Genomic DNA, 112,892 nt, shown 5'->3' with positions numbered 1-112,892 from the left:
CGACCGCGGGGTCACGGTGGTCTCGGGGGCCGCGCTCGGGGTGGACGGCGCCGCGCACCGTGGGGCCCTCGCCGTCGGCGGGCGGACGGTGGCGGTCCTGGCGTGCGGCCTCGACCGGTCCTACCCGCCCACCCACGCCACCCTGATCGACCACATCGCGCGCACCGGCCTGGTGCTCACCGAGTACCCGCCGGGGGCAACGCCCGCGCGGCACCGCTTCCTCGTCCGCAATCGCCTGGTCGCGGCCCTGAGCGCCGGCACCCTCGTCGTCGAGGCGGCCGCCCGCTCCGGGGCGATGCGCACGGCGCTCGTGGCCGAGGCGCTGGGACGGGCCGTCATGGTGGTGCCGGGGCCGGTCACCTCGGCGCTGTCCCTCGGGTGCCACGAGCTCGCCCGGCGCCCGGCGGTGTCGGTCGCCGGCCGGGCCGCGCACGTCCTCGAGGAGGTGGGGCCCGTGGGGGAGGCCCTGGCTCCGCCGCCGGCGACGCCGCACCGCCCGACCGACGGTCTCGACGCCGGTGCCCTGCGCGTGCGCGAGGCCCTGCCGCTGCGCGCGGCCCGCACCCCGGAACGCCTCGCCCAGGACAGCGGCGTGGATCCCGCGGAGGTCGTCGGTCATCTGTGGGTGCTCGCGGCGCGGGGGCTCGTCGTCGAGGAGAACGGGCGATGGCGTCGGCGACCCGGCTGACGACCCGGCTGACGACCCTGCTGAGGGCCCCGCGGCCTGGGGGTCCTGTGGGGGACACCCCGACCCTCCACCGGGTGGCGCACCGGCCCCGACCAACGGTCGGGCCCCGCGCTCCTCCGGGTCGCCGCACGCGGGCCGGTCCGGACGGCGCGCCCAGCGGTACGTCCGGCCCAAGGTCAGCGCGCGGATCTCCCGGGTCTCATCACCCGCTCGAATGATCTCCGGGGCGCCGACTGCTCGGCGGAGGCGGTCGACGACCGAGGAGTCGACCCGGGTGAACAGGCACAGAGCGACGAACGGTTGCAGAGCGCGACGAATGGAACCGCTCCTCGATGGTGGCCCTCGGTCACCGCACGACACGCGTCGGTGCTTGACCGTGGCCTGTCGTATCGAGAGTCTTCACCGCGATGACCGGCACGTTCTCTTCCGACGACTCCACCGGAGGCCCCTCTGGGCCGCGCCGGTCACCCGGTCGAGGGCGCTCTCGTGGGTTGCCCTTCGACCCGGTCACGTCGTCACGCTCCGCGTTCACCGAGACGGACGCCGACGGCGCGTCGGGCCCCGCGCGTCGGACCCCGATGGACGCCGCCGGTGACGATCGGTCGGTGGTTCCCGAGCCTCGTGTCGGTGGATCGGCGGTCGAGGCTCCGGCCGTGCCCGCCGCTGCACACCTCGAGGCGTACGAGGCGCACCTGCGCTACGAGCGAGCGCTCTCCCCGCACACCGTCCGGGCCTACCTGGGCGACGTCACCACGCTGCTCGACCACCTCCGCGTGCAGGTCCACGGGCCCGACGCCGCGGGGGGCACCCCGCTCGACCTCACCGGTCTCGACCTCCCCGGGCTGCGCTCCTGGCTCGCCGCGGGCCGGACGCGCGGCGCGAGCCGCACCACGCTGGCGCGGCGCGCGGCGGCGGCCCGCACGTTCACGGCGTGGGCGGTGCGCACCGGGCGGGCGCCCACCGACGCCGGCGCCCGCCTCGCCTCGCCGCGCGCGCACCGACGGCTGCCCGAGGTGCTGCGCGCCGACCAGGCGGCCGACGCCCTGCGCGCCGCGGCGTCCGGGGCGGCGGAGGGCGACCCGGTGGCGCTGCGCGACCACCTGCTGCTCGAGCTGCTCTACGCCACCGGCGTGCGCGTCTCCGAGCTCTGCGGCCTCGACGTCGACGACGTCGACGACGGCCGTCGCACACTGCGCGTCCTGGGCAAGGGGGGCAAGGAGCGGACCGTCGTCTACGGCGTGCCCGCGGCCGCGGCCCTCGACGCCTGGCGGCGTGACGGCCGGCCCGCGCTCGCGGTCCCGACCTCCCCGCCGGCGCTGCTGCTCGGCGCCCGCGGGGGACGACTCGACCCGCGCATCGCGCGCACGGTCGTGCACGACGCGGCGGGGGCGGTGCCGGGGGCACCCGACATCGCGCCGCACGGTCTCCGGCACTCGGCGGCCACGCACTTGCTCGAGGGGGGAGCGGATCTGAGGAGCGTTCAGGAACTGCTGGGTCATGCGTCGCCCGCGACGACCCAGCTCTACACCCACGTGTCCGCCGAGCGACTGAGGGCCATCCATGACACCGCCCACCCCCGCGCCTGAGCCGCGGCGCGACGGCGCGTCGGTGGCGACCACGGAGGCCCCGCCCACCGGCCCGCTGCCGGCCCTGCCGGGCATCGACTCCGACGCCGCCGTCCGTGCCGCCGGCGTGGCGGCCCGCACCCCGCGCCGGGCACCCCGACGCGAGCCCCGGGGCCCGGTGACCGACGGCGCCACCGCGCTCGCGCCGGTGCCCGCACCCGCCGACGGGTCGCGCGACGCCCCGCAGGCCGCCGCGCACGCCCTCCCCGCCACGCTCGGACGCGTCGCGGCCGGCGCGCCCGACGAGGAGGCGCTGGTCGAGGCCGGCATCGCCGAGCTCTGGGCGGCGTTCGAGGCCGACCCGCGCAAGTCGACCAAGGACCGGCTGGTGCTGCACTACGCGCCGCTGGTCAAGTACGTCGCGGGGCGGGTGGGCACCGGCCTGCCGTCCCACGTCGACGTCGCCGACCTCATCCAGTGCGGGATCTTCGGGCTGGTCGACGCCATCGAGCGCTTCGAGCCCGACCGCGGGCGCAAGTTCGAGGTCTACGCGATGCAGCGCATCCGCGGCGCGATCCTCGACGAGCTCCGCTCCCAGGACTGGGTGCCGCGTTCGGTGCGCTCGCGGGCCCGGGAGATCGAGCGGGCGATCGAGCGCCTCGAGGGCCGCGAGCAGCGGTCCTGCAGCGACTCCGAGCTCGCCCAGGAGCTCGACACCTCGACCGAGGACCTGCGCTCGACGTTCGGGCAGATCGCGATGACCAGCGTGGCCGCGCTCGACGAGCTCGTCGCCGCCGGGCGGGCCGGCGGGGGCGACGGCGGGTCCGCGCCGTCGCTGGCCGACTCGCTGCCCGACACCGACGCCGAGGACCCCCTCGCCGCGATGGAGGACCGCGAGACGCGGCGCCTGCTCGCCGAGGCGGTCGGGCAGCTCGCCGAGCGCGACCGCACGGTGGTGGGCCTCTACTACTTCGAGAACCTCACGCTCGCCGAGATCGGGCGGGTCCTCGGCGTCACCGAGTCCCGCGTGTGCCAGCTGCACACGCGCGCCGTCATGCGACTGCGCGGGCGTCTCGCGGAGCTGCAGCACGCCTGAGCGCCTCACGGGTCGGTCGGCAGCAGCCGCACGCGCCCGAGGCCGAGGAGCAGCAGGGGGTCGAGGTACTCGAGGGCGCCCACCGCGCCGGTGGTCGACGGGCGGCGCAGGCCCCAGTGCAGGCACGCCGCGACGGGGCAGCCGCGGTGCCCGGGGTCGAGGACGCCGAGCGAGTCGCCGCGTCGCACCGGCGTGCCCGGCGCGACGGTGACGGTGAGCGGCTCGTAGGTCGTGCGCAGGCCGTCGCCGTGCTGCACGGACACGACGCCGCGCCCGGCCAGGCGGGCGGCGTGGACGACGACACCGTCGCCGGCGGCGAGCACCGGGAGCCCGGGACGCCCGGCGAGGTCGGCGCCCCGGTGCCCGCGTCCGTAGTAGTGCGGCGGCGGGTCGAACAGGCGCGTCGCGGCGCCCGGTACGCCGGCGCGGGCGGGCGCGCCGTCGCCGTCCACCCCCGCCAGCGGCCAGCCGTAGGCCCCGACCGGCACGACCGGCGGGGGAGCGGGTGCGCCGGCCGCGGGGGAGCCGGTGGCCAGGAGCGCAGCCGCCAGCACGGACAGGGCCAGCACGCGGAGCACGAGGGACGTCGTCACACGGTGTTCGACGCAGCGGACCCCGTCCCGGCTCCCGCGGCGCGCGAGGAAGCGGATTTCCGCGCACCCAGTGCCAGCGTGGACGCAGGGCTTGCACGGGACGTGCACCCACTGCAGGAGGGCGCGGGTGGGCCGGGAGTAGACTCGTGACCAGCGGTCCCTCTTCTCCTCGTCCGCGGGGAGCAGATCGGGCCGACTTCGCGTGTCCTCTCAAGCGCCCGCACGCCCAGGCGCTGCCAGAGCCGCATCCGGGCGGTCCCGCCGCAGGCGGGTTCCGGATCGGTCATGAGGACACCAGGGCGGCGGCCCGACCCGGGACCGCCGCAGCAACCGCCGGGCCCGAGTACGTGTCGGGCCACCGAGAGAGGTAGTTCCACCGCATGGCCGTCGTCACGATGCGCCAGCTGCTGGACTCCGGTGTCCACTTCGGACACCAGACCCGCCGCTGGAACCCCAAGATGCGCCGCTTCATCTTCACGGAGCGCAACGGCATCTACATCATCGACCTGCAGCAGACGCTGTCCTACGTCGATCGCGCCTACGAGTTCGTGAAGCAGACCGTCGCCCACGGCGGCACGGTGCTCTTCGTCGGCACGAAGAAGCAGGCCCAGGAGGCCATCGACGAGCAGGCGCGGCGCGTCGGCATGCCGTTCGTCAACCAGCGCTGGCTGGGCGGCATGCTCACCAACTTCCAGACCGTGCACAAGCGTCTCCAGCGGCTCAAGGAGCTGGAGGCCATGGAGCAGAGCGGGGGCTTCGAGGGTCGCACCAAGAAGGAGATCCTCATGCTCACCCGCGAGCACGACAAGCTCGAGAAGACCCTGGGCGGTATCCGCGACATGGGCCGCGTGCCCAGCGCGGTGTGGGTGGTCGACACCAAGAAGGAGCACATCGCGGTCGGTGAGGCCCGGAAGCTCAACATCCCGGTCGTCGCCATCCTCGACACCAACTGCGACCCCGACGAGGTCGACTACCCGATCCCGGGCAACGACGACGCGATCCGCTCGGCGGCCCTGTTGACCCGCGTGGTCGCGCAGGCCTGCGCCGACGGCCTCCAGGCCCGCGGCCAGCGCAACGGTGGCGGCGACGGCGAGCGCGGCGAGGACGAGCCGCTGGCCGAGTGGGAGCAGGAGCTCATGGCGTCCGGCGGAGACGGCGCGAGCGCGCCGACCGGCCTGGAGCAGGGCAGCACCAGCTCCGCGGTCGACGCGCCCGGCGACTCGCCGGTCGCCACGCCCGAGGCCGAGGCCACCGCCGAGGCCGCCGGGGACGACACCACGCCGGTGAGCCGCCCCGAGCGGACGGCCGGCACGGTCGACGCCAACTCGGAGAGCGACGACAACGCGATCGCCGCGGCGCCGGAGGCCGGTCAGGTCAACGGCACGCCGCAGGGCTGACACGCCCCGCAGGCGACACGACAAACGACGACGAGGACGGACGAGAGCCGCACCATGGCGAACTACACCGCTGCGGACGTGAAGAAGCTCCGGGACCTCACCGGGTCCGGGATGATGGACTGCAAGAAGGCACTCGAGCAGTCCGAGGGCGACCTCGATGCGGCCGTCGAGGCGCTGCGCATCAAGGGCGCGAAGGACGTGGGCAAGCGGGCCGGCCGCACCACCGCCAACGGCATCGTGGCGGCCCGTGACGGCGCGATGATCGAGCTCAACTCCGAGACCGACTTCGTGGCCAAGAACGCCGACTTCGTACAGCTCGCCGAGGACATCCTCGGTGCCGCGCTCGAGAACGGCACCAAGGACCTGGAGTCCCTCAAGGCCGCCACCCTCGGGCAGGGCACGGTCGACGAGAAGGTCCAGGAGCTCTCGGCGCGCATCGGCGAGAAGCTCGAGCTGCGTCGTGTGGCCGTGCTCGACGGCCCCACCGCGACGTACCTGCACCGGCGGTCCTCGGACCTGCCCCCGGCCATCGGCGTGGTCGTCGCCTACACGGGCGACGGCGACGAGGCGTCGGAGGCGGCCCGCGGCGCGGCCATGCAGGTCGCGGCGGCGCGCCCGCTCTACACCACGCGTGACGAGGTCCCGAGCGACGTGGTGGAGAACGAGCGCCGCATCGCCGAGGCCACCGCCCGCGAGGAGGGCAAGCCCGAGAAGATCCTCGAGAAGATCGTCGAGGGTCGCCTCAACGGCTACTACAAGGACACCGTGCTCCTCGAGCAGGACTCGGTGTCGGTGGACAAGAAGTCGGTCGGCAAGGTGCTGGAGGAGGCGGGCGTCGACGTCCGCACCTTCGCGCGCTTCGAGGTCGGCCAGCCCTGACGAACCGCTCACGGCGCCGGTGCCCGGGTGACCGGGCGCCGGCGCCGTGACGGCGGCACCGCCGGAACCCGTGGTGGAGGAGAGCGTGGCGAGTCCCCAGACCGTGTCCGACGCCGAGCCGGAGGCCCGCCCCGGTCATCGCCGGGTCCTGCTCAAGCTCGGCGGTGAGATGTTCGGCGGCGGCGCCGTCGGCGTCGACCCCGTGGTCGTGCGGACCGTCGCCCGCCAGATCGCCGACGTCGTGGCCTCCGGCGTCGAGATCGCCGTCGTCATCGGCGGCGGCAACTTCTTCCGCGGCGAGGAGCTGCACCGCTACGGGATGCAGCGCCAGCGTGCCGACTACATGGGAATGCTCGGCACGGTCATGAACTGCCTGGCCCTGCAGGACTTCCTCGAGCGCGAGCACCACATCGACACCCGGGTGCAGACGGCCATCACGATGGGCCAGGTCGCCGAGTCCTACATCCCCCGGCGCGCGATGCGCCACCTCGAGAAGGGCCGCGTCGTCATCTTCGGCGCCGGCGTGGGCATGCCCTACTTCTCGACCGACACCACCGCGGCGCAGCGTGCCCTCGAGATCGAGTGCGAGGTCGTGCTGCTGGCCAAGGGCGTGGACGGCGTGTTCACCGCCGACCCGAAGACCGACCCCACGGCGACGATGTTCCACGAGATCTCCCACCGCGAGGTGCTGGAGAAGGGCCTGAAGGTCGCCGACGCCACCGCCTTCAGCCTCTGCATGGACAACAACATGCCGATCATGGTGTTCAACCTGCTCGTCGAGGGGAACATCGCCCGTGCGGTGCGGGGTGAGAGGATCGGGACGCTGGTCCACACCCCCTCCGGTCCCTGAGGAGAGCCCACATGATCGACGAGACGCTCCTCGACGCCGAGGAGAAGATGGAGAAGGCGGTCAGCGTCGCCAAGGACGACCTGGGCGGTGTGCGCACCGGCCGGGCCAGCCCGGCGATGTTCAACCGCATCCAGGTCGAGTACTACGGCGCGTGGACGCCGCTCAACCAGCTCGCCTCGGTGCAGGTCCCCGAGGCCCGGATGGCCGTCATCAAGCCCTACGACGCCAGCCAGCTGCAGAGCATGGAGCGCGCGATCCGCGACTCCGACCTCGGCGTGAACCCCAGCAACGACGGCCAGATCATCCGCGTCGTGTTCCCGCAGCTCTCCGAGGAGCGGCGCAAGGACATGGTCAAGGTCGCGCGCAGCAAGGGTGAGGACGCCAAGGTCTCCATCCGCAGCGTGCGCCGCACGGCGATGACCGAGCTGCAGCGCATCGTCAAGGACGGCGAGGCCGGCGAGGACGAGACCGGGCGGGCGGAGAAGGAGCTCGAGACCGTGACGTCCCGCTACGTCGCGGCGGTGGACGACCTGGTGAAGAACAAGGAAGCCGAGCTCCTCGAGGTCTGACGTGCCCTCCTCCGCGTCGCGGCCCCGACGGCCCGCCCCCACCGAGTCCCCGGCCTCCCCGGCGGACGCGACCCCGGCCGCCGCCCCGCCGGACGACGCCCAGCCGGAGGAAGCCCAGCCGGAGGACGCCGGACCGGAGAACTCCCAGTCCCGGGACGCCCGGCCCCAGGACGCCCCGAAGCGCGGTTCGAAGGCCGGCCGGAACCTGCCGGTGGCCATCGGGGTCGGGCTCGCGATGGGTGCGGTCATCCTCGTCGCGCTGCTCACCGTGCGGCAGGCGTGGATCGCGATCGTCGCGGTCTCGGCCGTCATCGGCACCTGGGAGCTCTTCGGCGCCCTGCACCGCGGCGCAGGCATCCGCCTCTCGCGCGTCCCGGTGCTGATCGGGGGCCAGGCGATGATCTGGCTGGCCTGGCCGTTCGACACCGAGGGCATCCTCGGCGCCCTGCTCGTCACGGTGATCGGCTGCTTCCTGTGGCGCATGCGCCTCGGTGCGGGCGGGTTCGTCCGTGACGTCGGCGCCTCGATGCTCGTGCTCTGCTGGATCCCGCTCTGCATGGCGTTCGCGACGATGCTCGTCGTCCCCGCCGACGGCGCCGCGCGCGTGCTGGTCTTCCTCATCGTCGTCATCTGCTCCGACACGGGCGGCTACGCCCTGGGCGCGCTGATCGGCAAGCACCCGATGGCGCCGAAGGTGAGCCCGAAGAAGTCCTGGGAGGGCTTCGCGGGCTCGATCATCGCCGGGTCCACCGGCGCGTGCCTCTCGATCGCGCTGCTGCTCGACGCCCCGTGGTGGTTCGGCCTGATCGTCGGCCCCCTGCTCGTCGCGACGGCGGTCACGGGCGACCTGGTGGAGTCGCTCATCAAGCGCGACCTCGGCATCAAGGACATGGGCTCGGTGCTGCCGGGCCACGGCGGTCTCATGGAGCGCCTGGACTCCCTGGTCACCTCGGCGCCGGTCGCGTGGCTGCTGCTGCTCGTGCTCGTCCCCCTCCCGGGGACGTGACGCGCTACCGCTTGGGGGACGTCGTCGAGTCCCCCAACATCTGGCGCTGGCCCGAGGTCTACGAACGCGAGAACGCCGCGCAGGACGCCACGGGCGCGCTGTGGGACGCGGTGTGCGAGCTGGCTCCGCACGACGGCGCGGACGTCGTCGACGTCGGATGCGGCGACGGCTACCACCTGCTGCGCTTCGCCGAGCGCGCCCGCACCGTGGTCGGCGTGGAGCCGCACGCCCCGCTCGTGGCGCGGGCCCGCGAGCGCGTGACCGAGGACCCCGCGTGCCGGGTCGAGCAGGGGAGCGCCGCCGCCCTGCCGCTGGACGACGACTCCGCCGACGTCGTCCACGCGCGCACCGCCTACTTCTTCGGCCCCGGCTGCGAGCCGGGGCTCGCCGAGGCGTCCCGCGTCCTCCGGCCCGGTGGCGTGCTCGTGATCGTCGACCTCGACGCCACCCGCCACTCCTACGGCGCGTGGATGCGCGCGTCGGCGCCCCGCTACGACCCCGCGGCCGCCGAGCGCTTCTTCGCCGGTGAGGGCTTCGCCGTGCGCCGCGTCGACACGGAGTGGCGCTTCCCGGACCGCACGACGCTCGCCGACGTCCTGCGCATCGAGTTCACCCCGTCGGTCGCCGCCCGGGCCATCGACGGCACCCCCGGGCTCGCCCTCTCGGTGGGCTATCGCGTGCACACCCGTCGCGAGCCGGACGGGCTCCTGCGGCCCTGACGCGCGTCCGGATATATCAGCTCCTCCGACCTCTTGACGTGATCTCGGTCACGGACGCAGACTCGTTGCGTCAACGACAACCCGTTGCGTATCTCGCAACCTCGTCCGAGCGGTTCAGTGGAGGTGCCCCCCGGACGCACGATGAAGTGGAGTGCCGATGACGGACGTCCTGCCCAGCCGGGCCACGGTCGACATCGCGCCGGCACCAGCCTCGACGGTGGTCACCGATCCGGCGGTCCTGCTCTATCCCCGCCTGCGGAAGTCGCCCTACTTCTGGAAGTCACGGGCGCACGGCGTGGCGATGTACAGCGTCTACAACCACACCTACCACCCCCGGCACTACGGCGACCCGGTCGCCGAGTACTGGGCGCTGCTCGAGGACGTCACCCTCTGGGACGTCGGCGTCGAGCGCCAGATCGAGATCACCGGGCCGGACGCCTTCGCGTTCACCAACATGCTCGTGCCCCGCGACCTGACGAAGTGCGCGGTCGGGCAGTGCAAGTACGTGTTCATCACCGCCCCCGACGGCGGGATCATCAACGACCCGGTGCTGCTGCGTGTCGAGGAGAACCGCTTCTGGCTCTCGCTCGCCGACTCCGACGTCGGGCTCTGGGCGACGGGGCTGGCCCACGCGGGCGGCTGGGACGTGTCGGTCCGGGAGATCGACGTCGCTCCCGTGCAGGTCCAGGGCCCGAAGGCCAAGGCCCTGGTCACCGACCTCTTCGGCGCCGACGTCGCCGAGATGCCGTACTACCACCTGCGCCACGCCGTGCTGGACGACATGGAGGTCGTCATCAGTCGCACCGGCTACAGCGCGGAGATCGGGTACGAGATCTACCTGCACCACGCCACCCGCGACGCGGGGAAGCTCTGGGACAGGGTGTGGGAGGCGGGCCGGCCGCACGGCCTGCGCCCGATCGGGCCGTGCCACATCCGGCGCATCGAGGGCGGCATGCTCGCCTACGGCTGCGACATCACCCTCGACACCAACCCGCTCGAGGTCGGCTACGACTACACGTGGATGGTCGACCTCGACCAGGAGGCCGACTTCGTCGGCAAGGACGCCCTGATCCGGGCCAAGCAGCGGGGCCTGGACCGCTCGCTGGTCGGTGTGGAGATCGGCGGGGCGCAGCTGGGCACGTTCAACGACGGCTCGATGATCGAGCCGTTCACCGTGCGGGACGGGACGGGGGCCGTGGTCGGCTCGGTGACCAGCGCCTGCTGGTCGCCGCGGCTCGAGCGCAACATCGGGCTGGCCATGGTCGCCACGCCGTGCACGCCGCTGGGGACGACGCTGGTGGTGGACGCCGGCGCGGGGGACAACCGACACAGCACGCCGATAGGGGAGCCGACCTCCAGGTTGGGGCGTGACGTCCGCGAGGCCGTCGTGGTCGAGAAGCCCTTCGTCGACCCGCGCAAGCAGACCCCCAAGGGCTGAGCGGGGGTCGCCGTGGAGCCGGGAACCCTCGCCGCGCTGCTCGACCGCCCTCGCTACGAGGTGGCGCCGGTGGCGGGCGTGCTCGGGGCGGCCGCCGACCTCCCCACGGGCGCGACCGTGGCCGTCATCGCCTCGCCGAGCCGGGGCCCCGACGCGACGGTGGCGGTCGCCGAGGGGCTCGCCGGCCTGGGGTTCGCCCCGGTGCCGCACCTCGCGGCGCGCAGCCTGCGCGACCGCGGCGAGCTCGCTGGCTACCTCGACCGGCTCGCCGGGGTCGGCGTCCGCGACGTGTTCGTCGTGGGCGGCGACGCCCGGGAGCCGGCCGGGGAGTTCCCCGACGGGCTCGCGGTGCTCCGGGCGATGGAGGACCTGGGACGGCGGCCGCCCCGCGTGGGCGTGCCGTCGTACCCGGACGGCCACCACCGGATCGCCACCGACGTCCTCTGGACCGACCTGGCGGCCAAGGCGCAGCACGCCGACTACACCGTCACGCAGCTGTGTTTCGACGCCGATCTCGTCGGGGCGTTCGTCGACGAGGCCCGCGGGCGGGGGATCCGCCTGCCCGTGATCGCGGGCGTCCCGGGCGTCGTCGACGCCGCCCGCCTGGTGCGCGTCAGCGTCCGCATCGGCGTCGCCGACGCCGTGCGTTTCGCCCGCTCGCACCGCGGGACCGCGGGCTCCCTGCTGCGGTCGCGCTCGCACCGTCCCGACGAGCTCGTCGAGGCCCTCGCCGCCGGCGGGAGCGACCTCGCGGGGCTGCACGTCTTCACGTTCAACCAGATCGAGCCGACCGTGCGCTGGCTGACCGAGGCCCGCCGCGCGGCCGCCTGAGGCTGGACACCACGCTGGGAAGGACCCGCCGTGACACCGTTCCCTGACCGTGCCCAGGTCGTCGTGATCGGGGCCGGCATCGTCGGCAACTCCGTGGTGCACCACCTCGCGCGGCTGGGGTGGCGCGACATCCTGCTGGTGGACAAGGGGCCGCTGCCCGACCCGGGTGGCTCCACCGGCCACGCGTCGAACTTCGTGTTCCCCGTCGACCACTCGCGCGAGATCACGCAGCTCACCGCGGACTCGTCGCGGCAGTACGCCGAGCTCGGGACGCTGACGACGTGCGGCGGCATCGAGGTCGCCCGCACCCCGGAGCGCGTCCAGGAGCTGCACCGGCGCATGTCGTCGGCGCACGCGTGGGGCATCGACGCGGAGCTGATCACGGCGGCCGAGGTGGCGGAGAAGGTCCCGTTCCTCGACCCCACGGTCGTGCTCCGGGGGTTCTGGACGCCGTCGGTGGCGGTCGTGGACCCGCTGCGGGCCGGCGAGCTGATGCGCGAGCGGGCCACGGCCGCGGGCGCGCTCACCGTGTCGGCGATGACCGAGGTGCTGGCCGTCGACACCGAGGACGGGCGCGTGACCCGGGTCCGCACCGACCGCGGCGACGTCGACACCGAGTACGTCGTCGTCGCGTGCGGGGTGTGGAGCCCGCGCATCGCGGCGCTGGCGGGGGCGGCGATCCCGCTCACGCCCGCGGTCCACCAGATGATCGACGTCGGCCCGATCGCCGAGCTCGCGGCCACCGGGCGGGAGATCGCGTTCCCGATCGTGCGCGACATGGACCCGTTGATGTACGAGCGCCAGAGCGGCGCCGACCTGGAGATCGGGTCGTACGCCCACCGCCCGATCCTCTGCGAGCCCGGGGACATCCCGTCGCTGGCCGCCGCGGCGCTCTCGCCGACACAGCTGCCGTTCACCCCCGACGACTTCGACCCGCAGATGGAAGCGGCGCTCGAGCTGTTCCACCCCGTCCTCGACCGCCCCGACGCCGGCATCCGGCACGCCATCAACGGGCTGCTCTCCCTCACGCCCGACGGGCACCCGCTGCTGGGGGAGACCCCGGAGGTGCGCGGCCTCTGGTCCGCCGCCGCGGTGTGGATCAAGGAGGGCCCCGGTGTCGGACGGCTGATCGCCGAGTGGATGACCGAGGGCGCCCCGGAGATCGACGCGGCCGCCTCCGACATCGCCCGCTTCGCCCCGCACGAGCGCACCCGCCACCACGTGCGCGCCCGCGCGTCCGAGGGCTTCAACAAGACCTACGGGATCACGCACCCGCGCGAGCAGTGGAGCTCCGACCGCGGGGTGCGCCGCTCGCCCTTCCACGAGCGCGAGGTGGCCCTGGGCGCGGAGTTCTTCGAGGTGGCGGGCTGGGAGCGCCCGCAGTGGTACGCGTCGAACGCGCCGCTGGTGGCGGAGCTCGGCGTGTCCGACCGCCCGCACGAGTGGGACGCGCGCTGGTGGTCGCCGATCACCAACGCCGAGCACCTGGCGATGCGCCGGGGCGCCGCGATGATCGACCTCAGCGCGTTCTCCCAGTTCGACGTCCGCGGCCCCGGGGCGCTCGCGTACGTCCAGCACCTCACGGTCGCGCAGATGGACCGGCCCGTCGGCCGGGTGATCTACACGCCGGTCCTCGGCCCGGACGGCGGGTTCCGCAGCGACCTGACCGTCGTGCGGCTCGGCGACCGGCACTTCCGGGTGGTGACCGGTGGCTCCGACGGCGCTCGGGACCTGGCGTGGTTCCGACGCCACCTGCCGGACGACGGGTCGGTGGCGCTGACCGACGTGACCTCGGCGGTGTGCACCCTCGGGCTCTGGGGCCCGCGGGCCCGGGACGTCCTCGCCGCGGTCACCGACGACGACGTGTCCGACGCCGCCTTCCCGTTCGCCACCGGCCGCACCATCACGATCGGCTCGATCCCGGTCCTCGCGCTGCGCCTGTCCTACGTCGGCGAGCTCGGGTGGGAGCTGCACGCGCCCACCGAGTGCGGCCTGCGCCTGTGGGACGCGGTCGCCGAGGCGGGCGCGCCGCACGGCCTCGTGCCCGCCGGCATCGGGGTCTACGGCACCACCGCGCGCATGGAGAAGGGCTACCGGCTCGTCGGCCACGAGCTCGACGCCGAGCACGGCCCGGTGGAGGCGGGGCTCGCCCTGCCCGGGCTGAAGTCCCAGGACTTCGTCGGTAAGTCCGCGTACACCAAGGCCCGCGAGGGCGAGCCCGAGGCGACCCTGTGCACGCTGACCCTCGACGACACGCAACGCTTCCCGCAGGGCGGCGAGCCGGTCCTCACGCCCGACGGCGCGCGGATCACCGACCGCCGGGGCCGGCCGTCGTTCGTCACCAGCGCGGGCGCCGGGCCGTCGCTCGGGACGTACCTGCTGATGGCGTACCTGCCGCCCTGGCACGCCGTCGAGGGCACCGGGCTGCTCGTCGAGTACCTGGGGGAGCGGTACCCGGTCACGGTCGCGCGGGCCGGCCGGACGCCGCTGTTCGATCCCGACGACACGCGGATGAGGTGACGACGGGATGGACGTCGTGGTCTGCGTCAAGCGCGTCCCGGCGGTGGGCGCGGAGATCCTGCTGACCGCCGACGCGACGGCGATCGACACCCGCCACCTCGGCTTCACCATCGGGCCGCACGAGGAGTGCGCGGTCGAGGAGGCGGTGCGCATCGCCGAGCGCACCGGCGGCTCCGCGGGGGTGCTCACCGTCGGGCCGCCCGAGACCGAGGAGCAGCTGCGCTACGCGCTGTCGATGGGCGCCGACCACGCCGTCCGGGTCGACACCCCCGAGACGGACCCGGACCCCGAGGCCACCGCCGCGGCGGTGACGGGCGCGCTGGGCGAGCTGCCGCCCTACGACCTCGTCCTGTTCGGCGAGGCCTCGGCCGACGCCGGGCACGCGCAGGTCGGGTTCCGGGTCGCCTGCGCGCTGCGGCGGCCCGTCGTCGGCGGGGTGAAGGGGATCGACCTGGACGGCGCAGGCGGCGGGACCGTGACGCTGCGCCGCGCGACGCCCGACGGGGTGGAGCTGCACGAGGCGCCGCTGCCCGCGGTCGCCGCCGTGCTCGAGGGGCTCAACCTGCCCCGCTACCCGACGATCAAGGGCCGGTTGCGGGCGAAGAAGGCGCCGATCCGCGTCCTGGACGGCCCCGGGGCGACCGGTGGCCTGCGGACACTGCGGCTGCGCCACCGGCCCGAGGCGCGGGCGCAGACCGTCGTGCTGGGTCGTGGGGCCGCGGCGGCGCCGGCGGTCGTGGACGTGCTCGCCGAGCTGGGGATGGTGCGCTGATGGTGCTGGTCGTGGTCGAGAGGGACGGCGAGGGGACGCTGACCGAGGGGTCCGCCGAGGTCCTCGCCGCCGCGCGGGACCTCGCCGAGTCCCTCGGCGTCCCGGTGGAGGCCGTCGCGGTGGGGGAGCCGGGGGACCTCCCCGACGACCTCGTCAAACGGGGCGTCGGGCGTCTCCACCTGCTGACCCACGAGCTGCTCGACGACGGGTCGCCGTCCTGTCTGGGCGAGGCGCTCGCCGGGCTCGTGGCCGACCTGCGCCCCGCGGCCGTGCTCGCCCCGAGCACCGACCGCAGCACCGAGGCGATGGCGTGGGCGGCCGCGGAGCTGGGGATGCCGCTGGCGACGGCGTGCACGGAGATCCGCCCAGGGCCGGACGGGGACGACGGCGCCTGGGAGGTCACCCGGGAACGGGCGGGCGGGATCCTGCTCGAGGACGCGGCCCTGACCGCGCCGATCCGGCTGTGCACGCTGCACCCCGGGAGCCCGTCGCCGAGCGAGACGGCCGCGGCCGACGAGATGACGGTGCACGTCGTCGTCCCGGAGCTGCGGGCCTCGGTGCCGCGGGCCCGGCTGGTCGAGCGCCGGGAGCGCGCCACCGGGATGACGCTGACCACCGCGCCGGTGGTGGTCGCCGGCGGGCGCGGGGTCGGCAGCTCCGAGGGCTACGCGGTGCTCGAGGAGCTGGCCGGTCTCGTCGGCGGAGCGGTCGGGTGCTCGCGGGTCGCCACCAACAACGGCTGGCGCCCGCACGCCGACCAGGTCGGGCTCACCGGCACCCGGATCAGCCCGGACCTCTACGTCGCGTGCGGGATCAGCGGCGCCACCCAGCACTGGGTCGGCTGCATGAACGCGCGCTCGATCCTCGCCGTGAACACCGATCCCGAGGCGCCCATGGTCACCCGCGCGACGTGGGCGGTGATCGGCGACGTGCACGAGGTGCTGCCGGCCGTGGTCGACGAGATCCGGCGTCGATCCGGGCGCTGACCACGGTGGGGCCGCTCGCGGGGCGGGGGCGTCGGCGGGGTTACCGTGGAGGTCGTGTCCGCGTATCCCCCTCCTCGTCCGCCCGGGCGTGGCTTCCAGGGCTCTCCGCCGCCGCGACGCGGCGGCCGTGCCGTCCGCGTCGACCCCGTGCTCGTCGAGATCGCGGCCGGGCTCGTCTGGCTGGCGGTGGGCACCCTGGGTCTCGGCGCCGACGGGGTCGGCACGCTGATCCTCGCGATCGGCATCGCCGTCGCCATCGGCATCGGGGTGGAGAACCGCCGCCGGGGGCCGCGCCCGTTCGACACCTCGCGCTCCACCGAGGTCCTGCGCCTCGCCGCGGGCGTGGTCGTCATCGTGATCGTCGCGTCCATCGTGCTGGGCCTGCTCAGCGCCTCGGACCTCCTGCCGGGCCTGGCGCTGCTGCTCACCGGCGCCGCGTTCGTGCTGCTCAGCCGCTCCACCGGGCAGCGGCCGACGCGCTGGCTGGGCTTCCTGCTCGTCGGCGCGGGCCTGCTCTCGGCGCTGGTCTCGACGATGGCGGCCGGCGGCTTCGTCTCGCAGGGCCTGCTCGGGCTGCTCGCGGGCGTCGTCATCCTGCTCTCCGCGGCCGACCGCGTGGGCCTCGTGGAGATGTTGAGGGACCGATGACCGAGCCCGCCGCGACCCCGGATCAGGAGAGCGCACCCGGGCCGGTGCTCACGCTCTCGCCGCGCGGCTCGCGCCGCACCCGGCCCGCACAGCACCTCGCGGACCTCGACACCGAGGGCCGCCGCGCCGCGGTCGCCGAGCTGGGGATGCCGGCCTTCCGGGCCGACCAGCTCTCGCGCCACTACTTCTCGCGCCTCGAGAGTGACCCGGCCACGATGACCGACCTGCCCGCCGCGGCGCGCGAGACGCTCGGGCCGGCGCTGCTGCCCTCGCTGCTCACGCCCACCTGGGAGCAGGACTGCGACGGCGGCACCACCCGCAAGACGCTGTGGCGCGCCAACGACGGGGCGCTCGTCGAGAGCGTGCTCATGGGTTACACGGACCGCGCCACCGTCTGCATCTCCAGCCAGGCCGGGTGCGGCATGGCGTGCCCGTTCTGCGCCACCGGCCAGAACGGCCTGGAGCGCAACCTGTCGACCGCCGAGATCGTCGAGCAGGTCCGCGCCGCGGCCGCCGTCGTGCGCGGGGGCGGGCTGGGCGCGAACCTCAGCCGGCTGTCGAACGTCGTCTTCATGGGCATGGGCGAGCCGCTGGCGAACTACCGCCGCGTCGTCGACGCCGTGCACCGCCTCTGCGACGCCCCGCCCGCCGGGCTCGGGCTCTCGCAGCGCTCGGTCACCGTCTCGACGGTGGGCCTGGTGCCGGCGATCCACCGCCTCGCCGAGGAGAACCTGCAGGTGACCCTCGCGGTGTCGCTGCACACCCCGGACGACGAGCTGCGCGACACCCTGGTGCCGGTCAACACCCGCTGGCCGGTGGCCGACGTGTTCGCCGCCGCCCGGCACTACGCCGACGTCACGGGGCGCCGCGTCTCCATCGAGTACGCGCTGATCCGCGACGTCAACGACCAGCCGTGGCGGGCCGACCTGCTGGCCAAGCTGGCGTCGAAGCACCTCGGCCGGCTGGTGCACGTCAACCTCATCCCGCTCAACCCGACGCCGGGCAGCAAGTGGGACGCGAGCCCCGCGCCGGTGCAGGCGGAGTTCCTGCGGCGCGTGCGCGAGGGCGGCGTGGCGTGCACGGTGCGCGACACCCGCGGCCGCGAGATCGCCGCCGCCTGCGGGCAGCTCGCGGCCACCGCCCGCCCGTGAGCCCTGCCGTGGGTCCGGCGTGACCTGGCAGGTCCACCGGCTCGTGCCCTCGGTCGTGGAGGGCGCCCCGGACGCGGACACCGCGACCTGGATCCGGGCCATGATGGCGGCGTTCCTGGGGCCCCGACCGGGGCCCGAGGAGATCGCGACGATGGCGGCGTCGTACGCCGGGCAGCGCCTGCGCGGGGTGTACGAGACCGCCGACACGTCCCCGGTGGCCACCCTGCGCTCCTGGGACACCGCGATGACCGTGCCGGGCGGCGAGGTGGCCGCCGACGCGATCTCCTCGATCGGCGTCCGCGCCACGCACCGCCGCCGTGGCCTGCTGCGGGCGCTGCTCGTCGACGACCTCGCCGAGGCGGTGCGCGCCGGCACCCCGGTCGCGGCGCTCACGTCCACGCAGGGCTCGCTCTACGAGCGTTTCGGGTTCGGGCTGGCGGCCTGGACGCGGTCGCTCACGCTGGACACCCGCGCGGCCCGGTTCCGGGACGCGGGGCCCACCGGTCGCCTCCGGACGCTCGACCCGGCGGGCTTCGCGTCGGTCGCCGGGCCGATCCAGGACCGTGCCCGGCGTCGGCACCCGGGGTCGATGGACCGGTCGGCCGCGTCGTGGCACGCGCTGATCACCGGCGGCGACCACGACAGCTCGCCCCGCTCCGCGATCGCCTGGGCCGACGCGACAGGCCGGCCCGCCGGCTACGTCGTCTACGGCGTCGCCGAGTCCTGGTGGGGCACCGGTTCGGCGACGCTCGCCGTCCACGACCTGCAGGCGACGACCCCGGAGTCCTACCGCGAGCTGTGGCGGCACCTGGGCTCGCTCGACCTCGTCGGGGAGGTGGGGTGGGCGAACGCCTCGGTCGACGAACCGCTCCCGTGGCTGCTCACGGACCACCGCGCGGTGAGCCCCGGCGGGCCGCGCGACATGCTCTGGCTGCGCGTCCTCGACGTCCCGGCCGCGCTGGGTGCCCGCCGCTACCCCGTCACCGACCGGATCGTGCTGCGCGTGCACGACCCCGACCGCCACGCGGCGGGCGACTGGGCGCTCGACACGACCGACCCGGTCACCCCGACCGTGGCCGCCACGAGCGACACGCCCGACGTCGAGATGGACGCCGCGGCGCTCGGGTCGCTCTACCTCGGGGGCGTCGACCCCCGGGTCCTCGCCCGGGCCGGGCGGCTCTCCGAGCACAGTCCCGGCGCCGCCGGCCGCCTCGCCCGGCTCTTCGCCGCGCCCGGCGTGCCCTGGAACGGCATCCGCTTCTAGGTGTACTGACCGGACACGTTGGTTGAGTGCGTGTGACGACACGGTCTGAATGATCTTGAGGGGAGGACCTCTCGGGAGTGCTGTGGAGCTGTCTGACGGCATCCGCTCACCACCGGGAGGTCCTCCGTGACCCACGCTAACGCTGCGCTGACTCCGCGAGCTCGATTGAAGCTGGCGCGTCTGATCGTCGAGGACGGCTGGCCGATCGCGAGGGCCGCCGAGCGGTTCCAGGTGTCCTGGCCGACCGCGAAGCGCTGGCGGGATCGCTACCTCGAGCTCGGTGCGCCCGGCATGGCCGACCGGTCTTCGCGCCCGCATCGGATGCCGCGGCTGACCCCGCAGCCGGTGGTGCGCAAGATCGTGCACCTGCGCTGGAAGCAGCGCCTCGGGCAGCTCGAGATCGCCGCCCGGCTCGGGCTGGCGGCCTCCACGGTGCACCTGGTGCTGCGCCGCTGCGGGATCAGCCGGCTCAACCAGGTCGACCGGGCCACCGGAGAACCGGTACGCCGCTACGAGCACCCCCACCCCGGCTCACTGATCCACGTCGATGTGAAGAAGCTCGGCAACATCCCCGACCAGGGTGGATGGCGCTTCCACGGTCGCCAGGCCGGCAACAAGAACCGGGCGGCGACCCCGGGCAAGCCCCGCAACCGTCACCACAACCCGATGATGGGCACCGGGTTCGTGCACACCGTGCTCGATGACCACTCCCGGGTGGCCTACGCCGAGATCCACGACGACGAGAAGGCCCTGACCGCCATCGGGGTGCTGGATCGGGCGGTGGCCTGGTTCGCCGCCCGCGGCGTGGTCGTCGAGCGGGTCCTGTCCGACAACGGCTCGGCCTACAAGTCGTACGCCTGGCGCGACGCCTGCCGCGAACTCGGGATCACTCCGAAGCGGACCCGGCCCTACCGGCCACAGACCAACGGGAAGATCGAACGCTTCCACCGCACCATGACCGCCGGCTGGGCCTTCCGACGCCTCTATCTCAGCGAAACCCAGCGACGGAAGGCCCTACCCGGCTGGCTACACGAGTACAACCACCACCGGCCCCACAGCGCCATCGACAGGCAAGCCCCGATCACCCGCTTGACCAACCTGTCCGGTCAGTACATCTAGGTGACCCGCTCCTGGGCGGCCCGCTCCTCGGCCGTCAGCAGCCGGCCGAAGCGCGGGACGACGTCGCCGACCCCCGCCCGGCCGGTGAGGTGCTCGAGCACCTCGATGGTGCCGCCGAGCGCAGCGCGGTGCAGCTGAGCAGGTCGGCCTCCGCGTCGGGGTGGGCGTGACGCGCGACGAAGTCGACCAGGTCCGGTGGCGGCACGCGGGCCATCTCGGTGTTCGTGTCGAGGCCGAGCGCTGCGTCGTGTGTGGCGCCGCTGCCCCTGCCCGAGGTCACCTTCACCGTCGACGTGTGCTGGCGGCGCCGGGACCGCCACGAGCCCGGGCTGCGGTGGCTGCGGGACCTCGTCCTCGGCACCTTCACCGAGGCTCCGGAGGCCAAATAGGATTCGCCCTCCAGGCCTTTCGAGGGCTTCGAGGGCTTCGAGGGGCACGGAGGGGGACTGAGGGGGAACGTGGCGAGCGAACGCTTCGGCCCGTACCGGATCGAGGGGATGATCGGGCGCGGGTCCATGGGCGAGGTCCACCGGGCCACCGACCTGCGCAAGGAGCGCACGGTCGCGCTCAAGCGTCTCTCCGTCGCCCACAGCGGCGACGAGGGGTTCGCCACGCGCTTCCGGCGCGAGGCCGAGATGACCGCCCGGCTGCACGAGCCCCACGTCATCCCGATCCACGACTACGGCGAGATCGACGGGCAGCTCTACCTGGACATGCGCCTCGTCGAGGGCATCGACCTCAGTGGCGCGATCGCCTCCTCCGGGCCGCTCGACCCGCAGCGGGCGGTCGCGGTCGTCGAGCAGGTCGCAGCGGCGCTCGATGCCGCCCACCGCGCCGCGCTGATCCACCGCGACGTCAAGCCCTCGAACATCCTGCTGGCGCAGACGGAGGGCTCGGGGCCCGAGTTCGCCTACCTCATCGACTTCGGGATCGCGGCGAGCCTGCGCGACTCCCGCCTCACCGCGCAGAGCACGCTGATCGGCACCGCCGCCTACATGGCGCCCGAACGGTTCATGCCCGGGGCGGGCGGCGACCACCGCGTCGACGTCTACGCCCTGGGCTGCGTGCTGCACGAGACGCTGGTGGGCAAGCAGCCCTTCCCGTCCGGGAGCATCCACCAGCTGATGCACGCCCACGTCCACGAGCCGGCGCCCCGGCCCGGCAGCCTGCGGGCCGGGCTGCCGCAGGCGCTCGACGAGGTCGTCGCCATCGCGATGGCCAAGGACCCCGACCAGCGCTACCAGCGCGCGGGCGAGCTCGCCGCCGCCGCGCGGGCGGCGGTCTCGGGTGCCGGCGCGGCGGCCCCGGGGTCGGCGAGCTCCCCCACGATCCCGGGGGCGGGCGGTTCCGGTGGGGTGGCCGGGCCGACGGCCGCGCCCGGCCGGTCGGACTCGACCGACGAGTTCGCGCGCCCGGCCCTCGCGGGCACGAAGCAGAGCACGAAGCCCGGCACGAAGCCCGGCACGAAGCCCGGAACGAAGCCTGGAACGACGCCCGGCACGGCCCCGGGGACTGCCTCGGGGACGCCTGCGCCGCCTCCGTCCTCGCCGCCGTCCCGGCGCCCCCGGCTGTGGCTGGTGGCCACGGTGCTGCTGGGGCTGCTCGTGCTCGGCGGCACGGGCTACCTGCTCGCCCGGGACTACCTGCCCGGCCAGGCCGCCCCTCCCGGCCCGGCCGCCGCCCGGCTGCCCGACGGCCTCGTCGGGACGTGGAACGGCACCCAGAACGAGCCCGCCTCGGGACGCGACTTCGGGGTCCGCGTCGACCTGACGTCGGGGGCGGTCGGCGAGCGCGTGGGGGAGATGTCGTTCTCGGTCTTCGACTGCCGGTTCGACCTGGTCCTCAACGGCGTGCAGGGCGCCACCGAGATGGCGGCCCGCCCGATCGCGGGCCCGTGCTCGGAGGGCGTCGTGCGCGCCACCGAGGCCGGGCCGGACCGCTTCACCTACGAGACCCTCGCCGGCGACCAGGTCGTCGCGACCGGGGACCTCACGCGGGGCTGAACGCCGGAGTCGGTCAGACCTCGGGCGGCTCGTCGGGCACGCCCTCGTCGCGCTCGGCCCACTCGAGCAGGGCGCGCAGGTCGAACACCGACTCGTCGATGCCGGCCGTCAGGTCGCCGACCTCGGCGTAGCGGCCGGGCATCGTCGCGATCGTGAAGTCGCCCGGCTCGGCGTCGGGGACCTCGTCCCAGCGCAGCGGCGCCGACACCCGCGCCTCCGGCGTCCCGCGCACCGAGTAGGCCGAGGCGATCGTGTGGTCGCGGGTGTTCTGGTTCCAGTCGAGGAAGACCGTCCCGGGCTCGCGGTCCTTGCGCCACCACGCGGTGGTGACCAGGTCCGGGGCGCGGCGCTCGACCTCGCGGGCGAACGCGAGCGCCGCCCGGCGCACCTCGGTGAACGAGTGCTCGGGGCGGATGCGCACGTAGATGTGCAGGCCCTTGCCGCCGGAGGTCTTGGGGAACCCGACGGCGCCGAGGTCGTCGAGCACCTCCCGGGCGACCGCGGCCACCCGACGCACGGTGGGGAACTCGACGTCGGGCATGGGGTCGAGGTCGATGCGCCACTCGTCGGGGGTCTCGACGTCGGCCGCGCGGCTGTTCCACGGGTGGAACTCCACGGTCGACATCTGCACGGCCCAGATCACGTCGGCGGGGCTGGTGACGCACAGCTCGTCGGCGGTGCGGTTGTAGCGAGGGAAGTGCACGCGCACGGTGCGCACCCAGTCCGGGGCGCCCTTGGGGAGGCGCTTCTGGTGCACCTTCTCGCCGTCGGTGCCGGTGGGGAAGCGGTGCATCATGCAGGGCCGTTCCCGCAGCGCCCGGACGATGCCGTCGGAGACGGAGAGGTAGTACCGGGCGAGATCGAGTTTGGTTTCTCCGCGCGCCGAGAAGTACACCCTCTCGGGGTTGGACAGGCGCACGGTCCGTCCGTCGACCTCGATCTCCGCGGCCTCGGTCACGGCGGCACGATACTCCCGGAGCGGACGGAGGCTCATGACCAAGCGCATCGTGGTGATCGGCGGGGACGCCACCGGCATGTCGGCGGCGTCGACGGCGCTGCGCCACGCCGAGGACGGCGCCCTCGAGGTCGTCGTGCTCGAGCGGGGTCACTACACGTCGTACTCGGCGTGCGGCATCCCGTACTGGATCTCCGGGCACGTGCCCGACGGCGACCAGCTCATCGCCCGCTCGCCCGAGCAGCACCGCGAGGCCGGGATCGACGTGCGGATGCGTACCGAGGCGACGGCGATCGACGTCGAGAAGCGGTCGGTGAGCGTGCGCGGCGTCGACGACGGCGACACCTACGAGCTCGGGTACGACGAGCTGGTCATCGCCACCGGCGCGGTGCCGACCGTGCCGCCCCTGGAGGGCTCCGACGCGCTGGGCATCTTCGGCGTGCAGACGCTCGAGCAGGGCGAGGAGATCGTCAAGGACCTGGTCGACGGGGACCGCCGGCGGGCCGTCGTCGTGGGCGCGGGCTACATCGGCGTCGAGATGGCCGAGGCGATGGTCGTGCGGGGCCTCGAGGTGACGGTCGTCGAGCACGCCCCGGAACCGTTCACCCAGGTCGACGCGGACATGGGCGCGCTGATCCGCGAAGCCATGGAGGGCATGGGGATGACTGTCCTCTCCGGGACCTCCGCCGACGGCTTCGACGTGGGCGAGGACGGGCGTGTCCGCGCGGTGCGCGCCGGCGACACGGTGCTGCCCGCCGACATCGTGATCATGGGTCTGGGCGTGAAGCCGAACGCGCAGCTGGCCGCCGACGCCGGGCTGACGATCGGTGCGACCGGCGGCATCGCCACCGACGTACGCATGCAGGCCGCGCCCGGCGTGTGGGCCGGTGGCGACTGCGTCGAGGTGCACCACAAGCTGTCCGGGAAGCCCGTGCACATCGCGCTCGGCACCCACGCCAACAAGCACGGCCGGATCATCGGCACCAACATCTCCGGCGGGTACGGCGCCTTCCCCGGCGTCATCGGCACGGCGATCAGCAAGGTGTGCGACCTCGAGATCGGGCGGACGGGTCTGACCGAGTCCGAGGCGACCGCGGCGGGCTTCGGCTACGTCACCGCCACCGTCGAGTCGACGACGACGGCCGGGTACTGGCCGGGCGCCGAGATGATGACGGTCAAGGTGCTCGCCGAGCAGCGCACCGGCCGGCTCCTGGGTGCCCAGATCGTGGGCCGCCAGGGCTCGGGGAAGCGCATCGACGTCTTCGCCACGGTGATCTGGAACGGCATGACCGTCGAGGAGATGACGTTCATGGACCTCTCCTACGCCCCGCCGTTCTCGCCGGTCTGGGACGCCGTCCTCGTCGCCGCCCGCAAGGCCGCCAAGGAGGTCCAGGCCGCCGTCCCCGCGTCACCCGCCTGATGGGCTTCGCCCACGTGAGTGATTTGGGTCGCTCCGGCGACCCGAATCACTCACGTGGGGCGGAGCCCCATCAGCCCACGTGGACCGCGGTAGTCGACGCCCGTGAGGCGCGTGACGCGCCACCACGGCTTCCCGTGGGGCGTCTCCCGCGGCTTCGCGTGGGGCCCGGAGTACTGGGCGCTGCGGTCGGCCAGGCCGTCGAGCAGTCACGCCGCAGGGCCGACGGCTCCCGGCGCTGCTCGGGCGGCGCCGGCGGAGCGGTCACCGACGCCAGGACGTCCGGGCACGGATGATCGAGCCGAGCGACAGCGCGAAGAAGCCGATCGCGAGGACGACCAGCCAGATGTCCTCCTGGGCGCCCACGTGGTTGCCCCAGAGCATGATCAGCATGATCGCCGCCACCAGGAAGCCCGCGAAGCGGGCCAGCTTCGGGTAGTGCGCGTGCCAGCCCCACTCCACCGAGGGCTCGTCGTCCGAGGACACACCGTTGACCACCACGGCCTCGTGGTCGTGGTGCGCGACTCCGCCGCCGCGCTCCTGCTTGGCAGGGCTGTTCGAGGCCACGGGGCACTCCTGTCGTCTCGCTCGTGCGGGCGCGCCCAACCTACCGTCCCGGGCCCGCGCCCGTGATGATGAGCCGCGATGAGCACACCGTCCGGGTCCACCTCCGAGCCTCGCCGGCTCGTCCTCCTGGGCTCCACCGGATCGATCGGCACCCAGGCCCTCGACATCGTGCGGGCCCACCCCGAGCGCTTCGTCGTCGCCGGGCTGGCCGCCGGCGGCGGCCGCCCCGACCTCCTCGCCCAGCAGGCCGCCGAGTTCGGGGTGCCGACGCTGGCCGTCGCCGACCCGGCGGCCGCGCCGGATCTGCGGGAGCGGACGGGTGCCGACGTCCTCGCCGGCCCGGAGGCGGCGGCCGACCTGGCGGGCTCGGGTGCCGACGTCGTCCTCAACGCCATGGACGGCTCGCGCGGCCTCGCTCCGACGCTCGCCGCGCTCGCCGTGGGCTCGACACTCGCGCTGGCGAACAAGGAGTCGCTGGTGGCCGGCGGGCCGCTGGTGACGCGCACGGCGATCCCCGGACAGCTCGTCCCGGTGGACTCCGAGCACTCCGCGCTCGCGCAGTGCCTGCGGGGAGGCCGCGCCGAGGAGGTCGGGCGGCTCGTGCTCACGGCCTCCGGCGGCCCGTTCCGCGGACGACCCCGCAGCGAGCTCGCCGGCGTCACCGTCGACCAGGCACTGGCCCACCCCACGTGGGCCATGGGGCCGGTGGTGACGCTGAACTCGTCGACCCTGGTCAACAAGGGGCTCGAGCTGATCGAGGCCCACCTGCTGTTCGGCGTGCCCTACGAGCGCATCGACGTCGTCGTCCACCCGCAGTCGATGATCCACTCGATGGTCACCTTCGTGGACGGCGCGACGATCGCCCAGGTCAGCCCGCCCGACATGCACATGCCGATCGCGCTCGCGCTCGCCTGGCCCGAGCGCCTCGCCGGCGCGAGCCGGCCCGAGACGTTCGCCGACCCGACGAGCTGGACCTTCGAGCCGGTCGACGCCCACGCGTTCCCCGCCCTCGACCTCGCCCGCGCCGCGGGCCGCGCCGGGGGATGCCTGCCCGCGGTCTACAACGCCGCGAACGAGGAGGCCGTCGCCGCCTTCCTCGCCGGTCGCTGCGCCTGGACCGGCATCGACGAGACGCTCGCCGCGGTCCTCGACGACGCGGGGGAGTGGGTGGCCGACCCGGGCACCGTCGACGACGTCCTCGCCGCGGAGGACTGGGCCCGCGCCCGGGCCCGGGAGCGCCTGGTGCCGGTGCCCTGAGCGGTGTCCCGAACGGCGTCCTGACCCGGGGCGCCCACGCAGGGCACATCCCCGGCCGTCTACCGTCCTGACCCGTGATGCTCGTCCTGGGGATCGTGCTCTTCGCGCTGGGTCTGCTGCTCTCCATCGCGTGGCACGAGCTCGGCCACTACACGGCGGCCCGGCGGTTCGGCATCCGCGTGCCAGAGTTCATGGTCGGGTTCGGGCCGACGGTGCTCTCGGTGAAGAAGGGCGAGACCCGCTTCGGCCTCAAGGCGGTCCCGCTCGGCGGCTACATCCGGATGATCGGGATGATCCCGCCCGCCCCCGGCGAGCGCATCGGCCGCAGCCGCCGGTCGGGGCCGTTCCAGGGCATGGTTGACGACGTCCGCGCCGACTCGGTCCGCGACTTCGAGCCCGGCGACGAGGACCGCCAGTTCTGGACCCGCAAGCCCTGGCAGCGGATCATCGTCATGCTCGCCGGGCCGTTCATGAACCTGGTCCTGGCGGTCGTCCTGTTCGCGATCGTGCTCATGGGCTTCGGTGTCGCGACCCCGCAGCCCGTGGTCAACGCCGTGAGCGAGTGCGTCGTCCCGGCCTCGTCGCAGACCGGTCCCGGCTGCCCGCCGGGCGCCCCGCCGACGCCCGCCGCGCAGGCGGGCTTCCTGCCCGGCGACCGCATCGTGAGCTTCGCAGGCCAGACCTACCCGGACTGGCCGAGCCTGCAGCGCGCCATCCGCGACGCGCGCGGCACCGTGCCCGTGGTCGTCGACCGGAACGGCTCCGAGCTCACGCTCTACCCGACGCTGATCGAGAACCAGGTGCCCGACCTGGACACCCCGCTCGGCGCCGACCCGCGCTACATCACCGCGTCGTTCCTCGGCCTCGAGCCGATCCAGCCCGTGATGCGCCAGAGCGTGGGGCAGGTCACCGAGCGCATGGGGGAGATGCTCGAGGGCTCCGTCTACGCGATCGCGCGCCTGCCCGAGAAGGTGCCGGCGCTGTTCGGGGCGGTGTTCCTCGGCGAGGAGCGCGAGGTCAACGGCCCGGTGAGCCTCGTCGGTGTCTCGGTCATGGGCGGCCAGGTGCTCGAGCAGGAGCGCCCGGTCGCGGTCGAGATCTCGATCTTCCTCAACCTGCTCGCCGCGGTGAACCTGTCGCTGTGCCTGCTCAACCTGCTGCCGATCCTGCCGCTCGACGGCGGGCACGTGCTGCCGGCGCTGTGGGAGGCGGTCAAGAAGCGGATCGCGCGGCTGCGGGGGCGCCCCGATCCCGGCCCGGTCGACCTCGCCCGCCTGATGCCCATCGGCGTCGGGTTCGCGGCGGTGATCATGGCCTACGGCCTGCTGGTGATCGTGGCCGACATCGTCAACCCGATCGACCTGGGGTTGTAGCTCACTCCCGACGTGTCGCGGCCCACCGGCGGGCGCCTCAGGGCTGTAGGACACTGGAGGGGTCAGGTCCTCCAGCACGGGAGAGAGATGACCATCGATCTCGGCCTGCCCGAAGCCCCTGCGGTGCTCGCGCCCCGGCGCAAGACCCGCCAGCTCGACGTGGGCGGCGTCGGTGTGGGCAGCGACCACCCGGTGTCGGTCCAGTCGATGACCACCACGCTGACCTCCGACATCAACGCCACCCTCCAGCAGATCGCCGAGCTCACCGCGGCCGGCTGCGACATCGTCCGCGTCGCCGTGCCCTCGGCCGACGACGCCGAGGCGCTGCCGGCGATCGCGAAGAAGTCGAACATCCCGGTGATCGCCGACATCCACTTCCAGCCGAAGTACGTGTTCGCCGCGATCGACGCCGGCTGCGCCGCCGTCCGCGTGAACCCGGGCAACATCAAGAAGTTCGACGACAAGGTCGGCGAGATCGCGCGCGCCGCCAAGGACGCCGGCACCCCGATCCGCATCGGCGTCAACGCCGGCTCGCTCGAGCCCGGGGTCATGGCGAAGTACGGCAAGGCGACGCCCGAGGCGCTCGTCGAGTCGGCGCTGTGGGAGGCGAGCCTCTTCGCCGAGCACGACTTCCACGACATCAAGATCTCGGTGAAGCACCACGACCCGGTGACGATGGTGCGCGCGTACGAGCTGCTCGCCGAGCAGTGCGACTACCCGCTGCACCTCGGCGTCACCGAGGCCGGGCCCACGTTCCAGGGGACGATCAAGTCCGCGACGGCGTTCGGCGCCCTGCTCAGCCGCGGCATCGGCGACACCATCCGCGTCTCGCTCTCGGCCCCGCCGATCGAGGAGGTCCGGGTCGGGCTCTCGATCCTCGAGTCGATGAACCTGCGCCCGCGCAAGCTCGAGATCGTCTCCTGCCCGTCCTGCGGGCGCGCCCAGGTCGACGTCTACAAGCTCGCCGACGAGGTGACCGCCGGGCTCGAGGGCATGGAGGTCCCGCTGCGCGTCGCCGTCATGGGCTGCGTCGTCAACGGCCCGGGCGAGGCCCGCGACGCCGACCTCGGTGTGGCGTCGGGCAACGGCAAGGGCCAGATCTTCGTCAAGGGCGAGGTCATCAAGACCGTGCCCGAGGCCCAGATCGTGGAGACCCTCATCGAGGAGGCCCTGCGCCTCGCCGAGGAGGCCGGCGAGGACGAGCTCGCGGGCGGCCAGGCCGGCAACACGCCGACCGTCACGGTGGGCTAGGTCCACTCTCGGCGCCGAGCGCGCCCCCGTGATCGGATGAGGGCGTGAGCACGTTCGACGACCTCGACGCCTTCGTCGCCACCCGCCGCTGTGCCGGGCTCGCGCTGTCCCCGGACGGCACGCGCCTGGTGACCACCGTCTCGGAGCTCTCCGCGGACGGGAAGAAGTACGGCACGTCGCTGTGGGAGCTCGACCCGGGCGGTGAGCGGGCGCCGCGGCGCCTGACGCGGTCGTCGACCGGCGAGTCGTCGGCGACGTTCACCCCGGACGGTGACCTGCTCTTCACCTCCCGGCGCGCCGACCCCACGGCGGAGAAGCCGACCGAGGACCGCACCGCCCTGTGGCTCCTGCCCGCCCGGGGTGGCGAGGCGCGGCCGGTGGCCGATCGTCCCGGTGGCGTCAGCGGCTTCGCCGTCGCACGGGACGCCGGCACGCTCGCGCTGGTCACCCCGAAGCCGGTGGAGGGGGAAGCGGCCGAGCAGCGCGAGGCGCGCGAGACCGCGGGCGTCGCGGCGCGGCTGCACACGCAGTTCCCGGTCCGCTTCTGGGACCACGACCTCGGCCCCGGCCGCGCGCACCTGCAGCGGTGCGCGCCCCCGGAATCGGCCGACCCCGACCCCGACGCCGGCTACGGCGAGCCCGAACACATCGCCCCCGGCGCCGACCACCGCTTCGGCGGGAGCGCGATCAGCCCGGACGGGCGGACCGTCGCGGTGGTCGCGGAGGTGCCCGACCCCGCCGACCCCGCGTCGTGGCGTCGCCGTCTGGAGCTGCACACCGAGGAGGGGCGGGTCGTCGTCGGCGACGAGCCGGGTGCCGACCACGAGGCGCCCACCATCACCCCGGACGGCCGGTGGCTGCTGTGGGTGCGCGAGCGGCACCCTCGCCCGGGGCGCGGGATGGCGCACACGCTGAAGGCGCGGTCTCTGGTCGACGGCAGCGAGCGGGACGTCCTGCCCGAGGAGGCCGTCCAGGTCCGCGGCGTCACCGGGGCCCCGGACGGCGACGTCGTGTACGTCGTCGTCGACGAGGCCGGCCACGGGCCGGTGCTGCGCGTGTCGATCACCGACGGCACCGTCACCCGCCTGACCCGCTCCGGGGCCTACACCGACGTCGTCGCCGCCCGGGACGGCTCGGCGCTCTACGCGCTGCGCTCGGGCGTGGACGCGCCCCCGACGCCGGTGCGCCTCGACCCCGAGGCCGCCGACCAGGAGGTGGGCGGGGGTGTCACGGCACTGCGGGGGGTGACCGAGCTCGACCCGCTGCCCGGGACGCTCACCGAGGTGCACGCGACCGCCGCGGACGGCACGGCGCTGCGCTCGTGGCTGGTGCTGCCCGGGGGCGCGTCGGCGGCGTCCCCGGCTCCGCTGATCCTCTGGATCCACGGCGGGCCGCTCTCGAGCTGGAACACCTGGTCGTGGCGCTGGAACCCGTGGCTGATGGCCGCCCGCGGCTGGGCGGTGCTCCTGCCGGACCCGCGCCTGTCCACCGGCTACGGCCAGGAGTTCCTCGACCCCGCCACCGGGGCCTGGGGCGAGCTGCCCTACACCGACCTCATGACGGCCACCGAGGCCGCGGTGGCGCGCGACGACATCGACGCCACGCGCATCGCCGCGATGGGCGGGTCCTTCGGCGGCTACATGGCCAACTGGATGGCCGGGCACACCGACCGCTTCGCCGCGATCGTCACCCACGCCAGCATCTGGCACCTCGACGGTTTCGTCGGCACCACCGACGCCTCGTTCCACTGGCGCCGCGAGTGGGGCGACCCGCTCGACGAGCGCGAGCGCTACGACGCCCACTCGCCCCACCGCCACGTGCGGTCGATCGCCACGCCGATGCTGGTGATCCACGGCGACAAGGACTACCGCGTGCCGATCTCCGAGGGCCTGCGGCTCTGGTACGACCTGCAGCGCTCCGGGGTCGAGTCGCAGTTCCTGTACTTCCCCGACGAGAACCACTGGGTGCTCCAGCCCGGCGACGCGAAGCTCTGGTACCGCACGGTGTGGGCGTTCCTCGACCACCACGTCCTGCACCGCCCCTGGGAGCGACCGGACCTCGTCTGACGGAGGGACGCGATCTCCCCTGCAGGCCGTGGACATGGCACGCTTGGGAGGTGCTCCGTACCGCCGGTGCGCGGCTGCTCGACGACCGGGACCGGTCGAAGGTGCGGAGCGCCCTCGACGCTGATCCCGTCGCCACCTGCATGGTCGCCTCGCGCGTCGAGACGGTCGGGGTCGAGCCGTGGCGCCTGGGCGGCGAGCTGTGGGGCGTCGGCGGCCGGCTCGACGGTCTGTGCTTCTCGGGGGCCAACCTCGTGCCCCTGCGCGGCGACCGCACGGAGGTGCGTCACTTCGCCGACCGGGCCCGTCGTCAGCGTCGCTCGTGCTCGTCGCTGGTCGGGCGCCGCGAGCTGGTGCTCCCGCTGTGGGAGGAGCTCTCCGAGCACTGGGACAGCGCCCGCGAGGTGCGTCCCGACCAGCCGCTGATGGCCACCGCGGTCGCCCCGACGGTGACGCCCGACCCCGCGGTGCGCCAGACCCGCCCGGACGAGCTCGAGCGCTACCTGCCCGCCGCGATCGCGATGTTCCTCGAGGAGGTCGGGGTCGACCCGCGTCTCGGCGACGGCGGCGCCGGCTACCGGGCGCGGGTGGCGGAGCTGATCGGCGCCGGACGCGCGTTCGTGCGCTTCGAGCAGGGCGAGGTCGTGTTCAAGGCCGAGATCGGAGCCCTGTCGTCGCGGGTCGGGCAGATCCAGGGCGTCTGGGTGCACCCCGAGTGGCGGGGCCGGGGGCTCGGGCAGTCGGGGACCGCGGCCGTCGTCGCCCACCTCGTGCGCGCACGCCGGGTCGCGAGCCTCTACGTCAACGCGTTCAACACCCCCGCCCGGCGCGCCTACGAGCGCATCGGGTTCGAGCAGGTCGGCTCGTTCGCCACCGTGCTGTTCTGATCCCCGATCCTGATTAACCTCGGGTCGTGACCACCGCGACGCCGACCCGCCACGCCTCCTGGATCGCGCTCGACGCTGCGGCGGTGCTGGCCTTCGCGGCGATCGGCCGGGCGAGCCACACCGAGGACCTCGCGGGCACGCTGCTCACCGCCGCACCCTTCGTCGTCGGCGCCGTCGTGGGGACCCTGGCCGCCCGCACGTGGCGCGACCCGCTCGCCTGGCGCGCGGGGCTCGCTGTCTGGGCGGGCGCGGTCGTGATCGGGCTGCCGATGCGCGCCGCGATCACCGGACGCCTGCCCCTGTCGTTCGCGATCGTGGCCACCGTCGCGCTCGGCGCACTGGTGCTGGGGTGGCGCGGCGTCGTCCGCCTCCTCGGCCGGTCGGTGACACGCCGTCACCACTGAGCCTCGTCGGAGGGACGGCGGGCCCGATCCGGTGGGCCGGTCGAGGCACGGGACGGTGTCCCCGAAATCGCCGATCGGCACGGCGTCCCGGATCGAGCTGCCGGCGTGGGGGAGCCACGTCCGCTCCCGCGAGATCGACGCGGACGAGGCCGAGGCGGTGTCGTGCGGTCCGGTCAGCCCGGGTCGGCGGCCGGGCGGGTCGTTGCCTCCACGCCTGCGTCCGCGGGCGCCCCGTTCCCGTCGGTGGCGGCGTCCTCGCTGGTCGAGCAGCGCGGAGCGCCCGCCGGAGCGGCGAGGCCGGGCGTCCCGACCGGGGGTGGGGGGACGTCGCCGGCACGGGCGGTGGCCCCCGTGACGGCGATCGCCCCGGCCGCGACGGTGGAGACGATGGCGGCGGCCATTTTCCTGGTCACGATCGTTCCCCCCGAGTGCATCCTGCTCGCGCACGTCGACTCCGGCGGTGGCATCGATGTCGTCGCGAACCGTCGACGACCATGGGTTCGTTCACGGAGCGTCGCCAGGAGTGGCGAGCCGTTCTCACCGCATCGTGTGCCGCATCCTCGGCGGCGACGGCTCGGTGCTGCTCCACCGGTGGAGACACCGGCCCGGATCTGTCCACGACACGACGCGACGGCGGTCCGCGAGCGGGGCGCCTAGGGTGGGGGTATGCCGGTCCGCGCCCCGTTGCGGCCCGGGCAGCAGACCCCGCTGCGCCCGGTGCCCCCGCACATCACCCGCCCCGAGTACGTCGGGAAGCCCGCGCCCACGCGCAGCACCGATCCCTGGGTGCAGCCGCCCGAGGTGATCGAGGCGATGCGGGTCGCCTCGAAGATCGGTGCGCAGGCCCTGCGGGCCGGCGGCGAGGCCGTCCGCCCGGGCGTCGCCACCGACGAGGTCGACCGCGTCGTCCACGAGTTCCTCGTCGACCACGACGCCTACCCGTCGACGCTGGGCTACCGCGGCTTCCCGAAGTCGTGCTGCACCTCGATCAACGAGGTCATCTGCCACGGCATCCCGGACTCGACGGTGATCAGCGACGGCGACATCGTCAACATCGACGTCACCGCCTACATCGGCGGCGTGCACGGCGACACCAACGCGACGTTCCTCGCCGGGGACGTCGACGAGGAGGACCGCCTGCTCGTCGAGCGCACGCTCGAGGCGACGAAGCGGGCGATCAAGGCGGTCAAGCCGGGGCGTGAGCTCAACGTCGTCGGCCGGGTGATCGAGTCGTACGCGAACCGGTTCGGCTACGGCGTGGTCCGCGACTTCACCGGCCACGGCATCGGGCGCGCGTTCCACTCGGGACTCGTCGTCGTCCACTACGACGACCCGGACCGCCACGAGATGCTCGAGCCCGGGATGACGTTCACGATCGAACCGATGATCACCCGCGGCTCCGTCGACTACGACGTCTGGGACGACGGCTGGACGGTGACGACCAAGGACAAGTCGCGCACCGCGCAGTTCGAGCACACGATCCTCGTCACCGACACCGGCAGCGAGATCCTCACGCTGCCGTGAGCACCTGCCGGTGCAAGCGTCAGGACGAGCACGCCGATAGGGTCCTCGCTTGCACTGGACGCCAGGATCGCCACATCGTCGACATCGCGACACGCCGATGAGGCTCCCGCACGTGCTCGCCTCCGCCGCGGTGTCGATCGACGGCTTCCTCGACGACGACACCCCCGAGCGGCTCGTGCTCTCCGGACCCGCCGACCTCGACCGCGTCGACGCGGAGCGCGCGGGTGTCGACGCGATCCTCGTCGGCGGCGACACCGTGCGCGCCGACGACCCACGCCTGCTCGTGCGCTCCCCGCAGCGGCGCGCCGACCGGATCGCGCGCGGGCTGGGGCCGTCGCCGCTGCGGGTCGTGCTCTCGTCGCGCCCCGTCGACCCGGGCGCCCGCGTGCTGACCGAGGGCCGCGACCTCGCCGACACCGTCGTCCTGTGCGGCACGCCCGACGAGGTGCTCGACCGCCTCGCCGCTCGCGGCGTCGTGCGCCTCATGATCGAGGGCGGCGCGCGCGTGCACCGCGACTTCCTCGCCGCCCACGCCGTCGACGAGCTGCAGCTGGCGATCGCGGCGCGGCTGGTCGGTGCCGGGCCGCGGTTCACCGGTGTGCCCGCGCAGGGCCACCTGGTGGAGACTCGCCCGGTGGAGCAGGACGTGCTGCTGCGCTACCGCTTCGGTGACGCGGACACCCGCTGGCTCGCCGAGGCGTGCTCGCTGGCCGAGCGCTGCCCGCCGTCGGCGTCGGCGTTCTCGGTGGGCTGCGTGGTGGTGGCCGCCGACGGCACCGTGCTCGCGACCGGGCACAGCCGCCGCGACGACGTCCTCGACCACGCCGAGGAGGTCGCCCTGCGCGACCTCGACCACGCCGACCCGCGGCTGCCCGGCGCCACGATCTACACCTCGCTCGAGCCCTGCGGTCAGCGCGCCTCGCGCCCGACGACCTGCACCCAGCACATCCTCGACGCCGGCGTCGGCCGGGTCGTCATGGCCTGGCGCGAGCCCCCGCTGTTCGTCGGGACGCCCTCGGGCGCGGCACGGCTCGCCGAGGCGGGCGTCGAGGTGGTCGAGCGCCCGGACTTCGTGGAGCTCGCGCGCCGCCCCAACCTCCACCGCTGAGCCGATCACGGCCGCGTCGGTCATCGTGGTGGCGTGCGCTCGTTGCCGATCCTGCTGCCCGCCGCGGTGATCCGTGCCCGCGCCTGCCCGCTGGCCTCGATCCGCCAGATCCGCACCTGGCGGCTGCGGTTCGTCGAGCACGCCACCGGGCCCGGCGACCGGCCGCGCGGCTGGTCCGACGTCGTCGACGCGGTGGCCGTGCCCGCGGTCGGACGGCCGGGGTCGACCGCCTGGTCCACCGAGCTCGCCGGCGACGGGTTCCGCGCGCTCTGGGACGCCCCGCGGCACGTGTCCGGGCCGGTGCGGCTGCGCGGCGACCTCGTCGTCGACCCGCTCGACGGGCTCCCGACCACCGGGCGCATCCACCGCCTGCGCCTGCTCACCGAGACGGTCCGCGACGAGCGCGTCGCCCTGGCCGCGCGTGACCTCTCGGCCGTGCCGAAGGCCGTCGACGATGCCGCGGCGGGCGTCCTGGTCGACGTCGAGCTCGATGCCACGTGAGCGACGTGAGCCACGCTGCTGCGCCGGGCGCACCGGCCGTGCGAGATTGCCGGGCGTGGCCAAGGTCTACGAGCGCATCGAGCCCCAGCTCGCCCGGTGGATCGGCAAGCAGCCGGTGTTCTTCGTCGGCACCGCCCCGCTGTCGGGCGACGGGCTGGTCAACGTCTCGCCGAAGGGACTGCGCGGCACCTTCGGCGTCCTCGACGACCACACGTTCGCCTACGTCGACATGACCGCGAGCGGCATCGAGACCATCGCGCACCTGCGCGAGAACGGGCGCATCTGCGTGATGTTCTGCTCCTTCGACGGCACGCCCAACGTCGTGCGGCTGCACGGCCGGGGCCGCGTCGTCACCCACGGCGAGGAGGGGTTCGACGAGGCGCTCGCGCCGTTCGCGATGGGGCTCGCGTCGCGGCGCACCGAGGCCCGGGGCGTGATCACCGTCGACGTCACCCGGGTCGCCGACGCGTGCGGGTACGCGGTGCCGCGGATGGCCCTCGAGTCCGATCGCGAGCTGCTCGACTCGTGGGCGGAGCGGCGCAGCCCCGAGTGGCTGCGGAACTACCGCACGGAGAAGAACCAGCACTCCCTCGACGGCCTGCCCGGGCTCGCGGGGCTGCCGGGATGGTGACGGCCGGCGCGCTGCTCGTCGCGGGGACGACGTCCGACGCCGGCAAGAGCGTGCTGGTCGCCGGGATCTGCCGGTGGCTGCACCGCCGCGGCGTCGACGTGGCGCCGTTCAAGGCGCAGAACATGAGCAACAACTCGGTGGTGTGCGCCGACGGCGGGGAGATCGGGCGCGCCCAGGCGCTGCAGGCCGCCGCGTGCGGGCTGGCGCCCAGCGTCGGGTTCAACCCCGTGCTGCTCAAGCCGGGCAGCGACCGGACCTCGCAGGTGGTGGTGCGCGGCGTCGTCGACGGGACGGTGTCGGCGGCGAGCTACCGCGAGCGCAAGGCGGCGCTGCTCGAGGTCGTCACGTCGTCGCTGGCGTCGCTGCGCGAGCAGCACGAGGTCGTCATCTGCGAGGGCGCCGGCTCGCCCGCGGAGATCAACCTGCGGGCGACCGACATCGCCAACATGGGCCTCGCGCGCGCGGCCTCCCTGCCCGTGATCGTCGTCGGCGACATCGACCGCGGCGGCGTGCTGGCACACCTGTTCGGGACCCTGGCGGTCCTCGAGCCCGCCGACCAGGCGCTGGTCGCGGGCTGGGTGGTGAACAAGTTCCGCGGTGACCCGGCGCTGCTCGAGCCCGGCCTCGAGCAGCTCCGGGCGCTGACCGGCCGCCCGACGCTGGGCGTCGTGCCGTGGAGCCCGGAGCTGTGGCTCGACGCCGAGGACTCGTTGGGCCACGTCGCCGACGGGGTCGTGGGACGGCCCGGGCCGCCGGTCGGGCGCGACTGGCTGCGGGTGGCGGTGGTGCGCCTGCCGCGGGTGTCCAACGGCACGGACGTCGATGCGCTGGCCGCCGAGCCCGGGGTCGCGGTCCGCTACGTCACCGAGCCCTCGCGCCTCGCCGACGCCGACCTCGTCGTCCTGCCCGGCTCCAAGGCGACGGTGGCCGACCTCGCGTGGCTGCGCGCGCAGGGGCTGGCCGACGGGGTCCTGGCCCACGCCCGCGCCGGGCGGCAGGTGCTCGGGGTCTGCGGCGGCTACCAGATGCTCTCGCGGCGCATCCATGATCCGCACGGCGTCGAGGCCGCGCCGGGCACCGTCGAGGGCCTCGGCCTGCTCGACGTCGAGGTGACCTTCGACGTCGCCAAGCACCTCCGGACGCCGACGGGGACGGCGCTGGGGGAGCCGGTGGCCTTCTACGAGATCCACCACGGGCGGGAGCTGCGCTCCGGTGTCGGACGATCTGGGCCTGCCCCGCTGGTGACGCTGGCCGACGGGACGCCCGAGGGCGTGGACGGCGGGCACGTGCTCGGCACGCACGCGCACGGGCTGCTCGAGAACGACGGGTTGCGCCGGCGGCTGCTCGTGCGCGCCGCGGCGGCCGCGGGCCGCGACTTCACCCCGGCGCCCGCCACCTCCTACGCGGCCACGCGCGCCGCCCAGCTCGACCTGCTCGGCGACCTCGTCGAGACCCACCTCGACACCGACGCCCTCGAGGCGCTCATCGCGAAGGGCGCGCCGGCCGGGCTGCCCGAGGTCCGCGTCTCGTCATCGTGAGCGAGGTGGATTTCCTGGCGTTGAACGCCAGCGTGGACGCAGGGCTTGCATGCGGAGCATGCGCCGGCGTCAGGCCTTGCTGACGTCGTACACGTGGCCGGCGGTGCGCAGGCGCTCCACGAGCGCCGGGCCCATCGCCGTTGCGGGGGTGAGCGAGCCGGCGCGGTCGGGCAGGCGGTCGCCGTCGAGGGCGAGGCACAGCGCGCTCTCGCCGAGCATCACCGCGGTGGCGGCGTAGCCCGGGTCGCCGGAGCCCGACACGCGCGCGACGTAGCGGGCGCCGGTGCTGGTCGTCGCGTCGATGTCGTGACGGAACCAGCCGTTCTCGCGGGTCTTCTCGCTCGGGCCCTCCCCGGGCTTGGGCAGGACGCGATCGAGCACCTGCCGCACGCCGGGGGTCGACAGGCCGGCGAGGAGCGCGCCCAGCCCGCCCGTGACCGCGCCCGCGGTGATCGCGCCGACCGGCCCCTTGCCGGTGCCCAGCACCTCGCCGTAGCGCAGGCCCTTACCGTACGCGTAGCCCGCGATGGCGTTCGACCGGCGCACGATCCGGGTGTTGTAGGAGGCCATGACGAACGGGGCGACCCACCGGCCGTCGACCTGGTGCGGGGTCGGGTTGTCGCTGGGCTGCCGGGTGTCGGGCTCGGCGGCGCGCTCGGGGCTCAGACCGAACGGGTCGCGCATGAGCTTGAACACCGAGCGGTCGGCCCGCGCACCGTCGGCGAGCCCCTTCATCGAGTCGATCGTGCCTCCGGAGATGCCGCCGCGGACCCGGACGACCGCGGTGACGTCGGCGAGCTCGCCCTCGCCGTCGGCCTGCACACGGCTGTGCAGCAGCAGGACCGCGAGGTCGGAGGGGATCGAGTCGTAGCCGCAGGAGTGCACGATCCGCGCGCTGCTCGCGCGGGCCGGCTCGTCGAAGCGGTCGATCGCCTCGCGAGCGAACTGGACCTCGCCGGTGAGGTCCGCGTAGTGCGTGCCGTGCGTCGCGCACGCCTCGACCACCGGCAGGCCGTACTTGGCGTAGGGGCCGACGGTGGTGGCGAGCGCCGTCGTCGAGGCGGCCATGCGCGCGAGGGCGTCGGGGTCGGAGGTGTCGGCGACGATCAGCGGCCAGTCCCCGCCGGGCGAGGGCAGGCGGTCGCGGACCTTCTCCAGGCGCTCGCGCGAGCGGCCCGCCAGCGCGATCCGGGTGCCGGCGGGCGCGTGGCGCGCGAGGTGGCCGGCGGTCAGCTCGCCGACGAAGCTCGTGGCGCCGAACAGGACCAGCTCGTGCTCGCGATCACCGGACATGGCCGCACGATATCCGCGCTCCCGTGCACCGGCAGCTCCGTCCCCCGTGAGTGGAATTCACGGCTATGGCCGGGAACATCACTCACGTGGGTGTGATCACGAAGACCGGGTGCCGGCCGGCGATCGCGGCGAGCTCCTCGTCCGACGAGTCGGCGTCGACGCCGTCGAAGAACGCGCCGACCTCCCACGCCCAGGCGCGCAGGTAGGCGCGCAGCACCGGCGCCTTGTCGGCGTCGGCGAGCTCGGTGGCGCGCACGGTCTCGGTGCGCCGGCCGACGCGGAGCTCGGCCTCGCCCGCCACCCGCAGGTTGCGCACCCACTGCGTGTGCCCGCGGGAGGCGACGAGGTAGCGCCGGCCGTCGAGGCGCAGCGGGTTCACCGGCGTGGTGCGGACCTCGCCGCTCGTGCGGCCACGGACGCCGAGGACGGCGGAGCCGGCGAGCGGGAGCCCGAGCCGCGTGAGGCCGGCGACCAGCGGGTTCATGATCGAGCGCGTGATGCGTCCGGGGGCCTGATAGTGGGTGGCGGTCACGGTGTCCTCCTCGGCAGTGCGAGAGCGCTGCTCTCGTAAGGAGCACCGTTCTCGCATCGGAGGAGGTTGTCAAGAGCACTGCTCTCGGTGTGTGGCACGATGACCCGTATGCCCCCCGGGACCCGCGCACGGGCGCGCGCCGAGACCACCCGAGCGATTCTCGACGAGGCCCGCCGTCAGCTCGCCGAGCAGGGCGCGGCGGCGCTCTCGCTGCGCTCGGTGGCCCGCGAGGTCGGGATGGTGTCCTCGGCGGTCTACCGGTACGTCGCCAGCCGGGACGAGCTGCTCACGCGGCTGATCATCGAGGCCTACGACGCCGTGGGGGAGTGCGCCGAGGCGGCCCGGGACCCGGAGGCACCGCCGCGCGACCAGTGGCGTGCCGTGTGGCGGGCGGTGCGCTCCTGGGGGCTCGAGCACCCCGCGGAGTACGCGCTGATCTACGGCTCGCCGGTGCCCGGCTACGCCGCGCCCGCCGAGACGATCCCGGCCGCCGGGCGGGTGGGCCTGCTCCTGGCCGCGATCGTCGCCGAGCACGGCGAGGCGCCGACCGACGACGAGGAGAGCGACGGGGTGCTGCTCGACGGCCTGCTCCCCGGTGTGGCCCCGCCGCTCGTCCTGCCAGCGATCGCGGCCTGGACCCAGCTCTTCGGCACGGTCGGTTTCGAGCTCTTCGGCCAGTACGAGAACGTCGTCGTCGACCGCGCGGCCTTCCTCGACGCCGTCGCCGACACCGCGGCGTCGTCGGTCGGGCTCCCGCCGTCCTGAGGCCCGTCGGAGGGTGGGACCGTCCGGCTGCTTGACGCCGGGTGCCCTGTGCGCGGACGGTGACCGCGCCGACGTCGTCGAAAGGGAGCACCAGATGGCCGACCAGGATCACCGCGAGGAACCGCCGTCACTCCCCGAGACCGTGGCGCGCGAGCGCGCGAACGAGGAGGCCGCGGACGCCGACTCCGCCAGCTCCATCGCGAGCACCGAGCGCCGCGGCCGGCACGCGACGCCCGAGTCCGGGGACGACTCGCTGCCCGGGACCGAGCAGCGCGAGCGCGCCGCGGAGCCGGAGGCCGACGCCGAGCAGGCGCGATCCGACACCCCGTCCATCCCGGGTACGGAGCAGCGCCGCCGGGAGGACTGACCCGAGCGGGTCAGCGCGCCGCCAGGGACACGCGCAGTCCCGCGATCATCAGGTCGAGCCCGTGGAGGAACAGGGCCTCGTGGGCGTCGGGGGTGCCCGTGTGCGCCGCGAGCGCCGGCCGGAGCGCGGCGAGGTGCGGGTAGACCTCGGGGTCGGGCGGCGTCGGGCGTCCGTGGTCGGACGGCGGCCGCTCGCGCTCGGCGTGGTACTCGATCGCCGAGCCGATGACGAGGTTGCCGATCGCCTGGACGGTCGAGAACGCGGCGACGGGGGAGAGGCCCGCGTCGATGAGGGTGCCGAGCACCACCTCGACCGCGGGCAGCGACGCCTCCGTCGGACGGTTGCCGGCGACGACGAGCGCCGCATCGCGGTGGGCGACGAGGGCCCGGTACTGCACGACGGCGCGCTCGCGCAGCCAGTCCGCCCAGTCCTCGCCCGGCGCGGGGGGCGTCACCTGCCACTGGTCGGCGAGCAGGCGCTCGGCGACGTGGTCGAGCAGCGTGCGCTTGTCGGCGACGTGCCAGTAGAGCGTCGGCGCGCTGACCCCGAGGTCGCGGGCGAGCCGCCGCAGCGACAGGCCCTCGAGTCCCACCTCGCCGAGCAGGTCCACCGCGGCGTCGACGACGGCGTCGCGGGTCAGCGTCATGCGTCCTCCTTGCCCCCTCGAACGGTGTGAGAGTAGCGTCCCTAACGCTGTTAGAGGAGGGGTCATGAACTCACCCGCGGTCGCGGTCCGGGGCCTGGTCAAGCGCTACGGGGCGATCGAGGCGGTGCGCGGCATCGACCTCGAGGTGGCGCGCGGCGAGACGTTCGGCTTCCTCGGACCCAACGGGGCCGGGAAGTCCACCACGATCAACATCCTGTGCACCCTGGTCGAGCCAACCGACGGCGAGGCCGAGGTCGTCGGGCTCGACGTCGTGCGCGACCGCGCCGCCGTGCGCCGGCGCATCGGGCTGGTGTTCCAGGACCCGACGCTCGACGCCCCGATGTCGGGCGAGCAGAACCTGCGGTTCCACCAGGAGCTCTACGGCGTCGACCGGCGGCGCGCCCCGGGTCGGCGTGAGGAGGTGATGCGCATGGTCGGCCTCTGGGACCGCCGGGCCGACCCCGTCGCCACCTACTCCGGCGGCATGCGGCGGCGGCTCGAGATCGCGCGCGGGCTGCTGCACTCGCCCCAGGTGCTCTTCCTCGACGAGCCGACGATCGGCCTCGACCCGCAGACCCGCGGCACCATCTGGGACTACGTGGCGGAGCTGCACCGGACCGAGGAGATCACCGTCTTCGTCACCACCCACTACATGGACGAGGCCGAGCACTGCGACCGGATCGCGATCATGAACGAGGGCCGGATCGTCGCCCTCGACACCCCGGACGCGCTCAAGGCCCAGGTGGGCGCCGACCGCGTCACGATCACCACGGACGACGACGAGGTCGCCCTGCGCGCGCTGCGCACCGAGTTCGGCCTCGAGGGCGCCGTCCGCGAGGGCGCGGTGTCGATCGCCGTGGCCGACGGCGCGGGCTTCGTGCCGCGCCTGTTCGACCGTCTCGGCAGCCACCGCGTGACCATCCGCTCGGTCACCGTGACCCGGCCCAGCCTCGACGACGTCTTCCTGGCCCACACGGGCACGACGATCCGCGACGCGGAGGCCGGGCCCAGCATGCATCCCATGGCGATGCGGATGAGGGGACGCTGATGACCACCACGATGACCCCGGAGGCCGTGCGCGTCCCCGTGAGCAGTCTCGTCACCGAGGCGCGCGCGGCGGCGGTCGTCTGGCAGCGGGAGATGATCCGCTTCGTCAAGGACCGCTCGCGCATCCTGTCGTCGCTGGCCCAGCCGCTGCTGTTCCTGTTCGTGCTCGGTACGGGCCTGGGCTCGTTGCTGGGGAGCAGTGAGGGCGCCGGCTCCGTCGCGTTCACGACGTTCCTGTTCCCGGGGGTCATGGCGATCTCGGTGCTCTTCACCGCGGCCTTCGCGGGCATCTCGATCGTCTGGGACCGGGAGTTCGGCTTCCTGCGCGAGATGCTCGTCGCGCCGGTGTCGACCGCCTCGATCCTCATCGGGAAGGCCCTCGGCGGCGCCACCGTGGCGACGCTGCAGTGCTTCGTGCTGCTGGCCCTCGCCGGCCTGGTCGGTGTGCCCTACGACCCGCTGATGCTGCTGGCGATGGTCGGGCTGATCTTCCTGATGGGCTTCATGATCACGTCGCTCGGCCTCCTGCTGGCGGCGCGGGTGAAGCAGATCCAGACGGCGATGCCGCTGGTCCAGCTCGTCATCACGCCCCTGATGTTCCTGTCCGGGGCGCTCTTCCCGCTCTCGGGGCTGCCGACGTGGCTCGCCGTGCTCACGCACGTCAACCCCATGACCTACGCCGTCGAGCCGCTGCGCTCGGTGGTCTTCGACCACCTCGACGTCGACGCCGCGACCCGTGCGCGCTTCGACCCCGGCATCGTCTGGGGGAGTTGGACGGTGCCCGTGGGCGTGCAGATCCTCATGACGATCGGGTTCTGCGTCCTGCTGCTGTCCCTGGCGGTGTGGCGGTTCCGGCGGACGGAGTGAGGCTCAGACCCAGTCTCAGACCCAGGCTCAGACCTCGGGGTCGAGGGGCAGCCCGAGCAGGGCGTTCTCCAGCACCTCGGGCAGCGCGGGGTGGATCCAGTACTGCTTCTCGGCCATCGTGCGGGCGTCGAGGCCGAAGGTGATCGCCTGGATCATCGGCTGGATGAGCGAGGACGCCTCCGGGCCCATGAGGTGGGCGCCGAGCAGAGTGCCGTCCGGCGACGCGACGAGCTTGACGACGCCGGTGGTGTCCTCCATCGCCCAGCCGAAGGCGACGTCACCGTAGTTCTGGATCTTGGTGACGTAGGGGATGCCGCGGTCGCGGCAGTCCTGCTCGCGGAGGCCGATCGAGGCGATCTGCGGGTCGGTGAACACCGCGGCCGGCACGTGCCTGTTGTTCGTCTCCCGCGGGTCGTCGGGGTAGAGCAGGTTGTGGCGCACGATCGCGGCCTCGTGGTTGGCGACGTGCTTGAGCTGGAACTCCGAGCTGATGTCGCCGAGCGCGTAGACGCCGGGCACCGAGGTCCGCTGCTGCTCGTCGACGACGATGCGCCCGTCGGAGTGCAGGGCGAGCCCGCCCGCGGCGGCGTCGAGCCGGTCGGAGTTGGGGATGCGCCCGGCGGCGACGAGCAGGGCGTCGCCCTCGATGGCGCCGTGCTGGGAGTGCACGACGATCGTGCCGTCGGCGCGCTGCTCGGGCCGGGCGGTGGGCGCGGCGTCGCAGTAGAGCGTCCAGCGCCGGGCGGCCAGCGAGGTGAACCGGCTCGAGATGTCCTCGTCCTGCTCGCGCAGCAGCGCCGGGCCACGGGTGGCGACGGTGACCTCGGCGCCCAGCGCCGAGAAGACGTGGGCGAACTCCGCGGCGATGTAACCGCCACCGACGATCGTCAGGCGGCGGGGGACCTCGTCGATGCGCATGACGTCGTCGGAGGTGTGGAAGGCGACCCCGCTGGAGGCGATCAGCTGCGGGATCGCGGGACGCGCGCCGGCGGCGACGACGATGCGGTCGCCGGTGACGGTGACCGGCTCTGCCCCATCGATCGAGCCACCGTCGGTCGGGGCCACCTCGAGGGTCCGCTCGCCGGTGAAGCGGGCGTGGCCGAGGTAGACCGTCGAGTTCGGTGCCTCGTACTGGCGGTAGCGCTGCCCCCCGGCGGCGATCGGGTCGATCCGCGAGAACACCCGGTCGCGGATGTCGGTCCAGCGGACCTTGTCGATGCTCGCGTCCACGCCGTAGAGGCCCGCCCGACGGATCGTCTCGGCGACGTCGGCGGCGTAGACGTACATCTTGGTCGGGATGCACCCGACGTTCAGGCAGGTCCCGCCGAACACCCCGTGCTCGACGATCGCCACGTCCATGTCCGCGAACCGTTCGTCCGGGATCGTGTTGCCGGAGCCGGTGCCGATGATGACGAGGTCGTGGTGGGGCACGAGTCCACGGTAGTGCGCTACCGGACCGAGTGCGGCCCCGCCGTCCCACGACGAGCGGTCCAAGATCGCCGTTCACCGGCGGTCGCTGACCGTTCATCGCGCTGCGACCACTCCATGGTGACGTTTGTCGACGGAAATCGACCGTTCGTCGTCGCTCGGCGGAGCGAACTATGCCCGCTCGGCCTTGTCCGAGGTCGGCCCGACTGCTGGTCTCTCCCCCGAAGGCACCCCACCGCTGCGCCGAACGGCCCCCGGTAGAGCGCCGAACGGACGTGAGCGGGAGGGGCAGTACGGATGTCGAACGGCGTGCGCGACGGGATCACCACAGTCGGGAGGATCCTCGTGCTCGCCGGGACGGCCCTGCTCATCGTCCTCGCCGGGGCGGCGGGCGCATGGGCCTCCGAGGGGACGACCCCCGGCGGGGACGATTCCGGGGACGGCGGCTCGGGCGTGGTCGTCGACGCCGGCGTCCGGGTCGTGGGCGGCGCGCGCACGACCACCGACGAGCACCCGTGGGCGGTGTTCCTCACCGACGGCGCGGGGTTCCAGTTCTGCGGGGGCACGCTCGTCGCCCCCACCAAGGTCCTCACCGCCGCGCACTGCATGGCCACCACGACGCCGAAGGAGGTCATGGTGGTCGCGGGGCGCGACGACAAGCAGTCGACCACCGGCGACACCTCGGCGGTCACCTCGGCGTGGGTCAGCCCCGAGTTCGAGGGCGTCGGCAAGGGCGCCGACCTCGCGGTCCTGACGCTCGCCACCCCCAGCACCCGCACGCCGCTACCGCTCGCCGGGCCGGGCGACGAGGCGCTCTACCAGGACGGGCGCGCCGCGCAGATCTACGGCTGGGGTGCGACCTCGGAGAGCGCCACGCCCTCGCGCTACCTCCTGACGGCGACGGTGCCGGTGCGCGGCGACGACTACTGCCGCGCCGGCGACCGGACCTTCGACGCCCGCCGGCTCACCTGCGCCGGCTTCGACCAGGGCGGCGTCGACTCGTGCCAGGGCGACTCGGGCGGCCCGCTCGTCGCCGCCGGCAAGCTCATCGGGGTCACGTCCTTCGGCGACGGCTGTGCCCGCGCCGGGCGCCCCGGCTACTACGTGCGCGTCGCGGCCCTGCGTGACGCGCTGCGTTCCCAGCTCACGTGAGCGGAACTCACGGCGATAGCCGTGAATTCCGCTCACGGGGGAGAGACGACGGACCGGCGGGCAGGCCGGTCCGGCGAGACGGAGACGGGACCCGGACCACAGCCCCCGGTCCGGGTCCCGCTCCGCGGAGTCGCAATCATCTCAGCGATCGCTCAGATGTTGTGGGTTAGGGTCCCTCGAACCTCGACACCCGATCCGTGAGGACACCCCCTTGGGCTTCCCGTTCTCGGCCGTCGTCGGCCACGAGGACCTGCGTCTCGCCCTGATGCTCACCGCGGTCGACCCGGGGATCGGCGGCGTCCTGGTGCGTGGGGAGAAGGGCACCGCGAAGACGACGATCGTGCGCGCGCTGGCCACGCTGCTGCCGCCGGTCGAGGTCGTTGCGGGGGACCGGTTCTCGGTCGACGTCGACGCCGGGGAGCAGAGCCCCGACGGCCCGTTCCCGTCGGACGCCCCGCGCGAGCGCCGGGGCGTGCGCCTCGTGGAGCTCCCGGTCGGCGCCTCGGAGGACCGCGTCACCGGGTCGCTCGACCTCGAGGAGGTGCTCGCCCACGGGCGGACCTCCGTGCGCCCTGGCCTGCTCGCCGCCGCGCACCGCGGGGTGCTCTACGTCGACGAGGTCAACCTGCTCCACGACCACCTCGTCGACCTCCTGCTGGACGCCGCCGCCACCGGGCGCGCGCACGTCGAGCGTGACGGCGTCTCGCTGACCCACCCGGCGGCGTTCCTGCTGGTCGGCACCATGAACCCGGAGGAGGGCGAGCTGCGTCCGCAGCTGCTCGACCGCTTCGGGCTCACCGTGCGGGTCGCCGCGTCCCGGGACGTCGCGGAGCGCACCGAGGTCGTGCGCCGGCGCCTCGCCCACGACGCCGACCCCGACGCCTTCGCCGCACGCTTCGCCAGCGACGAGGACGCCCTGCGGGCCCGGCTCGTCGAGGCCCGCGGGCGGCTCGCGTCGGTCGCCCTGCCCGACGCCGAGCTCGTACGGATCTCCGCGCTGTGCGCCGAGGTGGAGGTCGACGGCATGCGCGCCGACGTCGTCCTCGCCCGCACCGCCGTCGCCCACGCCGCGTGGCGCGGGTCGGACGCCGTCGACGCCTCCGACGTGCGCGTCGCCGCCCGCCTGGCCCTGCCGCACCGGCGTCGTCGCGACCCGTTCGACGAGCCGCACCTCGGCGAGGACGAGCTCGACGAGGCGATGCAGAAGGCGGACGAGGCGGCGGACGAGAGCGAGCCGCCTCCCGAGGGCGGTTCCTCCGACGACCCCGGGTCCGACGACGGCGGCGCCGACAACTCGGGCCCCGACGACCCCGGCCCCGACGATCCCGGCCCCGACGGCGGGGGTCCGGGGGGCGGTCCGGGTGGCGGGGCGCCGCCACCCTCGTCGTCCTCCCCATCGGCCCCGCCGCCGTCGTCCGGGAACGGGACCGGGTCCGAGCCGCCTCCGGGCGCCGGGCGCGACGAGCCCGAGCCCGCCGGCGTCCCGGTCGGCGCGCCGGCGTCGACGAGGCTGCGAGCGCGCCGGTTCGAGGTGCGCGGCACGGGCGAGGGCGCGCCGGGGCGGCGCTCGCGGGCGCGGGGCAAGCAGGGTCGCGTGGTGCGCGCGGTGCCCGACGCCGGCGACGACACGACGCTGCACGTGCCCGCCACGATGCTGGCGGCGGCCGGGCGGGGCGCCGCCGCTGTCGCGCGGACCGACCTGCGCCACGCCGTGCGCGAGGGCCGCGAGGGCAATCTCGTGCTCTTCTGCGTCGACGCCTCGGGATCCATGGCGGCGCGCAAGCGGATGAGCGCGGTGACCGGGGCCGTCGCCGCCCTCCTGCGCGACGCCTACCAGCGCCGGGACCGGGTCGGCGTGGTGACGTTCCGGGGGAGCGCCGCCGCGATCGCCCTGCCGCCGACCACGTCGGTGCACGCCGCGCACGCCCGCCTGCACGACCTGCGCACCGGCGGGCGCACGCCGCTCGCCGAGGGGCTGCGCACCGCGCGGGCGGTCCTGCGCACCGAGCGGACCCGGGACGCCCGGCGCCGCGGGCTGCTGGTGGTGCTCACCGACGGGCGCGCGACGGCGTCCGGCGGGCTCGACGCCGCGCTGGAGGCCGCCCGGGGTCTGGCGCGCGACGCCGGGGCCGGCGGGCGGGGCGCGAGCGTGAGCACGGTCGTCGTCGACTGCGAGTCGGGGCCGGTGCGCCTGGGGCTCGCCGGGCGCCTCGCCCGCGTCGCCGGTGGCACCGTCGTCACCCTGGACGAGCTGACCGGCGAGTCCGTCGCCGGTGTCGTGGAGCAGTTCCGAGCCTCGTGAGCGAAGTTCCCGGCTATAGCCGTGAACATCACTCACATACGGAAGGAGGGCAGCCGTGCCGCAGGGGGTCCCGAGCACCGTCCCCGCCGACGGGCTGACGACGCGCCAGCGCCGGCGTCGTCCGCTGCTGCTCGTGCACACCGGGGTGAACAAGGGGAAGTCGACGGCGGCCTTCGGGCTCGCGCTGCGCCAGTGGACGGCCGGGTCGTCGATCGCGGTGTTCCAGTTCGTGAAGTCCGCGAAGTGGCGGGTGGGCGAGGAGACCGCGCTGCGCGCCCTCGGCGACGTGCACCGCGACACCGGGCAGGGCGGGCCCGTCGAGTGGCACAAGATGGGCGAGGGCTGGTCGTGGTCGCGCAAGCCGGGCACCGAAGACGACCACGCCGAGGCCGCGCGGGAGGGCTGGGCGGAGATCCGGCGCCGGCTCGAGGCGGGCGCCCACGACTTCTACGTGCTCGACGAGTTCACCTACCCGCTGAAGTGGGGCTGGATCGACGTCGACGAGGTGGTCGAGGTGTTCACACACCGGCCGGGCTACCAGCACATCGTCGTCACCGGGCGCGACGCGCCGCCGGCGCTGACCGAGGCCGCGGACCTCGTCACCGAGATGACCAAGATCAAGCACCCGATGGACGCCGGTCAGAAGGGGCAGAAGGGGATCGAGTGGTGAGCCCATGACGACGGTTCTGCCGCCCCGGGTCGTCGTCGCGGCGCCCTCGTCCGGCAGCGGCAAGACCACCGTCGCCACCGGTCTGCTCGGTGCCCTCGCCGCCCGCGGCACGGCCGTGGCCCCGGCGAAGGTCGGCCCCGACTACGTCGACCCCGGCTACCACGCCCTCGCGGCCGGGCGCCCCGGCCGCAACCTGGACGGGGTGCTCGTCGACCCCGCGACGCTGCCCGGGCTCCTGGCGCACGGGGCGCGCGGCGCGGAGCTGGCGGTGGTCGAGGGCGTCATGGGGCTCTTCGACGGCCGGATCGCCGCCGACCCGGACGCCGACGGCTCGACCGCCCACGTCGCCCGGCTGCTCGAGGCGCCCGTGGTGCTGGTGGTCGACGCGCGCGGCCAGTCCCGCTCGGTCGCCGCGCTGCTCGCGGGGTTCCGGGACTTCGACCCGCGGCTGCGCCTCGGCGGCGTGATCCTCAACCGGGTCGGGTCGAACCGCCACGAGGAGGTCCTGCGCGCCGCGTGCGCCGAGGTCGGGCTCCCGGTGCTCGGGGTGCTGCCGCGCCGGGCGGAGCTGGCGGTGCCGTCGCGGCACCTCGGTCTGGTGACGGCCGCCGAGCACGGGGGCGCGGCGCGCGCGGCGGTCGACGCGATGGCCGCGCTGGTCGCCGGGCACGTGGACCTCGACGCCGTCGTGGCCCTCGCGCGCTCGGCGCCCGCGACGCCGACGACGCCGTGGGACCCGATGGTCGGCGAGCGCGTCCCCGGCGCGCCGGTGGTCGCCGTGGCCGGCGGGGCCGCCTTCACGTTCGGCTACCCCGAGCACGCCGAGATGCTGGCGGCCGGGGGCGCCGACGTCGTCACCGTCGACCCCGCGCGCGACGAGGCGCTGCCGCCCGGGACGGCCGGCCTCGTGCTGCCCGGCGGCTTCCCCGAGGAGCACGCCGAGGCCCTGAGCGCCAACGCCCCGCTGCGCGCGGCGATCCGGGCGTTCGCGGCGTCCGGGGCCCCGGTGCACGCCGAGTGCGGCGGGCTGCTCTACCTCGCCCGCTCGCTGGACGGCGCGCCGATGTGCGGGGTGCTCGACGCCGACGCCGCGATGGGTCCGCGCCTGTCCCTGGGCTACCGCACCGCCACCGCCTGCGCGGACTCCCCGCTCGCCGCCGCCGGCGAGACGGTGACCGGGCACGAGTTCCACCGCACCGTCGCCACCCCGCGCGCCGGCGCGTCCGCGGCGTGGCGCTGGGACGGCGCCGAGCCCGAGGGCTTCGTGACCGGCGGCGTCCACGCCTCCTACCTGCACACCCACCCGGTCAGCCGTCCGGGTGGCGTCGCGCGATGGCTGCGCCACGTGAGTGATAAGGGTCGTCCCGACGACCCGGATCACTCACGTGGCCGGAGGCCCTCATGACCGTCACCGTCGACGGGCGCACCGTCGCCCTCGCCGAGCACGGCGACCCCGACGGCGCCCCGGTGTTCCTCTTCCACGGCACCCCCGACAGTCGCCTGGGCAAGGAGTTCACCGACGCCCCGGCGCGTGAGCGCGGGCTGCGCGTCCTGTGCCCCGACCGCGGCGGGATCGGCGGCTCCGACCCCGTCCCGGGACGGACGATCACGGGCTACGCGGACGAGGTGCTCGCGCTGGCCGACGTGCTCGGCATCAACCGGTTCGCAACGATCGGCTACTCCGCCGGCGGACCCTTCGCGCTGTCCTGCGCGGCCGGGTGCGGCCCGCGCGTCACCGGGACCGCGCTCATGGCCGGCGCCGGCCCGATCGACGACCGCCCCGGGGCCCGCGAGGGCCTCGCGAAGTCCGACATCGACCTCCTCGACATGATCGAGCACCATCCGGCCCGAGCCGCGATGACCCTGCGGTTCCAGCGCCTGGCCGCGAGGCTCGCTCCGGGCGTGGCCACCAAGCAGCTCCGCGACGAGCTCGCCGCGCCCGACCGCGACTTCCTCGCCCGGCACGGCGCCGGCGGCGTCATGGCCTCCTTCCTCGACGCGCTGCGCCAGGGTCCGGCGGGCGTGATCGAGGAGTACCGGCTGTGGGCGGGCCCGTGGCACCTCGACTGGTCCGCCGTCCTGACGCCGGTCGAGATCTTCCAGGGCGAGGAGGACGCGTGGGTCCCGATGGACCACGCCGAGGACATCGCGTCCCGCCTGCCGGCCGGCATCGGCCGCCTCCACCGCCTGCCAAACACCGGTCACCTGTCGATCCAGGACCACGTCGTCGAGGTCCTCGACGCGCTGGTGACCCCGTAGGCGTGCTCGTCCTCGGGGTCGGTGTCGAGCCCGGCACGCCGCCGGAGCACCTGCTCGACGCGGTGCGCGCCCTGGGGCTCGTCGAGGACGTCGCCGTCGTCGCGACCATCGAGACCCGCGCGGGCGAGCCCGCGGTCACGACGCTCGCGGCGGGCCGGAGCCTGCGCACCTACCCGGCCTCGGTCCTCGACACCGTCGACGTCCCGCACCCCTCGCCGGTCGTGCGCCGGCTGACGGGCACCGGGAGCGTCGCCGAGGCCGCCGCCCTGTTGGCCGCCCGCGAGCGGGGCGGGGGCGAGCTCGTCGTCGCCAAGCAGCGCGGCCGGGGCGTCACGGTGGCGGTGGCGCGCTGAGGCCCAGCGCGCCCCCGTCGACCAGCTCCCGCACGACGTCGACCAGCGCGAGCACCGCGGTGTCGCTGGTGTCGGCGCGCCAGACGAGGCGGTGCTCGACGAGCAACGGGGGACCGGCGAGGGGACGGGACACGGCCCCCGTCCCCGCGACCCCGGCGGCGGCGCGCTCGGTGGTGAGGCCGATGGCGGTGCGGGCGAGGACCAGGGGGAGGAGCCGGTCGAGTCGGACGGCGTGCTGGCGGGCGACGGTGACGCGGGTCCCGCGTGCGGTGAGCTCGCGGACGTAGTGGTCGTGCACCCACGGGTTGGTGGCGCGCGGGACGAGGGCCAGCGGGCGCCCGGAGAGCGCGACCGGGTCGACGGCGTCCTCGGCGGCCAGCGGGTCGCCGGCCGCGACCACGACGACCAGCCGTTCGCGGGCGGTACAGAGGGAGGTCAGCTCCCCGGTCAGCTCGGGCTGCCACGTGTGCCCGACGTCGAGGCGCCGCGCGGCGAGCGCGCGCAGCTGCTCGCGCGTGCCCATCGGCACCGGCACGGGGCGCACCGGCGGGTCCCGCCGCGCGAGGCGCGGCGCGGCGAGCTCGAACAGCCGCGTGCGTCGTCCTCCCCGAGCCCGGCATGATCCGCACGACGTTCTTCGACGCCGCGGGGCAGGCCGCCGAGCACCCGGCCTACGAGCACCGGCACGGCCCGCGGGTCGCCGTCGAGGACATGATCGGCGACCAGGCCCGCACCGTCGCGGCATGATCCGGGCCGCCGACGCGCCCCTCGCGTCGACCGGCGTGCCGCGGCGCGTGCTGCTCGGGTCCGACGCCCAGGCGCTGCTCAGCGCGTCGCTGCGCCGTCGTCTGGACGAGGCCGAGGCGCAGGTGGCCTCGGCGGCGGAGGCCGACGTGGTGCCGGCCGCCTGCTGAGGTGGGCGGGCGGCGTGACGCGGCCGACCGGGTCTGACGCGGGCGCGCGTCACGGGGGAGGATGACGACCATGAGCGAGCAGCCCCGGTACGGCGCGCCGTCGCCCGCCGACGGGCCCACCACCCCCGGCACGGGCGCCATCTCGCGGGCTGAGGTGGCCGGCTCGGGCCCCGTCGACCCGACCCCGGCTGGTCCGACCTCGGCTGGTCCGACCTCGGCTGGTCCGACCTCGGCCGACCGGACCCCGCCGTCGGAGCCCCTCACCATCCCGGACGGCGCCGCCGCCGCGCGGCCGCGCGTGCAGACGAGCCCCGGACGCACGCGGGTCGGCGGGGCCTGGATCGGCCTGATCCTCGGCGCCGTCGTCCTGGTGTTCCTGCTCGTGTTCATCCTCCAGAACCTCGATCCCGCCCGCGTGGCGTTCCTGGGGTTCGAGGCCACCCTGCCGCTGGGGATCTGGCTGCTCTTCGCCGCGATCGCCGGGGTGCTGCTGCTCGCGATCCCCGGTCTCGGGCGCATGGTGCAGTGGCGTCGCGCGGCCAAGCGCACGGGAAGGGTCCGCTCATGACGCTCCGCCTCGCCGGGGCACCGCTGCCGCTCGTCGGCCGCGCCCGCGCCTACGTCTGCGGCATCACCCCGTACGACACGACCCACCTGGGGCACGCGGCCACGTTCGTCTGGGCCGACGTCGCCTCGCGGGTGCTGCGTCGCACCGGGGTCGAGCTCGTCACCTGCCGCAACGTCACCGACGTCGACGACGTCCTCGACGCCGCCGCCGAGCGGGCGGGCGCGCGGTTCGACAGCTTCGCCGCCGTCGGCCAGTTCCGCTTCGACCGCGACATGTCCGCTCTCGGGGTTCGGCCGCCGACCCACGAGCCGCGCGCGCACAACCACGTCGACGGGGTCGTCGCCCTCGCCGCCGCGCTGCTCGAGCGCGGTGCGGCCTACGAGCGCGACGGTGCCGTGCTGTTCCGTGCCGGGCAGGTGCCCGCGCCCGAGATCCCCGCCGACCCGGACGAGACCTCGAGCGAGGCGCCCTGGCCGGGTGCCGACGACCCCGCCGACGCGCTGGTCTGGCGCCCCGCGTCGCCGGGCGAGGCGGCCTGGCCCAGCCCCTGGGGCGACGGACGGCCCGGCTGGCACGCGGAGTGCGCGGCGATGGCGCTGACGATGCTCGGGCCGGCCGTCGACCTCCACATCGGCGGCGCCGACCTGCGCCACCCCCACCACACCCACCAGGCGGCGATGGTCGAGGCCGTCACCGCCGTCCGGCCCTTCGCCCGCGCGCACCTGCACGTCGGGACGGTGCGTGTCGACGGGCAGAAGATGGCGAAGTCGGCCGGGAACCTCCTGCTCGTCGGCGAGCTGCTCGAGACCCACCCCGCCGCGGCCGTGCGCCTGCTGCTGCTCGACCGGCCGTGGGCGAGCGCCTGGGACATCGAGCCGGGGGCGCTCGACGCCGCCGCGGCGCGCCTCGAGCGGCTCTACGCCGCGGCCGCACGGCACGGTCGGGGCGTCGCGGCGGCGGACGCCGTGATGGAGCGCCTGCTCGACGACCTCGACGTGCCCGGCGCGCTCGCGGTGGCCGAGGACGAGGGCGGGGAGGCCGCCCGCGCGGCGCTCGCGGTGCTCGGCCTGGCCTGATCGGCCCAGCGTGTCCCGGCGAACACCTCCCGCGTGTCCGGGCGCGGCGCGCCGTCTCCGACCGGGTGTCCACCTAACGTGGGCCCGCGTGCCGGTGGAGGCCTCGTGAGGCCCCGGCGGCGGAGGGGAGGTGGTCTCGTGGCCGTGGGCACCCGATGGTGGCGCCGTGTCGAGTCCGAGGACGGCACCGACGTCTGGGGTGGACCGGACGACGTGACCGTCGCCCCGTCCCCTCGCGACGCGATCGAGGACCGCGACGACGAGCGCGAGGCGGCGGATGCGGCTGAGCGGGAGGCGCGGGAGACCGAGGCGCGCGAGACCGCGGAGCGCGAGACCGCGGAGCGCGAGGCGCGCGACCAGGCCGAACGCGAGGCACGTGAGCAGGCCGAACGGGAAGCCCGCGAGACGGCGGAGCGCGAGGCGCGCGAGACGGCCGAACGCGAGGCACGTGAGCAGGCCGAACGGGAAGCCCGCGAGACGGCGGAGCGCGAGGCGCGCGAGACGGCCGAGCGCGAAGCCCGTGAGAAGGCCGCGCGCGAGGCGCGCGAGAAGGCCGCGCGCGAAGCGCGCGAGAAGGCCGAACGCGAGGCCCGTGAGAAGGCCGAACGCGAGGCCCGTGAGAAGGCCGAGCGGGAGGCCCGCGAGCGGGCCGAGCGTGACCGCCGGGAGCGCGAGCGGAAAGAGCGCGAGGAGAGCGAGGCCCAGGACCTCGTGTCGACGCTCCCGGGCGCGGAGACGGTGCCGCCACCACTGGCGCGGGACGCGGCGGCCCGCGAGGCCGCGGCGCGCGCGGCGTCGAAGGCGAACCGGAAGCGTCGCCGCCGGCGGGTGCTCGCGATCTTCCTGATCGCGGGCCTCGCGGTGGCGGCTGTGTGGATCATCCCGCGGCTCATCGCCCTGGTGCTCGCGCTCGTCAGTGCGCTGGGGGTCGGGCCGGCGCCGGAGCCTCCGCCGATCATCGCGGCGGCGCCGGTGGCCGCGGTCGCCGGCCCACCTGCCGAGCTCCCCCGGGGCGGGTCGACGATCCTGCCCGCGCAGCGGGTCGTCGCTCTGCGCGAGGCCCCGGGCAGCGGCCCGAGCGAGGCGAGCGCCGATCGTCTCGACACCGTCGCCGTCCCGTTCGGCACCAGCGACCGCGATGTCCTGCCGGCCCTGGAGCTGCCGGTGCGCGACGTCGCCGACGCCCCGGCGGCGTGGCAGCGGCTCGCGCTCACCCGGGCCCACCGCCAGCTCCTGGTGCTCGCCGTGCCCACCGGACCGATCGCCGTGCGCGGCGCCCTCGAGCCCTGGGAGCGCCTGCTGCGCGAGCCCGACGTCGGCCTCGCCCTCGACTCCCCGCCGCTCGCGCCCGAGGAGCTCGGTGTCGTCACCGGTTGGCTCGCCGACGTCGTGCGCACCGGCAACCTGCCGCAGAAGCTCGTCGTCGTCCCGGGCACCGCGACCGGCGCGCCGTCCGAGCTCGCCGTCGTCGCCATCGACGGGACGCAGGCGTCCGCGCCGCGCGGGGTGATCCTCCCGCTCGGCGGCCCGTCGCCCATGGAGCTGCTGGCCGCCGACCCGGCCCCGGACGTCATCCTCTACCGCTGACCACACCCGAGATCGCCGCAGGTGCTCCCGCGAACCGATGACGCCGGAGCACCCGGAGCGATCAGCGCCACGCTGGCCGGACGCTTCGGAAACCGAAGCGTCGTCCGGGAGGGAGTCGCCGCCGGGCCCACCCCAGAGCCCGAGCACGGCGTCGCGACAGCACGACGCTTCGACAACCGAAGCGTCGTCCGGGAGGAGGCGCGACTCCCGAGCTCACGTCCGCCAGGTCGTCGACCGACGAACGCGGTCCCACAGGACATCCACCTCGCCGGACTCGAGCGTCGCCGGCAGCAGCGCGAGCCGCTCGGGCAGGGCGGATGCCGTTCGCCCCGCACGGTGAGCACGTCCGCCCCTCGCCGACGGTGATCTCGTAGTGAGGGTCGTCGGCGATCAGCGCGCGGGCGGCCTCGTGGTCCACGCCGTGATCGTCCCGCGACCATCAGCGCCGGGCGCAACCCTCTTCCCGCCCGTCGTTACGCTCGGTCCATGGCACGAGGCGTCACACGAATGTCGGGTCTGTTCCTGCACACGCTGCGCGAGGACCCGGCGGACGCCGAGGTGATCAGCCACAAGCTGCTCGTGCGCGCCGGGTACGTCCGTCGTGTCGCGCCGGGCATCTACTCGTGGTTGCCGCTGGGCATGAAGGTGCTGGCCCGGGTCGAGGCGATCATCCGCGAGGAGATGGACGGGATCGGCGGCCAGGAGGTGCACTTCCCGGCGCTGCTGCCGAAGGAGCCCTACGAGGCCACCGGACGTTGGACCGAGTACGGCGACGCGCTCTTCCGCCTCAAGGACCGCAAGAAGGCCGACTACCTCCTCGGCCCCACGCACGAGGAGATGTTCACCCTGATGGTCAAGGGGGAGACGAGCTCCTACCGCGACTTCCCGGTGATCCTCTACCAGGTCCAGACCAAGTACCGCGACGAGGAGCGCCCGCGCGCGGGCATCCTGCGCGGGCGCGAGTTCACGATGAAGGACTCGTACTCGTTCGACCTCTCCGACGAGGCCCTGCAGGCGTCCTACGACGCCCACCGCGAGGCCTACCAGCGGATCTTCGCGCGGCTCGGGCTCGAGGTGCAGATCGTCTCGGCGATGTCGGGCGCCATGGGCGGATCGGCGTCCGAGGAGTTCCTCGCGCCCTGCGCGTCGGGCGAGGACACCTACGTGCGCGCGCCCGCCACGGGCTACGCCGCGAACGTCGAGGCCGTGACGACCCCGGCCCCGCCGGAGCGGTCGACCGAGGACAAGCCCGAGGCGGTCGTGTACGACACCCCGGACACGCCGACGATCGACACGCTGGTCGCCCACGTCAACGGCCTGGAGCTGGGGCGGACCTTCACCGCCGCCGACACCCTCAAGAACGTCATGGTCAAGACGCGCCTGCCCGGGTCAACGGAGTGGACGCTCCTCGGGGTCGGCGTCCCCGGCGATCGCGAGGTGGACATGAAGCGCCTCGAGGCGTCGGTGTCGCCCGCGGAGGTCGCGCTGCTCGAGGACGCGGACTTCGCCGCGAACCCCTTCCTCACCAAGGGCTACATCGGGCCGGTCGGGCTCGCGAAGAACGGCGTGCGCTACCTCGTCGACCCCCGGATCGTCACCGGCACCGCGTGGGTCACGGGTGCCGACGAGCCCGGGCGCCACGTCGTCGACCTCGTCGCCGGCCGCGACTTCACCCCCGACGGCACGATCGAGGCCGCCGAGGTGCGCGAGGGGGACCCCTCGCCCGACGGCGGCGGCCCGCTCGTCGCAGCCCGTGGCATCGAGATGGGCCACATCTTCCAGCTCGGCCGCAAGTACGCCGAGGCGCTCGGGCTGTCCGTGCAGGGCGCGGACGGCAAGCCGACCACGATCACCATGGGCTCCTACGGCGTCGGCGTGACCCGCGCGGTCGCGGCGATCACCGAGCAGCACGCCGACGACAAGGGCCTGGTGTGGCCCGCGGAGGTCGCGCCGTACGCCGTGCACCTCGTCATCGCCGGCAAGGACCCGGCCCAGGCCGAGGCGGCCGACCGGATCGCGACGGAGCTCGCCGACGCGGGACTCGAGGTGCTGCTCGACGACCGCAAGGCCTCGCCGGGCGTGAAGTTCGCCGACGCCGAGCTGCTCGGGATGCCGACCACCCTGACCGTCGGGCGGGGTCTGGCGAACGGGGTCGTCGAGGTCACCGACCGGGCCTCGGGCGTGCGCCGCGAGGTCCCGGTCGACGACGTCGTCGGGGAACTGACCCGCTGATCAGGCCGGCGACGGGGCGGCCGCACGCCGCTCCAGCCCCACGGAGATCGCAAGCACGCCGAGACCGATCAGCGGCAGCACCGCGCCCACCGCGGCCGGGGCGTCGTAGCCCAGGCCCGCCGCGAGCACGACGCCGCCCAGCGCCGCGCCCACCGCGTTGGCGACGTTGAACGCCGAGTGGAAGCTCGCGGCCGCCAGTGACGGACCCTCGGCGGCGAAGTCGATGAGCCGCCCCATGAGGGCCGGTCCGGCCGACATCCCGACGAAGCCCAGCGCGAAGAGCCCGATCGTCGCGGTGACCGCGTTGTGCGCGGCCATCGTGAAGGCCACCAGCACGGCCGCGTAAGCGACGAGGGCGATCGCGATCGTCGCCCGCGGGGCCTTCTCGGCGAAGCGGCCGCCGGCGATGTTGCCGATCGTCATGCCGACGCCGAGGGCGCCGAGCAGCAGCGGGATGGTCGTCGCCGCGACACCGGCCTGGTTGGTCAGGATCGGGCTGATGTAGCTGTACACCGCGAACAGGCCGCCGAAGCCGGCGGCGATGACGCCGAGCGTCAGCCAGACCTGGGGCCTGCGCAGGGCGGTGAGCTCGCCGCCCAGGCTGCCGCCGTGGTCGTCGGCCGGGCTCGGCACGAGGGTGACGACGGCGAGCACGGTGATCAGGGCGACGACCGTGACGGCGACGTACGCGCTGCGCCAGCCGAACATCTCGCCCAGCCACGTCGCGGCGGGCACGCCGATGATGTTCGCGATGGTCAGCCCGAGCATCACGGTCGCGAGCGCCCGGGCGCGCTTCTCCGGGGGCACGAGGGCCGACCCGAGCACGGCGGCGGCGCCGAAGTAGGCACCGTGCGGCAGCCCGGAGAGGAAGCGCAGACCCACGAAGGGCAGGAACGACGGCGCGATCGCCGACAGGGCGTTGAAGACGACGAGGGCGACCGCCAGCACGACCACCATCTGCTTGCGCGGCCAGCGGGCCCCGATGAGCGTGATGAGCGGGGCGCCGACGACGACGCCGAGCGCGTAGGCGCTGATGGCGATGCCGGCGGTGGGCACCGAGACCCCGAGGTCGGACGCGAAGCCGGGCAGCACGCCCATGCTGGCGAACTCGGTGGTGCCGATCGCGAGCCCGCCCAGCGCGAGCGCCGCCAGGCTGACGCCGGCGGGGACGCGGGAGAGGCGCGTGGGGCGCTCCTCCTCCGGGACGATCGTGGGCGTCTCGGTGGCGGTGGGCGGGGTCACGGTCACCTCCCGGGGGATCAGGGGCAGGACGTCGTGGAGGGTGGCGACGGCCAGGTCGGCGGGCTCGCCGCGCAGGCCGGCGACGGTCGCGCCGGCGGCACGGCCGGCCTCGACGCCGACGGCGGAGTCCTCGACGACGAGGCATTCCGTGATATCGACGCCCAGGAAGTCGGCGGCACGGAGGTAGCCCTCGGGGTCCGGCTTGCCCTGGGTCACCATGTCGCGGGGGACGAGCACCGGGAACCGGAGTCCGGCGGCGTCGAGCCGAGCCCGGGCGAGCCGGGTGTCGGCGCTGGTCACGACCGCCCAGGGCATGAACGTGGCCTCGAGACGGTCGATCAGCTCGTGCGCGCCGGGGGCGGCGACGACGTCGGCGAGGTCGACGTACTCGTGCTCGAGGTGGTCGCGGGTGGCCGCGGCGACCCGGGCCTCGTCGAGGTCGGGGCGGACCCGACGGACCGTGCTCTCGGCGGGGTGACCGGTCATGACGTCGAGCACCCCGGCCGGGTCGGCGCCCCAACGGCGCGCCCAGGAGCGCCAGGAGCGCTCGACGGCGGCGTCCGAGTCGACCAGGGTGCCGTCCATGTCCAGCAGCACGGCCGCGAAGGTCTCGGCGGTCCCGCCTGCCCCGTCTGCCGGCCGGTCGAGCACCGCAGGCTGCAGCGTCACGGCGGTTCCTTCCTGCACGTTGAATATTCTCGTTGTCCGAGCATAATCGTCACCATGAGCGCGTCAACGGAGACCGGACGTGAGCCGAGTCGCGCCCGTGTGGACCGGTGGCGCACGAAGGCGGAGGTGCTCGCCGAGGTCCGGCGCTCGCCGGGCCTGACCCGCGTCGAGCTCGCGCGCCGCCTCTCGCTGTCCAGCGCGTCGGTCACCGAGACCGTGGGACGCCTGCGGGAGGCCGGCTGGATCACCGAGTGCCGCGCCCCGGTCCAGGGCCGCGGGCGTCCCACCACCTGTCTCGACGCCTGCCCCGACGGCCCGCGCGTGGTCGCGGTGGACGTGCGCCACGAGGACTGGCGGGTGGGCCTCGCGGGCCTCGACGGCGAGGTCACCGACGTCGTCGGCGCCCGCCACGGCCGCGACGCCTCGGCCGTCGCGGACACCCTGCGGGCCGCCGTCGCCGAGGTCGCCCGGGGACACCGCGTCGTGGCGGTCGGCCTCGCCGCCCCCGCGCCCGTGTCCGACGACGGCCTCGTGCGGGCCACCGAGCTGGCCTGGGACGCCGTCGACCTCGGCTCGGTCACCGCCGCGCTGGGCCCCGACCCGGTGCCGCTGCAGGTCGGCAACGACGCGACGTTCGCCGGGGTGGCCGAGGCCCGCACCGGCGCGGCGGCGGGCGCGGGCACGGCGCTCTACCTCACCGTCGAGGTCGGGCTCGGCGGGGCGCTGCTGCTCGACGGCCGTCCGCACCTGGGGGCGCACGGCGCGGCGGGGGAGTACGGCCACCTCCCCTTCGGCGACCCGGCGCGCCCCTGCCCGTGCGGGGCGACGGGGTGCTGGGGCCCGGAGGTCGACGGCCGGGCGCTCGCCCGCCGCCTGGGTGCGCCGGCGCCGGAGGACCCCCGCTCCTACGCCGAGGCGGTGCTCGCGCGGGCCGCGGACGGCGAGGAGGACGCGGTGCTCGCCGTCGGCGCCGTCGCCGCGCGCCTGGCCCGGGGCGTGGCCGGCCTGGTGCACGTCCACGACCCCGACGTCGTCGTGCTCGGCGGGCTGGCGCGCGGCCTGCGCGCGTCACCGGCGTTCGACGACGCCTACGAGCGCGCGCTCATGGCCTTCCGGCGCGCCGACCCGGTGCCCGTGCTCGACGCGGTGCACGGCGACGACGGGGCCCTGCGCGGCGCCGCGGCACTGGCGCTCGACCACGCCACGAGCCCCGAGGGGCTCGCCGAGATCTGCGGGGACTGAGCCCCCTCAGCCCGCCAGCAGGCTCAGACGGACCTTGCGGGTGGGGTTGTCGGTGTTGGTGTCGACGAGGCACACCGACTGCCACGTGCCCAGGGTCAGCGCGCCGCCGAGCACCGGCACGGACATCGAGGGCGCGACCAGGGCGGGCAGCACGTGGTCGCGGCCGTGGCCGGGTGAGCCGTGGCGGTGCGACCAGCGGTCGTCGGCGGGCAGCAGCTCCCGGAGCTGGGTCAGGAGGTCGCCGTCGCTGCCCGCGCCGGTCTCGATGATCGCCACGCCGGCCGTCGCGTGGGGGACGAAGACGTGCAGCAGACCGTCGGGCGACCCGGCCCCCTCGACGAACCTGCGGCACTCGCCGGTGATGTCGCGGACGGTCTCCCGCTCGCCGGTCCGGACCTCGATCTCCTCGCTGTACACCCGGGCGAGGGTAGGGGCCTCCGGGCGCGCGTGCGGAGGGGCCAGAATGCCCGCCGTGCACCCCGATTCCGGACAAGGACGAGTGGCCGTCGCGGTCGTGACCGGCGCGGGCCGCGGGATCGGGGCGGGGATCGCCGCGGCGCTCTCGGCGCGCGGTCACCACCTCGTCGTCACCGACGTGGACGCGGCCGCGGCGCAGGCGACCGCCGAGGCCCTCGACGGCCCGGCGACGGCGATGCCCCTCGACGTCCGCGACGCCTCGGCCCACCGCGCCGTGGCGCTCGCGGCGGCGGGGCTGGGCGACGTCACGGTCTGGGTGAACAACGCCGGCGTGCTGTCGACCGCCCCGGCCTGGGAGGCGACCGACGACGAGGTCACCTCGACGTTCGAGGTCAACACCCTCGGCACGGTGCACGGCTCGCGCGCGGCGGTGGACGTCATGCGCCGCGGCGACATCCTCAACATCGTCTCGCTCTCCGGGCTCGGGCCGACGCCGGGCTTCGCCACCTACGGCGCGAGCAAGGCCGCGGCGCTGAGCTACACGCAGGCCCTCGACATCGAGCTCGCCTCGGCGCGCCGACCGGTCCGGGTGCGGGCGCTGTGTCCCGACGTCGTCGACACCTCTCTGGTCAGCAAGGTCGCGCACCGGCCGAGCTCGGCGCTGCTGTTCACCGGCACCCGCCTGCTGTCGGTCGACGAGGTCGTCGACGCGGCGATGGGCATGCTCGGGGGCCGGCGGGCGTTGCGTACCGTTCCCGCCTGGCGCGCTGCCCTGCAGCGTTCCTCGGCGGCGTTGCCGGGGATGGCGCGCGTCGCTGTCCCGTTCGTGGCTCGGCTGGGAGAGCGGCGCCGTCTGTCGCGTTGACGGCCGTTCGTCTCAGTGAGCGACGCGCCGACCTAGGGGTCGTGATCGGAACGTGACCCTCTCGGCTACGTTGAGCACGGTCCATGTCCCCCGAACGTGGAGGATCGGATGCTGGTGCTGGCCCCCGATCCGCGCCTCGGTATCGCTCCGGAGCGGGTCTCGCGTGTGCGCGCCCTGCTCGAGGAGGGCTCACCGGGCGCGCGAGTGCCCGGTCTCGTCGTGGCGCTGCCCGGCGGGGCCGACGGCGTGCTCGACGCCGTGGTGCTGCGTCCCGACGGCGTGCTGGGCCTCGCCCCGCTGACCGCGGGTGAGCGCGAGAACGTCCGCGAGGCCGTCGCCGCCGGCGGCGGGCGCGGACCGCGCGGCGCCGACCCCACCGCTTCGGCGCCGTCGATCGACGCCGGCTCCGGGCCCTCGGCCCGCCAGGCCGCCGACGAGCTCGACCGCCTCCTGGGCCTGTCCGAGCCGCCGTGCGCCGCGCCGCGCCGCGTCCTCGGCACGCTCGGCGAGGACGACGTGGACGCCGGGGCCGGCGCCGCCCGCGCCGCGCTCAAGGCGCCGGTCGGCTCGTTCCGGGTGATCGACGTCGAGGACCTGCGCCGGCTGCTGCTGGCGTTCCGGCTGGGCGACCACGTGCCCGACACCGAGCGCCTCGCCGAGGCGGGCTTCCTCGCCCCCGAGACGCCTGCGCTCCAGGCGGGCGCCTCGCCCGAGACCACGCCCGTGCCCGTCCCCTCCGACTCGCCCTCGCCGGTCCCGGCGGCGCGGACGCCGCTGCCGGCCACCGGGCGGCTCCCGTCGTCGCCCGCGACGTCCGTCGCGCCCTACGACTCGTCGGAATCCGAGTCGTCGGTCCCCGGGTCCCCCGCGTCCTCCGGCCCGCGCCCGGGCGGGGCGATCGGCGGGCTGCTCGCCGGGCCGCGTCGCGCCGGCCGCGCGGCGCGCGGGCGCTACGGCGGCGCGCTGCCCGACTGGGTCTGGGGCTGGCGCGGCCTCACCCTCGCCGCCGTCGCGGCCTTCCTGGTCGCGCTCGGCCTCGCGTTCCTCGTGGGCCGCGCGGCCACCGGGGGCGGCGGCGAGCCCGACCCCGCGGCCACGCGCACCGTGGACGGCATCACCTTCACCCGCGAGATCGCGACCACCGACACGTCCTGCGAGGGCCACGCCTACGGCCAGGCGGCGGCGTTCCTGCGCGAGCGCGGCTGCCTGCACCTCGACCGGTCCCTGTGGTCGGCGAACGCCGAGGGCCGCGACGTCGTCGTGGCGGTGGCGACCGTCCAGATGCCCGACACGACCACGGCGGGCGCGTTCCGCTCGCTGGTCGACAGCAACGGGACGGGCAACATCAGCGACCTCCTGCGCGAGCAGCGCGGCTACCCCGGTGCGCCCGAGCAGCTCACCGGCCAGGGCTACGCGTCGGCCCAGCTGGGCGACCGCGTGGCGGTGGCCGAGGCCGACGGCATCGACCCCGGCTTCACCGACGGCGACGCCCTCGACCGCATCTCCCGCGCGGGGCTCGCCCTGCGCTGAGCAGGGTTCGGCCGGGCGGGCTCAGGTCTCCGAACCGTCCCCGGGGAACGGGGCGACGAGCGGGGTGCGCCCGGCCAGGCCGCGCCAGGTGACCGACACCGTCGCGGCCGCGGTCACCGCCTCGAGGGCGAGCCGGCGCAGCTCGCCGCCGGTCGCGGCCTCCGTGCGCTCGGCGACGGCCCGCCAGGCCGCCGCGACGTCGTCCTCGGCCACCGCCGCCAGCCCGGCCGCCGACGCGGCGTCGGTGACCGGCGAGGGCGGGCGGTAGGCCGCGGCCGCGGGCGGCGCGGCGATCCCGTCGCGGGCGAGCAGGGCGACCACCGCGTCGCGGCGTTCCCGGTGGGCCAGGGAGGCGGCGGACAGGCCGGTCGCCGTCGAGGCGGGCAGGAACGCCGACACCAGCCCGTACACCCAGATCGCGGCGTGCTCGGTGCCCAGCGCGGTGAGCAGCATCTCCCGGAGGTCGCCGTCGTCGAGAGGCTGTGTCATCCCGCCGTCACCCCAGCACCGTCACGTAGCCCGCGCAGCTGGCTGCGACGGAGGTCAGCAGGCCGCAGCGGGACGCCTCCACGGTCAGGGCGAGGGCGCCGGCGCCGTCGCGGGCGGTGCCCAGCGAGCGCCGCAGCGCGGTCACCGCGGCGGCCGCGCTCGCGGCCGGTCGGGCCGGCGCAGGGGTGGCGGCGGTGTCGACGGTCGCCGTCCGGTCGGGGCGCGCGCGGCGGATCTCGGCGGCGAGGGTGTCGGCGTGGGCCCGGCGGGCCCGGGACAGCGGGGTGAGGCGGCCGGCGAGCTCGGGGTACGCGGCGGCGGCCGCGGCGGCCGTCACGGCGTCGTCGCGCGCCGCGGCGAGCGGCTCCTCGAGGGGATCGGGGCCCTCCGGCCGGGCACAGCCCGCGCCGAGGGTCCCGGCCGCGGCGAGCCCGGCGAGCGCACCCGCACCCCGGAGCACCGTGCGGCGGGGTGTCCCGGTGCGGGCTCGGGCGGCGGTGACGACGGGGACGACCACGACGGGCCAGTCTGCCAGCCGCCCCGCGTCGCGGGTCCCGCCGCGCCGCCGCGGCCGGGGGAGGCCCGGAGGGTGAGCGCTAGGCTGGACCACTGCGCGCCCGCTTCCCGGGCGCCGCCCCGTTCCCGCCCGCCACGCCGCGCACGAGAGTCACCGGCGACCGCGGCGGGCCCCGCCCGTGAGGAGCACCGTTGTCCCCTGGGACGTCCCCTGCGCAGGCCGCCGAGCGCCTGCGCCCGGCCGTCGTCGACGTGGTCGAGGCCGCCGGCTTCGTGCTCGACGACCTGGAGGTGCGCCCGGCCGGGCGGCGCCAGGTCGTGCGCGTCGTGGTGGACACCGCCGAGGTGCCCGGTCCGCACGACCCGCCGGCGCCCGGCCCGGACCTCGACGCCGTCGCCGGCGTCAGCCGTGAGCTGTCCCGGGTGCTGGACGAGGCCGAGAAGACAGAGAGCGACAAGACAGAGACCGACAAGGCAGGGGGCGCGATCGCGGCCCCGGACGGCGAGTACACGCTCGAGGTGACGACGCCGGGCACCGACCGACCGCTCACCCGCCCGCACCACTGGCGGCGGGCCTGGCTGCGCCGGGTGGCGGTGACGCGCACCGACGGCGGCACGTTCACCGCGCGTGTGGGTCCGGTCGACGGGACCGACGGCGGGGACGAGGGCGACGGAGCCGCGACGACGGTGACCCTGGCGGAGGGCACGCCGCGCGGGCCGGTGCTGCACCGGCTCCCGCTGGCCGAGGTCCGGCAGGCCGTCGTGGAGGTCGAGTTCAAGCCGGCCCCGTCGTCGGAGGTGGACGCCCTGGTGGCGGCCGCGCTGGAGCAGGGTTCGGGACAGGGTGCGGAGACGCACGGACAGGGAGGACGGCCGTGAAGGTCGACATCGCCGCGCTGCGCGCCATCGAGCGGGACAAGGAGATCCCGTTCGAGACCGTGCTCTCCGCGATCGAGACCGCCCTGCTGACCGCCTACAAGCAGAACGGCGGCGAGCACCCGAAGGCCCGGGTCGAGGTGGACCGCAAGAGCGGCGAGGTCAGCGTGCTCGTCCCGGAGACCGGCGAGGACGGCGAGACGCTCGGGGAGTACGACGACACCCCCGAGGGCTTCGGCCGGATCGCCGCGGCGACCGCGCGCCAGGTGGTCGTCCAGCGGCTGCGCGACGCCGAGCACGAGCGGACGTTCGGCGAGTTCTCCGCCAAGGAGGGCGAGGTCGTCGCCGGCGTCGTCCAGCGGGACGCGCGGGCCAACGCCCGCGGCGTCGTCGTCGTCGAGATCGGCTCCATCGAGGGCGTGCTCCCCGCCGCCGAGCAGGTGCCCGGCGAGGCCTACGAGCACGGGGCGCGCCTGCGGTGCTACGTCGTCGGCGTCGTCCGCGGGGCGCGGGGCGTGCAGGTGACCCTCTCGCGCACCCACCCGAACCTCGTGCGCCGGCTCTTCGCCTTCGAGGTGCCCGAGATCGCCGCCGGGCACGTCGAGATCGTCTCGGTGGCCCGGGAGGCCGGGCACCGCTCCAAGATCGCCGTGCGGTCCACCGTGCCGGGCCTGGGCGCGAAGGGCGCGTGCATCGGCCCGATGGGCGCGCGGGTGCGCGGCGTGATGAGCGAGCTCAACGGCGAGAAGATCGACATCATCGACTGGGCGGAGGACCCGGCCGAGTACGTCGGCAACGCCCTCTCCCCGTCGAAGGTCGTGTCGGTGACGGTGGTGGACCTCAAGGCGCGCACCGCGCGGGTCGTCGTCCCGGACTTCCAGCTCTCCCTCGCCATCGGCAAGGAGGGGCAGAACGCCCGTCTGGCCGCGCGACTCACCGGATGGCGGATCGACATCCGGTCCGACGCGGAGCCGCCCCCGGAGGACCCCCCGGGGGACACGGCCCCGGAGGAGACGCCCGGGGAGACGCCCCGCTCGGTGGACAGCCCCGACGCTGCTCCGACCGGTGATCCGCGGGACGCCCTCGGTGTCCCCGGTGGCGGGGTCGAGTCCTCCTCGAGTGGCGCGGTAGAGTGACCGGTGGCCCGAACCCGCGAGCCCAGCCGTGGGGTGGCGCCGGATCGTGATCGTCGGGGTGATGATCTCGGGCCGGTGCGCACCTGTCTCGGATGTCGTCAGCGGGTCTCGGCGTCGGAACTCCTACGAGTGGTGGCCGCGGACGGGATCGTCGATCCCGACCCGCGGCGTCGGAAGCCCGGTCGAGGTGCGTGGGTGCACCCCGAGACGAGCTGCCTGCACCGCGCGGAGCGCCGGTCGGCGTTCCCCAGGGCGCTGCGCGTCCCGGGGCCGCTCGACACCGGGGCCCTGCACGCACTGCTCGACCAGGACCCCGGCGCCACTCCCACCGGGTTGCACGACCACCGCGACGACCGTCGCGTGCGGATGAGGAAGCAGGTCGACCCCCATGAGCCAGCCGTGAAGCCCTTCCGATGAAGGCACAGGCGTAGACACGAGGTCGCGGGCCCCCGCTGACCTCGAGGATGAGGAGATCAGTGGCAGGCAAGGCCCGGGTGCACGAGCTCGCGAAGGAGCTCGGCGTCACCAGCAAGCAGGTACTCACACAGCTCGAGTCTCTCGGCGAGTTCGTCAAGTCGGCGTCCTCGACGGTCGAGGCCCCGGTCGCGCGCAAGCTGCGCGACTCCATGTCCGGTGGTGGCAACAGCGGCGGTAGCCGTCGGCCCCGACCGGGCGCCGCGCCCGGCCCCCGCCCCGGCGGCGGACCGCGTCCCGGCCCCTCCGGCGACTCCTCGGGGTCGACCGGCGGCGCACCGCGCCCCGGTGCTGGTTCCGGTGCCACGCCCGGCCCGCGCCCCGGCGCCGGGTCCTCGGGCGGCGGCAACGGCGGCGCCCCGCGCCCCGGGCCCCCCGCTCCGCGCCCCGGCGCGACCCCCGGCCCCCGGCCCGACGCCGCTCCGGCGGCCGCCGAGACGCCGGCGCCCGCCGCTCCCGAGGCTCCGGCCGCGGCGGCGAGCACGGGCACGGCCGGCACGGCCGGCACCTCGGAGCAGAGCGCGCCCCGTCCCACGGGCGGCGACCGCCCGCGTCCGGGCGGCATCCCGCGTCCCGGTGCGGACCGTCAGGGTGGCGGCGGCGACCAGCGTCAGGGCGGCAACCGTCCCGGCCCGCAGCAGCAGCAGCGTCCCGCCGCTGCGGCGGCCGACAGCCAGGCCGGCGGCGACGCGTCGACCGTGCCGCCCCGTCCGGCGGCGCCGAAGCCCGGCCCGAAGTCGCCGCGCGTCGGCAACAACCCCTTCGGCGTGGGCTCCGGTGCCCCGCCGCGCCCGCAGCGTCAGCAGCAGCCCGGGCAGGCCCCGGGTCAGGCACCCGGCCAGGCGCCGGGTCAGGGTCCGCGTCCGCCGCGTGACGGAGACGCCCCCGCGCCGCGCCCGCCGCGTGACGGCGAGCGTCCGGCCGCGGCCGACCGTCCGCCCCGTCCCGGTGGCGGCAGCGCGACGCCCGGCAACATGCCCCCGCGTCCGAACCCCGGCATGATGCCGGCCCGTCCGGCCGGTCCTCCCGGTCGTGGCGGCCCCGGTGGCGCCCGTCCGGGTGGTCCCGGCGGCGGCCGCGGTGGCCCTCCCGGCCGCGGCGGTCCCGGTGGCGGCGGCGGTGGCTTCCGTCCCGGTGGCGGTGGCGGCGGTGCCCCGGCCGGTGGCGGTTTCCGCCCCGGCGGCGGCGGTGGCCGTCCGGGTGGTCCCGGTGGCCGTGGTCGTGGCGGCGGTGCCGCGGGTGCCTTCGGGCGCGCCGGTGGTCCGGTCCGTCGTGGACGCAAGTCGAAGCGTCAGAAGCGTCAGGAATTCGACAACATGCAGGCCCCCTCGGTCGGCGGCGTCCGCCTGCCGAAGGGCAAGGGCGAGACGGTCCGGCTCCCGCGTGGTGCCTCGCTGACCGACTTCGCGGAGAAGATCGACGCGAACCCGGCGTCGCTCGTGCAGGTGCTGTTCCACCTCGGTGAGATGGTCACGGCTACCCAGTCGGTGTCCGACGACGTCCTCGAGCTGCTCGGCGGCGAGATGAACTACGACGTCCAGGTCGTCTCCCCGGAGGAGGAGGACCGCGAGCTGCTCGAGTCGTTCTCGCTGACCTACGGGTCGGACGACGGCGACGACGAGGACCTCGAGGCCCGCCCGCCGGTCGTCACGGTCATGGGTCACGTCGACCACGGCAAGACGCGCCTCCTCGACACCATCCGCAAGACGAAGGTGGCCGAGGGCGAGGCGGGTGGCATCACCCAGCACATCGGCGCGTACCAGGTCGACACCGAGCTCGAGGGCGTCGAGCGGAAGATCACCTTCATCGACACCCCGGGTCACGAGGCGTTCACCGCCATGCGTGCCCGAGGCGCGAAGTCCACGGACATCGCGGTGATCGTGGTCGCGGCCGACGACGGCGTCATGCCCCAGACGATCGAGGCGATCAACCACGCGCAGGCGGCCGACGTGCCGATCGTGGTGGCGGTCAACAAGATCGACAAGGAGGGCGCCAACCCGGCCAAGATCCGGCAGCAGCTCACCGAGTACAACCTCGTCGCCGAGGAGTTCGGCGGCGACACGATGTTCGTCGACATCTCCGCGCGGCAGAACATCAACATCGACGGCCTCCTCGAGGCCGTGCTGCTCACCGCGGACGCGTCGCTGGACCTCCGGGCCAACCCGGACATGGAGGCCCAGGGTGTCGCGATCGAGGCGCACCTCGACCGCGGCCGCGGCCCGGTGGCCACGGTGCTGGTCCAGCGCGGCACGCTGCGCGTCGGCGACTCGGTCGTCGCCGGCGACGCCTCGGGCCGTGTGCGACGGATGCTCGACGAGTTCGGCGAGGACGTGAAGGAGGCGCTGCCCTCCCGCCCGGTGCAGGTCATCGGGTTCACGTCGGTGCCGGGCGCGGGCGACACGTTCCTCGTCGTCGACGAGGACCGCGTGGCGCGCCAGATCGCCGACCGCCGTCGTGCCCGCGAGCGCAACGCGCAGCTGGCGAGCCGTCGCAAGCGCGTCAGCCTCGAGGACCTCGACGCGGCGTTGAAGGAGACCAACGAGCTCAACCTGATCATCAAGGGTGACAACTCGGGAACCGTCGAGGCTCTCGAGGACGCGCTCATGAAGATCGATGTGGGCGAGGAGGTCCAGCTGCGGGTGCTGCACCGCGGCGTCGGTGCGATCACCGAGGGCGACATCAACCTCGCGATCGCCTCCGACGTCATCGTCCTGGGCTTCAACGTCCGGGCCGAGGGCAAGGCCACGGAGCTGGCGACCCGCGAGGGCGTCGACATCCGCTACTACTCGGTGATCTACCAGGCCATCGACGAGATCGAGCAGGCCCTCAAGGGCATGCTCAAGCCGATCTACGAGGAGGTCGAGCTCGGCACCGCGGAGATCCGCGATGTCTTCCGCTCCTCGAAGGTGGGCACGATCGCCGGTTGCCTCGTGACCGACGGGATCATCCGCCGCAACGCCAAGGCCCGCCTGGTGCGCGACGGTGCCGTGATCGCCGAGAGCCTCACCATCAGCTCGCTGAAGAGGTTCAAGGACGACGCGACCGAGGTCCGCGACGGCTACGAGTGTGGCCTCACGCTCGGGTCGTTCAACGACATCAAGGTCGACGACAAGATCATGACCTACGAGATGCGGGAGAAGCCCCGCGAGTAGGTGCGGTCAGCACTCGTGGGTGGTTGTCCGTGCCCCCGGGCACGGGCAACCACTCACAAGGCCGGAGGCCAGAGGTGTACGTGGGTGCGCTCGAGCTCGACCTGCTCCTCGGGGAGGTCGGCTCGATCAAGCAGGTGCGCTCGGTGATCCGGCCCGTCGTGGCGGAGCTCAAGCGCCGCTACGCCGTCTCGGTCGCCGAGGCCGGCCATCTCGACCTGCACCGCCGCGCCCTCATCGGGGTCGCCGCGGTGGCGGCCGACCCCGGGCACGTCACCGACGTGCTCGACCACTGCGAGCGCCTGGTGGCCGCCCACCCCGAGTTCCAGGTGCTCTCCGCGCGGACCCGCTGGCTGGGCCCGCACGACGACTGACCCACCCACGGGGGCTCCGCCCCCGTGAACCCCCCGACGACACCCCTGGAGGACGCCATGGCCGACGCGCCACGGGCCCGCAGGCTCGCCAAGCGGATCTCCCAGATCGTCGCCTCCACGCTGGAGCACGAGGTCAAGGACCCGCGCCTGGCGATGGTGACGATCACCGACACCCGCATCACCCCGGACCTCCGCGACGCCACGGTGTACTACACCGTCTACGGCGGCGAGCAGGAGCGCACCGGGTCGGCCGCCGCCCTGGCCAGCGCCAAGGGCGTCGTGCGCAGCGCCGTCGGGCGCCAGACCGGGGTGCGGTTCACGCCGACCCTGGAGTTCGTCCCCGACGTGATCCCCGAGGGCGCCGCCCGCCTCGACGAGGTGCTCGAGGGCGTCCGCCAGGCCGACGCCGAGGTCGCGACGCTCGCCGTCGGCGCCTCCTACGCCGGCGAGGCCGACCCGTACCGCAAGCCCCGCGAGGACGGCGACGACGAGGACGACCTCGACGACGTCCCGGTGGGCGACGAGGAGCCGTCCCGCCCGACGGGCTGAGCGGGCACACGACGGGCAGGCACGCGAAGGGGTATCCACCGGCCATGGTGGCGGTCGACGACGCGAGCCGGTCCGTCCGTCTCGAGGAGGCGGTGGGCGTGCTCACCGCCGCCCACCAGGTGGTACTGCTCACCCACGTCAACCCGGACGCCGACGCGCTCGGCAGCGCGCTGGCCCTCGGGCTCGCGCTGCACCGGCGCGGGGCCGAGGTCCAGGTGTCGTTCGGCGCGCCCGAGCGTCCCGCCGAGTCGTTGCGCGACCTCGACGTGGCCGGGCTCGTGGTCCCCGCCGGCGAGGTCGTGGCGGCCCCCGAGCTGCTCGTCGTCCTCGACACCGGCAGCGTCGACCGTCTCGGCCCGCTGGCCGGCCGCGCCGACACGGCGGGCACGACCCTGGTGATCGACCACCACGTGTCCAACACCGGCTTCGGCACCCTCTACTACGTCGACCCGCGGGCCGAGGCCACCGCTGTCATGGTGCTGCACCTGCTCGACGCCATGGGCGCGCCCGTCGACCTGCCGACCGCACGCTGCCTGTACGCGGGCCTGGTCACCGACACCCGCAACTTCCGGGCCGCCTCGCCGGACACCCACGCGATGGCCGCCCGCCTGCTCGTCGCGGGCGTCGACGCCGAGGCCGTGACGCGCCCGCTGCTCGACACCCACCCGTTCTCCTGGCTCGCGATGCTCTCGGCCGTCCTGGCCACCGCTCGCCTCGAGGCCGGGGAGGCGCGCGGGCTCGGGCTCGTGCACGCCCTGGTCGAGCGCGAGCACGTCGACAGCGGCCGGCAGGAGGAGGTCGAGAGCGTCATCGACGTCCTGCGCACCACCGCCGAGGCCGAGGTCGCCGTCGTGCTCAAGCAGGTCGGCGAGCACCGGTGGACGGCCAACATGCGCTCGAAGGGCGGTATCGACGTCGCCGCCGCGGCCTCCGCGCTGGGGGGCGGCGGGCATCGTGTGTCCTCCGGCTTCACCCTCGACGGCGACGCCCCCGCGATCCTCGACCGTGTCCGGCGCGCGCTCGCCGACGCCCCCCTGCTGGGATGACCACGGCTCCTCCCGACACCGACCCCGGGGCGCGGCGGGTCCTCGCGCTGGCGTCGTCGGCGCTGGTGGTGCTGGTCGCCGAGCCGCTCTACCTGCTCGTCGACACCGCCGTCGTCGGCCACCTGGGCGCGGTCCCGCTGGCGGGTCTCGCCGTGGGCGGGGTCGTGCTGGCCCAGGTGGCGAGCCTGGGCACGTTCCTCGCCTACGGCACCACCGCGCGCGCCGCGCGCCACCACGGCGCCGGGAACCGGGCCGCCGCCGTCGCCGAGGGGGTGGCGGCGACCTGGATCGCGGTGCTCGTCGGGCTGCTCGTGGTGGCGGTCGTCTGGCTCGCGGCGCCCTGGGTGGCCGACCTGCTCGGCGGCGGGGGAGCGGTGAGCGATGCCGCCACCGGCTGGCTCCGAATCGCGGTGTGGGGCGCGCCGGGCATCCTCGTCGCGCTCGCCGGCCACGGGTGGATGCGCGGGGTGCAGTACACGCGCCGGCCGATCGTCGTGGTGCTCGCCGGCAACGGGCTCTCGGCGGTGCTGTGCCCGCTGCTGGTGTACGGGATCGGCCCCTTCCCGGCCCTGGGGCTCGAGGGCTCGGCGTGGGCGAACGTCGGGGCGCAGGCGACGGTGGGCCTGTTGTTCGTCGGCGCGCTGGTGCTCGAACGCGTCTCGCTGCGCCCGCGCCTCGCCGACATGCGGGCGCAGTTCGGGCTCGGCCGCGACCTGCTGCTGCGCAGCGCCGCGTTCCAGGCCTGCTTCCTGTCGGCGACGGCCGTGGCGGCGCGTTTCGGGGCCCCGTCGGTGGCGGCCCACCAGATCGTGCTGCAGCTCTGGACGTTCATGGTCACCGTCCTGGACGCGCTGGCCATCGCGGCGCAGTCGCTGGTGGGGGCGGCGCTGGGGGCGGCGTCGGTGGGGGTCGCGCGGCGCGTGAGCGGGCGGGTCACCCGCTACGGCCTCGTGCTGGGCGTCGTCGCCGGTCTGGTGTTCGCGGCGACCGCGGGCGTGCTGCCGGGCGTGTTCACCCCCGACCCCGCGGTGCGGGACGTCGTGCCGCAGGCCTGGTGGTTCTTCGTCGCGCTCCAGCCGATCGCCGCCTACGTCTTCGCGCTCGACGGGGTGCTGCTCGGCGCCGGCGACGCGGCCTACCTGCGTCGGATCACCGTCGGCTCCGCCCTGGGCGCCTTCCTGCCGACCATCTGGCTCTCGCTGGTGCTCGACTGGGGGCTCGCCGGCATCTGGGCGGGACTGTCGCTGTTCATCGTCGCCCGCGCGGTGGCCGTCGGGCTGCGGGTCCGGGGCGAGGCCTGGGCGGTGACGGGGACCGGGACGGGGACGTGACGACATCTCATCGGTGCGGGGCTCATCGGTGTTCGGGGCGCGGGCGCACGGCCGCGCCCAGGACGAGGAGGGTCGTCGCGGCGAGGAAGGCGCCCGCGAGGGTGAGGTGGTCGGCCAGCAGGCCGAGCAGCGGGGCGCCGAGGGCCTGGCCGAGGGCGATGAGCAGGAAGGCGGCGCCCACCCCGAGCACCGGGCGGTCCGGGAACACGCGCGTCCCCCACAGCAGCAGCATGCCGCTCAGGGCGATGTAGACGCCGCCGAAGACCGCGGCGCCGGCGAAGACCGCCACCGTCGTGGAGGCCGCCAGGCCGAGCGCGAGGGTCGCCGCCGCGACCAGCAGCATCGCGGCGCTCCAGGCCCGTGCGAGCCCGAGGCGGGCGACCACGTCGCCGGCGAGGGCGCCGAGCAGACCGGCCGCGCCGAGCACGATCCAGGAGCCGGTGGAGACGAGCTCGCTCGCACCGGCGCTGCTGACGACGTCGCGCCCGAACGTCCAGACCGCCGAGCTGCCGGCGCCGAAGACCAGGGCGGCCGCGAGCATCCGGGCCGTGCCGAGCCGCCGTCGCCACGCACGCGGGCGTGCGGGCGGGGTCGCGCTGCCGGCGGGCCGTGGGGCGATCGCCCGCGGCACCGCGACCGCGACCGCGACGGTGACACCGAGGGCGGCGAGGCCGAACGCCGCCCAGGCCCATCGCCAGGTGTCGGCCAGCAGCAGCGCGACCGGTCCGGAGACGAGGACCCCGAGGCCGGTGCCGGCGTTGACCACCGTCTGCACCCGGTCCGCCCGCTCGGACGGGACCCGGTGCGCGATGGCCTGGGCCAGCGGCGGTGACGCCAGGCCGGTGCTCGATCCGGCGACCACGACGCCGACGGTGAGCACGGCGGTGGTCGGGGCGAGCGCGATGAGCCCGGTGCCGGTGGCGGCGCACAGACCCGCGGCGACCGCCACCGCCCGCGCGCCCCACCGGGCGGCCGCCGCGGTCGAGGCGACGATCGCCACGCAGTAGCCCACGTAGCTGCTCGAGGCGATGGCGCCGACGGTCGCGGCGTCGAGCGCGAACTCCGTCCGGAACACCGGCACGAACAGTCCGTAGGCGAACCGCGCCAGCCCGTAGCACACCGCGATCAACAGCAGGCCGCTCAGCGCCAGCGGCACCGTCCCGGCCCGCCCGTCCCCGGCCGGTCCGGCCGACGGTGGCCTCGTCGTCGCCTCCACGCACGTCATGTCCGCACCTCTCCTAGTAACCCGACCGGTATAGCTACCGTGTGCCCGTTGTACTAGAATGTCAACCCACCGGTCGGTATAGTCAGCGGTGTGCGGAACGAGAAGGCGCTGACACCGGCGGGCGCCCGGGTGCTGGACGTGGCGAGCGAGCTCTTCTACCGCGACGGCATCAACACCGTCGGCGTCGCTCTGATCGCCGACACGGCCGGCGTCACCAAGAAGACCCTCTACGACTGCTTCGGCTCCAAGGCGAACCTGATCGTCAGCTACCTGCGGCGCCGCCACGAACGCTGGTGGTCACATCTCGAGCAGCGCCTGGCGCAGGCGCCCGAGCCGGGACCGCTGGTCCTCTTCGACGCCTACCTCGACCACCCGGGCCTCGACGTCAGCCGCGGCTGCGCGTTTCTCAACGCCGCCGCCGAGCTTCCCGCCGACCATCCCGGGATGACCGTGGTGCGCGAGCACAAGGACGCCGTCCTCGCGCGGCTCGCCGAGCTGGTGGCCGACTCCGTGCCGGACGCCGACCCCACCGTGACCGAGGAGCTGTTCCTCGTCCTCGAGGGCGCCACCGCGCATCTCCGTCTCGGCGGTCGTGACCGCACCGTCGCGGCGCGCGCGGTCACGGTCGAGAGGCTCGCGGCCGCGACGTCGTGATCGACATCGTTGTCGGGGGTCGGGCGACCGCGCGGAGGGCCATGCCCCCGCACGCGAGGACACGGACGTGGTCGACCGCCGGAGCTCACGGCCGCAGCAGCTGCCGCACCCGCGCGGTCTCGCGGGTGAGGTGGTCGCGCTCCGGCACGCTGGTCGCGGTCCGGGAGGCCTCGGCGTAGAGCTCGGCGGCGCGCGCGAGGTCGCCGGCGCGCTCGTGGAGGTGCGCGGCCACCGCCGCATGGCGGGGCAGGTCGGGATCGAGGTCGGCGAGCGCCGCGAGGCCGGCCTGCGCGCCGTCGGCCTCGCCGACCGCCACCGCCCGGTTGAGCCGCACCACCGGGCTGTCCGTGAGCGCCAGCAGCTCGTCGTACCACTCCACGATCTGCACCCAGTCCGTCTCCGCGGTGCTCGGGGCGTCCGCGTGCAGCGCCGCGATCGCCGCCTGGGCCTGGTAGTCGCCGAGGCGGTCGCGGGCCAGCGCGGCCTGCAGGATCGCCACGCCCTCGGCGATCATGCCGGTGTCCCAGCGCGACCGGTCCTGCTCGGCGAGGGGGATCAGGCGTCCGCCCGCTCCGGTGCGCGTGGCGCGGCGCGCGTGGTGCAGCAGCATGAGCGCGAGCAGCCCCGCGACCTCGGGGTCGTCGGTGAGCGCGGCGAGCTGGCGGGCGATGCGGATCGCCTCGTCCGCCAGGTCGGTGTGCTCGGGGCTGTCGGCGCCGTAGCCCTCGTTGAACACGAGGTAGAGCACCCGGAGGACGGTGCCGAGGTCGCCGGGCTGGTCGAGCGGCAGACCCTCGATCCGCCTCTTCGCCCGGCTGATCCGCTGCGCCACGGTCGCCTCGGGGACCAGGTGGGCGGTCGCGATCTGCCGCGTCGTCAGGCCGCCGACCGCGCGCAGCGTCAGCGCGACGGCCGACGCCGGCGGCAGCGTCGGGTGGGCGCAGAGGAAGTACAGGCGCAGCGTGTCGTCGGCGCCGGTCACCGGCCCGGCGGGCGGCTCGAGGTCGACCGCGAGCTCCCGGCCCTGGCGCGACGACTCCGACCGGACCGCGTCGAGGAACTTGCGCCACGCCGCCGCCACGAGCCACGCCTTCGGGTCGCGCGGTGGGTCGTCGGGCCAGGTCTCGAGCGCCCGGATCAGGGCCTCCTGCACGGCGTCCTCGGCCGACGCGAAGTCCGCTCCGCGCCGGACGAGGACGCCGATCACCGCGGGGACGAGCTCCCGCAGCCCGTCCGTGATCACTCGGTGTTCCCCGGCACACCGGTGAGGAACGGCCGGACCTCGAGCCACTCGTGGATCGGCTCGCCCCCGGCCCCGGGCGCGGCGGACAGCTCGCCGGCCAGCTCGAGCGCCCGCTCCCAGGACTCCACGTCGATGATCATCCAGCCGGCGATGAGGTCCTTGGTCTCCGCGAACGGGCCGTCGGTGACCGGCGGGCGCCCCTCGCCGTCGTGGCGGACGAACGCGCCCTCGGCCGAGAGGGCCTGGCTGTCGACGAACTCGCCGGTCTCCACCAGGCGCTTCGCGAAGTCGCTCATGTACGTCATGTGGGCGTCGACCTCCTCCGGCGTCCACTGGTCCATGGGCGGGGAGTCCACGGCCGGGGTCGGACCGCCGCGGTAGTGCTTCAGCATCAGGTACTTCACGGTCGTTCTCCTTCGTCGTGGCGACCTCGTTCGGCCGCTCGTACCCCTGGGACGGAGCCGCCGCCCGGTTCTCGACACACGGTCGCCGACCGATCCCGGGAGATTTCCCGGGAGCATTCTCGGGGGCCCTGTCGGGGGTCGGTGGTGCCATGTCCCCATGACGTGGGACGCGCAGGTGAGCGGGTGGCTGGACGACGTGCTCGCGGCGATCCGCGACACCGGGCTGGCCGAGCTCGTCGAGACCACCGTGGCCGACGTGTGGGAGCGCAACGTCGACCGGTACGACCCCGCCGTCGCGGGCGACACCGCCACCTCGCTCGGGATCACGGCGTCGGAGAACATCCGCACGCTGCTCCTGCGGGTCGAGCACGAGCGGTGGGCCGCGCGCGGGGTGGTCGTCACCTCGGTGCAGCAGGCCCTCGTCCTGCGGATCGGCGTGCGCCGGATGCTGCTGATGAAGGTCGCCGACCGTCGCCTGCACCCCGGGGAGGACGACGACGAGCACGACTGGCGGTCGGGCATCCGGTGGGACGCCGCCAGCGATGTCCGCAGGCTCGCCGCGGAGGACAACGCGCGGCGCTTCGAGCCCTGCGTGGAGGACCAGACGGGCCAGACGTGGTGGCCCGGCCTCGTCCCGGGCGCCCCCGACGACCCCGACGACCGCGACGGCCTGCGCCACCTCGTGCTGGTCTGGGCGGGCGACCCCGTGGGCGGCACGACGGCCGGCTGGCTCGGCGTGCCCTACGCGGGTCCGCCCGGCACGCCGCCGTGGCTCGCGATCACGCCGGTCTGGCACCACGGGCCCGGGGACGTCCCGCGCCCGCGCGAGCCGATCGTCGCGGTCCCGCGGGCGGGGGCCGGCCGTGCCTGACGCCGGATCGGGGGACTCAGCTCGCCGCGAGCGGGGTGCGCAGGTCGGCGGCGGGGAAGGGCGGCAGCTCGTCGGCGCGCAGGGACGCCCGGCCCGCGCCGCGCCAGGCGCGGGCGACGAGGTCGGCGTCCTCCTCGGTGACGAGGTTGCCCATGACGCGCAGGGCCACCGTCATCAGCATCCGCGAGCGCATGCCCACCGGGCCCGCGAGCGGGAGCAGGCGCGGCACGGTCAGCAGCCCGGCGAGGCGCCGCGCGATGGAGAACGCCGAGCCGTACTGGCGGCGCAGCGTCGCCGGCCAGGCGAGGGAGAGGTCGTCATCGTCGCCGAGCAGGCCCGCGATGGTGCGCCCGCTCTCCAGGCCGTAGTCGATGCCCTCGCCGTTGAGCGGGTTCACCAGCCCGGCGGCGTCGCCCACCAGCGCCCAGTTGCGGCCGGAGACGCCGGACACCGCGCCGCCCATCGGCAGCAGGGCGGACGCGACGTCGCGCACGTCGCCCTCGAGCTGCCAGTCCTCGCGGCGCTGCTCGGCGTAGTGCGCGATCAGCGAGCGCAGCCGCACGTTGGCGGGGCGGGCCTCGGTGGCGAGGGTCCCGACGCCGATGTTCACGTGCCCGTCGTGCAGCGGGAACACCCAGCCGTAGCCCGAGAGCACCTCGTCGTCGGTGCCGCGCAGCTCCAGGTGCGACGAGATCCACTCGTCGTCGTGGCGTCCCGAGCGGACGTAGGCGCGGGCGGCGACGCCGTAGGCCGTGTCGCGGTGCCACACCCGCCCGAGCACCCGCCCCAGGGTCGACCGCGCGCCGTCGGCGACGACGAGGCGGCGGCACGCGATGGTCCGCGGGCCCTCGTCGGTGTCGAACACCACGCCGGACACCCGGTCGCCGTGACGCTCGACGTCCACCGCGCGGGCGCCCTCCACCGGCTGCGCACCCCGCTCGAGGGCCACGGTCCGGATGCGGGCGTCGAGCTCGGTGCGCGCCACGGCGCCGCCGTGCGCCGGCAGCGAGCCGCCCGGCCACGGCAGGGTCAACAGCTGCCCGAACCCGGCGGCCCGCAGGCCGCGGTTCTGGCCCCGCCCGCGCACCCAGTCGCCCAGGCCCAGGTGCTCCAGCTCGGCGATGGCCCGCGGGGTCAGGCCGTCGCCGCACGCCTTGTCGCGCGGGAAGACCGCGGCGTCGGCGAGGACGACGTCGTGGCCGGCGTCGGCCGCCCAGGCCGCGGCGGCCGAGCCGGCGGGGCCGGCGCCCACGACGAGGACGTCGGTACGCGTCGGGGTGCTCACGACTCCAGGATGCCTGCTGATCCCGCGGTCGGCCGGATCGGTGAGGGCGGGCATAGTGGCCCGCCGTGCCGGGACGTGGTGGGGGACGTGGTGGGGGAGCACCCCGAGAACGCCGTGAGCCCCCGCCGCCGGGGCTGCTCGTGGTGGACAAGCCGGCGGGCTGGACGTCCCACGACGTCGTGGGGCGTGCGCGCCGCCTCATGGGCACGCGCAAGGTCGGCCACGCGGGCACGCTCGACCCGATGGCCACCGGCGTCCTGGTGCTGGGCGTCGAGAGGGCCACCAAGCTCCTCGGGCACCTGGCGCTGGACACCAAGACCTACCTCGCGACGATCCGGCTCGGCCTGGCCACCGACACCGACGACGCCAAGGGCGAGCCGATCGGCAACCCGGTCGACGCCGCCGGGATCGGCGACGACGCGGTGGCCGACGGCGTGGCGGCCCTGACGGGCGAGATCCAGCAGGTGCCCAGCAGCGTGTCGGCGATCAAGGTCGACGGTCGCCGGGCCTACGAGCGTGCCCGTGCCGGCGAGGAGGTCCGTCTCGACGCCCGGCCGGTGACGGTCGGACGCTTCGACGTGCTCGCGGCGCGCACCGAGGGCCCGTTCCGCGACCTCGACGTCCTCGTCGACTGCTCGTCGGGCACCTACGTCCGCGCCCTGGCCCGCGACCTCGGCGCCGGGCTCGGCGTCGGCGGGCACCTCACGGCACTGCGGCGCACGCGGGTCGGCCCGTTCACCCTCGCCCACGCCCGCACCCTCGAGACCCTGGCCGGCGAGGAGGAGCAGCAGGGGCGCGCGGCCCTGTCGCTGGACCTCGACGCCGCCGTCGCCACGGCCTTCCCGCGCCGCGACGCGGACGCCGACGAGGCCGCGGGCCTGGCGCACGGCCGCCCGCTCGCGGCCGCGGGCCGGCCCGGGACGGTGGGGGTCTTCGGGCCCGACGGGCACGTCGTCGGGCTCGTCACCGACGACCGCGGTGCCGCCCGCCCCGTCCTGGTGCTCGCGCCGGCCGGGACGTGATCACCGACGCGCGCCCGACACGGCGCCGGGGCGGGCCCCGCCCGTAGGCTCGCCGCCGTGCAACGCTGGCGGGGACTCGACGGTGTGCCGTCGGGCTGGGGTCGATGCGTGGTGACGATCGGCGTCTTCGACGGCGTCCACCGCGGCCACCAGCAGCTCATCGCCCGCGCGGTCGCCCACGGCCGCGAGCTGGGCCTGCCGACCGTGCTGATCACGTTCGACCCGCACCCCGCCTCGGTGCTGCGCCCCGGCACCCACCCGGCCCGGCTGACGTCGCTGGCCCGGCGCGCGGAGCTGGTCGCCGAGCTCGGGATCGATGCGTTCTGGGTCCTGCCGTTCACGCCCGACCTCGCCCGCGTGGCGCCGGACGAGTTCGTGCACGAGCTGCTCGTCGACCGGCTGCACGCGGCGATGGTGGTCGTCGGCCGCAACTTCACCTACGGCTACCGCGCCGCCGGGGACGTCACCGAGCTCGAGCGCCTGGGTCAGCGGTTCGGCTTCGCCGCCGAGGGCGTCGACCTCGTCGCCGATCCCTCGGTCGCGCTGACCGGGTCGCCGGTGACCTTCTCGTCGACCTACGTGCGCGCCTGCATCAGCGCCGGCGACGTCCGGGCCGCCGCCGAGGCGCTCGGCCGGCCGCACCGCCTCGAGGGCGTCGTCGTGCGCGGCGACCAGCGGGGCCGCGAGCTGGGCTACCCGACCGCGAACGTCGACTGCGGCGAGCACGCCGCGATCCCGGCGGACGGGGTGTACGCGTGCTGGTTCCACCACCGCGGGCAGAAGCGCGCGGCGGCGACGTCGGTGGGCACCAACCCGACGTTCTCGGGTCGGGAGCGCACCGTCGAGGCGTTCGTGCTCGACACCGACGAGGATCTCTACGGCGCCCGCGTCGCCGTCGACTTCGTCGAGCGCATCCGGGGGATGGACCGCTTCGACTCGATCGACGAGCTCATCGCCACGATGGACAGCGACGTGGTGCGCACCCGCGAGGTCCTGGGCGTCTGAGCCCGGCCGGCTTTTCCCGAACGGCACCCACCGCCGCGGCCCGGCTGTCACGATCGCCGCGCGGGGAGAGCCGGAGGGTGGGCGGGTTGGGCGGGCAGGAGGGCAGGCAGGAAGGCAGGGCCGACGCCGTGCGGCGCAACCGGGAGCTGCAGCGCCGCTTCTACGGCGAGCCGCTGGGCGACCGCCTTCGTCGTCTCCTGGCCGCCCTCGACGTCTCCCAGGCGGTGCTGGCCGTCGCGCTGGGGGTGAGCTCCCCGATGCTCTCCCAGCTCATGAGCGGCAGGCGGGTCAAGATCGGGTCGCCCGCGGTGCTGGGCCGGCTCCTCCTGCTCGAGCAGCGGGTCGCGGCCGGTGACGCGGGCAGCGGCCCGGAGGCGGTGGCCCGCCTGCTCACCGAGGTCCGGGAGGCGGAGCTCCGCAACGACTACGACCTCCTGCGCACCGTGGCCGGACCGGAGGAGCTCGCCGCGGCCGCGGCGACGCTCGATCCCGGCTTCCCGTCGCTGGCCGGGCTGCTCCGCCGTGCCGCCGCCGGGGGATGAGCCGGCCCGGGACGGCGCGCGGCAGGCCCGCAGCGGCCGGTGCCGGGGTCGTCGGTACACTCGTACTCGATTCGCCTGGCTGCGGTCCGTGGTGGCCGGGCGGCGGGTGGACCGGGCGTGCCCGTCCCCCGAGAGCGTGCGACATCCCCCGACGATCTCGTCGTGGCGGATGCCGTCGATCGTCACGGCACCGATGGCACAGAAGGAGCACCGCCCCCGTGGCACTGACCACCGAGCAGAAGAAGTCGACGCTCGCCGAGTACGGCGTGCACGAGACCGACACCGGGTCGCCCGAAGCGCAGGTCGCGCTGCTGACGCAGCGCATCGTGCGGCTCACCGAGCACCTCAAGATGCACAAGCACGACCATCACTCGCGTCGCGGGCTGCTGCTGCTGGTCGGCCGCCGCCGGCGCCTGCTCAAGTACGTCGCCTCCGTCGACGTCGCCCGCTACCGCTCGCTGATCGAGCGGCTGGGGCTGCGTCGCTGACGAGGCTGCCCTGAATCCCGCGCCCGCTCCGCGCCGACCGGCCACGCTGCCGGTCGGCGCGGAGGCGTGCGCACCACACATCGGCACCACCACCACCGCCCGCGAATCCGCGACGCCCGCGCGTCGGCCGGTCCTCGGTAGTGGCCCCCGGAATCGTCCTCAGTCCTCAGGACTGGGGCGGAGCCCGGGGGCTTCGATCGATGACCGCTCGCTCGCCGACCGCGTCGCGGAGGGAGCCGGGGGCGGGACGTGGTGGGGCCACGAGGAGGAACCCTCATGACCCAGTCCGCAACTACTGCCACATCCACCGACGGTGTCCACGAGACCACCGCGGTGCTGGACAACGGTGCCTACGGCACCCGCACCGTCCGCTTCGAGACGGGCCGTCTGGCCCGCCAGGCGGCCGGCGCCGTCGTCGCCTATCTCGACGACGACACGATGCTGCTCTCCGCGACGACCGCCTCGAAGCGGCCGAAGGACAACTTCGACTTCTTCCCGCTGACGGTCGACGTCGAGGAGCGCATGTACGCCGCGGGCCGCATCCCCGGCTCGTTCTTCCGCCGCGAGGGCCGCCCGTCCACGGACGCGATCCTCACCTGCCGGCTCATCGACCGTCCGTTGCGCCCGACCTTCGTCGGCAACCTGCGCAACGAGGTCCAGGTCGTCATCACGGTCCAGAGCCTGGACCCCAAGGACCCCTACGACGTCCTGGCGATCAACGCCGCGTCGGCGTCCACCCAGATCTCGGGCCTGCCCTTCGACGGCCCGATCGGGGCGACGCGTGTCGCATTGATCAATCGGCCAGGAGAATCTGGGGCACAGTGGGTCGCGTTCCCGACGTGGGAGCAGCTCAAGAGCGCTGTGTTCGACATGGTCATCGCCGGGTCGATCACGGCCGACGGCGGGGACGTCGCCATCGCGATGGTCGAGGCCGAGGCCACCGACCACGCCATCGGCCTCATCGGCGAGGGCGCCCCGGCGCCCACCGAGGAGATCGTCGCCCAGGGCATGGAGGCGGCCAAGCCGTTCATCCGCACCCTGTGCGAGGCGCAGAAGGAGCTCTACCGCGCCACCGGCACGACGACGAAGGACTACCCGACCTTCCCGGCGTACCAGGACGACGTCCTCTCCGCGGTCACGTCCGCGGTCGGCGACGAGCTGGACAAGACGATGTCCATCGCCGGGAAGCACGAGCGCGACGACGCCCAGGACGCCCTCAAGGACCGCCTGGTCAGCGAGCTCGGGCCCAAGTTCGAGGGCCGCGAGAAGGAGATCGGCGAGGCGTTCCGCTCGCTGAACAAGTCGACGGTCCGCAAGCGGATCCTCACCGACGGCTTCCGCATCGACGGCCGCGGCACCACGGACATCCGTCCGCTGGCCGCCGAGGTCGAGGTGATCCCGCGGGCCCACGGCTCGGCGCTGTTCGAGCGCGGCGAGACCCAGATCCTGGGCGTCACCACGCTGAACATGCTCCGGCTCGAGCAGAACATCGACTCGCTCGGCCCGGAGACCACCAAGCGGTACATGCACCACTACAACTTCCCGCCGTTCTCCACCGGCGAGACCGGCCGCGTGGGCTCGCCCAAGCGCCGCGAGATCGGCCACGGCGCGCTCGCCGAGCGGGCGCTCGTGCCGGTGCTGCCCACCCGCGAGGAGTTCCCCTACGCGATCCGGCAGGTCTCCGAGGCCCTGGGCTCCAACGGGTCCACCTCGATGGGCTCGGTCTGCGCCTCGACGATGTCGCTGCTCAACGCCGGTGTGCCGCTGAAGGCCCCGGTCGCGGGCATCGCCATGGGCCTCGTCTCGGGCGAGGTCGACGGCGAGCAGAAGTTCGTCGCGCTGACCGACATCCTCGGTGCCGAGGACGCGTTCGGTGACATGGACTTCAAGGTCGCCGGCACGAAGGACTTCGTGACCGCGCTCCAGCTCGACACCAAGCTCGACGGCATCCCGTCCGAGGTGCTGGGCAAGGCGCTGACGCAGGCCCGCGGCGCCCGCCTCGCGATCCTCGACGTCATGGCCGAGGCCATCGACGCGCCCGACGAGATGAGCGAGTTCGCCCCGCGCATCACCACGGTGAAGGTGCCCGTCGACAAGATCGGTGAGGTCATCGGCCCGAAGGGCAAGATGATCAACTCGATCACCGAGGAGACCGGCGCCGACATCTCCATCGAGGACGACGGCACGATCTACGTCGGTGCGGCGGACGGGCCCAGCGCCCAGGCCGCGATCGACCGGATCAACGCCATCGCCAACCCGCAGCTGCCGAAGATCGGCGAGCGCTTCCTCGGCACGGTGGTCAAGACCGCCGCGTTCGGCGCGTTCGTCTCGCTGCTGCCCGGCCGCGACGGCCTGGTGCACATCTCGAAGCTCGGCGGCGGCAAGCGGATCGGCAAGGTCGAGGACGTCGCCAACGTCGGCGACAAGATGCGGGTCGAGATCACCGACATCGACAACCGCGGCAAGATCAGCCTGATCCCGGTCAAGGAGGACGACGCGGCCGCCGCCACCAACGGCGACGGCGGGTCCGACGCCCAGGCCTCCGACGCCCCGGCCGAGGCCGAGTCGGCCCCGGCCGCCGCGACCTCCGGCGCCGTCACCGGCGCCATCGGGGGTTCGTCGCCGGAGTGACGGCTCTCGGTACCTCCCCCACGGGAATCGGTGCGACCGAACACCCGGCCCCCGGAGTAGCACGCACCGTGCTGCCCGGGGGCCTGCGGGTGGTCACCGAGCACGTGGCCGGGGCCCGTTCGGCCTCGGTCGGGCTCTGGGTCGACGTGGGCTCGCGCGACGAGCCCGCCGTCGGCACGGGCGCGCACGGCGCCGCGCACTTCCTCGAGCACCTGCTGTTCAAGGGGACGCGGCGCCGCTCGGCGCGGGAGATCGCGGAGGAGATCGACGCCGTCGGCGGCGACCTCAACGCGTTCACCGGCAAGGAGAGCACCTGCTTCTACGCGCACGTGCTCGACCGCGACATGCCGCTCGCGGTCGACGTGCTCGGCGACGTGGTGCTCGACGCCGTGATGGCCGCGCCCGACGTCGAGCTCGAGCGGGACGTCGTGCTCTCCGAGATCGCCGGCCGCGACGAGGACCCCGAGGACCTGCTGGCCGACGACTTCGACGCGCTGCTCTTCGGCGCGCACCCGCTCGGCCTGCCGGTGATCGGCACCGAGGAGACGGTCACGGGCATGACCCGCGACCGCCTCGCGGACTTCCACGCGCGCCACTACGTCCCGGCGCGCTCCGTGCTCGCGGTGGCCGGCAACGTGGCGCACGCCGACGTGCTCGCCGCGGTCGAGGCGGCCTACGGGTCGCGCCTCGACGGCCCGGCGCAGCCGTGGCACCGGACCGCAGGCGAGGCGCCGGCGACGTCGCGCGAGCGGCTCGCGGTGCGCGACGAGGACACCGAGCAGGCCCACCTCATGCTCGGCGTGCCCTCGCTGCGGCGTGCGGACCCCCGCTGGCCTGCGCTGCAGGTGCTGTCGACCGTGCTCGGCGGCGGCATGAGCTCGCGGCTGTTCCAGCAGGTCCGCGAGCAGCGGGGTCTCGCGTACTCCGTCTACTCGTCGACGACGGGCTACACCGACGCCGGCACGCTCGCGGTCTACGTGGGCTGCGCGCCCGAGCGCCTCGGCGCCGCGGCGTCGGTCGTCCGCGACGAGCTCGGCGACCTCGCGGCCCACGGCATCACCGACGCGGAGCTGACGCGGGCCCGCGGGCAGCTGCGCGGCGAGCTGGTGCTCGGGCTCGAGGAGACCTCGTCCCGCATGACCCGCCTCGGTCGCCGCGAGCTCGACCACGGCGGTCTCGACCGCGCCACCGACCTCGCGTCGACCCTCGAGCGGATCGACGGGGTCGGCGCCGCCGACGTCGCCGCGCTCGCGTCCGAGCTGCTCACCGGGCCCCGCGCGGCCGCGGTCGTCGGCCCCTACGGTGACGCCGACGAGCTGCCGGACGAGGTGCGGGAGATGGTGGAGTGACGATCCCGGAGACGGAGCGGAGCGGAAGCTCGACCATCGTGAAGGTCGGGGTGCTGGGCGCCGCCGGGCGCATGGGTTCCGAAGCCTGCGCCGCCGTCGACGGGGCCGACGACCTCGAGCTCGTCGCCCGCGTGGACGTCGGCGATCCGCGCGACGCGCTGGAGGCCGCCGACGTCGTCGTCGACTTCACGCACCCCTCGGCGGTCGCCGACAACCTGCGCTGGTGCATCGACGCCGGCCTGCACGTCGTGGTGGGCACGAGCGGCGTCGGCGAGGAGCTCCTCGACGACGTCCGCGGCCGCCTGCAGCCCGGCCAGGGCGTGCTCGTCGTCCCGAACTTCGGCATCGGCGCGGTGCTCATGATGCGGTTCGCCGCCCAGGCGGCCCGGTTCTACGACTCCGTCGAGGTCGTCGAGCTGCACCACCCGCGCAAGGCGGACGCCCCCTCGGGCACCGCCACCCGGACCGCGCAGATGATCGCCGCCGCGCGGGCGGAGGCCGGCGTCGGGCCGGGTCCGGACGCCACCACGCACGACCCCGACGGCGCCCGCGGCGCGACGGTGGACGGCATCCCCGTGCACGCGGTGCGGATGGCGGGACTCGTCGCGCACCAGGAGGTCCTGCTGGGTTCGGAGGGCGAGACCCTCACGATCCGCCACGACTCCCTGCACCGCAGCTCGTTCATGCCGGGCGTCCTGCTCGCCGTCCGCGGCGTCGCCGACCACCCCGGCCTCACCGTCGGCCTCGACGCACTCCTCGATCTGGACTGAGCGACGACCTCGACCAGCGCTGCTCGAGCCAGGGCCGCAGGTACTCGTGGTCCTCCGACGTGAGCTCGGGGATCAGCGCCACCATGCGCCGGACCCGCTCCGCGGCGTCCCTGGTGAGCCGGAAGTCCTCGTCGCGCGACATCCGGTCCTCCGGACCGAAGGTCCGGGCCGTCGCCACGATCTGCGGGGCCGCCGCGCGGACGTCGTCGGCGTCGTCGGCCGCCAGGGCCGGGTCGAGCCCGGCGCCCTCGAGCCGGGCGCCGACGTCGGAGAGCTGCGCGGCGAGCCAGCCCCACGGGTCGGCGGTGAGCTCGGCGGACCACACGCGGTCCGACGGCTCGTCGCCCGTGAAGAACGGGTGGAGGTGCGCGGCCGAGAACTCACCGGCGGGCCGGTCGAGGCGGTCGAACAGGTCGGCGCGCCAGAAGGCCTGGTCGACGACGGTCGGCTGTGCGGCCGACTCGCTGCCCCGGTGCTCCTGCGGGGTGAGCAGGCGCAGCTCGATGCGGGCGCCGTGCTCCTTGACCGCCTCGGGGGAGATCTCGAACCAGCGCCGCACCACCACGGCGATGCGGGTGAAGCCGTACACCACCAGCACGGGCGCTCCCCAGGTGAGAGGTCAGGGCAGCAGGGGCAGGTCCAGGTCGTCGAGGGAAGGCTCGGGCCGGAACTCCAGGTCCAGGGTGCCGCCGACGCGGATCTCGCGCAGCGGGCGCCCGCCGGCGTCGAGGGTGCGCACCGTGCCGTCGGGGTCCCAGCCGGCGCGCTCGTAGAAGCGGCGCGAGGCGACGTCCCGTTCGGGCACCCAGGCGACGGCCCGTGTCGCGCCCGCGGCGCGCAGGGCGGCGGCGGTCTCGACGAGCAGACGCCCGGCGTGCCCGCGGCGGCCCCAGCGCGGTTCGACGAGCAGCACGGCGACCAGGCCCACCGAGGACGCGTCCTCGGGCACGGCGCCGGCGGCGTCCGCGAGGTCCTCGGCCGACGCCGGCCCCGCTGCGCAGAAGCCGACCACCGCGTCGCCCTCGACGGCGATGCGCACCGCCCCCGCGGCGATCGGGTCCGCCCAGGCCCGGGCGACGGCATCGGTGTCGAACCCCTCCACCGCCCCCGGCGGGAGCAGCTCGGCGTACGCCGAGGTCCACACGGTGCGCTGGACCTGCGCCACCGCGCCCGCGTCGGCGGCGGTCGCGGGGCGGACGGAGGCGAGCGCCATGCCCCCGACCCTAGAGACCCGCTGTCGTCCCGATCACCACGCGGTGCACCGCCGGCGCGTGACCGCCAGGATGCGGGCGGGCATCCGGAGACGACGGACGGGCAGTGTGGCCTCGCCGCAACACCCAGGAGGACGCATGAGCACCACCGACGAGCTGCTGGCCGCGAACACGTCCTTCGCGGCGGGGTTCTCGACGCCCGGTCTGCCGGGCCCGCCCTCGCGCGGCGTGGCCGTCGTGGCCTGCATGGACGCCCGGCTGGACGTCTACCGGGTGCTCGGTCTCGGCGACGGCGAGGCCCACGTCATCCGCAACGCCGGCGGCGTGGTGACCGACGACGTCCTGCGCTCGCTCGCGGTCAGCCAGCGCAAGCTCTCCACCCGCGAGGTCGTGCTGATCCACCACACGAAGTGCGGGATGGCGACCTTCACCGACGACGACTTCGTCGCCGAGCTCGAGGCCGACACCGGGCAGAGGCCGACCTGGGTGCCCGGCACGTTCCCCGACACCGAGCAGGACGTCCGCGACTCCCTGGCCGCCGTGCGCGACTGCCCGTTCCTCGTCCACACGGACGCCGTCCGCGGGTTCGTCTACGACGTCGACACCGGGTCGCTCACCGAGGTGTCATGACGCTGGACGTGACGGCTCTCGATGTCACGGCCGAGCTCGACGTCCCGCACCGCCCGGACCTCGCGCCGGTCGGTCGCCAGCTCGATGTGCTCGCGCCGGTCGCCGCGCGCTTCCTCGTGCCCGACAACGCCACGGCGCGGGCGGCGGTGGCGGGGCTGGTGGTCGCGGCGGAGGTGCGGCGCCACGGCCACGAGACCGTCGCCGTGCTCAACGCCCGCGACCGCAACACCCTCGGTCTGCGCCGCGACCTGCTCGGGCTGCTCGCGCTCGGGGTGCAGGAGGTGCTGCTGCTCCGGGGGGACAAGCCCGACGAGGAGGCCGAGGACGGCCCGCTGACGGTCGGCGCGATGCTCCGCGAGGCCCGGGCGCTTGCCGGCGAGCACGACGCCCCGCTGACGATCGGCGTCGTCGCCGCTCCGGGCCGCGACCTGCCGGGGTGGAAGCGCGATGCCGACGTCGTGTGGCTCGCGCCGACGTTCTCGCTGCCGGCGGTGACCGAGTGGCGCGAGCGCCATGCCGACCTCTCCGTGCCCGTCCGCGCCGGCGTGCTCGTGCCCACGGGCCCGGACATGGCCCGGGGGGTCGCCGAGGGGATGGACCTCGAGCTGCCCGACGGGCTCGTCGGCGCGCTCGAGGAGGACGACACGGCCGGCGTCGACGCCGCCTGTGAGCACGCGCTGGCTCTGCGTGACGCGGGCGTCGACGGCATCCACCTCGTCGCCGTCAGCCGCTACCGCGAGGTGGCTCAGCGGCTCTCCGGCCTGGTCTGACAGGCCGTCACCAGCAGGTCGGCCTCCGCGCGCAGGCCGTCGGCGAGCACGTCGACGTCCGGCACGAGGCCCGGGTCGACGCACACCCCGAAGGACAGCACGTCGACCATCGACGCCGCGGTGACCCGCAGCGCGTGGTGGACGCCGATCTCGGCCAGCGGCCAGGTCGCGTGGACGCGACGGCCCAGGACCGCCACGGGCGTGCGGGGCCCGGGCACGTCGGAGAGGCTGACCGTGAACGCGCGGGCGGTGGCCCGCAGCCGGTCGACGACGCGGCGCAGAGGCGGGGAGACCTCGGCCAGGCGGTGCAGGAGGTCGTCGACCAGTGCGGCGTCGGCGGCGTCCTTGCGGCAGGTCGTCAGCTCGTGCACGGCGCGCAGGCGCTCGAGGGGGTCGGTGACGTGCACCGGCAGCGGCAGGTCGAAGGCCGAGTCGCGGTTGCCGGCGGACGGGTCCTCGCGGGGCAGGCTCACCGGGACGCGGACGCGCAGGTCGGTGACCGTGCCCGCGTGGTGGTCGAGCCAGCGCCGCAGCCCGCCCGCCAGGACGGCGAGGAACGCGTCGTTGACCGTCGCCCCGGCCGATCTCGCGGCCGCGTGCAGGGCCGCCAGGTCGGTGTCGAGGAACGCGACGTCGCGTCGTGCCGAGATCGCCCCGTCGAACGGGGACCGCGCGGGCCCGACCGTGAACTCGCGCCGCAGGACGCCCACGAGGTGGGCGCGCCGGCGTACGTGGTCGGCGCGCACGGTGGCGGGCGGGGACACCGCCGTCCCGGTGGCCGGGCGGCCCGCCTCGTCGGGTCGCTCCCCGCCCGCCCCCTCGTCGTAGAGCACCGTGTGCGACAGGCGCGTCATCGTCGCGCCGTCGGCGAGGGCGTGGTGGACGCGCCAGAGCAGGGCCGTGCCCCCGCCCGCCCGCGGGACCACGTCGATCGCCCACAGCGGACGGGTCCGGTCGAGGTGCTGGGCGAAGCGGTCGGCCACCAGCGCGCGCAGGGCCTCGTCGTCGTAGGGCCCGTCGGGGGCGTCGACGACGTGGCGCTCCAGGTCGAGCTCGCCGTCCGGCACCCAGACGGGCGCGCCGGCGCGCTCGTCGAGGCGGTAGCGCAGCTCGGGCGCGGCGGGCAGGCGAGCCGCGATCCGCGCGCGCAGTGCGGCGGCGTCCACCGGGGCGCCGTCGAGGATCGAACCGTGCAGGACGTGCCCGACGACGGTGGCGCACTCGAGGTCGAGGATGGCGCGGTCCTCGTCGCTCAGCGGCACGCACTCCGGCCCCGCCGGGGCGCTCACAGGTACCCCAGCGTGCGGGCCTGTGCCGTCAGCTCGTCGCGGAAGTGCGGGTGGGCGATCGCGATGAGGCGCCGGGTGCGCTCGGCGATCGTGGCGCCGCGCAGCTCGGCGACGCCGTACTCGGTGACGACGTGGTCGACGATGTTCTTGAACGTGGTGACCGCGGCGCCCGGATGCAGCTGCGGCACGATCCGCGACACCGTGTCGTCGTGGGTGGCCGAGTGCAGGCAGATGAACGCCGCGCCGTGCTCGGACATGATCGCGCCGCGCGCGAAGTCGGGCTGGCCGCCGGACGACGAGAAGTACTGACTGCCCAGCGACTCCGAGGCGCACTGCCCTAGGAAGTCGACCTCGAGGGCCGCGTTCACCGCCCGGAACAGCGGTTCGCGGGCGATGTTCCAGGGGTCGTTGGTGTAGTCCACGGGGTGGAACTCGACCCCGGGGTTGTCGGCGACGAAGTCGTGGAGGGACGCGTCGCCCATCGCCGACGTGGTGATGATCTTCCCGCGGTGCGTGGCCTTCCTGGTGCCGGTGACGACGCCCCGGTCCACGAGGTCGACGAAGCCGGTGCCGAGCACCTCGCTGTGCACGCCCAGCTCGCGGTGGTCGCCGAGGGCGGCGAGCACCATGTCCGGCACGGCGCCGATCCCGGCCTGCAGGGTGGCGCCGTCCGGGATGCGGTCGGCGACGAACCCGGCGATCGTGCGGTCGCGCGGGGTGGGCTCGGGAGGCGGGGCCAGGACGAGGGGCCGATCGGCCTCGCACCAGCCGATGATGTCGCTGATGTGGAGCTGGTTGCCGCCGTAGGTGCGCGGCATCTGCGCGTTGACCTCGACGAAGAACGGCAGCTCACCGATGAACGCCGCGGTGTGGGTGGCGATGGTGCCCAGCGAGAAGTAGCCGTGTCGGTCCGGCGGCGACACGGCCGCGACGACCAGGTCCGGGCGCACCGAGCGGCGCAGCAGGCGCGGCACGTCACTGAAGTTGTTGGGCACCAGGTCGCAGTGCCCGGCGTGGAACGCCTCGCGCGTCGCGGGGGACAGGAACCACGAGACGTGGCGCAGCCCCGGAATCCTGCCCTCGATCGACGGCCGTGGCCGGGGCGCGAGCATCTCGTGCAGGCGGACGTCGGTCAGCCGGTCGCCGGCCGCCTCGAGGGCGTCGATCACCGTCCCCGGCTCGCCGTTGTACCCGTTGACGACGATCTGCGACCCCGGTCCGACGTGCTCGAGGACGGCCTCGGCGGGGCGCCGCGCGGCGGCGATCATCTCGGGCACGGTGGAGGGCACGGGGGAGATCCTGGGCCACGGCGATCACCCTGACCAGCACAATCGCCGTCCGCGCCCGGCCGGGCACGGGGCGTGCGCTACGCGGGCCTCGGCAGCGGCAGCGCCGGCGGCTCGTCGTCGACCAGCCGCACCTGCCGGGCCGGGTGCTCGACGAGCGCGAGCACCCGCGAGGACATGAAGCGGGCGGTGCGCACCGGCGTCCCGCCGCGGGTCACCTCGCTGACCTCCACCACGCCGCGCCCGTGCGCGATCTCCACGCGCCGCCCGGCCCTCGTCGCCTCCACGTCCCACGTCCTCGTCGTGCCACCGGCGTCGACGACGATCTCCACACGGTCCCCGACCATGGGTCCTCCTCAGAACTCTTTTCCCAGGTCAACGCCCGTGCAAGCCGGTTGATTCCGGGGTTGTCGGGGGTCTGGGGCAGGATCGGGAACGTGGAGCAGATGTCGGCCGCCCAGGCGCGGCGCGCGGCCGTCGCCGCCCAGGGATTCGGCGGCGCCACCCGCAAGGGACGGCCGAGCCGCGCCACGCTCGCGGCGACGGCGCGCCACCTCGGCCTGCTGCAGCTCGACTCGGTCAACGTCGCCGTGCGCGCGCACTACGCGCCGCTGTTCGCCCGGCTCGGCCCGTACGACCGCGACGCCCTCGACGCGCTGGCCTGGCCGCAGACGGCCGCGCAGCGGCGGCGCCGCACGATGGTCGAGTACTGGGTCCACGAGGCGAGCCTGCTGCCGGTGGAGGACTGGCCGCTGTTCCGCTGGCGGATGCGCGACAACGAGAAGCGGCAGAGCCGCTGGCTCGGCAACGCTCTCGACCACCGGCCCGACATCCTCGACGCCGTCCACGAGGTGATCGAGGCCCACGGCCCGCTCGAGGCGAGCGAGGTCGCGCAGGTGCTCGGCGACGCCGGCGACCGCGTGGCCCGCGCCCACGGCGGCTGGTGGCAGCGCTCGGACGTCAAGGTGGCCTGCGAGCACCTGTTCGCCACCGGGGTGCTCACCACGGGCACGCGCCGCGGCTTCCGCCGGGCCTACGAGCTCTCCGAGCGCGTGCTCCCGCCGGCGGTCCACGCCCTCCGGCCGGAGCGCGACGAGTCGATGCGGGCCCTGATCCGCCGCGCCGCCACGACGCTGGGCGTCGCCACGGAGCCGGACCTGCGCGACCACCACCGCCTGCCGCCGGCCGAGAGCCAGGCCGCGGTCGCGGAGCTGGTCGACGCCGGTGAGCTGGTGCCGGTCGACGTCGAGGGCTGGCCGGCGCCGGCCTACCGCCCGCCCGAGGCCCGGCTGCCGCGCCGCGTCACCGGACGGGCCCTGCTCGCGCCGTTCGACCCGCTCATCTGGTTCCGGGCCCGCACGCTGCGCATCTTCGACTTCCACTACCGCATCGGCATCTACACCCCGGCCGAGCAGCGCACGCACGGCTACTACGTCTTCCCGTTCCTGCTCGACGGGCGCCTCGTCGCGCGGGTGGACCTCAAGGCCGACCGCGTCGGCGGCGTGCTGCACGTGCCGGGCGCGTTCGCCGAGGACGGGGTCGAGGTCGGCCGGGTCGCGGCCGAGCTCGCCGCGGAGCTGGCGACGATGGCCGGGTGGCTCGGGCTCGACGGGGTCGCCGTCGCCGGGGGCGGCGACCTCGCGCCGGCGCTCGCTCAGGCGATCAGGGCGGGAGGGTGGACGTAGCGCACGCCGGGGGGCAGGTGCCCGGTGCGCGAGGTGCGCGCGAGCACGGCCAGCAGGTCCTCGCGGAACGCCTGCGCGGCGCGGGTCGGCGCGACGTCGGTGCGGTGGGCCAACGAGATCGTCCGGTGGCTCCACGCCCCGCCGTCGAGGCGGGTCGCGCGCAGCGTCGGGTGCCCGGCCAGCACGAGGCTCGGCACGATCGCGACGCCGAGGCCGCGTTCCACCATGCGCAGCACGGCGTCCATCTCGCCGCCCTCCACCGCGATCCGGGGCGTCACGCCGGCGGCCGCGCACGCCGCGAGCGTCACCTCGCGCAGCTCGTAGCCGGGGCGGTTGACCACCAGCGGGTGCGCGGCCAGCTCGGCGACGCCGATGTGCTCGCCGAGGTCGGGCCACCCCGGCGCCGAGACGACGACGAGCTCCTCGCGCAGCACGGGGGTCAGCGCGAGGTCCGCGACGGTGACGCCGCGGTCGATCACCAGGGCGACGTCGAGCTGGCCGCGCTGCAGATCGGACACGAGGTCCTGCGAGCCGCCCTCCGAGATCTGCAGGGCGATGCCCGGGTAGCGGCCGTGGAAGACCTCGAGGACGTCGGCCACGACGCTGACGCACAGGCTCGGGGTGGCCCCGAGGCGCAGCCGTCCCCGGCGCAGCCCGGCGAGCTCGGCGATCTCCATCCGGGCCGTCTCGGAGTCCGCCACGATCCGCCGGGCGAGGGGCAGGAGGGCCTCGCCCGCCGCCGTGGGTGTGACGTTGTCGTGACCCCGCGTGACGAGGGTCTCGCCCAGGTCCTCCTCGAGGCTGCGGATCTGTTTGCTCAGCGTCGGCTGCGCGACGCGGCACAACGCCGCTGCCTGCGTGAACCGGCCGGTGTCCACCACAGCGAGGAAGTAACTGAGCTGTTTGATGGTCATCGCCATAGCTAGAAGCTATGCCATGCCGCTGTTGCATGCATTAGCGCTCCGTGAGGCGGCGACTTACCGTTTTCACGTGGTCATCACTCCGCAGCGCAACATCGTGTCGAGGACGTGGGGTACCTCGGTCGGGAAGAAGTCGGTCATCGCCGTGACCGGCATCGTGTTCCTGCTCTACGTCATCGCCCACATGATCGGGAACCTGAAGGTCTTCTTCGGCATCGAGACGTTCGACGCCTACTCGCAGCACCTGCGCGAGATCGGCGAGGCGATCTTCGGCTACGAGGGTGTCCTCTGGGGCATCCGCGCGGTCCTGGTCGGCAGCGTCGTGCTGCACATGTGGGCCGCGTTCTCGCTCTGGTACCAGGCGAAGAAGGCTCGCCCGATCGGGTACCAGCACCGTCAGCGGTGGGAGGGCAGCTACGCCGCCCGCACGATGCGCTGGGGTGGGGTGATCATCGCGCTGTTCGTGATCTGGCACATCCTCGACCTGACCACGGGGACGGTGAACCCCCTCGGCGGCGACGAGAGTGCCTACCTGAAGCTCGTCGCGAGCTTCGACCGCTGGTACGTGGCGCTCTTCTACATCCTGGCCGTCGTCGCGCTCGGTCTCCACATCCGGCACGGCCTCTGGTCGGCCATCCAGACCTTCGGCGCCAACAGCGCGCTGAAGCAGAACGCGCTGAAGACCTTCGCTTTCGTCGTGGCGGCCGTGATCACGATCGGCTTCGCGATCGTGCCGCTGTCCGTGATGACCGGTCTGGTGAGGTGACACAGTGTCTGAGCTTTTTAGGCCTGAACTGCAGCAGGAGCCCACGGCCACCCAGGGGGAGGGCCGCTACGTCGTCGGGGACCCGATCGCCGACACCCGCGCCCCGGACAGCCCAATCGGCGACCGGTGGGCCGACCGCAAGTTCTCCGCGCGCCTCGTGAACCCCGCCAACCGCCGCAAGATGAGCGTCATCATCGTCGGCACCGGCCTGGCCGGCGGCGCCGCGGCGGCGACGCTGGGCGAGGCCGGCTACCACGTGAAGTCGTTCTGCTACCAGGACAGCCCCCGGCGCGCGCACTCGATCGCCGCCCAGGGCGGCATCAACGCCGCCAAGAACTACCGCTACGACGGCGACTCGGTGCACCGCCTGTTCTACGACACGGTCAAGGGCGGCGACTTCCGCTCCCGCGAGTCGAACGTGCACCGGCTCGCCGAGGTCAGCCTCAACATCATCGACCAGTGCGTCGCGCAGGGCGTGCCCTTCGCCCGGGAGTACTCGGGCCTGCTCGACACGCGCTCGTTCGGCGGCACCCAGGTCTCGCGCACCTTCTACGCCCGCGGGCAGACGGGCCAGCAGCTGCTGCTCGGCGCGTACCAGGCCCTCGAGCGCCAGATCGGCGCCGGCACGGTCGAGATGCACCCGCGCACGGAGATGCTCGACCTGATCGTCGTCGACGGGAAGGCGCGCGGGATCGTCACCCGCAACCTGTTCAACGGGCAGATCGAGACGCACCTGGCCGACGCCGTGATCCTCTGCTCGGGCGGCTACGGCAACGTCTACTACCTGTCGACGAACGCCAAGGGCTCCAACGTCACGGCGGCGTGGCGGGCGCACAAGCGCGGCGCGCTGTTCGCCAACCCCTGCTACACGCAGATCCACCCGACCTGCATCCCGGTCAGCGGCGAGTACCAGTCGAAGCTGACGCTGATGTCGGAGTCGCTGCGCAACGACGGCCGTGTGTGGGTGCCCAAGGAGCGCGGCGACGACCGCAACCCGAACGACATCCCCGAGGACGAGCGGGACTACTACCTCGAGCGCCAGTACCCGGCGTTCGGCAACCTGGTGCCGCGCGACATCGCCTCGCGCGCCGCGAAGAACATGTGCGACGCCGAGCACGGCGTCGGTCCCGGTGGCCTGGGCGTCTACCTGGACTTCAAGGACGCCATCGAGCGTCTCGGGCGCCCGGCCGTCGAGGCCAAGTACGGGAACCTCTTCGAGATGTACCAGCGCATCACCGGGGACGACCCGTACGAGGTCCCGATGCGCATCTACCCGGCGATCCATTACACGATGGGCGGGCTCTGGGTCGACTACGACCTGCGCTCGACGATCCCGGGCCTGTTCGTCGGCGGCGAGGCCAACTTCTCCGACCACGGCGCCAACCGCCTCGGCGCGTCCGCGCTGATGCAGGGCCTGTCCGACGGGTACTTCGTGCTCCCGACGACGGTGGCCGACTACCTCGCCGACGCCCCGTTCGACGCCGTCCCCGACGACCACCCGGCCGTCCAGGAGGCCGTCGAGTCGACCCGCGAGCGCATCGACAAGCTGCTCTCGGCCAACGGTCACCGCACCGTCGACTCGTTCCACCGCGAGCTCGGTCAGCTCGTGTGGGACCAGTGCGGCATGGCCCGCAGCAAGGAGGGCCTCGAGAAGGCCCTCGACCGGATCCCCTCGCTGCGCGAGGAGTTCTGGCGCGACGTCAAGATCGTCGGGACGGGCGACGGGTTCAACCAGTCGCTGGAGAAGGCCAACCGTGTCGCCGACTTCCTCGAGCTCGCCGAGCTCATGTGCCTCGACGCCCTCCACCGCGAGGAGTCCTGCGGCGGTCACTTCCGCGTCGAGTCCCAGACCGAGGACGGCGAGGCGCAGCGCGACGACGAGAACTTCTCGTACGTCGCGGCCTGGGAGTACACCGGCGAGAACCAGCGGCCCGTGCTGCACAAGGAGGACCTCGAGTTCTCCTACGTGCACCCGAGCCAGCGCAGCTACAAGTAGCGGAGTCTGACGTGAAGCTCACCCTGCGCATCTGGCGTCAGGCCTCACCCGAGGCCAAGGGCAAGATGCAGAAGTACACGCTCGACGACGTCGAGCCCGACATGTCGTTCCTCGAGATGCTCGACGTGCTCAACGAGAAGCTCGTCCTCGACGACAAGGACCCGGTGTCGTTCGACCACGACTGCCGCGAGGGCATCTGCGGCTCGTGCGGCATGGTCATCAACGGCAACGCGCACGGCCCGCAGAAGTTCACGACGACGTGCCAGCTGCACATGCGGCACTTCAACGACGGCGACACGATCGACATCGAGCCGTGGCGGGCGAAGGCGTTCCCGGTCGTCAAGGACCTCGTGGTCGACCGCAGCGCCTTCGACGAGATCATCAAGTCCGGCGGCTACATCTCGGTCAACACCGGCTCGGCGCCCGAGGCGCACGCGATCCCGGTGGACAAGGTCTCGGCCGACGACGCGTTCGACGCGGCCACCTGCATCGGCTGCGGCGCCTGCGTCGCGGCCTGCCCGAACGGCAGCTCGATGCTGTTCACGGCGGCCAAGGTGACCCACCTGGGCCTGCTCCCGCAGGGGCAGCCCGAGCGGTCGACCCGGGCGGTCAACATGCTCGCCACCCAGGACGAGCTGGACTTCGGAGGCTGCACCAACGTCGGTGCCTGCCACGAGGTGTGCCCGAAGGGCATCCCGCTGGCCTCGATTGCCCAGCTCAACCACGACGTCCTCGGCGCCACCCTCACGGGAGCGCGCTCGGACTAGGCGCCCTGGCCGGTGCCCCGAGCGAGGGACGCCTTGACTGCGCCTGACGCAGTCGGGGCGTCCTTCGCTCGTGCCAGGGGCCGCGCGGTGCGGAGAGCGAGGGCGTCCTTCGCTGCGCTGGGCGCAGTGGGGGCGTCCCTCGCTCGATCCGCCGGTCGCCGCGCTCAGGCCGTGAGCGCGGGGCGGGGACGGGCCGTGGCGACGGTGATGTCGCCCGCGCCGGTCCTCGCCCGCACGCGCAGGGGCCCGCCGTCGGGCTGGTCGGGACGGTCGGCGCGCACCGGGAGCTCGCTGCGCACGCGGCCCACGGCGGCGTTCAGCACGACCTTCGCGTCGACGCCGGCGTGCACGCCCACCCACAGCGAGCCCACGCCGGTGCCGATCTCGACGTCGCCGGCGATCGCGTCGGCCACCTCGATGTCGCCCGCCGCCGCGCGGACGGCGACGTCGGCGTGCACGTCGCCCAGACGCACCCGCCCGGCGCCGGTGGTGATCTCGACCGGCGCGTGCACGTGGTCGACGCGAACCTCGCCGGCGCCGCCGGTGAGACGCAGCGGGGCGTCCAGGCGCCCGATGCGCACCTCGCCGGCGCCGCAGCGCAGGTCGGTGCGCCCGGCCACCTCGTCGAGGCGGACCTCGCCCGTGCCGTGCACCGAGACCTCGCCCGCGCGGCCCTCGACCGCGACGCGGGCGGCGCCCGCGCGCACCCGGAGCTCCGAGTCCCGCGGCGCCCGCACGGTGACCGCGAGCGGGACGCCGCGCAGGCCGAGGTCGCGCGGGCCGCGGACGGTGACCCGGCGGGCCTCCGCGTCCCACTCCAGCGTCGCGCCCGCGACGGCCGCCTCCGCCCGTTCCTCCGGCGAGGACGGTCCGTCGCGGTCGACGCCCAGGAACCCGAGCACCGTGCCCAGCCCACGCAGCCAGCCGGGCGGGGCGTCCGAGTCGGCCTCGAGCCGGACGCGCAGGGAGGCACCGTCCTCGGCGGGCGGCGCCAGGCGCACCCGCACCCGGCCCGCGTCGAGCGCGACGTCCAGGGTCACCGGCTCCGCGCCGGCGCCGGTGACCTCGCGCGCCGGGCTCATCCCTTCACCCACCCGTCGACGCCCCCGTCGTCGGGGCCGTCCTCCGCGGTACCGGACGGACCGGACGTGTCACCGGGCTCGTCCGCGGGGGTGTCCGCGGGCTTCTCCGGCGCCGGCTCGTCGTTCGGGCGCCCGTCGGTCCAGCCGCTGCCGCTGCCGCCGTCACGCGCGCCGCCCCAGCCGGCGTCCCGGCCGCCCCAGCCGCCGCCCCAGCCGCCGCCGCGCTGCTTGTCGTGCAGCGCGCCCTGGACGGCCTGGGCGATCCAGGAGTTCAGGCTCATGCCCTGCGACGCCGCGGCGCGCTCGGCCTGGCCCTTGATCTGGTCGACGAGGCGCAGGGTCATCCGCGAGATGTCGCCGACGTCGGGACCGCCCCGGCCCCCGAATCCCTGGCCGCCCCCGAAGGCGGCGTTGAACGCGTCGGCGCCCGAGAAGCCGGGGCCGGGCGGCGGGGGCGGGGGAGGGGTGGGGCGCTGCGGCCCGCCCGGCCCGCCACCGGGGGTGCCGGCGAACGGCGAGGACGTCGGGCCGGCGAAGAAGCCGTCGGCGCCGTCGCCCGAGGAGTCGCGGTCGACGACCACCTTCACCTCCCGCCCGGACAGGCGCAGCGAGACGGTGCGGTCGCCGAGGGCCTCGGTGACCTCGCCCGCGAGGTCGGACAGGGCGTTCATGAGCGCCAGCCGGACGGCGGGCTCGAGGGCGGCGGCGAGCGAGCTGCCCGCCCGGGTGGTGGCCTCGTCGCCGACCGCGGCGGCCGCGGCGAGGTCGTCGCGCAGGGAGGCGACGTACGGTGTCAGGTCCATGACACCACTGTGACACCACGCCGTCGGGAGCGCCACCATCGTGGTGTCACGTCCGCCGTGGGCGAACGCCGGAACCCGGTGTCGTACCGTGCGGGGGTGGCCGACGCCGGAGACGAAGCGCAGCGGAGCTCGACCCGACAGACAGCGACTCCCCAGGTGACGCTGATCGCGAAGACCGAGTTCCACGCGCCGCCCGGGGTCCCGTGGGAGACCGACGCGGACGGCGGGCAGGCGCTCGCGGAGTTCGCGGGCCGCGCCTGCTATCAGTCGTGGAGCAAGCCGAACCCCGCGACGGCGAGCAACGCGGGGTACCTGCGCCACATCCTCGAGGTCGGCCACCTCTCCGTGCTCGAGCACGGATCGGTGAGCTTCTACCTGACCGGGATGTCGCGCAGCCTTACCCACGAGCTGATCCGGCACCGCCACTTCTCGTACTCGCAGCTCTCGCAGCGTTACGTGCCCGAGCGGGACGCCGCGATGGTGGAGCCCGACGTCATCGCCGACGACCCCGAGCTCCACCAGCTCTTCGCCGAGGCGAGCGCCGCCGCGCTGGCCTCGTACGAGAAGCTCCTGGCGGGCCTCGAGGAGCGCTTCGCCGACGAGCCCAACCGCACGCTGCGGCGCAAGCAGGCCCGCCAGGCCGCCCGCGCCGTGCTGCCCAACGCCACCGAGACGCGGATCGTCGTCACCGGCAACTACCGCGCCTGGCGCCACTTCATCGCCATGCGGGCCAGCGAGCACGCCGACGTCGAGATCCGCGACCTCGCCATCATGTGCCTGAAGATCCTGCAGGCCGAGATCCCCAACGTCTTCGCCGACTTCGAGATCACCCGGCTGCCCAGCGGGTCCGAGGTCGCCACCAGCCCCTTCGTCGCCGAGGGGTGAACCCCGGGTCCCCCCGGGTAGGAGTAGTCCTATGAGTGCCGCACAGATCGCCGACGCCGAGCGTCGCGATCTCGCCGACCTGTTGCTGAAGCTCGGCCCCGACGAGAGCACGCTCTGCGGCGACTGGACCACGCGCGACCTGGTCGCCCATCTCATCACCCGCGAGCGCCGCCTCGACGCCGCGCCCGGGATCCTGATCCCGCCGCTGGCGTGGTGGACCGAGCGCGTGCAGGACTCGGTGGCCCGCGGCGAGTTCGGCGAGCTGGTCGGCACCCTACGTTCGGGCCCGCCGTTCTGGAGTCCGCTGGCGCTGCCCCCGCTGCGCGCCGTCGACGTCCAGGAGTTCTTCATCCACCACGAGGACGTCCGTCGTGCGCAGTCCGGCTGGTCGCCCCGTCCGCCCGACGAGGCGCGGGACCACCAGCTCTGGCGCATGGTCGGCCTCCTCGGCCGCCTGACCTACCGCTCCAGCCCCGTGGCCGTGACGCTGCGCCGCCCGGACGGCGCCGAGCACGCGGTGAAGTCGGGCCCGCGCACGGTCATCCTCACCGGCGAGCCCGGGGAGCTGCTGCTGCACGCGGCCGGCCGTGACGAGTGCGTCGTGCACCCCGAGGGGGAGCCGGCCGACGTCGCCGCGGTCATGGCCCTCGAGCGCGGCCTGTAGGGGCACGCCACCGACATCAGCGACGGGTCCCGCCAGGACCCACCCACGACGGCCGGACGGGACCCCGCCCCGGCCCCCCGCACAGGAGGACCTGATCACCACCCGTTCGCCGCGCCGCGCCCACGGAGGCGCCCGATGAGCCGATCGACCGCCCGCCGCCCCGAGCCGCCCCGTGGAGGCCCTCCGCAGGGACGCGGCTCGACGCCGCCCACCCACGACTGCGCGCGCGGCTCCGGCGTACCCACGTCGTCCGTCCCGGGCGCCGAGGGCGCCCCGCCCCCGACGCCCGAGGGCGCGCTGCGGATCGTCGCCCTCGGCGGCATCGGGGAGATCGGGCGGAACATGACCGTCCTCGAGTACGGCGGACGGCTGCTCATCGTCGACTGCGGGGTGCTCTTCCCGTCGGAGGAGGCCCCCGGCGTCGACCTGATCCTCCCCGACTTCCGCGCCGTCGAGGACCGGCTCTCCGACGTCGACGCGCTCGTGCTCACCCACGGGCACGAGGACCACATCGGCGCCGTGCCGTTCCTCCTGCGCCAGCGCCCCGACCTGCTCGTCGTGGGGTCGCGCTTCACGCTCGCGCTGGTCGCGGCGAAGTGCAAGGAGCACCAGCTCACCCCGCGCCTGCTCGAGGTGCGCGAGGGCGAGCGCGGGCACCACGGCTCGTTCGACTGCGAGTTCTTCGCGGTCAACCACTCGATCCCCGACGCCCTCGCCGTCGCCGTCCGCACCCCGGGCGGCACCGTGCTGCACACCGGCGACATCAAGCTCGACCAGCTGCCCCTCGACGGGCGCCTCACCGACCTGGCCGGCTTCTCGCGCCTGGGCGACGAGGGTGTCGACCTGCTGCTCGTCGACTCCACCAACGCCGAGGTGCCCGGCTTCGTCACCCCGGAGCGCGACATCTCACCGGTGATCGACGGGGTGTTCCGCGACGCGCCGTCCCGCCTGATCGTCGCCTGCTTCGCGAGCCACGTGCACCGCGTCCAGCAGGTGCTCGACGCTGCGGCGAAGCACGAGCGCAAGGTCTGCTTCACCGGTCGCTCGATGGTGCGCAACATGGGCATCGCCACCGACCTCGGCCTGCTTCACGTGCCCGAGGGCCTGCTCGTCGATCTCGATGACGCCCTGGCCATGCCGGAGAAGGACGTCGTCCTCGTGTCGACGGGATCGCAGGGCGAGCCGCTGAGTGCCCTCGGGCGCATGGCGCGCGGCGACCACCGCCAGATCACGATCACCCCGGGCGACACCGTCGTCCTGCTCTCGAGCCTGATCCCCGGCAACGAGACCGCGGTGTTCGCGGTGATCAACGGCCTCACGCGCCTCGGCGCCGAGGTCGTGCACTCCGGCACGGCCAAGGTGCACGTCTCCGGCCACGCGAGCGCCGGCGAGCTGATGTTCCTCTACAACGCGCTGCGCCCGCGCAACGTCATGCCGGTGCACGGCGAGTGGCGCCACCTGCGTGCCAACGCCGAGATCGCGCGCCGCACCGGCGTCGAGAACGTGGTCATCGCCGAGGACGGCGTGGTCGTCGACCTCGTCGACGGGCGAGCCGCGATCTCCGGGCGGGTCGAGGTCGGGCACGTCTATGTCGACGGCAACCAGGTCGGCGACGTCGGCGAGTCGACGCTCTCGGACCGGCTCGTGCTCGGCGAGGGCGGCTTCATCGCGATCACCGTGGCGGTCGAGGCGGCCACGGGACGTGCGGTGGCGCCCCCGCGCATCTCCGGGCGCGGGTTCTCCGACGACCCCAAGGCGCTCGAGGACGTCGTCTCGCTCGTGGAGATGGAGCTCTCGCGCACCGAGGCCGAGGGCATCACCGACACCCACCGCATCGCGCAGTCGGTGCGCCGCGTCGTCGGCAAGTGGGTGGGGGAGACCTACCGCCGCCGCCCCATGATCGTCCCGACGGTGCTGCCGGTCTGAGAATCCCGGCCGGTCCGAGCTGTCAGCGGCGGATCGTCTTCGACAGGTGGTGGCGCACCGGTGCCCACAGGTCGGGGAGGACGAGGTCGACCTGGTCGAGTGTGTACCAGCCGGCACGGACGCTGATCGGGATCTCCTCCGGGTCGACCTCGTGCTGCGGGCGCGCGGCGACGTAGATCGTCGCGATCCCGTCGTTGAGGAGCCGCCCGAGCTGGCGGCCCGCCCGGATCTCGACGCCCGCCTCCTCGAGGCACCCGCGCTCCGCAGTCGCGCCGGGGGACTCGCGGGCCTGCGGGCGCCCGCCGGGAAGGATCGCCGGCGGCCACTCCCCGGGCCGGTGCACGAGCAGCACCCGCCCCGGGGGTGCGGTCACCACGGCCAGCACGAGCTGTGCCTCCCGGCCCACGCGTCTCTCCTCTGCTCGGCGGTGGTCGTCCTCGGCCTAGGCTCCCGCGGGTGAGCGCCACCGTCTCCGCCCGGCGCATCGCCTCGCGCGTCACCACGCTGACGTCGCCGACCCTGCTGCTCGCCGTGCTCTACCCCGTGGTCGGTGCCCTGGCCGTCGGGGTGGTGGGCGTGGCGTGGTCGCTGGTCGGGATGCTGTTCACCGTCGCGATCCCGGCGTTCATCGTCGACCGCGGTGTGCGGAGCGGACGGTACACCGACCACCACCTGCGCGAGCGCGAGCAGCGGGCCGTGCCGCTGGGCCTGGCCGCGCTCTCGGTGGCCACCGGCGTGGTGGTGCTGCTCGTCGCCGGCGCACCGCGGGCGATCACCGCCCTGCAGATCGCCGTGCTGGTCACGGTCGCCGTGGCCACGGCGATCACCCTCGTCTGGAAGATCAGCTTCCACACCGCCGTGGTGGCCGCGGCGGCGGCGGTGCTGACGCTGCTCGGCGGGCCGTGGTGGGCGCTGTCCTTGCTCGCCGTGCCCCTCGTCGGGTGGGCGCGTCTCGTGCTGCGCGCCCACACCGCGCCGCAGGTGGTCGCCGGCGTCGTCGTCGGTGCCGGCGTGACCACCGCGGTCCTGCTCCTCGCCGGGGTGGGGTGAGCCGAGCGCGTGCACCTCGCCGATCACGAACGGGAGTCGGTCGACTGCGGAGAGCGTTGACCGCTGGAACGTCCAGGGGTCCGTCCTGGTGCGGCCGCGCGAGTGACACACGCCACCCCACGGCGGAGGATCAAGGAGTCAGCCCGCCGCGGCGGCCCCGGCCGGGGCCGGTCCGAGCCGGCGAGACGACCCCCTGAGGAGCGCCCATGAAGGCTGTCGCCTACATCGAGCCCATGAAGGTCGAAGTCCAGGACATCGAGTACCCGGGCCTGGAGCTCAAGGACGGACCGGGGGTGAACCCCGCCAATGTCGGCCGCCAGACCCCGCACGGCGTGATCCTCCGGCTCGTCGCCACCAATATCTGCGGCTCGGACCAGCACATGGTGCGCGGCCGCACCACGGCGCCGCCCGGCCTGATCCTCGGCCACGAGATCACCGGCGAGGTCGTCGAGGTCGGCCGCGACGTCGAGTTCATCAAGCAGGGCGACCTCGTCTCGGCGCCGTTCAACATCGCCTGCGGGCGCTGCCGGATGTGCAAGGAGGGCCACACCGGGGTCTGCCTGAACGTCAACCCCGAACGTCCCGGCTCCGCCTACGGCTACGTCGACATGGGCGGCTGGCAGGGCGGCCAGGCCGAGTACGTCCTCGTGCCGTACGCCGACTGGAACCTCCTGCGGTTCCCCGACCGCGAGCAGGCGATGGAGAAGATCCTCGACCTGACGATGCTGTCGGACATCTTCCCGACCGGGTACCACGGCTGCGTGACGGCCGGTGTGACCACCGGGTCCACCGTCTACATCGCCGGTGCGGGTCCGGTCGGCCTCGCCGCGGCGGCCTCGGCCCAGCTGCTCGGCGCCGCGGCGGTGATCGTCGGCGACATGAACGAGGAGCGCCTCGAGCACGCCCGCCGGGTGATCGGCGCCGAGACGGTCGACCTCTCCCAGGAGGGCACGCTGCCGGACAAGATCGAGCAGATCGTCGGCGAGCCCGTGGTCGACGCCTCGGTCGACGCGGTCGGTTTCGAGGCCCGCGGCTACGGCCAGGGCGCGGGGGAGGCCCCGGCCACCGTGCTCAACTCGATCATGGAGGTGACCCGGGCGGCGGGGAAGCTGGGCATCCCCGGCCTCTACGTCACCGGCGACCCCGGGGCGGCCGACGACGCCGCGAAGGAGGGCAGTCTGTCGATCCGGATCGGGCTCGGCTGGGCCAAGTCGCACTCGTTCACCACCGGGCAGTGCCCGGTGATGCGCTACCACCGGCAGCTGATGAACGCGATCCTGCGCGACCGGGTGCAGATCGGGAAGGCGGTCAACGCGACCGTCATCTCCCTCGACGAGGCCCCGCAGGGCTACGCCCAGTTCGACTCGGGTGTCGCGAAGAAGTTCGTCATCGACCCGCACGGGATGATCGCCCACTGACCCGACCACGGACCCGAGCACTGACCCGCCCACGATGACGTGCGGCCGCGCTCCCCGTCGGGGGAGCGCGGCCGCACGGTCACGTCAGGACGTCCTAGCCGTCGTCGTCATCGCCGTCGGTGTCCGGCTGCGCGGGGGCCTGTGGCTGCTGCACCTGGCCGCCCGGGGCGGGCTGCTGGACCTGGCCGGGCGGCAGCACACCGCCGGGCGCCGGCGCGATCTCGCTGGTGCCCGGGCCGGCCGGAGCGTCATCGCCGTCGTCGTCGTCACCCGGGGACTGGGGGAACTGGAACACCAGCCACAGCCCGATGATGGCGGCCAGGACGGCGAGCCCGGCCCCGACTCGATCCTTCGTCACGTCACGTCGTCCTCTCCGGTGGGTACGTCTTCGGTGGGTCCGGCTCAGTCGTCGACGGGCACTTCACCGAAGACCACCAGGCTGATCACGAAGTAGGCGGCGTAGAGAGCGAGCAGCACGAAGCCGTGCCAGCGGCGCAGGCGACCGGTGGCCAGGAAGACCGCGGCGATCACGGTCATGACCAGCAGGACCGGCATGTGCCAGGCGAGGGTGTCGTCGTCGACGGTGATCGCACCGCCGATGAGCAGGATGATGCCGAGCTTGCCGGTCACCGAGAACACGACGCTGCCGATGACGTTGGCGATGCCGATCTCCGGTGCACCGCGACGGGCGGGCTCCACCGTGAGGAAGATGTCCTCCAGGGAGAGCGCCAGGGTCGCGATCGTGACGCCGAAGACGGTGCCCTCGATGGCGAACTCCTCGAGGATCCCCTCGGTGCCCGCGCCGGCGACCACGGCGCCGACGACGAGGCCGACCAGGGCGAGGACGGCGAGGACGACGGTGCCGACCGGCGAGGTCTGGCGGGCCTTGAGGAAGCCCTGGTCGATGCGGAGGTCGGGCGGCAGCTCGAAGCCGCCGTGACCGCCGGTGCCGCCGCCCGTGCCACCGCCGCCGCCGCCGGTGCCGGTGCTCGGGCCGTCACCACCCCCGCCCTCACGGGTCAGGGTGGCCGTGCCGCCGCCGGAGGTCACCCCGGCCTTCTCGAGCTGCTCGTACACCTCGGCGTTGCGCCACACCGGGCGCCGCGCGGAGTACTCGCGGTAGGCCACCCAGCCGACGAACGCCACGAACAGCACGAGCAGGACGACACCGGTGAGGACCGTCAGGGCCCCGGTGAGCGCGAGCGCATACATGATGACCGGCGCGAGAACGAACAGGACGAGGTAGTCCTTCGGGACGTCCACCACGGTCGGCGCGATGATCGCCGCGAGGGCGAGCACGAGGCCGGTCATCGCGGTCGTCGTGCCCACGACCGTGCCGAGGGCGACCTCGCTCAGGTCCTCGAGGTTGAGGACGATGCCGAAGGCGAGGTCGTCGAACTCGATGCCGGTGAAGACGACCGCGATGAGGAAGAGCGAGATCGCCCATCGACTCGAGACGCCGACCAGATATCCGATGAGCTTCTCGGCGCTGTACACGAGCACCGCGATGCCCAGGACGAACTGGAGGATGGGGATCACGAACGGCTCCTTGCTCAACCGACGTTTGGTGAGGTGGCCGCCATATGGTGATCGTCATGTGTGCTTGTTTCAACGGGTTGACAGCCTCACCCGGCTGTGTAACCCGGGTCACTCGCGGTGTCGCTCCCGGTGATCAGTCCCGCCCAGATCAGTCCGCGCGATGCGGCCGGACCGCGAGCTCCGGCATCCCCAGCCCGACGGGCCCGGACCCGACCGGGACGGCGCCGACCGGCTCGGCGGCGGCGGGGTCGTTCGCCGCCGCGACGGCCTCGTCGATGATGTGGCGATCGGGCGAGAGCACGCAGACCGGATCGGTGCGGGTCATGTCCCCGGTGAGCTGGAAGGCCTGGCAGCGGCACCCGCCGAGGTCGACCTCGCGACGGTCGCAGCTGCGGCACGGGTCAGGCATCCAGTCGGTGCCCCGGAACGCGGTGAACATCGGCGACGAGCGCCAGATCCACTCCAGGTGGTGCTCCCGGACGTTCGCCTTCGGCAGCGGCAGCTCGTGGGCGGACAAGCAGGGCCAGGCGTTCCCCTCGGGCCCGATGACGAGCTGGCGGTCGCCCCAGCCGCCCATGCAGGGCTTGGGGTACTGGCTGTAGTAGTCGGGGATGACGTAGATGACGTCGGTGCGGTCGCGCAGTCGCTCGCGGAACGCGCGCGTGACCTTCTCCGCGTTCTCGAGCTGCTCACGGCTCGGCAGCAGCGCGGACCGGTTGGCCAGCGCCCAGCCGTAGTACTGGGTGTTGGCGAGCTCGACGCGGTCGGCCCCGAGCTCCTCGACCCAGCCGAGGATGGCCTCGACGCGGTCGATGTTCTGGCGGTGCAGCACGACGTTCAGGGTCAGCGGCCACCCCAGCTCCTTGACCAGCCGGGCGGCCTCGATCTTCTTGTCGAACGACGAGATGCCGGCGAGACGGTCGGAGAGCACGGGCTCGTCCGCCTGGATGCTGACCTGCACGTGGTCGAGGCCGGCGTCGCGCAGCGCCTGCGCGCGCGGGCGGGAGAGGCCGATCGCGCTGGTCACGAGGTTCGTGTACATCCCGAGCGAGCTCGCGTGCCCGACCAGCTCGACGAGGTCGCGGCGCAGCAGGGGCTCGCCGCCCGAGAAGTGGCTCTGCAGCACGCCGAGGTCGGCGGCCTCGTCGAGCACGCGGTGCCAGTCGGCGGTGGCCAGCTCGGCGGAGCGCTTGGTGAGCTCCAGGGGGTTCGAGCAGTACGAGCACGACAGCGGGCAGGCGTGCGTCAGCTCCGCGAGCAGACCGAGCGGGCCGTCGACCGTCGTCTCAGCCACGGGTGTCCTCCTCGATGGCGATCCAGCGCCGGGCGACGAGCTGGGCGAGGAACTGCGTCACCTCGTCGTCGACGACGCGGTCGTAGCGTCTGCCGAGCTCGTCGACGATGTCGGCGACGCTACGCGCTCCGTCGCAGAGACCGAGGATGTCGGCGCCGGTGGGGTTGAGCGTCACGACCGTCTCCGGACCGAGCAGCACCTGACGGTCCCGTGCCTTGTCGAAGCGCATCTTGACGAACCGGGCGAGCGCGGGACGGCCGGTGAGCGGGACGGTGCCGGTCATGCCGGGTAGGCCCGGTCGATCGCGTCCATCATCGCCCAGAGCACGTCGTTCTTGAACGCGAGCGCGGCGACGGCGGCGTCCTGCTGTTCGGCCGTGCGGCAGCGCGCGGTGACGATCTCCAGGGCGTGCTCGGAGTCGCGCGGGGCCTGGTGGAGCCGGTTGCGGAAGTAGTCGAGGCCGTCGCGGTCGATCCAGGTGTAGTGCTTCTCGAACGCCGCGAGGCGCTCGGCCATGAGACCCGGCGCGAAGAGCTCGGTGAGCGACGACGCCACGGCCTCGAGCCAGGGCCGGGTGCGGGCGAACACCACGTACGCGTCGACCGAGAACCGGACGCCGGGCACGATGTGCCGCCCGTCGAGCAGCTCGGCACGGTCGAGCCCGACGGCCTCGCCGAGGCGCAGCCAGGCCTCGATGCCGCCCTCGGTGGTCCCCGACTCACCGACCGTGCCGTCGTGGTCGGTGATGCGGCGGATCCAGCGCTGCCGGATCTCGCGGTCGGGGCAGTTGCCCAGGATGGCGGCGTCCTTGCGGGGGATCGCCTCCTGGTAGCAGAAGCGGTTGGCCACCCAGCCCCGGATCTGGGCGGGGGACAGCTCGCCGGCGTTCATGCGCACGTGGAAGTCGTGCTCGCTGTGGTAGCGGGTGGCCTGGGACCGGAGGCGTTCGACGAGCGCGTCCGGGCCCACGGCGTCGCCGTGTCCGGCGCCGTTCGTCCCCGCCACCTCATGGGTCACGTCGTGCGTCGCGGTCATCCGGTCTAGACCTCCACCTCGAGCCCGTCGGTCGCGATCTCCGCGCCGCGGGCGACCACCGTGGCGTACTCGGGGGAGTCCTCGAGCAGCATGGGGTTCGTGTTGTTGATGTGTACGTAGATCTTGCGCTCGGCCGGGAGGCCGGCCAGGACCGCGAGGCTCCCGTCCGGACCGTCGACGGCCATGTGCCCCATGTCGCGGGCGGTCTTGGACGCCAGGTCCAGGCGGATCATCTCGTCGTCGGTCCACGTCGTGCCGTCGACCAGCACGACGTCCGCGGACGCGAGCTCGTCGTGCACCGCGGGGGTGATCTCCTGGACGCCCGGCAGGTACACCGCGACGCGCCCGCTCGCCGTGTCGGTGAGGCGGTAGCCCACCACCCGGCCGACGTCCGAGGCGGCTGCGTCCGTGGAGGAGCCATCCGCGAACCGCTTCTTCTTCACCGTGGGCACGTCGAACGCGCGGTAGGACAGGCCCTCGCCGAGCGCGACGGTCTCGCCGGGGACGACGCGCCGCCGGTCGACCTCCGTGTAGCGCTCCAGGGTCGGCAGGAACCCGGTGCCCCCGGTGAGGGTCTCGATGCTGGCGTCGGAGGCGTGCAGCTCGATGCCCGGACCCTCCCGCAGGAGCAGCAGACCCATGGTGTGGTCGAGCTCGGCGTCGGTGAGCAGCACCGCGGCGATCGGGCTCTCGCGGCCCGAGCGGGGCTGCAGCGCGGGCGTGGCCTCGATCTGGCTGCGGAGGTCGGGGGAGGCGTTGAGCAGGAACCAGGTGGTCCGGTCGGCGCTGACGGCGATCGACGACTGCGTGCGCGGCCGGGTGGGGCGGGAACCGTCACGGACGGCCCGGCAACCCGGGCATCCGCAGTTCCACTGGGGGAAGCCGCCACCGGCGCCGGCTCCCAGCACCCGCACCCACATCGTGAGACGCCTCCTCCTGGACACTTTCTCGTGATTCGCGGTGCAACAACTGCGGTACAACGCACGCGAGGGACGCCGAGAACGAATCTGGCGCCCCTCGCGGTGACGTTGGTCAGTCGTCGAGCTGAGCGATGTACATGGTCACCTCGGGGGCGACTCCGAACTCCTCGAACTGCGGGGTCTCCCACACGGCGAGCGTCTCCATGTCTGATGCCACCTCCTTTCTCAACGGTCGGTCCAACCTACCTGCTGCGGCAGAGCGCAGCAGTGTTCTCGGGGATCACCAGAACTTGATCCCGACGGACTTGAGTCGGCGCTTGTGGAGCTGGTCCACCTTCTCGATGTCCTTGGAGGAGATGAGGTCTCCCCAGGCCCACGCCGCCTTCGAGCCCTCGTTGAGAATCTTCTCGAGGTCGTTGTCGACGAGGTCGGCGCTCTGGATGACCCGGGAGCCGAAGCCGATGTGCCAGCGCTCGTCGCGCAGCACCAGTTCCATGCCCTTGCGCATCCCCGGCATCGGGACCGATAGCTTCTCGAGGGCGTCGAGCAGCGCGTGCTGCCCGGCTGTGAGGACCACGCCCTCGAGGATCATGTGGTAGAGCCCGACCGCGGTGGTGAGCTCCTCGTCGGAGTCGGCGAGGCCGCGGGCGATGGCCGGCAGGCGCTCCTCGAACAGCTCGAGGAGGTCCGGGCTCACCCGCTCGCGCAGGACCTCGAGCCGCTCGTTGAGGTTCTTCCCCGGGACGCCGACGACCTCGCTGACCACGCGGTCGAAGAAGCGGGCGTGCCGGGCCTCGTCGCGGGCCTGCGACTCGAAGCAGCCGGCCATCGCGTCGTCGACGGTGGCCTTCGACTGGAACGATCCCAGGTGCAGGGCCACCGACGTCTCACCGACGCAGAAGCCGGCGATCAGTCCGAGGATCTGGTCGTACTCGCTGTCCTCGAGCTTCGTCCAGGACTCGATGTCCGTGGAGAGGTCGATGGTGGTCTCGTCCCACTGCAGTGATTCCGCGAGCTGGACGAAGTGGCCGTACCCGGTGATCATTGATCAGCATCCTCACATCCCCGGGAGGTGCTCTCCCGGTTCCAGCATGCGGAAGTCCGACTTCTCGGCTCCGCAGATCGGGCACATCCAGTCGTCCGGGATGTCTTCGAAGGGCGTCCCGGGCGGGATGCCGCTGTCGGGGTCGCCCTCCTCGGGATCATAGATGAACCCGCACAGTTCGCAGAGCCATCGTGGGGCCTCGGGCGGCGCCAGCGTCTCCTCGACGGTCATACCCTCTCTCCACGGTTCTCCTGCTCGGGCGGGCCCCAAACACCCGGAGAGGGGCGCCGGACCTGCGAGGTCCGGCGCCCCTCCCGGTGTCAGTCGATCAGTCGTCCAGCTGGGCGACGTACATCGTCACCTCGGGAGCGACCCCGATCTCCTCGAACTGCGGGGCCTCCCACACGTGGAGCTCCATCTCGTGACCTCCTCTCGACGTTCTCGATCTCCGCGAAGCGGAAAACTAGTTCTCGGGCAGGGCGAAGACGAACAGGGCGTCGCCCGCCGCCGCGCCGAGCAGCCCGGGCAGGAAGCCCTCGATCCAGCCGCCCCAGCCCGTGGGCACCGCGATGTACTGCCGGCCGTCGATGCTGTACGACATCGGGCTGCTGTGGTGCCCGCTGCCGCACTGGAACGACCAGAGCTTCTCGCCGGTCTGCTCGTCGAGGGCGACGAACTCACCGGTCGGCGTGCCCTGGAAGACCAGACCACCGGCGGTGGTCAGCGTCGAGGCGCACATCGGGTACTCGTTGCGCCAGCGCCACTTCTCCTCGCCCGTGAGCGGGTCGATGGCGGCCACGAATCCGTAGTGGTCGTCGAGGTCGACGGCCACACCGGCACCCCAGTAGGGGATGCTCTCCTTGAATTCGCGGCGACGGCGGGTGGCCGT

The 112,892-nt window shown here is 74.3% G+C and carries 115 protein-coding genes and 1 pseudogene (2 of these 116 only partly in view); 79 read left to right on the top strand and 37 right to left on the bottom strand.

The window, feature by feature from the left end:
* The 3 genes from dprA to OG774_RS10645 form a co-directional block, all read left to right on the top strand.
* Positions 1-688 carry the 3' portion of a DNA-processing protein DprA gene (gene dprA / locus OG774_RS10655; protein WP_328309224.1) on the top strand. 533 nt of this gene lie to the left of the window's left edge, so only the last 688 of its 1,221 coding nucleotides appear in the window; its start codon lies off the left edge, out of view; its stop codon occupies positions 686-688.
* A gap of 653 nt (positions 689-1,341) precedes the next feature.
* The gene (locus tag OG774_RS10650) at positions 1,342-2,274 is read left to right on the top strand and encodes a tyrosine-type recombinase/integrase (RefSeq protein WP_328309222.1); all 933 of its coding nucleotides are present in this window, start codon (positions 1,342-1,344) and stop codon (positions 2,272-2,274) included.
* Positions 2,275-2,296: 22 nt separating this feature from the next.
* Positions 2,297-3,349, top strand: coding sequence for a FliA/WhiG family RNA polymerase sigma factor (locus OG774_RS10645; protein ID WP_442873971.1), 1,053 nt, complete (start codon positions 2,297-2,299; stop codon positions 3,347-3,349).
* Positions 3,350-3,354: 5 nt separating this feature from the next.
* Here OG774_RS10645 and OG774_RS10640 read toward each other — a convergent pair whose 3' ends face one another.
* Positions 3,355-3,942: a M23 family metallopeptidase gene (locus tag OG774_RS10640; protein WP_328309220.1), complete on the bottom strand. Its 588-nt coding sequence runs from the start codon at positions 3,940-3,942 to the stop codon at positions 3,355-3,357.
* A gap of 380 nt (positions 3,943-4,322) precedes the next feature.
* Here OG774_RS10640 and rpsB point away from each other — a divergent pair.
* The 17 genes and pseudogenes from rpsB to OG774_RS10555 form a co-directional block, all read left to right on the top strand.
* Positions 4,323-5,114, top strand: a pseudogene (gene rpsB, locus OG774_RS10635) (30S ribosomal protein S2); the annotation flags it as partial.
* 279 nt (positions 5,115-5,393) lie between these two features.
* The gene (gene tsf, locus OG774_RS10630; RefSeq protein WP_328309217.1) at positions 5,394-6,218 is read left to right on the top strand and encodes a translation elongation factor Ts; all 825 of its coding nucleotides are present in this window, start codon (positions 5,394-5,396) and stop codon (positions 6,216-6,218) included.
* Positions 6,219-6,321: 103 nt separating this feature from the next.
* Complete coding sequence (pyrH, locus tag OG774_RS10625; RefSeq protein WP_328310896.1) at positions 6,322-7,068, top strand: UMP kinase; 747 nt, start codon at positions 6,322-6,324, stop codon at positions 7,066-7,068.
* A gap of 11 nt (positions 7,069-7,079) precedes the next feature.
* Positions 7,080-7,637 carry a ribosome recycling factor gene (gene frr, locus OG774_RS10620; protein WP_328309215.1) on the top strand — a complete coding sequence of 186 codons (558 nt, stop codon included), beginning with the start codon at positions 7,080-7,082 and terminating at the stop codon, positions 7,635-7,637.
* Between the two features lies 1 nt (position 7,638).
* The gene (locus OG774_RS10615; protein ID WP_328309214.1) at positions 7,639-8,643 is read left to right on the top strand and encodes a phosphatidate cytidylyltransferase; all 1,005 of its coding nucleotides are present in this window, start codon (positions 7,639-7,641) and stop codon (positions 8,641-8,643) included.
* Positions 8,640-9,362 (top strand): class I SAM-dependent methyltransferase, encoded by a 723-nt coding sequence (locus OG774_RS10610; RefSeq protein WP_328309212.1) that lies wholly within the window; start codon positions 8,640-8,642, stop codon positions 9,360-9,362. The genes OG774_RS10615 and OG774_RS10610 overlap by 4 nt, the downstream gene beginning before the upstream one ends.
* A 157-nt stretch (positions 9,363-9,519) precedes the next feature.
* Entirely contained in the window at positions 9,520-10,800 is a 1,281-nt protein-coding gene (locus OG774_RS10605) for a glycine cleavage T C-terminal barrel domain-containing protein (RefSeq protein WP_328309210.1), read from the top strand.
* Positions 10,801-10,812: 12 nt separating this feature from the next.
* On the top strand, positions 10,813-11,631 hold the full coding sequence (locus OG774_RS10600; protein ID WP_328309208.1) for a methylenetetrahydrofolate reductase: 819 nt from the start codon (positions 10,813-10,815) through the stop codon (positions 11,629-11,631).
* Positions 11,632-11,661: 30 nt separating this feature from the next.
* A complete protein-coding gene (locus tag OG774_RS10595; RefSeq protein WP_328309206.1) occupies positions 11,662-14,151 on the top strand; it encodes a GcvT family protein in 2,490 nt (829 codons plus the stop codon).
* A gap of 7 nt (positions 14,152-14,158) precedes the next feature.
* Positions 14,159-14,923, top strand: coding sequence for an electron transfer flavoprotein subunit beta/FixA family protein (locus OG774_RS10590; protein WP_328309204.1), 765 nt, complete (start codon positions 14,159-14,161; stop codon positions 14,921-14,923).
* A complete protein-coding gene (locus OG774_RS10585) occupies positions 14,923-15,909 on the top strand; it encodes an electron transfer flavoprotein subunit alpha/FixB family protein (protein WP_328309202.1) in 987 nt (328 codons plus the stop codon). Before OG774_RS10590 ends, OG774_RS10585 begins: the two co-directional genes overlap by 1 nt.
* 54 nt (positions 15,910-15,963) lie before the next feature.
* Positions 15,964-16,557 carry a hypothetical protein gene (locus OG774_RS10580; RefSeq protein ID WP_328309200.1) on the top strand — a complete coding sequence of 198 codons (594 nt, stop codon included), beginning with the start codon at positions 15,964-15,966 and terminating at the stop codon, positions 16,555-16,557.
* Positions 16,554-17,708 (top strand): 23S rRNA (adenine(2503)-C(2))-methyltransferase RlmN, encoded by a 1,155-nt coding sequence (gene rlmN, locus OG774_RS10575; protein ID WP_328309198.1) that lies wholly within the window; start codon positions 16,554-16,556, stop codon positions 17,706-17,708. The genes OG774_RS10580 and rlmN overlap by 4 nt, the downstream gene beginning before the upstream one ends.
* Positions 17,709-17,727: 19 nt before the next feature.
* Complete coding sequence (locus OG774_RS10570) at positions 17,728-18,972, top strand: GNAT family N-acetyltransferase (protein WP_328309196.1); 1,245 nt, start codon at positions 17,728-17,730, stop codon at positions 18,970-18,972.
* A gap of 126 nt (positions 18,973-19,098) precedes the next feature.
* Positions 19,099-20,091 carry an IS481 family transposase gene (locus tag OG774_RS10565; RefSeq protein WP_328303493.1) on the top strand — a complete coding sequence of 331 codons (993 nt, stop codon included), beginning with the start codon at positions 19,099-19,101 and terminating at the stop codon, positions 20,089-20,091.
* A gap of 251 nt (positions 20,092-20,342) precedes the next feature.
* Positions 20,343-20,480 (top strand): hypothetical protein, encoded by a 138-nt coding sequence (locus OG774_RS10560; protein ID WP_328309194.1) that lies wholly within the window; start codon positions 20,343-20,345, stop codon positions 20,478-20,480.
* Positions 20,481-20,549: 69 nt separating this feature from the next.
* Positions 20,550-22,094, top strand: coding sequence for a serine/threonine-protein kinase (locus OG774_RS10555; protein ID WP_328309192.1), 1,545 nt, complete (start codon positions 20,550-20,552; stop codon positions 22,092-22,094).
* 13 nt (positions 22,095-22,107) lie between these two features.
* Here the strand turns inward: OG774_RS10555 and ligD are convergent, their stop codons facing one another.
* Positions 22,108-23,088 (bottom strand): non-homologous end-joining DNA ligase, encoded by a 981-nt coding sequence (gene ligD / locus OG774_RS10550; protein ID WP_328309190.1) that lies wholly within the window; start codon positions 23,086-23,088, stop codon positions 22,108-22,110.
* Here ligD and OG774_RS10545 point away from each other — a divergent pair.
* A complete protein-coding gene (locus OG774_RS10545) occupies positions 23,087-24,469 on the top strand; it encodes an FAD-dependent oxidoreductase (protein ID WP_328309188.1) in 1,383 nt (460 codons plus the stop codon). The genes ligD and OG774_RS10545 overlap by 2 nt on opposite strands.
* 261 nt (positions 24,470-24,730) lie before the next feature.
* Here OG774_RS10545 and OG774_RS10540 read toward each other — a convergent pair whose 3' ends face one another.
* Positions 24,731-25,033, bottom strand: coding sequence for a DUF2631 domain-containing protein (locus OG774_RS10540; RefSeq protein WP_274193425.1), 303 nt, complete (start codon positions 25,031-25,033; stop codon positions 24,731-24,733).
* Between the two features lie 78 nt (positions 25,034-25,111).
* On the opposite strand from OG774_RS10540, the gene dxr reads away from it, so the two are divergent.
* The 6 genes from dxr (at position 25,112) to OG774_RS10510 (ending at position 32,268) form a co-directional block, all read left to right on the top strand.
* Positions 25,112-26,290, top strand: coding sequence for a 1-deoxy-D-xylulose-5-phosphate reductoisomerase (gene dxr / locus OG774_RS10535; RefSeq protein ID WP_328309185.1), 1,179 nt, complete (start codon positions 25,112-25,114; stop codon positions 26,288-26,290).
* A 77-nt stretch (positions 26,291-26,367) separates the two neighbouring features.
* Positions 26,368-27,663, top strand: coding sequence for a M50 family metallopeptidase (locus OG774_RS10530; RefSeq protein ID WP_328310894.1), 1,296 nt, complete (start codon positions 26,368-26,370; stop codon positions 27,661-27,663).
* 87 nt (positions 27,664-27,750) lie between these two features.
* Positions 27,751-28,914, top strand: a complete 1,164-nt coding sequence (ispG, locus tag OG774_RS10525; RefSeq protein ID WP_328309183.1) for a flavodoxin-dependent (E)-4-hydroxy-3-methylbut-2-enyl-diphosphate synthase — start codon at positions 27,751-27,753, stop codon at positions 28,912-28,914.
* Positions 28,915-28,958: 44 nt separating this feature from the next.
* Positions 28,959-30,980 carry a S9 family peptidase gene (locus OG774_RS10520; RefSeq protein WP_328309181.1) on the top strand — a complete coding sequence of 674 codons (2,022 nt, stop codon included), beginning with the start codon at positions 28,959-28,961 and terminating at the stop codon, positions 30,978-30,980.
* Between the two features lie 50 nt (positions 30,981-31,030).
* Positions 31,031-31,864: a GNAT family N-acetyltransferase gene (locus tag OG774_RS10515; RefSeq protein WP_328309180.1), complete on the top strand. Its 834-nt coding sequence runs from the start codon at positions 31,031-31,033 to the stop codon at positions 31,862-31,864.
* 26 nt (positions 31,865-31,890) lie between these two features.
* Positions 31,891-32,268, top strand: a complete 378-nt coding sequence (locus OG774_RS10510) for a DUF3054 domain-containing protein (protein ID WP_328309178.1) — start codon at positions 31,891-31,893, stop codon at positions 32,266-32,268.
* Between the two features lie 173 nt (positions 32,269-32,441).
* On the opposite strand, the gene OG774_RS10505 is transcribed toward OG774_RS10510, so the two are convergent.
* Complete coding sequence (locus OG774_RS10505; protein ID WP_328309176.1) at positions 32,442-32,669, bottom strand: hypothetical protein; 228 nt, start codon at positions 32,667-32,669, stop codon at positions 32,442-32,444.
* Between the two features lie 265 nt (positions 32,670-32,934).
* Between OG774_RS10505 and map the strand changes: the two genes are divergently transcribed.
* The 5 genes from map (at position 32,935) to OG774_RS10480 (ending at position 37,570) form a co-directional block, all read left to right on the top strand.
* Positions 32,935-33,792: a type I methionyl aminopeptidase gene (gene map / locus OG774_RS10500; RefSeq protein WP_328309174.1), complete on the top strand. Its 858-nt coding sequence runs from the start codon at positions 32,935-32,937 to the stop codon at positions 33,790-33,792.
* A gap of 97 nt (positions 33,793-33,889) precedes the next feature.
* The gene (locus OG774_RS10495; protein WP_328309172.1) at positions 33,890-34,900 is read left to right on the top strand and encodes a dihydrofolate reductase family protein; all 1,011 of its coding nucleotides are present in this window, start codon (positions 33,890-33,892) and stop codon (positions 34,898-34,900) included.
* A gap of 33 nt (positions 34,901-34,933) precedes the next feature.
* Positions 34,934-35,401: a hypothetical protein gene (locus OG774_RS10490; protein WP_328309170.1), complete on the top strand. Its 468-nt coding sequence runs from the start codon at positions 34,934-34,936 to the stop codon at positions 35,399-35,401.
* 55 nt (positions 35,402-35,456) lie between these two features.
* On the top strand, positions 35,457-36,032 hold the full coding sequence (locus tag OG774_RS10485; protein ID WP_328309169.1) for a pyridoxamine 5'-phosphate oxidase family protein: 576 nt from the start codon (positions 35,457-35,459) through the stop codon (positions 36,030-36,032).
* Positions 36,026-37,570, top strand: coding sequence for a cobyric acid synthase (locus OG774_RS10480; RefSeq protein ID WP_328309167.1), 1,545 nt, complete (start codon positions 36,026-36,028; stop codon positions 37,568-37,570). The genes OG774_RS10485 and OG774_RS10480 overlap by 7 nt, the downstream gene beginning before the upstream one ends.
* Positions 37,571-37,639: 69 nt before the next feature.
* Here OG774_RS10480 and OG774_RS10475 read toward each other — a convergent pair whose 3' ends face one another.
* Positions 37,640-38,863, bottom strand: coding sequence for a saccharopine dehydrogenase family protein (locus tag OG774_RS10475; protein ID WP_328309165.1), 1,224 nt, complete (start codon positions 38,861-38,863; stop codon positions 37,640-37,642).
* An 82-nt stretch (positions 38,864-38,945) separates the two neighbouring features.
* Positions 38,946-39,347 (bottom strand): nitroreductase family deazaflavin-dependent oxidoreductase, encoded by a 402-nt coding sequence (locus OG774_RS10470; RefSeq protein WP_328310892.1) that lies wholly within the window; start codon positions 39,345-39,347, stop codon positions 38,946-38,948.
* A gap of 156 nt (positions 39,348-39,503) precedes the next feature.
* On the opposite strand from OG774_RS10470, the gene OG774_RS10465 reads away from it, so the two are divergent.
* The gene (locus OG774_RS10465; RefSeq protein WP_328309164.1) at positions 39,504-40,160 is read left to right on the top strand and encodes a TetR/AcrR family transcriptional regulator; all 657 of its coding nucleotides are present in this window, start codon (positions 39,504-39,506) and stop codon (positions 40,158-40,160) included.
* A 94-nt stretch (positions 40,161-40,254) separates the two neighbouring features.
* Positions 40,255-40,527 carry a hypothetical protein gene (locus OG774_RS10460; protein ID WP_328309163.1) on the top strand — a complete coding sequence of 91 codons (273 nt, stop codon included), beginning with the start codon at positions 40,255-40,257 and terminating at the stop codon, positions 40,525-40,527.
* Positions 40,528-40,537: 10 nt separating this feature from the next.
* Here OG774_RS10460 and OG774_RS10455 read toward each other — a convergent pair whose 3' ends face one another.
* Complete coding sequence (locus OG774_RS10455) at positions 40,538-41,173, bottom strand: TetR/AcrR family transcriptional regulator C-terminal domain-containing protein (RefSeq protein ID WP_328309162.1); 636 nt, start codon at positions 41,171-41,173, stop codon at positions 40,538-40,540.
* Positions 41,174-41,237: 64 nt separating this feature from the next.
* On the opposite strand from OG774_RS10455, the gene OG774_RS10450 reads away from it, so the two are divergent.
* Together OG774_RS10450 and OG774_RS10445 are read left to right on the top strand one after the other, a co-directional pair.
* Positions 41,238-42,221: an ATP-binding cassette domain-containing protein gene (locus OG774_RS10450; protein ID WP_328309161.1), complete on the top strand. Its 984-nt coding sequence runs from the start codon at positions 41,238-41,240 to the stop codon at positions 42,219-42,221.
* On the top strand, positions 42,221-43,087 hold the full coding sequence (locus OG774_RS10445) for an ABC transporter permease (protein ID WP_328309160.1): 867 nt from the start codon (positions 42,221-42,223) through the stop codon (positions 43,085-43,087). The genes OG774_RS10450 and OG774_RS10445 overlap by 1 nt, the downstream gene beginning before the upstream one ends.
* Positions 43,088-43,114: 27 nt before the next feature.
* On the opposite strand, the gene OG774_RS10440 is transcribed toward OG774_RS10445, so the two are convergent.
* Complete coding sequence (locus tag OG774_RS10440) at positions 43,115-44,518, bottom strand: mycothione reductase (protein WP_328309158.1); 1,404 nt, start codon at positions 44,516-44,518, stop codon at positions 43,115-43,117.
* A gap of 294 nt (positions 44,519-44,812) precedes the next feature.
* Between OG774_RS10440 and OG774_RS10435 the strand changes: the two genes are divergently transcribed.
* From OG774_RS10435 to OG774_RS10410, 6 genes are all read left to right on the top strand, one after another.
* Positions 44,813-45,667 carry a S1 family peptidase gene (locus tag OG774_RS10435; RefSeq protein WP_328309156.1) on the top strand — a complete coding sequence of 285 codons (855 nt, stop codon included), beginning with the start codon at positions 44,813-44,815 and terminating at the stop codon, positions 45,665-45,667.
* A 265-nt stretch (positions 45,668-45,932) separates the two neighbouring features.
* Complete coding sequence (locus tag OG774_RS10430; RefSeq protein ID WP_328310890.1) at positions 45,933-47,969, top strand: VWA domain-containing protein; 2,037 nt, start codon at positions 45,933-45,935, stop codon at positions 47,967-47,969.
* A 55-nt stretch (positions 47,970-48,024) separates the two neighbouring features.
* On the top strand, positions 48,025-48,639 hold the full coding sequence (gene cobO, locus OG774_RS10425) for a cob(I)yrinic acid a,c-diamide adenosyltransferase (protein WP_328309154.1): 615 nt from the start codon (positions 48,025-48,027) through the stop codon (positions 48,637-48,639).
* Between the two features lie 4 nt (positions 48,640-48,643).
* On the top strand, positions 48,644-50,044 hold the full coding sequence (locus OG774_RS10420; RefSeq protein ID WP_328309152.1) for a cobyrinate a,c-diamide synthase: 1,401 nt from the start codon (positions 48,644-48,646) through the stop codon (positions 50,042-50,044).
* Positions 50,041-50,898, top strand: coding sequence for an alpha/beta fold hydrolase (locus OG774_RS10415; RefSeq protein ID WP_328309150.1), 858 nt, complete (start codon positions 50,041-50,043; stop codon positions 50,896-50,898). The genes OG774_RS10420 and OG774_RS10415 overlap by 4 nt, the downstream gene beginning before the upstream one ends.
* A gap of 2 nt (positions 50,899-50,900) precedes the next feature.
* On the top strand, positions 50,901-51,251 hold the full coding sequence (locus OG774_RS10410) for a cobalamin biosynthesis protein (protein ID WP_328309148.1): 351 nt from the start codon (positions 50,901-50,903) through the stop codon (positions 51,249-51,251).
* Here OG774_RS10410 and OG774_RS10405 read toward each other — a convergent pair.
* Complete coding sequence (locus OG774_RS10405) at positions 51,229-51,840, bottom strand: LysR substrate-binding domain-containing protein (RefSeq protein WP_328310888.1); 612 nt, start codon at positions 51,838-51,840, stop codon at positions 51,229-51,231. The two genes, OG774_RS10410 and OG774_RS10405, sit on opposite strands and share 23 nt — an antisense overlap.
* Before the next feature lie 29 nt (positions 51,841-51,869).
* On the opposite strand from OG774_RS10405, the gene OG774_RS10400 reads away from it, so the two are divergent.
* The 6 genes from OG774_RS10400 (at position 51,870) to OG774_RS10375 (ending at position 57,628) form a co-directional block, all read left to right on the top strand.
* Positions 51,870-51,998: a hypothetical protein gene (locus OG774_RS10400; RefSeq protein ID WP_328311224.1), complete on the top strand. Its 129-nt coding sequence runs from the start codon at positions 51,870-51,872 to the stop codon at positions 51,996-51,998.
* Positions 51,995-52,165 carry a hypothetical protein gene (locus tag OG774_RS10395; protein WP_328309146.1) on the top strand — a complete coding sequence of 57 codons (171 nt, stop codon included), beginning with the start codon at positions 51,995-51,997 and terminating at the stop codon, positions 52,163-52,165. The genes OG774_RS10400 and OG774_RS10395 overlap by 4 nt, the downstream gene beginning before the upstream one ends.
* A 70-nt stretch (positions 52,166-52,235) precedes the next feature.
* Positions 52,236-52,733: a LapA family protein gene (locus tag OG774_RS10390; protein ID WP_328309144.1), complete on the top strand. Its 498-nt coding sequence runs from the start codon at positions 52,236-52,238 to the stop codon at positions 52,731-52,733.
* A complete protein-coding gene (locus OG774_RS10385; RefSeq protein ID WP_328309142.1) occupies positions 52,730-53,809 on the top strand; it encodes a cysteine--tRNA ligase in 1,080 nt (359 codons plus the stop codon). Before OG774_RS10390 ends, OG774_RS10385 begins: the two co-directional genes overlap by 4 nt.
* A 138-nt stretch (positions 53,810-53,947) precedes the next feature.
* Positions 53,948-55,396 carry a hypothetical protein gene (locus tag OG774_RS10380; protein WP_328309140.1) on the top strand — a complete coding sequence of 483 codons (1,449 nt, stop codon included), beginning with the start codon at positions 53,948-53,950 and terminating at the stop codon, positions 55,394-55,396.
* 486 nt (positions 55,397-55,882) lie between these two features.
* The gene (locus tag OG774_RS10375; protein WP_328309139.1) at positions 55,883-57,628 is read left to right on the top strand and encodes a proline--tRNA ligase; all 1,746 of its coding nucleotides are present in this window, start codon (positions 55,883-55,885) and stop codon (positions 57,626-57,628) included.
* On the opposite strand, the gene OG774_RS10370 is transcribed toward OG774_RS10375, so the two are convergent.
* Positions 57,629-59,539 carry an MFS transporter gene (locus tag OG774_RS10370; RefSeq protein WP_328309138.1) on the bottom strand — a complete coding sequence of 637 codons (1,911 nt, stop codon included), beginning with the start codon at positions 59,537-59,539 and terminating at the stop codon, positions 57,629-57,631.
* Positions 59,540-59,593: 54 nt separating this feature from the next.
* Between OG774_RS10370 and OG774_RS10365 the strand changes: the two genes are divergently transcribed.
* The gene (locus OG774_RS10365) at positions 59,594-60,781 is read left to right on the top strand and encodes an ROK family transcriptional regulator (protein WP_328309137.1); all 1,188 of its coding nucleotides are present in this window, start codon (positions 59,594-59,596) and stop codon (positions 60,779-60,781) included.
* Positions 60,782-60,787: 6 nt separating this feature from the next.
* Here the strand turns inward: OG774_RS10365 and OG774_RS10360 are convergent, their stop codons facing one another.
* Positions 60,788-61,198 carry a secondary thiamine-phosphate synthase enzyme YjbQ gene (locus OG774_RS10360; RefSeq protein ID WP_328309135.1) on the bottom strand — a complete coding sequence of 137 codons (411 nt, stop codon included), beginning with the start codon at positions 61,196-61,198 and terminating at the stop codon, positions 60,788-60,790.
* An 82-nt stretch (positions 61,199-61,280) separates the two neighbouring features.
* Here OG774_RS10360 and OG774_RS10355 point away from each other — a divergent pair, with 82 nt between their 5' ends.
* Both OG774_RS10355 and OG774_RS10350 read left to right on the top strand, forming a co-directional pair.
* On the top strand, positions 61,281-62,063 hold the full coding sequence (locus OG774_RS10355; protein ID WP_328309133.1) for an SDR family NAD(P)-dependent oxidoreductase: 783 nt from the start codon (positions 61,281-61,283) through the stop codon (positions 62,061-62,063).
* Between the two features lie 108 nt (positions 62,064-62,171).
* Entirely contained in the window at positions 62,172-63,593 is a 1,422-nt protein-coding gene (locus tag OG774_RS10350; RefSeq protein ID WP_328309132.1) for a hypothetical protein, read from the top strand.
* 21 nt (positions 63,594-63,614) lie between these two features.
* Here the strand turns inward: OG774_RS10350 and OG774_RS10345 are convergent, their stop codons facing one another.
* Both OG774_RS10345 and OG774_RS10340 read right to left on the bottom strand, forming a co-directional pair.
* A complete protein-coding gene (locus OG774_RS10345) occupies positions 63,615-64,082 on the bottom strand; it encodes a DUF4439 domain-containing protein (RefSeq protein WP_328309131.1) in 468 nt (155 codons plus the stop codon).
* A gap of 7 nt (positions 64,083-64,089) precedes the next feature.
* On the bottom strand, positions 64,090-64,599 hold the full coding sequence (locus OG774_RS10340) for a hypothetical protein (RefSeq protein ID WP_328309129.1): 510 nt from the start codon (positions 64,597-64,599) through the stop codon (positions 64,090-64,092).
* A 191-nt stretch (positions 64,600-64,790) separates the two neighbouring features.
* Between OG774_RS10340 and rimP the strand changes: the two genes are divergently transcribed.
* The 8 genes from rimP to OG774_RS10300 all read left to right on the top strand — a co-directional run bounded on the left by rimP (position 64,791) and on the right by OG774_RS10300 (position 73,533).
* Positions 64,791-65,477, top strand: a complete 687-nt coding sequence (gene rimP, locus OG774_RS10335) for a ribosome maturation factor RimP (protein ID WP_328309127.1) — start codon at positions 64,791-64,793, stop codon at positions 65,475-65,477.
* Entirely contained in the window at positions 65,474-66,610 is a 1,137-nt protein-coding gene (nusA, locus tag OG774_RS10330; RefSeq protein WP_328309125.1) for a transcription termination factor NusA, read from the top strand. The genes rimP and nusA overlap by 4 nt, the downstream gene beginning before the upstream one ends.
* Before the next feature lie 3 nt (positions 66,611-66,613).
* Complete coding sequence (locus tag OG774_RS10325; RefSeq protein ID WP_442873970.1) at positions 66,614-67,027, top strand: YlxR family protein; 414 nt, start codon at positions 66,614-66,616, stop codon at positions 67,025-67,027.
* A 59-nt stretch (positions 67,028-67,086) separates the two neighbouring features.
* The gene (gene infB / locus OG774_RS10320) at positions 67,087-70,236 is read left to right on the top strand and encodes a translation initiation factor IF-2 (protein WP_328309123.1); all 3,150 of its coding nucleotides are present in this window, start codon (positions 67,087-67,089) and stop codon (positions 70,234-70,236) included.
* A 74-nt stretch (positions 70,237-70,310) separates the two neighbouring features.
* Positions 70,311-70,607, top strand: coding sequence for a DUF503 domain-containing protein (locus OG774_RS10315; protein ID WP_328309120.1), 297 nt, complete (start codon positions 70,311-70,313; stop codon positions 70,605-70,607).
* Positions 70,608-70,664: 57 nt separating this feature from the next.
* Positions 70,665-71,156: a 30S ribosome-binding factor RbfA gene (gene rbfA, locus OG774_RS10310; RefSeq protein WP_274189129.1), complete on the top strand. Its 492-nt coding sequence runs from the start codon at positions 70,665-70,667 to the stop codon at positions 71,154-71,156.
* Positions 71,157-71,200: 44 nt separating this feature from the next.
* On the top strand, positions 71,201-72,202 hold the full coding sequence (locus OG774_RS10305; RefSeq protein WP_328309118.1) for a DHH family phosphoesterase: 1,002 nt from the start codon (positions 71,201-71,203) through the stop codon (positions 72,200-72,202).
* On the top strand, positions 72,199-73,533 hold the full coding sequence (locus tag OG774_RS10300; protein ID WP_328309116.1) for an MATE family efflux transporter: 1,335 nt from the start codon (positions 72,199-72,201) through the stop codon (positions 73,531-73,533). The genes OG774_RS10305 and OG774_RS10300 overlap by 4 nt, the downstream gene beginning before the upstream one ends.
* 22 nt (positions 73,534-73,555) lie before the next feature.
* Here OG774_RS10300 and OG774_RS10295 read toward each other — a convergent pair whose 3' ends face one another.
* Positions 73,556-74,758, bottom strand: coding sequence for an MFS transporter (locus OG774_RS10295; RefSeq protein WP_328309114.1), 1,203 nt, complete (start codon positions 74,756-74,758; stop codon positions 73,556-73,558).
* A 90-nt stretch (positions 74,759-74,848) separates the two neighbouring features.
* On the opposite strand from OG774_RS10295, the gene OG774_RS10290 reads away from it, so the two are divergent.
* Positions 74,849-75,412 (top strand): TetR/AcrR family transcriptional regulator, encoded by a 564-nt coding sequence (locus OG774_RS10290; protein WP_328309113.1) that lies wholly within the window; start codon positions 74,849-74,851, stop codon positions 75,410-75,412.
* Between the two features lie 85 nt (positions 75,413-75,497).
* Here the strand turns inward: OG774_RS10290 and OG774_RS10285 are convergent, their stop codons facing one another.
* Complete coding sequence (locus OG774_RS10285; protein ID WP_442873969.1) at positions 75,498-76,655, bottom strand: RNA polymerase sigma factor; 1,158 nt, start codon at positions 76,653-76,655, stop codon at positions 75,498-75,500.
* A complete protein-coding gene (locus OG774_RS10280) occupies positions 76,652-77,047 on the bottom strand; it encodes a YciI family protein (RefSeq protein ID WP_328310881.1) in 396 nt (131 codons plus the stop codon). The genes OG774_RS10285 and OG774_RS10280 overlap by 4 nt, the downstream gene beginning before the upstream one ends.
* Positions 77,048-77,216: 169 nt before the next feature.
* Here OG774_RS10280 and OG774_RS10275 point away from each other — a divergent pair, with 169 nt between their 5' ends.
* On the top strand, positions 77,217-77,930 hold the full coding sequence (locus tag OG774_RS10275; protein WP_328309111.1) for a hypothetical protein: 714 nt from the start codon (positions 77,217-77,219) through the stop codon (positions 77,928-77,930).
* Between the two features lie 16 nt (positions 77,931-77,946).
* Here the strand turns inward: OG774_RS10275 and OG774_RS10270 are convergent, their stop codons facing one another.
* Positions 77,947-79,215, bottom strand: coding sequence for a geranylgeranyl reductase family protein (locus OG774_RS10270; RefSeq protein WP_328309109.1), 1,269 nt, complete (start codon positions 79,213-79,215; stop codon positions 77,947-77,949).
* 65 nt (positions 79,216-79,280) lie between these two features.
* Here OG774_RS10270 and truB point away from each other — a divergent pair, with 65 nt between their 5' ends.
* The 7 genes from truB to dapB all read left to right on the top strand — a co-directional run bounded on the left by truB (position 79,281) and on the right by dapB (position 87,022).
* Complete coding sequence (gene truB / locus OG774_RS10265; protein WP_328309107.1) at positions 79,281-80,237, top strand: tRNA pseudouridine(55) synthase TruB; 957 nt, start codon at positions 79,281-79,283, stop codon at positions 80,235-80,237.
* 57 nt (positions 80,238-80,294) lie between these two features.
* A complete protein-coding gene (locus OG774_RS10260; RefSeq protein WP_274193474.1) occupies positions 80,295-81,242 on the top strand; it encodes a bifunctional riboflavin kinase/FAD synthetase in 948 nt (315 codons plus the stop codon).
* Between the two features lie 77 nt (positions 81,243-81,319).
* Positions 81,320-81,784, top strand: coding sequence for a helix-turn-helix transcriptional regulator (locus OG774_RS10255; RefSeq protein WP_328309104.1), 465 nt, complete (start codon positions 81,320-81,322; stop codon positions 81,782-81,784).
* Between the two features lie 218 nt (positions 81,785-82,002).
* Positions 82,003-82,272 carry a 30S ribosomal protein S15 gene (rpsO, locus tag OG774_RS10250; RefSeq protein WP_274189140.1) on the top strand — a complete coding sequence of 90 codons (270 nt, stop codon included), beginning with the start codon at positions 82,003-82,005 and terminating at the stop codon, positions 82,270-82,272.
* Positions 82,273-82,548: 276 nt separating this feature from the next.
* A complete protein-coding gene (locus OG774_RS10245) occupies positions 82,549-84,903 on the top strand; it encodes a polyribonucleotide nucleotidyltransferase (RefSeq protein WP_328309102.1) in 2,355 nt (784 codons plus the stop codon).
* A gap of 68 nt (positions 84,904-84,971) precedes the next feature.
* The gene (locus OG774_RS10240; protein ID WP_328309100.1) at positions 84,972-86,252 is read left to right on the top strand and encodes a M16 family metallopeptidase; all 1,281 of its coding nucleotides are present in this window, start codon (positions 84,972-84,974) and stop codon (positions 86,250-86,252) included.
* Between the two features lie 38 nt (positions 86,253-86,290).
* Positions 86,291-87,022 carry a 4-hydroxy-tetrahydrodipicolinate reductase gene (gene dapB, locus OG774_RS10235; RefSeq protein ID WP_328309098.1) on the top strand — a complete coding sequence of 244 codons (732 nt, stop codon included), beginning with the start codon at positions 86,291-86,293 and terminating at the stop codon, positions 87,020-87,022.
* On the opposite strand, the gene OG774_RS10230 is transcribed toward dapB, so the two are convergent.
* The gene (locus OG774_RS10230) at positions 86,985-87,620 is read right to left on the bottom strand and encodes a hypothetical protein (RefSeq protein ID WP_328309096.1); all 636 of its coding nucleotides are present in this window, start codon (positions 87,618-87,620) and stop codon (positions 86,985-86,987) included. The two genes, dapB and OG774_RS10230, sit on opposite strands and share 38 nt — an antisense overlap.
* A gap of 21 nt (positions 87,621-87,641) precedes the next feature.
* Complete coding sequence (locus OG774_RS10225; protein WP_328309094.1) at positions 87,642-88,235, bottom strand: GNAT family N-acetyltransferase; 594 nt, start codon at positions 88,233-88,235, stop codon at positions 87,642-87,644.
* 136 nt (positions 88,236-88,371) lie between these two features.
* On the opposite strand from OG774_RS10225, the gene OG774_RS10220 reads away from it, so the two are divergent.
* Both OG774_RS10220 and OG774_RS10215 read left to right on the top strand, forming a co-directional pair.
* Positions 88,372-88,863, top strand: coding sequence for a beta-class carbonic anhydrase (locus OG774_RS10220; RefSeq protein WP_328309092.1), 492 nt, complete (start codon positions 88,372-88,374; stop codon positions 88,861-88,863).
* Complete coding sequence (locus tag OG774_RS10215; RefSeq protein WP_328309090.1) at positions 88,860-89,633, top strand: hypothetical protein; 774 nt, start codon at positions 88,860-88,862, stop codon at positions 89,631-89,633. Before OG774_RS10220 ends, OG774_RS10215 begins: the two co-directional genes overlap by 4 nt.
* Here OG774_RS10215 and OG774_RS10210 read toward each other — a convergent pair.
* The 3 genes from OG774_RS10210 to OG774_RS10200 form a co-directional block, all read right to left on the bottom strand.
* Positions 89,609-90,922, bottom strand: a complete 1,314-nt coding sequence (locus OG774_RS10210; RefSeq protein WP_328309088.1) for a wax ester/triacylglycerol synthase domain-containing protein — start codon at positions 90,920-90,922, stop codon at positions 89,609-89,611. The two genes, OG774_RS10215 and OG774_RS10210, sit on opposite strands and share 25 nt — an antisense overlap.
* Positions 90,919-92,211, bottom strand: a complete 1,293-nt coding sequence (locus OG774_RS10205; RefSeq protein WP_328309086.1) for an acetyl-CoA hydrolase/transferase family protein — start codon at positions 92,209-92,211, stop codon at positions 90,919-90,921. Before OG774_RS10205 ends, OG774_RS10210 begins: the two co-directional genes overlap by 4 nt.
* Positions 92,212-92,288: 77 nt before the next feature.
* Positions 92,289-92,555 (bottom strand): hypothetical protein, encoded by a 267-nt coding sequence (locus OG774_RS10200; RefSeq protein WP_274193485.1) that lies wholly within the window; start codon positions 92,553-92,555, stop codon positions 92,289-92,291.
* 99 nt (positions 92,556-92,654) lie between these two features.
* Between OG774_RS10200 and OG774_RS10195 the strand changes: the two genes are divergently transcribed.
* Complete coding sequence (locus OG774_RS10195; RefSeq protein WP_328310879.1) at positions 92,655-93,893, top strand: winged helix-turn-helix domain-containing protein; 1,239 nt, start codon at positions 92,655-92,657, stop codon at positions 93,891-93,893.
* On the opposite strand, the gene OG774_RS10190 is transcribed toward OG774_RS10195, so the two are convergent.
* The gene (locus OG774_RS10190) at positions 93,863-94,807 is read right to left on the bottom strand and encodes a LysR family transcriptional regulator (protein WP_328310877.1); all 945 of its coding nucleotides are present in this window, start codon (positions 94,805-94,807) and stop codon (positions 93,863-93,865) included. The two genes, OG774_RS10195 and OG774_RS10190, sit on opposite strands and share 31 nt — an antisense overlap.
* A 76-nt stretch (positions 94,808-94,883) precedes the next feature.
* Between OG774_RS10190 and OG774_RS10185 the strand changes: the two genes are divergently transcribed.
* The 3 genes from OG774_RS10185 to OG774_RS10175 are packed head-to-tail and all read left to right on the top strand — an operon-like array spanning position 94,884 to position 98,342.
* Positions 94,884-95,579 carry a succinate dehydrogenase cytochrome b subunit gene (locus OG774_RS10185; protein WP_274193486.1) on the top strand — a complete coding sequence of 232 codons (696 nt, stop codon included), beginning with the start codon at positions 94,884-94,886 and terminating at the stop codon, positions 95,577-95,579.
* A gap of 28 nt (positions 95,580-95,607) precedes the next feature.
* Complete coding sequence (locus tag OG774_RS10180) at positions 95,608-97,575, top strand: fumarate reductase/succinate dehydrogenase flavoprotein subunit (RefSeq protein ID WP_328310876.1); 1,968 nt, start codon at positions 95,608-95,610, stop codon at positions 97,573-97,575.
* A gap of 11 nt (positions 97,576-97,586) precedes the next feature.
* Positions 97,587-98,342 carry a succinate dehydrogenase/fumarate reductase iron-sulfur subunit gene (locus OG774_RS10175; protein ID WP_328309083.1) on the top strand — a complete coding sequence of 252 codons (756 nt, stop codon included), beginning with the start codon at positions 97,587-97,589 and terminating at the stop codon, positions 98,340-98,342.
* A 164-nt stretch (positions 98,343-98,506) separates the two neighbouring features.
* On the opposite strand, the gene OG774_RS10170 is transcribed toward OG774_RS10175, so the two are convergent.
* Positions 98,507-99,424 (bottom strand): DUF4097 family beta strand repeat-containing protein, encoded by a 918-nt coding sequence (locus tag OG774_RS10170; RefSeq protein ID WP_328309081.1) that lies wholly within the window; start codon positions 99,422-99,424, stop codon positions 98,507-98,509.
* Positions 99,421-100,227, bottom strand: coding sequence for a toxin-antitoxin system HicB family antitoxin (locus OG774_RS10165; protein ID WP_442873968.1), 807 nt, complete (start codon positions 100,225-100,227; stop codon positions 99,421-99,423). Before OG774_RS10165 ends, OG774_RS10170 begins: the two co-directional genes overlap by 4 nt.
* A gap of 96 nt (positions 100,228-100,323) precedes the next feature.
* On the opposite strand from OG774_RS10165, the gene thyX reads away from it, so the two are divergent.
* The 3 genes from thyX to OG774_RS10150 all read left to right on the top strand — a co-directional run bounded on the left by thyX (position 100,324) and on the right by OG774_RS10150 (position 103,702).
* Positions 100,324-101,112 (top strand): FAD-dependent thymidylate synthase, encoded by a 789-nt coding sequence (gene thyX, locus OG774_RS10160; RefSeq protein WP_442873967.1) that lies wholly within the window; start codon positions 100,324-100,326, stop codon positions 101,110-101,112.
* Positions 101,113-101,143: 31 nt separating this feature from the next.
* Entirely contained in the window at positions 101,144-101,776 is a 633-nt protein-coding gene (locus OG774_RS10155; protein WP_328309077.1) for a TIGR03085 family metal-binding protein, read from the top strand.
* A 135-nt stretch (positions 101,777-101,911) separates the two neighbouring features.
* Entirely contained in the window at positions 101,912-103,702 is a 1,791-nt protein-coding gene (locus OG774_RS10150; protein WP_328309075.1) for a ribonuclease J, read from the top strand.
* 22 nt (positions 103,703-103,724) lie between these two features.
* Here the strand turns inward: OG774_RS10150 and OG774_RS10145 are convergent, their stop codons facing one another.
* A complete protein-coding gene (locus tag OG774_RS10145) occupies positions 103,725-104,108 on the bottom strand; it encodes an NUDIX hydrolase (protein WP_328309073.1) in 384 nt (127 codons plus the stop codon).
* 50 nt (positions 104,109-104,158) lie between these two features.
* On the opposite strand from OG774_RS10145, the gene OG774_RS10140 reads away from it, so the two are divergent.
* Together OG774_RS10140 and fdhA are read left to right on the top strand one after the other, a co-directional pair.
* A complete protein-coding gene (locus OG774_RS10140) occupies positions 104,159-104,752 on the top strand; it encodes a hypothetical protein (protein ID WP_328309071.1) in 594 nt (197 codons plus the stop codon).
* Positions 104,753-104,958: 206 nt separating this feature from the next.
* The gene (gene fdhA / locus OG774_RS10135) at positions 104,959-106,170 is read left to right on the top strand and encodes a formaldehyde dehydrogenase, glutathione-independent (RefSeq protein ID WP_328309069.1); all 1,212 of its coding nucleotides are present in this window, start codon (positions 104,959-104,961) and stop codon (positions 106,168-106,170) included.
* A 94-nt stretch (positions 106,171-106,264) separates the two neighbouring features.
* Here fdhA and OG774_RS10130 read toward each other — a convergent pair whose 3' ends face one another.
* The 11 genes from OG774_RS10130 to OG774_RS10080 all read right to left on the bottom strand — a co-directional run.
* Entirely contained in the window at positions 106,265-106,528 is a 264-nt protein-coding gene (locus tag OG774_RS10130; RefSeq protein ID WP_328309067.1) for a hypothetical protein, read from the bottom strand.
* Positions 106,529-106,572: 44 nt separating this feature from the next.
* Positions 106,573-107,709, bottom strand: a complete 1,137-nt coding sequence (locus OG774_RS10125) for a sodium:calcium antiporter (RefSeq protein WP_328309065.1) — start codon at positions 107,707-107,709, stop codon at positions 106,573-106,575.
* 148 nt (positions 107,710-107,857) lie between these two features.
* Positions 107,858-109,003 (bottom strand): pyrroloquinoline quinone biosynthesis protein PqqE, encoded by a 1,146-nt coding sequence (gene pqqE / locus OG774_RS10120; RefSeq protein ID WP_328309063.1) that lies wholly within the window; start codon positions 109,001-109,003, stop codon positions 107,858-107,860.
* Entirely contained in the window at positions 108,996-109,286 is a 291-nt protein-coding gene (pqqD, locus tag OG774_RS10115) for a pyrroloquinoline quinone biosynthesis peptide chaperone PqqD (protein ID WP_328309061.1), read from the bottom strand. Before pqqD ends, pqqE begins: the two co-directional genes overlap by 8 nt.
* Entirely contained in the window at positions 109,283-110,038 is a 756-nt protein-coding gene (gene pqqC / locus OG774_RS10110; RefSeq protein ID WP_328309059.1) for a pyrroloquinoline-quinone synthase PqqC, read from the bottom strand. The genes pqqD and pqqC overlap by 4 nt, the downstream gene beginning before the upstream one ends.
* Positions 110,039-110,043: 5 nt before the next feature.
* The gene (gene pqqB, locus OG774_RS10105) at positions 110,044-110,958 is read right to left on the bottom strand and encodes a pyrroloquinoline quinone biosynthesis protein PqqB (protein WP_328309057.1); all 915 of its coding nucleotides are present in this window, start codon (positions 110,956-110,958) and stop codon (positions 110,044-110,046) included.
* Between the two features lie 112 nt (positions 110,959-111,070).
* Positions 111,071-111,163, bottom strand: a complete 93-nt coding sequence (gene pqqA, locus OG774_RS10100; protein ID WP_274189167.1) for a pyrroloquinoline quinone precursor peptide PqqA — start codon at positions 111,161-111,163, stop codon at positions 111,071-111,073.
* Between the two features lie 75 nt (positions 111,164-111,238).
* Positions 111,239-112,003 carry a ribonucleotide-diphosphate reductase subunit beta gene (locus OG774_RS10095; protein WP_274193501.1) on the bottom strand — a complete coding sequence of 255 codons (765 nt, stop codon included), beginning with the start codon at positions 112,001-112,003 and terminating at the stop codon, positions 111,239-111,241.
* A gap of 12 nt (positions 112,004-112,015) precedes the next feature.
* On the bottom strand, positions 112,016-112,234 hold the full coding sequence (rd, locus tag OG774_RS10090; RefSeq protein WP_274193502.1) for a rubredoxin: 219 nt from the start codon (positions 112,232-112,234) through the stop codon (positions 112,016-112,018).
* Positions 112,235-112,331: 97 nt separating this feature from the next.
* Positions 112,332-112,421: a pyrroloquinoline quinone precursor peptide PqqA gene (pqqA, locus tag OG774_RS10085; protein ID WP_328309053.1), complete on the bottom strand. Its 90-nt coding sequence runs from the start codon at positions 112,419-112,421 to the stop codon at positions 112,332-112,334.
* Between the two features lie 45 nt (positions 112,422-112,466).
* On the bottom strand, positions 112,467-112,892 hold the 3' portion of the coding sequence (locus OG774_RS10080) for a PQQ-dependent dehydrogenase, methanol/ethanol family (RefSeq protein WP_328309051.1). Its footprint extends 1,263 nt past the window's final position; 426 of the gene's 1,689 nt are visible here — the last part of the coding sequence; its start codon lies off the right edge, out of view — the gene reads right to left on this strand; it ends in the stop codon at positions 112,467-112,469.

This window comes from Actinomycetospora sp. NBC_00405, assembly GCF_036044095.1.
Classification (GTDB): Bacteria; Actinomycetota; Actinomycetes; order Mycobacteriales; family Pseudonocardiaceae; genus Actinomycetospora; species Actinomycetospora callitridis.
The sequence above is the reverse complement of the archived record's forward strand: the minus strand, read 5'-3'. Positions and strand labels throughout refer to the sequence as shown.

What these genes read in the sequence shown, in the direction of transcription:
- OG774_RS10155 (WP_328309077.1), top strand. Translation starts at nt 101,144, where the DNA reads ATGAGTGCCGCACAGATCGCCGACGCCGAGCGTCGCGATCTCGCCGAC.
- pqqA (WP_328309053.1), bottom strand. Translation starts at nt 112,421, where the DNA reads ATGGAGCTCCACGTGTGGGAGGCCCCGCAGTTCGAGGAGATCGGGGTC.
- OG774_RS10385 (WP_328309142.1), top strand. Translation starts at nt 52,730, where the DNA reads ATGACGCTCCGCCTCGCCGGGGCACCGCTGCCGCTCGTCGGCCGCGCC.
- OG774_RS10305 (WP_328309118.1), top strand. Translation starts at nt 71,201, where the DNA reads ATGGTGGCGGTCGACGACGCGAGCCGGTCCGTCCGTCTCGAGGAGGCG.
- OG774_RS10345 (WP_328309131.1), bottom strand. Translation starts at nt 64,082, where the DNA reads ATGACACAGCCTCTCGACGACGGCGACCTCCGGGAGATGCTGCTCACC.
- fdhA (WP_328309069.1), top strand. Translation starts at nt 104,959, where the DNA reads ATGAAGGCTGTCGCCTACATCGAGCCCATGAAGGTCGAAGTCCAGGAC.
- OG774_RS10390 (WP_328309144.1), top strand. Translation starts at nt 52,236, where the DNA reads ATGAGCGAGCAGCCCCGGTACGGCGCGCCGTCGCCCGCCGACGGGCCC.
- OG774_RS10585 (WP_328309202.1), top strand. Translation starts at nt 14,923, where the DNA reads ATGGTGCTGGTCGTGGTCGAGAGGGACGGCGAGGGGACGCTGACCGAG.
- rbfA (WP_274189129.1), top strand. Translation starts at nt 70,665, where the DNA reads ATGGCCGACGCGCCACGGGCCCGCAGGCTCGCCAAGCGGATCTCCCAG.
- OG774_RS10170 (WP_328309081.1), bottom strand. Translation starts at nt 99,424, where the DNA reads ATGAGCCCGGCGCGCGAGGTCACCGGCGCCGGCGCGGAGCCGGTGACC.
- OG774_RS10400 (WP_328311224.1), top strand. Translation starts at nt 51,870, where the DNA reads ATGATCCGCACGACGTTCTTCGACGCCGCGGGGCAGGCCGCCGAGCAC.
- rd (WP_274193502.1), bottom strand. Translation starts at nt 112,234, where the DNA reads ATGACCGTCGAGGAGACGCTGGCGCCGCCCGAGGCCCCACGATGGCTC.
- OG774_RS10420 (WP_328309152.1), top strand. Translation starts at nt 48,644, where the DNA reads ATGACGACGGTTCTGCCGCCCCGGGTCGTCGTCGCGGCGCCCTCGTCC.
- pqqC (WP_328309059.1), bottom strand. Translation starts at nt 110,038, where the DNA reads ATGACCGCGACGCACGACGTGACCCATGAGGTGGCGGGGACGAACGGC.
- OG774_RS10415 (WP_328309150.1), top strand. Translation starts at nt 50,041, where the DNA reads ATGACCGTCACCGTCGACGGGCGCACCGTCGCCCTCGCCGAGCACGGC.
- pqqA (WP_274189167.1), bottom strand. Translation starts at nt 111,163, where the DNA reads ATGGAGACGCTCGCCGTGTGGGAGACCCCGCAGTTCGAGGAGTTCGGA.
- pqqB (WP_328309057.1), bottom strand. Translation starts at nt 110,958, where the DNA reads ATGTGGGTGCGGGTGCTGGGAGCCGGCGCCGGTGGCGGCTTCCCCCAG.
- pqqD (WP_328309061.1), bottom strand. Translation starts at nt 109,286, where the DNA reads ATGACCGGCACCGTCCCGCTCACCGGCCGTCCCGCGCTCGCCCGGTTC.
- OG774_RS10365 (WP_328309137.1), top strand. Translation starts at nt 59,594, where the DNA reads ATGAGCGCGTCAACGGAGACCGGACGTGAGCCGAGTCGCGCCCGTGTG.
- OG774_RS10395 (WP_328309146.1), top strand. Translation starts at nt 51,995, where the DNA reads ATGATCCGGGCCGCCGACGCGCCCCTCGCGTCGACCGGCGTGCCGCGG.
- OG774_RS10530 (WP_328310894.1), top strand. Translation starts at nt 26,368, where the DNA reads ATGCTCGTCCTGGGGATCGTGCTCTTCGCGCTGGGTCTGCTGCTCTCC.
- dxr (WP_328309185.1), top strand. Translation starts at nt 25,112, where the DNA reads ATGAGCACACCGTCCGGGTCCACCTCCGAGCCTCGCCGGCTCGTCCTC.
- map (WP_328309174.1), top strand. Translation starts at nt 32,935, where the DNA reads ATGCCGGTCCGCGCCCCGTTGCGGCCCGGGCAGCAGACCCCGCTGCGC.
- OG774_RS10605 (WP_328309210.1), top strand. Translation starts at nt 9,520, where the DNA reads ATGACGGACGTCCTGCCCAGCCGGGCCACGGTCGACATCGCGCCGGCA.
- ligD (WP_328309190.1), bottom strand. Translation starts at nt 23,088, where the DNA reads ATGAGCCTCCGTCCGCTCCGGGAGTATCGTGCCGCCGTGACCGAGGCC.
- OG774_RS10375 (WP_328309139.1), top strand. Translation starts at nt 55,883, where the DNA reads ATGGCACGAGGCGTCACACGAATGTCGGGTCTGTTCCTGCACACGCTG.
- OG774_RS10445 (WP_328309160.1), top strand. Translation starts at nt 42,221, where the DNA reads ATGACCACCACGATGACCCCGGAGGCCGTGCGCGTCCCCGTGAGCAGT.
- OG774_RS10195 (WP_328310879.1), top strand. Translation starts at nt 92,655, where the DNA reads ATGTCGGCCGCCCAGGCGCGGCGCGCGGCCGTCGCCGCCCAGGGATTC.
- OG774_RS10465 (WP_328309164.1), top strand. Translation starts at nt 39,504, where the DNA reads ATGCCCCCCGGGACCCGCGCACGGGCGCGCGCCGAGACCACCCGAGCG.
- OG774_RS10460 (WP_328309163.1), top strand. Translation starts at nt 40,255, where the DNA reads ATGGCCGACCAGGATCACCGCGAGGAACCGCCGTCACTCCCCGAGACC.
- tsf (WP_328309217.1), top strand. Translation starts at nt 5,394, where the DNA reads ATGGCGAACTACACCGCTGCGGACGTGAAGAAGCTCCGGGACCTCACC.
- OG774_RS10480 (WP_328309167.1), top strand. Translation starts at nt 36,026, where the DNA reads ATGGTGACGGCCGGCGCGCTGCTCGTCGCGGGGACGACGTCCGACGCC.
- OG774_RS10350 (WP_328309132.1), top strand. Translation starts at nt 62,172, where the DNA reads ATGCTGGTGCTGGCCCCCGATCCGCGCCTCGGTATCGCTCCGGAGCGG.
- ispG (WP_328309183.1), top strand. Translation starts at nt 27,751, where the DNA reads ATGACCATCGATCTCGGCCTGCCCGAAGCCCCTGCGGTGCTCGCGCCC.
- OG774_RS10505 (WP_328309176.1), bottom strand. Translation starts at nt 32,669, where the DNA reads ATGGCCGCCGCCATCGTCTCCACCGTCGCGGCCGGGGCGATCGCCGTC.
- OG774_RS10200 (WP_274193485.1), bottom strand. Translation starts at nt 92,555, where the DNA reads ATGGTCGGGGACCGTGTGGAGATCGTCGTCGACGCCGGTGGCACGACG.
- OG774_RS10545 (WP_328309188.1), top strand. Translation starts at nt 23,087, where the DNA reads ATGACCAAGCGCATCGTGGTGATCGGCGGGGACGCCACCGGCATGTCG.
- OG774_RS10165 (WP_442873968.1), bottom strand. Translation starts at nt 100,227, where the DNA reads ATGGACCTGACACCGTACGTCGCCTCCCTGCGCGACGACCTCGCCGCG.
- OG774_RS10450 (WP_328309161.1), top strand. Translation starts at nt 41,238, where the DNA reads ATGAACTCACCCGCGGTCGCGGTCCGGGGCCTGGTCAAGCGCTACGGG.
- OG774_RS10190 (WP_328310877.1), bottom strand. Translation starts at nt 94,807, where the DNA reads ATGACCATCAAACAGCTCAGTTACTTCCTCGCTGTGGTGGACACCGGC.
- OG774_RS10220 (WP_328309092.1), top strand. Translation starts at nt 88,372, where the DNA reads ATGAGCACCACCGACGAGCTGCTGGCCGCGAACACGTCCTTCGCGGCG.
- OG774_RS10495 (WP_328309172.1), top strand. Translation starts at nt 33,890, where the DNA reads ATGAGGCTCCCGCACGTGCTCGCCTCCGCCGCGGTGTCGATCGACGGC.
- OG774_RS10430 (WP_328310890.1), top strand. Translation starts at nt 45,933, where the DNA reads ATGCTCACCGCGGTCGACCCGGGGATCGGCGGCGTCCTGGTGCGTGGG.
- OG774_RS10590 (WP_328309204.1), top strand. Translation starts at nt 14,159, where the DNA reads ATGGACGTCGTGGTCTGCGTCAAGCGCGTCCCGGCGGTGGGCGCGGAG.
- OG774_RS10275 (WP_328309111.1), top strand. Translation starts at nt 77,217, where the DNA reads ATGACGTGGGACGCGCAGGTGAGCGGGTGGCTGGACGACGTGCTCGCG.
- rlmN (WP_328309198.1), top strand. Translation starts at nt 16,554, where the DNA reads ATGACCGAGCCCGCCGCGACCCCGGATCAGGAGAGCGCACCCGGGCCG.
- OG774_RS10300 (WP_328309116.1), top strand. Translation starts at nt 72,199, where the DNA reads ATGACCACGGCTCCTCCCGACACCGACCCCGGGGCGCGGCGGGTCCTC.
- OG774_RS10225 (WP_328309094.1), bottom strand. Translation starts at nt 88,235, where the DNA reads ATGGCGCTCGCCTCCGTCCGCCCCGCGACCGCCGCCGACGCGGGCGCG.
- OG774_RS10435 (WP_328309156.1), top strand. Translation starts at nt 44,813, where the DNA reads ATGTCGAACGGCGTGCGCGACGGGATCACCACAGTCGGGAGGATCCTC.
- frr (WP_328309215.1), top strand. Translation starts at nt 7,080, where the DNA reads ATGATCGACGAGACGCTCCTCGACGCCGAGGAGAAGATGGAGAAGGCG.
- OG774_RS10095 (WP_274193501.1), bottom strand. Translation starts at nt 112,003, where the DNA reads ATGATCACCGGGTACGGCCACTTCGTCCAGCTCGCGGAATCACTGCAG.
- OG774_RS10280 (WP_328310881.1), bottom strand. Translation starts at nt 77,047, where the DNA reads ATGCTGAAGCACTACCGCGGCGGTCCGACCCCGGCCGTGGACTCCCCG.
- OG774_RS10150 (WP_328309075.1), top strand. Translation starts at nt 101,912, where the DNA reads ATGAGCCGATCGACCGCCCGCCGCCCCGAGCCGCCCCGTGGAGGCCCT.
- OG774_RS10215 (WP_328309090.1), top strand. Translation starts at nt 88,860, where the DNA reads ATGACGCTGGACGTGACGGCTCTCGATGTCACGGCCGAGCTCGACGTC.
- OG774_RS10470 (WP_328310892.1), bottom strand. Translation starts at nt 39,347, where the DNA reads ATGAACCCGCTGGTCGCCGGCCTCACGCGGCTCGGGCTCCCGCTCGCC.
- OG774_RS10295 (WP_328309114.1), bottom strand. Translation starts at nt 74,758, where the DNA reads ATGACGTGCGTGGAGGCGACGACGAGGCCACCGTCGGCCGGACCGGCC.
- OG774_RS10475 (WP_328309165.1), bottom strand. Translation starts at nt 38,863, where the DNA reads ATGTCCGGTGATCGCGAGCACGAGCTGGTCCTGTTCGGCGCCACGAGC.
- OG774_RS10455 (WP_328309162.1), bottom strand. Translation starts at nt 41,173, where the DNA reads ATGACGCTGACCCGCGACGCCGTCGTCGACGCCGCGGTGGACCTGCTC.
- OG774_RS10245 (WP_328309102.1), top strand. Translation starts at nt 82,549, where the DNA reads ATGACCCAGTCCGCAACTACTGCCACATCCACCGACGGTGTCCACGAG.